Source organism: Paenibacillus sp. FSL R5-0914 (assembly GCF_038004525.1).
In the GTDB taxonomy this organism is placed as follows: Bacteria; Bacillota; Bacilli; order Paenibacillales; family Paenibacillaceae; genus Paenibacillus_AQ.
The window spans coordinates 1-115,343 of the sequence record NZ_JBBORH010000001.1; the positions used below are offsets into that span (position 1 = coordinate 1).

A 115,343-nucleotide genomic window follows, 5' to 3' on the forward strand; every position below is an offset into this window, starting at 1 on the left:
GTTCAGCCGTTCAATGTCAAGCTCTTTTTTCAACTTCTTTTTCGAGCTCGGCATGTGTGTTTCTCGGCCAGAAATAGAATATATCATGTATAGAGATTCATTGCAAGCATTATTTCAAAAAAACATATTATTTCATATTCCGTTACTTCTCCATCATAATAATCCGCTAACTTTGCTAGCTTCTTGGTCAGTGTAAGGTTTCATATAAAAATCTTATTAAACACAAAGGGGGTCTCAGCCGATTAGCTGAGACCCCCTTTGTTCGATACAAACTAAGCTTGAGTTCATTTCACGCAGATAATAGTTTACTTCTGCCCTTTTTCTAATAATGCAAGGATTACGGTAACCGCCTCTGCTCTTGTTGCCTTCTGGTTAGGTGCAAATTTATTCTGCCCTACACCATTCACAAGGCCTGATTTCGCTGCCGCTGCAATATACGGCACTGCCCATGCTGGTACATCCTTAGCATCATTGAAGGTTAATGTCGCTTTAGGATCTACCGTAATACCAAGAGCGCGTACAACCATAACTGCTAATTCTGTACGTGTTAGCTCCTGTGTAGGACGGAATGTTCCATCATCATAGCCACTGATAATTTGCAGAGATACAGCCTGTGCCACAAAAGACTTAGCCCATGCTGGAATCTTCGCAGAATCCTTAAAGCTTGAAGTGTCACCATTCTCCGGCAATTGCAATGCACGTGCCAGCATTGTGATAAATTCAACCCGATTTACTTTCTGATTCGGACGGAAAGTATCATCCGGATAACCACTAACGAAGCCAGCTGCTACTGCTTTCTGGATAACAGCAGCCGCCCAGTGATTGCTAGTATCCGTTAAAGATGGCTTACTTACTGGCGTCGCAGTTGGTGAAGGCGCCGTTGTCGGTGCTGGTGTAGCTGTTGGCGCTACTGTTGGTGTTGGTGTTGCTGTCGGTTTTATTGTTGGTGCTGTTGTTGGTGCTGTTGTTGGTGCTTTTGTCGGCTCTGTTGTTGGTGTTGGTGTTGGCGTTGGTGTTGGCGTTGGTGTAACTCCACCATTCTCATCGCCCTTAACAATACCGAACTCTTCAAGAACATATGGTTTAGCCTCATTAACATTCTGATCAATCTCATAAGATACAGCTGTCAGCTTCCCTGCATCTACAGTGATACCAACAAAGGTCTGAACTTGACCGCGTTTTGGACGCGTAGCATCACTTGGGTCCGCTCCGTATTTAGCTGCTGTATTCTCATTGGCCACTTCAAAGAGATTATAGTAAGCATCTCCCAATTCTTTCTTCATGTTCTTATAGTAAACCTTCGCTCCTGCCGTAGCTGGAATCAGATAGATTGTTCCATCTGGGTTTACTGTGTACTCTACCGTTTGACCATTGAAGCTCTCCTTGATTTTCACTGTGTCTGCTGCAGTTCCGTCAGCCTTGATTGGCTTGGTTCGTGCATAGATATGATCGTGACCTTGAAGCACCAGGTCAATACCCAGTTCAGCCATCATTGGAGCGACTTTCGCTCTTTCTCCATTAGCGCCCATAATATCTTTGTCAGTAGCGTGGTTAGAGGTTGTGTATGGTCCTTTATGCATAGCGACGATAATCCACTTCGCTCCAGCAGCCTTCGCTGCTTTTACATCGGCCTTCATCCAATCCAACTGTGCTTTGCTGAAGTTAGCATATTCATCCGAATTCTCATTCGTGTTCAAGACTACAAAGTGCGCATTGCTGTAATCATAGGAATAGTATGCTCCTGTTTCTGTTGGTGAGCCTGCGGCTTCCTTAATATTGTAGTGCTCATAGAAGGCATTCGCTTTATCCTCATGGTTCCCCGCAACTGGAACAATAGTGGTATTGAGCAAGGTTTCCTGCGAATGGCCAAGCAACCAATTCCATTGTGATTCATTGGTTCCAGTATCTACGATATCTCCGTTAATCGCCACAAACTCAGCATTCGGGAATGTCGTAAGTGCTTTTGCCATCGTTTCTCCAGAAAGAATAGCCTCATCTTCGGTCTTAGCTTGTGTGTCCGCCAGATCGATGAAAGTAAATGCACCTGTCTTAGCAGCTGTTTCGAAAGTTCCCACTGCACTCCACAATCCCAGTGCTTTATCACCTACACGGAAGTAGTATTTCGTATCAGCCTTAAGGCCATAAGCTTCAGCTTTATGAACTAATTCATCCTTTGAATTTCTGGAAACAGCTGAACGTCCTGTAAACTCAGCAGCTTTTGTAAAGTCTGGAGTAACGCCCGTGTTCTCTACAACCTGCAGGTCGCTTCCTGCAGATTTCAACGCTGTGTACCAAGTGAATCCTTTTGCACTCACTGGGTCGCCGTTAAAGGTAACTGTAACTTTTTTGATAGAATCGGTAGAAGCAATTTTAGCTTCTGAATTGGTTCTGTCACTTACCGCTTTGATAACAAATTGATAGGTTTGGTTCGGATTAGTATTTTCTACAGTGTAACTATAAGAAGTTTGACCTTCCGTATTAGGAACACTGACCGTCCAGTTTGCAGATACCAGATCATTTTGCTCATAAATGCGATATCCTGATACCGGTGCACCGGATGCAGGCGCATCCCAAGTTAACGTGATTTTACCACCATCTGCTACAGTAGCTTTTGCATTTTGCACAGGTTTAACAGCTACGTCAGACTTATGAATGCTGTATTTATCATACAAGTCAGTAGATCCACCAGTTGTCGTGGTGTAGGCTTCGTATGAAAATTCATTATTCGTTACAGTCATCCCTGTGAACATTTCCTTACCAGGCTGCTCGTATTTAGCTGCAAAAGGAAACGGACCTGCGCCAACATTATATTTTTTATTACCCGCTGCATTTGTAATCAGGTATAACGTACCCTTAGGATCAGTTACCACTCCGTTTTTGTCCGGCTTAATATCCGTCAACGGCTGATTGTTGTACATTTGATAGCTTCTAGTATAGGTGTGGTCATGTCCTCCGATAACCATGTCAATACCAAGCTCATCAAATACCTTTGTCAAATTAGCTCTGTAATAGAGTACATCTGTATCATTTGTGTGACTGGCAACTGAATAAGGTGATTTATGCAAAAGCACAACCTTCCACTTCTGATCGCTTTTCGCGGCTTCACTGCGCAGCCACTCTACTTGTTTTTTGTAAATTTCGTTATTCTCAAGACTCGAGCTAGCACCATAATATTCTGTATTAATAACCATAAAGTGTGCTGATCCGTAGTCAAAAGAATATACAGAGCCATCTGGTTTTGCGCCCGTATTCGAGACATTAGGTAAATTAAAATGAGTTGTGTAATTGCTATAACTCTTACTTTCATGATTACCTACCAGTGGAACCAATGGGATATTTGCTAGAATATCCTTTGGTTTATTGAAGAACCATCCCCATTGCTCCTCAATATCACCGTTGTCTACCAAATCACCGGAATTCAGAATGAATTCACTTGTCGGGAATTTAGCCAATCCCTCTTGAAGGGTATGATTCCAAATATCAAAATCACCTTCAGTTGTTCCTTGAGAGTCCGTTGTATATAAGAACTTAAATGCCTGATTACTGGAGCTTTCTGTTGTAAACGTTCCGATGTCACTCCAATTGTCAGCTTGTCCATCCCCAGCACGGTAAGCATACTCCGTTCCCGGCTGCAGATGATCAGCAATGACCTTATGGCTAGTCAGTACAACTGGTTTTTTAGCTGACTTATCCGCTTTGGTCATATACACGCTTGTTGTAACCGATGTTCCTTCGTAAGTTTGAGCACCTACCGGGAACTGACCGTCCACTAATTTAGAAGCTTCTACTACTTCAAGCTTGGTACCCGTCACACTCTCAGGTGCATACCAGTTGAATCCCATACTAGTCTGAGGGTTTCCGTTAAAAGTCAGTGCGATGGACTCAGGCTTACCAACTCCAGGTTCTACAGGCTCTACTACCGGATAAGCAATCAGGTTCATATCCCAATAGAGGTCAGAGCTACCATCACTTGACTGATGCACCTCAGCTGAAAGCTCATTACTTCCGTCCTTCAAGTTAGCCTTTACTACTTCGGTAAGGTCTACCTTGGTATATTCGTTTGGATCACTTAAGTTAGTTGAACTTTTTGTTTGAAAATTAATTTCGCCCGCTGGCATAGCCTCACGGTAAATTTCTTTACCGTTCAAATATAGTACAGCTCCGTCATCAAATGCGAAGTTACCCAAGATTTTATCGGATTTCGCAATCTCTTCCTTATTCACCGTTACGTTTGTACGGAAGTAAGAAGTACGATATTTCATACTCTTATTAGAACCGTAGCTTATATTTGTGTTCAGAGCACCAAATTGCTTACTGCTGACTCCGGATCCACTATCTTTATAACCAAGCGGTGCTTGGCCAGACGCCCATGTTGAATCATCGTACACGGACCGCCATACCGTCCCTTGATCTGTTCCGTGATCTAGATACTTCCACGTAGAATTCCCTGCCAATAATGTAACAGGCTCTAACGATTGTAATTGCAGTAGTCCAGCATCCCCATTGCTGTCTTCAGCATAAGCTGGTATTCCTGTGAATGTAATTCCCAGTACCATAACGAAAGCTAAGGTCATGGATACAGCTTGTTTAAATAACCTGTTCATAATCAGTCTCCCTTACTGTTCTATGAAATGCTTGCATCCATTTATAGTAACTATTAAATATTTTCGCAATGTCTTTATAAACATAGAAGTTTGTAAAGTACATCGTGTATGTATTCTTACAAAAGTGGTTACAGTAACGGCAAGGTTGCCAATCAAGGAGGATAAACATGGACGATACTCATGCTTTTGTAGAAAAAGTACACGATACCCAAAAGAAAGCTGAAAAGAATAAAGAAAATCACGGTAAAAGTACACCAAGTCAAAAGCTGCCAAATAAACAGCACAGTAAGTAAAAGCGTTTAAATCATTGGCTTCCAAACACGACAAAGAAGCAGCAAGCCTCTCCAACTATGGGAGACTTGCTGCTTTACTTTTTAAGGCACAAAGATAAGTGCTAATGAGGGCTTATTTCGTCCATTTCACTACATTCACTGCTACTTTCTCTAATTGCGTCTTACTCAGTGTTTTATTCGGGGAACTAATAGTAACAAAACGATCATCCAGTTTATAGGTCAAGAACAACGAATCGGTGGATGGACTATACCATTTAGCTTCGGTTCCGTTAGAGAGCTTTACGGTTTCACCTTTATATTCGTAAGCGTAATCACGAGGAGAAATATTCACCTTCATCTGCTTAAACAGAAAGTTCACACCATCATCTGAACCCACTACTTTTTGAAATGCGTCTCCACTCACCATTTGAGTAGGTGCATAGGCTGTTTCAAAACCTTGGAAATTAGCGAAGGCTTTAACAATCTCTTCTTTCTGAGTGTTGCTGTATTGTACTGGAGTCAGAGAAATAGTGTCAGTCACCGAGCCTCCTGTGCCAAGAATAACCTGATTGTTCACCGCATCAAAGGTCACAGGCACCTTCATTACATCAGCAATCGCACGTACAGGAAGATAGGTTGTATTGTTATACGTAATTGGTGCCAGTGCATTTCCTTTATTATCAACTGGCGTATAAGCCGTGCCATTCACCTTAAATCCTATGCTGTGATTGAGATATGCCGTGATTTTCTGAAGTTTAGTTCCTGCGTACACACCGGCTGATCCTGTGACTACCATCCCAAACACCATTGTTGCTATAATTATTTTTTTGTTTTTCATAAGTAAGCCCTCCTCGAAAGTTCCATCTTTGTTCTTACTTTAGCTCAAACAAAATAAGATTATGTCTCTAAGTTGTTTCTTACTTGTACCCATTTTGTAATTAAAAAAATCAAAATATCATTAATTCAAAAAAAATAAAAACAGCAACCCGCTTGTCCTAAAAAGGATCGTACGGATTGCTGTTAGATTAACTTTGATACGGCGTTGTAACCTTATACACTTCTGTATATAAAATTTCTCTATAAAGATTGAATTCTTCTACATCGACAGGGTTAGGGTAAGTCATAATTTGAAGCGGTAAATCCGCATTTCCCTCACGCAGAGGGGGCTGCACATAAGCATAAGGATTCAAATGGAAGCCCAGTCGCTCATAAAAGCCAATTCTCCGTTGTTCCATTTCACCCAGTGGCGGCTCTACTTCAAGAAGCACAGGCTTGCCCGACTGACGGATATATTCTTCCATCAGCTTTTTACCAATGCCCCCACCTCTTATACTTGGGTCCACGGCAATATGTTCTACAAATCGAAATCCTGGAAACTCCCAGCAAGCTATAAAAGCAATGATTTTCCCCTCAGCATTCACTTCGGTAATCAATCGGTAATGTGAAACATCCAATAACTCCTGTTGTCCCTCATAGGTTCTGATCTCGGAGGTAGGAAAAGAGGCTTCCATAATGGCGAATATTTCATCAAAAGTTGTGTGATTCATAACATAGTTCTCACTTTCTGGATTTATATTTACACAAGTTATCTTAACCTTCTGAACCCTATGATATCAAATTTAGGCATCAAGGTACTAGTACCTGGTACTAGGATAACGTGCTATACTAAGCATAACAGTTATACACATCTTGTTTTATATAGGAGAGGTTCATATTGAATAATCAGCAGTGGATCGCACCTGAGTACTACAATCTCACTTCGGAAATGGAACGTCATGCTCCGGAAAAGATTGCACTTAAGTGGTTGAATGAACAAGGAGACTACGAGGAGATCACTTACGGAGATCTTCGCAAGCAAGCTAACCGACTTGCTGGAGGGCTCGCAGCAGTTGGCCTCCAGCAAGGGGATCGTGTTCTTGTAATGGTTCCACGCCGAATCATCGCTTATGTCATCTATTTAGCATGTCTGAAGCTAGGACTTGCCATTATCCCTTCATCAGAAATGCTTCGCGCTAAGGATTTATCCTATCGTCTGCGGCATTCCGAAGCCAGAGCCGTTATTGCCTGGTCCGAGATCACTGATGAAGTTAATAAAATCTCGGACGATCTGCCTGCTCTGGATTACCGTCTTTCCGTATCCGGCGCCCCTGACGAGCTCGGTCATGGATGGCTAGATCTGGAAAGTCTAATGATTAATCAGCCAGATATGTTCACAGCAGTCGAAAGCCACCGGGACGATATGGCAATCTTGGCATATACCTCTGGAACAACCGGCAACCCCAAAGCAGTCGTTCATAGTCATGGCTGGGGTTATGCTCACTTGCGGATCACATCGCCTCAATGGCTCGATATTAAAGAAACAGACACCGTCTGGGCAACAGCGGCACCGGGCTGGCAAAAATGGATCTGGAGCCCCTTCTTATCCGTCCTTGGCAACGGGGCGACTGGGTTTGTATATAGTGGATCTTTTCATCCCAAAAAATATTTGCAGCTGCTGCAGGATCACAACATCGAGGTATTATGCTGTACGCCAACTGAATATCGTTTGATGGCCAAGTTAGAAGATCTCAGTCATTATGACTTGTCCCACCTTCGCTGCGCAGTTTCCGCTGGAGAGCCTTTGAATCAAGAGGTCATCAACACCTTCCAACGTGAATTCAATATCACGATTCGTGATGGTTATGGTCAAACAGAAAGTACGCTTATCATCGGAACACTCAAAGATACTCCTATTCGGATAGGTTCTATGGGTAAGTCTATTGCTCCGGGGCTAGTTGAAGTAGTAGACGAAGACGGCATTCCGGTACCTGCTGGAGTCGTTGGAGATATCGCAGTACACTTAAGTATGCCAGCGTTATTTCATACCTATTACAAAGATCCTGGTAGAAAAGAAAGCAGTACTCACGGTGAGTTCTTCATAACTGGAGACCGGGCACGGAAAGATGAAGAAGGTTATTTCTGGTTCGAGGGCCGTGGAGATGACATTATCATTAGCTCAGGTTACACCATTGGTCCTTTCGAAGTAGAAGAAGCCCTTATGAAGCATGCTTCGGTTAAGGAATGCGCGGTCGTTGCTAGTCCGGATGAAATCCGCGGACATATCGTTAAAGCTTTTATTGTACTAAAAGATGAGACCGCCGCTTCTCCTGAGCTTGTGAAGGAGCTGCAATCCCATGTTAAAGAGTGGACCGCTCCTTATAAATATCCACGCAAAATCGAGTTCATTCAAGATCTTCCAAAGACGACCTCCGGAAAAATACGGAGAGTAGAGCTTCGTGAGCAGGAGAAACGCGCTGCGCACGAGTAACATAACAGTAGATTTTAAAACAAAGAGCAGCTAGTCCGTAATCGGACTGCTGCTCTTCTTTATAGGGTATTAGCTCGTTACTCGGACCAATATTTCGCATCTGGGTTCAGAGCCGCGCCTACTTCGCCCTCTTTTACTAAATCGCAATCGAGGTATCCCTCTTCATCCAGGAAATAAACTTCCTGCTTGTAGAACTCACATAAAGTCTCCAGGAACTTTTCTGGTGATTCATACATCACAATCAGATCCCCAAAATCATGCAGCAGGTCACATACACGTTCCACACCATCTGTAGATTTGTAGTAACAAATGAAGTCGCTACCGTAGTTCGTTAAGATCGGCAAGATAACGCCATCCACTTGATGGCCTTTTTCCTCCAATATTCCAGTTAAAATCTTCATCTCTGCTTCATATTCATTAATATGAATTAGACGATACCCTGGAATAAATTCGATTAGACTTGGTTCTTCTTCCTCACTGCTTGTACCTGAAACTATGCTATAAATAACTTTCAGTAGTTCAGGGGCTTCTGGAACAATCACCGTCATCTTCTCTTCATTATCACCCTTGCCTAAGCTGGCAATATAGTCAGGACGTAAGTCAGCAGAAAGCTTAAGATATTCTTGAAATTGTTCTGTTAATTTGTTGGTTTGCATGTTGTCATCCTTTACTTGTTCGCGGAAGTCCACATCTTCATCAGCCACGCGTCGAAGTCATCGCCCTTTTCGCCTTCATAAGTGTCGTAAACGTCGATTCTCATCTTCTTCAGCTTCTCTTTGAAATCTTCGTACGAATGATCTCTTGGCAGGCTCTTCTTGATTCTCAGGAGTATTTTGGATACGCCTTTTACTAGCTCCGGTTTATTCTTGGAAGGTGCTTTAACATCTTCGCCGAATGCCTTCAGTTTAAGGTAAGCAGCTTCTTGAACTGTATATACAGGATCGCTCTCCATTAAACGCGTCAGGATATCGATAATTTGTTTGTGGTTCGTCTGACCCAGTTCTTCAACTGCTTCTAGACGTGCTCTCCAATCCGCAGAGCGGTTGGCAGCTTTCTTTAATTCCTCGTAATTCTCCGGTAGTCCATTATTGTTCAGTTCTTCGATCATTCCGTTCAATCCCCTTCTATTCAAAACTATCTATCTAACATTAACAGTATAACCAACCATTGCGCAAGCTAAGAGAGGAAGATCTTTGCATGACCTTTTCCTTCAAACATATTTCCACAAAATTGGGGTAAAGTATTCGAAAGAAAGTGTCCCGCAACATTCTATAGACTCTTTACGTTAGTTAACTAGAGAAACGTAGATCAAACACACCAAGGAGAGTGACCTAATTGAAAAAACATACCTTCATTCTAGCGTTAACTATTGTATTAAGTGTAATGCTTAGCGCCTGTTCCAGTAGTAACAATGAAGCAGTTGTCGAAACCAATCTGACGCCGAAAGAAATGATCGACGAGATGCTCGCAAAAGTGGAACAGCCTTCATTAATGGAAGTTGAAGAAGATATGGTGGCTCAGCTGTACCATCTAGCTCCATCATTACTTGAAGATTATAGCATTAGAATGCCAATGATGAATGTGAAAAGTAACGAAATTGCCATTTTAAAAGTTAAAGATGCAAAAGATATCTCTACTGTCGAAACCGCCGTCAAAGAGCGTGCGACTGATATTCAAAAGCAATTCGAACAATACCTTCCGGATCAGTATGTGAACGCCCAAAATTATAAGCTGGTCACAAAAGGCAATTACATCTTATTCGTGATTTCGGAGAGTGCTGATCAGCTGGTGACTGAATTTGATACCTTGTTTACTAAAAAATAATTAGCGATGGTATTCAGCAGCCTACTGTTCCTATTCCTGTTCCTGCCGGCTGTCCTTGCACTCTACTATGTTTCGCCTTGGCGAATCAAAAACCTCATATTGTTCTTAAGCAGTCTGGTGTTTTATGCTTGGGGCGAACCCGTCTACATTGTAATTATGTTGCTGTCCACCATTACGGATTACGGCTTTGGTCTACTTCTTAGTAGACCGAAGCTAACTAAGGTACAGCGCAAGTGGATTGTGGTAAGCTCTATGGTTATTAACCTGGGCTTATTGTCGTATTTCAAATATGCAGATTTTCTCATCCAAAATGTAAACGAACTCCTCGGTACTCATATCCCATTAACTGATTTACCACTACCTATTGGGATTTCGTTCTATACCTTCCAATCCATGTCGTACATCATTGACGTATACAGAGGAACTGCTAAAGCACAGCAAAATTGGATTGATTTCGGTACGTTTGTAGCCTTGTTCCCACAATTAGTAGCCGGTCCTATCGTTCAATACAACACCATTGCAGAGCAATTACGAGCGCGTTCGGTGGATATCCCCATGTTCGCAGAGGGTGTACGAAGATTCATTATCGGACTAGCCAAAAAAGTGCTGCTTGCCAATAACATCGGTTTGCTCTGGCACACCATCTCCAGCTCCAATCTAGATTCCATGCCTGCTTTAACCGCTTGGATTGGCATTATTGCATTTGCTTTTCAGATCTATTTTGATTTCAGTGGATATTCGGATATGGCGATTGGCCTCGGACTTATGTTCGGCTTCCGCTTTAACGAGAACTTCAACAAACCTTATATTTCACAGAGCATTACCGACTTCTGGCGGAGATGGCATATTTCCCTTAGCAGTTGGTTTCGTGACTACGTATATATCCCGCTTGGAGGCAACCGCCGGGGTTTAGGCATTCAAGTGCGCAATATCCTCATCGTCTGGCTGTTGACGGGAATCTGGCACGGAGCAAGCTGGAGTTTTCTACTCTGGGGATTATACTTTGGGGTTATTCTTATCTTTGAAAAATGGTGGGGATTAAAGCTACTGAGCCGCCTACCGCGCTGGGTTAGGCATCTATATGCCATTGTACTTATTCTCGTCGGATGGGTCTTGTTCGCCTTTGAAGAACTTCCATTGGTGCTTAGTTATTTGCAAGCGATGCTCGGCTTTAACGGTCAGCCATTGTGGGATACCACTACTTTATACTTCACTTACACAAATGCGATTCTACTTGTGGTACTAACTTTAGCATCCGTGCCTTTGAAACTCTTCAAGCGTATGGATGATAGAACGATCCCTTCTCTGATTTGGTATGGTGTGCTGTTCTTCCTATCTGTCGCTTACTTAGTGGATGCTACCTTTAACCCATTCTTATATTTCCGATTCTAGGGGGTGATTGTTTATGAAGCAGAGAACGGATCGAATACTAGTGGTAGGATTTGTCGCGACGCTGTTTCTGGTGGGTATAACCTTTTTCTTATTGCCAGTTCAACGTTTCTCTGAGCTAGAAAACCGATATTTGCAAAGCGCTCCCCAACTGACATGGGACAATTTATTATCCCACACCTACGCGGAAGAGGCAGAAAACTTCGTAACCGATCACTTCCCTTTTCGCGCCAAATGGGTATGGGTGAAATCGGCGGTGGAGCAAATGAGGTTGCAGCAAGAGAATAACGGAATTTATAAGGGGAAAGACGGCTACTTATTCGAAAAATTCGAGGCACCTGATCACAATAAGGTTCAGCAATATACAGCGGCTGTGAAGCGTTTTGCCGATAAAAATGCTGAAGCCAAAACGACCTTTCTGCTTGCGCCGACATCGGTAGGCTTGTACAACGAGCGTCTTCCCTGGTTAGCACCCGTATATTCGCAAGCCGAGGTGAATCAAACGATTGCTGAGGATGTAGGGGATAGCCTTACTTTTATAAATGGATTTAATGTTCTTGCTCCTCATGCCGCAGAGGACATTTATTATCGGACCGATCATCACTGGACAACCTACGGCGCTTATTTGGCTTACGTAGCTTATGCTAAAAGTATGGGATGGCAACCTCTGTCCCAGAGCGAATTCGAGATTGAGACGGTAAGCGATTCGTTCCTTGGAAGCTACCATACGCGGAGTCAATTCATTGGGGTGGCACCAGATTCCATTCAAGTGTATAAGCCTGTTCATGATGTATCCACCAAGATGCATATTGTAGATACAGGTGAGACTTTAACAAGTATGTATGATTCAAGCTATTTGGAGAAAAAAGATAAGTACTCTTATTTTCTAGGGGGCGTTCATGCCCTCATGAAAATCACAAGCCAGCTTGATCCTAAAGTGATCAAACAGGAGAAGCTACTCGTCATCAAGGACTCCTATGCACATAGTGTAATTCCTTTTCTGACTCAGCATGTACCGGAAATCCACGTGATCGACATTCGTTATTATAACGGGAGTATCAGTGAGTACATGGCTCAGAATGATATCAAGGATGTATTGATGCTGTTTAATACAGCTACCTTTGTTGATAATGCTTCGATCTTGAAGCTGAATTGATGGTAGGGCGATGAATATGGTGATGGCTGGTGAAGAATAATGGTGATTGTGTGATGAATATGGTGACGGGGCGATGAATATGGTGATTGTGTGATGAATATGGTGACGGGGCGTAACTGCGGGAATGTTTGGACTTACGGTCGCTGTTGTCTCCAGATGTTTTTGATTTTACCGCTATCAGCGGATAACATCCGGAGACAAAGGCGAACGCTCCGCTCCTACAGTTCCAAAATTCCCTCCGTTACTTTTCACCATATTTATGGGTTAAATCTAAAAACCATTCACGATTATGTGTAGAATCGTGTCTCTGCTGATAGCTTTAAAGCGAATGAATCCTCCTTGAAGGAGTGCTTCATTTATTATGAGCTGCAATTCAATTCCACTAGCATTGCATTAAGCTTCACATCACACCACTTTGCGGATTAGGGAAATCCTCCCTAAAATTAGTCAATTATCGGCTCAATTTGTGACTTTTAAGGAAATCCTCCCTAATAAATACGAGAATACCCTCTTTATGAATGAAACAACCTGATAATTGGGGAGATTTTCCCTAATTATCGCTTGGAGCACGATTAATCTCACATAATTAGGGAGGCTTTCCCTAATCTAAACATTTAATCATTGATAGTGCCTGATACATATTCATTATGAGGTTGATTAAGAGTGAAAGAGTTGCAACAGTAACTGAAGATTTCTTAAGGGACATTTTCCTCCCACTAGCAATTATTTTCTGTAACCTCAACATCAAACCAAACACTAAAACTAATATACGAGTCCTCTAATGTGGCTTCATATTTTAGATCATTCTTAGCTAGAATCTCCGCGACGATAGACAGGCCAAGTCCAGTTCCTGAGATTTCTTTATTCCGAGACTCCTCAATGACATAGAACGGGTCCCAAATATACGCTAAATGCTCCTCTTTCAGGCGCGTGGTTTTATTAGTAATGGTGAATTTCAGTGCATCGTGTATGTCACTCGCTAATGAGATGCTAAAGACATTCTCTTCCCCATATTTAATGGCATTACTAATTAAGTTGTTGAATACAATTTCTATCTGGCTGCTATCCTCCTCAACGATGGATCGTTCAACCGAATGGAAGTCGGTCTGTAAGATCAGGTTTTTATTTTTAAGCGTAATGTTATATTGTGAGATCACTTTGAGCAGAAGCTCTTTAAGATCGAATTTTTCTTTATACACTTCGGTCTTTTGAATCTTGGACAGTTTAATTAAGTAATCCACCATATCAGACGTATACTTCACCTGTTCCAAAATGATATCCGTATACGTACCATCATCCAAATCGTCTTGAATGCCAATGGTATACGCCTGGATTAAGGATAACGGTGTTTTTACCTCGTGTGAAATGCTTGAGATCAGTGTGTTTAAGCTTTGATTTTTCTTCTCCAGCTCTGCATGGGCACTTTTCAGGCGCTGACTCATCTGGTTAATGCTCTTTGATAATTCTTCGATTTCATCCCCCGACTTAATCGTCACTTGTTTAAAATCAAGATTGGAGATATCCTTCGCTACATCCTGCAATTGCTCTAACGGAGTAATGATTTTCCTCGAAAAATAAGCCACTAACAGCAAACTGATAATAATCCCCAAAAGAATGGAATAGAAGCTGAATTGGTTTACGATGTTTAAAGCATCTGTATTGTGCACAACCACTGTGCCGATGAGGATTAAGCTACCATCCTGCTCATATATTTTCGTTAACAGGCTGGACTTCAATTTCCCCTGATTAAATAATAGATTCACCGTTTTTCCTTCATTTACCTTTTGCAAAACTTCTTCCGTAATCCAGAACTTATTAAGTGCCACTTTATCTTTGTACAACGCAAATTGAATGTTCTCGTTGATTATTGTTGCGCTTCCGTTGTTCTCAACCCTAACTATCGTTACATTGTTATTGTTCTCGATCGCTGTTTCTTTCTCCATGAGCTGATCCAGGCTGAGATCCTTTACTTCGTCATAAATGTCGTTAATTTTGGTTTTCATTTTGTAAAGGTAATAATCGGACGAGAAAAAATTGTGTAATGAATAGGACGTCCCAAACACAATCAGCAGAATAATACTTACCATAATCAATAACTTCGTGCTTATTTTATTGATTTTTATCATGGAAGCTGTACCCCATTCCCCTGTGTGTGATTACGTGGTCAGCCCCAATCTTATCGCGTAATCTTTTGATATGTGTATCCACGGTTCTCTCTTCACCAAGATAATCCATTCCCCAAACGGAAGATAACAAAGAATCTCTGGACAAAATCCGGCCTTTATTCTCATATAGGAAGGTTAGCAGTTCAAACTCTTTTTTATATAGGGACAGCTCCTCCCCATTCTTGAACACTTTTTTTCGCTCAAAATCAATTTCTAAATCCCGTATAGCAGCTACTTTTTCGGTACCCAGCATTTTTTTGATTCTCAGCATTAAGATCCGTGGATCGAATGGTTTTCTTATATATTCATCTGCACCGATATCTAATGCGCTAAATTCATCGTCATGGGAAGATCGAGCGGTCAACATGACCACCTTAACTAAACTAACCTGCTTGATTTCATTACACACCTCAATCCCGCTTCGCTTAGGCATCATCCAATCCAGTACCACAAGGTCGATCTTATTCGAAAAAAAGAGCTCCAGCGCCTCCTCCCCATCCGCTGCTACCCAAACGTTATAGCCCTCTTTTTCGAAATAAGTCTTCAATATAGTGGTCATATGTTTCTCATCATCGGCAATTAGAATGTTCAAGTAGCATCATTTACTCCTTTCCTTCAATTCCTTTCTTCAATACTTCCCATATCGGGCTATCGACTACTTTTCGAGGAGGCTGTTCGCCATTCTCTATCGCTTGCCAATATTCCCAGGTTGGGGGCTTACTTCCCAATTCATAATCCATACCGTCCCAAGTATCCTCGCGGAAAGCATAAAACGCCCAATGCCAGCCGAAATCATCAAAAATCGAAATTAAATCAGCCATGTATTGATCTGCACCTTTTACTAATCGATTCGTTCCAAACTCTTCTGCAACAATCCGATTTGCGGGGATGTTATGTTCCTTTGCCCACTGCGCAACAGGTTCCAGAAATTCCTTTAAGGCTTCCTCGTTAAAAGCTTTTTCCGTTTTATTATCCCCGACCTTTATCGTTCCAGGATACTCATAGGTAAGCCCTTTTTTCTTATTTTGACTGGTTAGCTCGTAAGGCTCGTACATATGAAAAGCATACAACACATTCTCATCATCGATCGGTTTTAAATATTTAAAAGCCCAAGGTGTAGCATACAGCCCAGAATTTACGATAATTGGTGTCTTCGTATCTACGGTACGAATAGCGGTCACTATCGTCTCATATAAAAGATTCAAATCCGCAGGGGTATTCTCTACTGAGCTATACCATTCGCTGTAGTCCTGTGTCCAGAAGTCATTAAATCCCGTGGCGGTCTCTGGATGTGGCTCATTTATCAGGTTATAACCGATTACCGCAGGATGATCTTTCAACCGGCTTGCTAGATCTCTCCAAAACACTGCCGCTTGTTCATGATAACTGAAATCTTTCCATATCCGGTCATCATTTTTGTAATTATTGAACTGCCTCCAGCGATCTCCGGGGAGACTGAGGACGGTCAGCACCACTTTGGAGCCCCGAGCCTCGGCTGCATCTAAGTCCGCTTTTAACTCGGCAAAATCCTCCTCAACAATCCCTTCATACTTATCTGCATTCCCTATTAGAAAATCTTTATCCGGGTTCGCATCCGGTTTGTCATTAAATAAATAGTCACTGTCTTTTGCCCATTTATCTGGTGCCAAACGAATGAATTCAATATTTTGCTCTTTGGCAGCATCATAGTTTTCCGGTAAAGATTTTGAATTCATGAAATTGGTTCCTTTTCTCTGGCCCTCCCAGAAGGCTAACTTCTCATTCCTTTCTGTCTTCTCTTCCTTCTTCAGTTCTGGATTGGCTTGTGATGGTACCGAACTGCATCCGACAACCAACAATAAGATCAACACGATAAAAGCTTTAGATTTCTTCATTTTCTCACCTCGTAGCATATCGTAGCGAATCTCTGTTACAAGAGTGTCACAAGGGGTCGGAATCAAGCTCTACAAGTAGGTAGCTGATGAATTTCATACGAATCCAAGAATCGAACCTTACTCTTTCATATTCTATTTCTAGGAGGTGAGTATAATATGACCATTCAGTTTGTAGATTTAAGACTTTCCAACCAAGCTGCTTCGGATGCTACACCAGCAGTTATTCCACTAGCAGCGACTCCCCTTGTTTTTGGGGATATTGGTATTCAGACCGCAGGCGTATCGGCAGATAATCAAGGCAATGTCCGCATACTTTTGACTGGATTTCTAAAAGTAGAAAACAATCCTCTTTTCAACACTAATACCGTTAATGTTCGCAGAAACGGAACCATCATTTTCACCACAACATTTGGTGTTGCGATCAGCAGAGAAAACGAGGCTTTCGGCTTTACAGCAGTAGATGTTCCACCGCCAGCAGCGGTCGCAGCAGGTCAAATTCAGTACACGGCGGAGATCTTCACTAATGCTGCTGCAACAGATCCCTTTAATAATGTCCAAGCCAGAAACTTTAGCGGCGTTGCAGCAGCAGGTAACTTCTAGGATTAATATGCAGCGGGTGGATGAGCGAATTGTGTCGTTTAATAACAGAAGCTCAACCAAAAGTACTGGTTGAGCTTCTGTTCATTCTCCAAACAACAGATCCAAAATCCGTTCATCCGCTTGGCGGTTCTTGCCTTTAAAAGGATAACAGTGGATATGAATCGCTGGATTAAAATTGATCTCAATAATGCTGTAATTGGTATCGCTAGCCTCTTCCCTAATATCATCAATCATCATGTCTACTCCACAAATAGTGGCCCCTGCAGCTTTAGCTGATTGAATGGCTAGATCTTTATAGCTGTCCGGAATCTCATCAGTAAAGTCTAAGCTATCTCCACCGGTACTAATATTCGAATTCTCCCGCAGGTAGATGATCTCATTCAATGGAGGGATATCGCTCCAAGTCATAGTGTGATTCTTCAACAACATCTCTTCTGCTTCGCCAATCCGAATCTTCTCAAGCGGAGTTTTGTAGCCACGACCTCTTAGCGGATCCTTATTCTTTTCGTGAACCAGCTCTTCTATTGTATGTACACCATCACCGACCACATTCGCCGGAACCCGGTGCAATACTCCGACTACTTCATCGCCCATGACTAGAAAACGATATTCTTTCCCCGTCATAAATTCCTCAAGCAGCACTGTTCGATCATGCTCGAAGGCAATTGCGAAGGCTTTTTGATAATCTTCTTTGGAGAAATCATCTGTAAAAATAGTAATGCCGAGTCCAAAGTTGGTTGATTTGGGTTTGATCACTATTCGCTTATTACGATAAGTGCCATATGCATTCATTGCCGCTTCCAGATCTCCAAATGCCTCACCTGAGGGAACACGAATGCCTTGTTGTTTGAGAACTTCCTTCGTAACAATTTTATTCTCCATAATTAGTATCGTGCTGTAAGAATCCAGGGATGTCTTCGTAGCCTGCTTAACGTATTCTTTATGATCGCCTTTCGTAAGTACAACGAAGTTCTCTTCCCGATCGAGCAATTGGAACTTAATCCCACGTTTAACCGCTGCCTTCAGCAGAAGCTGTGTAGATAGCTCCAAATCCTCATATCCTACAAATCGGTATCCATTCGCAAGACTTTCCTTAGCATATTGTTTGGCTTTATTCAGATGATATTTAATAAAAGAGGATTGTTGAACTTCCGACTTCACAATCCCCGCAAAGCTCTGATCTGGATTTAGAATCTTATCCTTAGCTCCGTTCAGAACGTTCGAGAGCTGTTTATCCTCTGGGTTCAATAGCTGAATCATATCCTGCATTTCTTGCATACAAATTAAAGCCTTCTGTTCCATTGTCCCGCAAGAATCTCCGTAATCATGCAAACAGCCTTTGATCCCCTCCATGATCAATTGATCATGATTAAGATTCGCCATCTTCTGATCCTCTACTCCGAACGGTTCATCCTCTTTCAATAGCATATACAGGATAAACAGATGAATGAAAGTCATTGATTCTTTGCTAATTCCTATTTTATAGAGTGGATTGAGATCAATAAAACGAAGCTCCAAATAGGCAATCCCATCCTGCAGCAGCTCCTCTAACGGATGTTTACCTCTTGCCGTCTTCACTCTAACCGGGCTATAGAACTCTTTTACACTTAATAATTCTTCCGATTCAATCAACGCTTGTAAATCATGTACATATTCCGTAAGCGAGTCAAAAGACACATAGAGAGGCTTTTCATTCCGATACCCGCATTCGCTATTTCGCAGTGAATTCATATTCAGATAATAGAAGCTTTTTTCATCATCTGATTCACCACGTGCCACACATTGCTCCATATAAGTCTTATCAAAAACAGGACTAGCACCTGTTAAAAAGATTAGAAGCCAGCGGTATCGCAATAGGTTGCGGGCTATTTTTAAATAGGTAGCATCTTTGAAATCTTTAAAGCTCTTTTGTGGATCTGTGATATCATGAAGCTTTTTTAGAAATTGTTCATCAAAAGAGAAATTATAATGGATCCCACTCAGCAATTGTCTTTTACGACCATACTTTTCGGCTAACTGATGTCTATACTCGTCCTCTACCGGATTACCCATTTTGGCAATGGGAATGTCCTTATCATTCGGCAGCATGGGAGGATTACTACTCGGCCACAGATATTCTTCATTAAGCTCTAGCGACACAATATCCTGCAGCGCCTCCAGAAAGTTATAAGTCTCTTCAATAGAATCAAAAGAGGGTGTCACCATTTCAACCTGACTCTCTGAGAAATCCGTTTGAATATAGGGGTTCTCCAGCTTGTTTCCAAAGGCTTTTGGATGTGGTGTCAGCGCAAGTCTTCCCTCTGGATCCACTCTGACATTTTCTTTTTCCAGTCCAAATTCTCCGTGAAAAATCTCCTTATTCAAATGGTTATCCTTTAAAAGCTGTATGAGTTTACGATTTAATAAAGCCATTCCTACGCTCATCCTTTGCTTAGTAGTTTGCCTGCTGTTTATTCATTCTGAACAAAGATCTTCTAAACCAGAACACAAGAATAACACCCTTGAACACACTGCTTAGCGCAATCGACATCCACACCCCATTCAAGCCAAAAGGTTCGGATAAGAGTAGGGCTAGTGGAATTCGGAGTGCAGTAAATGAAATACTAAAGATCGGTGGGATGTGGGTTTGACCCATGCCGTTAAAAGCACCTACTGTCATCAATTCCATACACATGAATAATTGTGAGTAACCGATGATCCGCATATAATCTGCGCCCAATTCCAAACTTGTCTGGTCTGATAAAAACAATGAAAATAGCTGCTGCGGGAACGCAATAAATATAAGCGACACGATCACGCCAAAAATGGAGGTTAAAATTAAGGCCTGACGATACCCCTGCCCAATACGATCGAAGCGACGTGCTCCATAATTTTGACCAAAAAAGGCAGCAATAGCTCCCTGTAGTCCGCCAATGGTCATATAGGAAATGGATTCAATTTGGATTCCTATTTTTTGAACCGCAATAGCATCCGCTCCAAATCGTACAATGATCTTGGCAATGATGATTGATATGATCGTAAAGGTGACCCGTTGGATCGTTATTGGTAGCCCCATGCGGATGACTTCTTTCATTTGACGACTGTCCCACGCGGATGTGTTTGAAATGAGTTCTGACTTTCTTGTCTTCAGGATAAAAAGAGCCGTAACCAAAATGTTCGCCGTTAATGTTGCAATAGCTGCCCCCGCTACTCCCCATCCTTCAAAACTGCCCCAGCCAAAAATCAAAAATGGATCAAGGACAATATTAACCATAAGACCAATGGAGAAGATCTGAAACGGTTGTTTACTATTTCCCATAGCGTTTAAGAGCGTTGCGAATAACGTATTCACGATGGAAAATACCGATCCAAATATCGAAATCACTAGAAATTGTCTAGCCATCCGCTCTACTTCATCACTTCCAAGATCAAAAAAACCAATCAACTGATTCTTAGTTAATAGCACTAAACTCATATAGAGAAGTCCTAATAAAATAGACATCATAAATCCGTTCTTTATATAAGATTTAGCCTTCTCTAACTGACCAGATCCCATACAATGCGCCACCTTAATCCCTGTGCCGATCGTAACCATAGTCGATAAAGCAATCGCTAGATTAATGAAAAAACTCGCTGTACCAATCGCGGCAACCGGACCACTTCCTAATCTTCCAACCCAAATCATATCGACTAGACCATAAGTAGTAGAGATGAAATTCGTCGCAATAATCGGAAGCGTTAATTTCATTAAGGTAGGCATTATAGGACCCTGAGTCAAATCGTTTGTGTCCTTCAAGTCCTTCAAGTCTAATTACACCTTCTTCATCTAATTTCAAATCCATTATATAACCGCACACTTATATAATCAATTGATTATATTTGAATAATATTTTGAGTTCGGATTTTTCGGTGAAATGGCTATTGAAAACAACGAGTAGTTCGTTTACAATAAAACCATTAATAAGTTCTATATTTATAGAACTAATAACAAGTTCAGTATTTCACTGAAAGAATGGAGCAGCTCTTGGATTATAAAGTAGAGGTCGATTTTGCACCCATGTATGAATGTGTTAGTAGTATGACTGCTTTTCTAAGTAAGCAGAACCATACTGCCATGGATTCCGGTAAGCTCTGGGTACGCGATGTTCAAGCCAGATTCGCGCCAATGCTGCTACGTAAAATGCAGGAAGTCGTTAAGAAACTTGATGATTTCAGTTTGGCTCCCTATATTTGGTGCTGTCCGGGAGAGCGTTCGGTAGAGGGGTTTTTGGAGTGGTTCGATGGTTTATCTTCGGGCGAACTGTATGAAATCTCCGGACGTTTCGGCCAATCGGTCCCTTCCAATCTTGCGGAGCTTAGGGACACTGCCGCTGACATCCTCCGCGAATGGAACTCAGGTTACTTCAGTGGAATCGATCCTAATATCATCAAAGGGCTTGAGCAAGAAGCCGAATCAAGACGCGCGATGCTAAGCGGGAACAATGATATGGAAGTCTTTGAAGCAGCTACTGCTGGAATGCGCCTTTATCCAACCGAACATCTGAAGCAGGTCATTATCATTCCGCAATATCATGCTCGTCCACTGGTTACGACCGCTATGTATGATGAATTCGTATTCACCAGCTACTCTTGTGATGCTCTCCCTCCGGAAGCTGGACGGCCTGCTCCAGCATTACTCCGCCTTACCCGAGCGCTGTCAGATGAGACGCGGCTGTTTATCCTTCGTTTGCTCACAGGCAAACAGCTCAATTTCACAGAAATCGTACGTGAGGTCGGACTTTCCAAAAGTACAATCCACTACCATCTTATTGCACTGCGCGCAGCTGGCCTGGTCATTGTCCATAGCAATGTTAAGAGCACTTCGTACAGCCTACGTTTAGAAGCCTTAAACGGACTGCCTCAGCAGATTGAGGCGTATTTGGAGAGTTAAGAAAGGAGCTACCAAGCAATGATAAAACGCAGCTATTATGGTCTACTCTCCACCATCACTTTAAGCGCTTTTGGAGATGCTTTTGGCTTACTGGCTATGGAATGGCTCGTCTATGAGCTAACCGGTTCTAAGCTAGCGATGGGAGCACTCGCGCTCAGCTCCGGCATACCTGAGCTGCTGTTGCGCTTGCTCGGTTCACCGTTGTCCGATCGGCTGCACCGGGTCCGTTTTATGGCCTTCTTGGCAGCCATTCGCTTGCTGGCTATAGCACTGCCACTCGGCATGGGCCTGGCTGGCCAATTGCAGCTGTGGCATCTGTTTGTCGCCGCGGGTCTCAGCGGATCTTGCGCCGCATTGTTCATGCCAACAGCGATGGCTGTTATTCCTGGCGTTGCCGACAGCCGGAAGCTGGTGCGAGCTTTTGCTATCATTGATGGCAGCAAAAGCGCAGCAGTCCTGCTGGGGCCTGCCTTAGCAGGTGCGTTGACCGCTACTAGTGGAGCGCTGCCCGCCCTTGGCATCAACATGATATGTTACGCAGCCGCCATCACTACCTTGCTGTGCTTACAAAAACTACCGAAACCTTCTCCAGCCCCAGGTAGTTTCTCCATCACCGTTTACGTTCGCGAGATAGCCGAGGGCTTTACCTTCTATAAACAATTTCCTGCAATGCTTACGATTATGATCATGGCCTCCATCAGTAATTTAAGCTCAATTGCCGTCTGGACGATGATGGTCCCTTTTGTACGCGAAGTGCTCCACCGCGATGCGGCCACGATGGGCACGCTAAGTACAGTTTTCGCACTGGGAACCTTAGTCGGGCTAAGTGTGATTTCCATGATAGGGGAAATTAAAAAAAGACGGCTTGTCATGCTTAGCAGTCTGGGGACCATAGGTTTAGTGACTACCTTATGGGGGTTATTCCCTAGTTTTTCTTTTGCTCTCGCCGCTGTATTTGCTACTGGGACGTTAGGTCCCTTCTTCGGTTCCTTAAGCTCTTCACTCCATGGACGTCTAGTTCCGAGCCATCTGCAAGGAAGAGTCAATTCTATTCGCTTTCTGATCGGTGGCGGCTTGCAGCCTTTTGGTGCTTTTGCCGGTGGCGCGATTGCCCAGCATTACGGGGTGCCCGCACTTTTTATAATCGCCGGACTGCTTCCAATGCTCTGTGCTAGCGCAGCCTTGCTTCTCCCCGGACTCAAAGCGCTGGATGGTGACCTTTCCATCCTTGAGGCCACCCATAGGCGCCCCGTTGTGGAAGTTCCGTCACAAGGTGTTGTAGCTGAACGATAAGTGGGGATATGTAGAAGAGTTCACTGATTCTAATAGAAACAGCGATAACCTAGGACAAGGAAATCACGTCCTAAACTACCGCTGTTTATTTTAATTTATCAGGCAACAAAAAAGGAACCTGGAATTTCAATTTTTTCACAATAGACTACCCTCTGTCGTTGAAGGCGGTGGATGGCAGTCTGTTTTTTTATAGTCTTGTTAACGTTCCATTCACACTACTCTGATAATGTCTATAAGCGTTAGGTGGATGATCATCCAATCCCAATAAATGATGATGCGGAGGATAATAATGTTAACTTCTATAAAAAAAAGACTGATCGCTGGTCTAACCCTATTGGCTGTGATTAGTGCCGGATTAGGCGCAAGCCTGGTGTTGCCCGGGAAACAGGCATCGGCCGAGACTAAGACGGATCAAACCGCGCTAACTTTAACTCAGACTGAAGCCCCTGCCAATCTCGATGATACCGAGAGTCTGACCACCTTCGTTGATGGCATCATGGAAAAAGATATGAATCGGCTACAAATTCCGGGAGCCGTAATCTCCATCGTAAAAGATGACAAGATTATTTTGGCTAAAGGTTATGGTAGTTCCAATCTAGAGGCAGCAGCCCCCGTTGACCCGACAACCAGCATGTTTCGAATCGCTTCAACGACAAAGCTGTTCACCTGGACAGCGGTGATGCAACTGGTCGAGCAAGGCAAAATTGATCTAGACACGGATATTAACACCTACCTGAAATCAGTGAAGATCCCTGCTACTTATCCTGAACCTATCACTATGCGCCATTTGATGACACATACAGCAGGGTTCGAAGAAGGTGGAGTTGGTTATCAAATCACTACAGACCCTGCCAAATTGCCGGGGTCAATCTCTGAAACACTCAATAAGCATATGTTGGCACGGGTAAGACCACCCGGACAGATAAGTTCTTATTCGAACTACGGTGCTACACTCGCAGGTCTAATTGTAGAGGAAGTTAGCGGTGTTCCTTACAATGATTATATAAAGAAATATATTTTCGATCCGCTCGACATGAAATATTCGACCGTAGTAGAACCTTTGCCGGAGTCATTCATGCCCAACAAAGTTGTGGGGTACAACAGCGAGAACGGTAGTTTTATTCCAGGAACACCTACCTTCGAGGGCGGCTTTCGTCCTGCCGGCTCGGGTACAGTATCAGCAGTAGATATGGCGCATTTCATGATCGCCCATCTGCAGAACGGGAAATATGGTGATCAGCAGATTCTGAGACCCGAGACGGCAGAACTAATGCATTCAACGGCGTTTCAATTTGATAAACGTCTGCCGGGAGTGGATCTTGGGTTCGCAGAGAATCAAATCAATGGGCTCACGCTGATCACTCATGGTGGTTCTGACCCCATGTTTAATACGGGATTGTATCTTGTGCCTGCCAAGCATGTAGGCATCTTTGTATCCTACAACGGCGGTGAGGGCGGTGATTCCGCAGCAGACCTCATCCAAGCCTTTTTCAACCGCTACTACCCTGCTCCTGATGCGAGTCAGGCTGAATTCATCGCTTCTGATGAATCTATTCAGAAATTTGCAGGAGCCTATCAATTTACCCGCAGAAACATCAGTGATATTGATAAGTTTTTCAACTTTTTCGCTCAGCTGAATGTCTCGGTTGAGGATAATAAGCTATCCTTGGGAAGTGGTAGTGAACAACAATTGTATAATGAAGTCAGTCCGAATATGTTCCAACTCGAGGGAGGTACCGAACAAATTGCCTTCCGCACGAATGAGTCCGGTAAGGTTACACATATGATCTTAGGGATGGCACCGGATATGCCGCTGGAGCGTACGCCTCTCTTGGATCAGAATAAATTTTGGTTTATCGTACTAGGGTTCTCGGGGTTGATTTTCATCACTGCATTGCTCGGACTAATCTTCTCCAAACGCAAGATTAAGGCGATGACGCCACCTGAAAAGTGGGCCATCCGCCTATCTGCGGGAACTGCTGGTTGGGCACTGCTATCTTTCGTCACGATATTTATGGTGGTTATGTCCATGGACATGATGCAGAAGTTCAGCGGGATCAGTCTTTCGCTTTATCTCAGTTTAGTTATGCCAATCATTTTGGTTGGTCTGACTTTAGCTTTACTAATCTCGGCTATACTGGTTTGGAAGAATAAATACTGGACAGCTTTAAAGCGTGTGCATTATACGTTAGTGACGCTTTCGGCTGTGGCAATGACTCTGTTCTTCTACTATTGGAACCTGTTGGGTTGGCAGTTCGGATAACACCATTACTTGCCAAGTACAAATCAGATATAATGAAAGCTTAATAGAGGAGGAAAATCGTGGCTACTATACTTATCGCTGATGATGATGATAACATCCGAAAGCTAATGTCTTTATTTTTGCGAAAAGAAGGTTTTGACCTCAAAGAAGCCAGGGATGGTACCAAAGCTCTGTCCATTATACAGAACTCGCGTGTCGATCTCGTCATTCTAGATATTATGATGCCAGGATTGGATGGTTGGGATCTATGCAGAGAAATCAGGCGCTGGGATGCCAACATCCCCCTCCTCATGGTGACAGCTAAAGCAGAATCTGCACACAAAGTGAAAGGCTTTCAACTTGGTACGGATGACTATCTAACGAAACCATTTGATCCGCTTGAATTGGTAATGCGAGTAAAAGCTTTGCTTAAACGCTCGCTGGTCGTTTCTTCCCAGTCCGTGCAGTTGGGTAATGTGGCGCTCAACCGGCGCACTTTTCAGGTCACGCGTGGTGAAGAACCGGTCACAATTCCTTTGAAGGAATTTGAGCTGCTGTTTCTACTGGCCAGCCATCCTGGGCAAATCTTCACAAGAGAACAGTTGATCCTTCAAATCTGGGGATTGAATTATGAAGGAGACGGCCGGACTGTAGATGTGCATATAAGTCGGTTGAGGGAGAAATTCAGCGGCAAGGGCGAGCAATTTCAAATCGAAACGGCCCGCGGACTGGGATATCGGCTGATCCCTACGCCATGATCAAGACATTGTATGTACGCGTCATTCTCACGTTTCTGGGCATCATTATCTTTAGTCTAATCTGTTCCTTTTTCATTGGCTTGTATGTCTTTCAGAAACAAATAAGTTACGAGGGACAGAATGAAATGATCGTAGTGGGAAAAGAGATCATTCACCGCTATGATGACGCCAAACCTAAAGATACGGACGAGTTCCTGAATAGTATGGTTAAGGTATCTGCACACCCTATCCACCTGTACAATCATGCTGGAGAACATACCTTTTATGGGCTCAAGGGTAGTCCGGCTGTCACTGTCCCCCCCGAAGCTGTCAAACAAGTACTACAAGGAAAGCTCTACCGTTCCTCCGCGGAAGATAAGGATATTTTTATCGGGATGCCCTTTATGTTGGACGGGGAGTGGCGTGCGATGTTCTTGCAGTATTCTGCTGAGAACGAAAATATCGTCAATCGGATGGTGCTCTTTGTGCTTTTACTCGTGCTTTTGCTGGGTAGTGTATGCATTCTTATTGCCGCCAGATATTTGGTGGAGCCGATCAAAGCGCTGACGAATGCGACAAAAAGACTGGCCAAGGGTGATTTCGAGGTGGAGCTTAAAGTGAACCGAATAGATGAAATCGGGGAATTGACACAAAGCTATGTGGAGATGGCAGGGGAGCTGAAGCAGTTGGAACAAATGAGGCAGGATTTCGTATCCAACGTTTCTCATGAAATCCAGACACCGCTTACGTCGATTTCCGGCTTTGCCAAGGCGTTGCAGAACCATGATTTAATCGTGGAAGAGGAACGCAGCGAATATCTTGATATCATCATTGAGGAGAGTGAACGTCTGTCGAGGCTAAGTGATAATTTACTGAAGCTCGCTTCCCTGGATTCTGAACATCATCCCTTCAACGCAAGTCCCTTCAATCTTGACGAGCAGATTAGAACCATCGTTGTGACTTGTGAGCCCCAATGGTCAGCCAAAGGCATTGTTATCGATCTTGAATTGCCGGAAGCGGTCAAAATTAAGGGTGATGAAGATCAGCTGAAGCAAGTATGGATGAATTTGCTCAGCAACAGCATCAAATTCACACCGGAAGGCGGGAATATTCGCATCAGTATAGTTAGTAGTGTAGCAGAAGTATCCGTCACCATCATCGATAATGGAATCGGGATGTCCCCGGAAGAGTTCAATGCCGTATTCCAAAGATTTTATAAAATAGACAAGTCGCGGAACGGAAACAACAATGGCAACGGTCTCGGACTTGCGATCGTTAAAAAAATTGTCTCTCTGCATCAGGGAAGGATAGAGGTAGACAGCGCTATCGGAGAGGGAACGACGATTATCGTTAGGTTGCCCGTCTCCCCGTCTGCTCCCAGCCGAAAGAGCCTTAAGTCCTTTGAAGATACCTCAGTACCTATAGATATCGTAAGGGAATAATCGAAAAACAGGCGATACCGGTAGACCGGAGCATCGCCTGTTTTTTAAGGTTAGATCTAGAAGCATCGCTACTAGAATTCCATACCGATTGTAATATCTTATAGTGGCCAAACCTCCAGCCACTAGGTACTACCGCCCCCCTTCGGCTAAAAACCGAAGGGGGGTTCTTTGAGCCTTTCGTCGATGTGGGTTTGGGTTTCGCGCTGATAGCAGCGGAGAGAACGGACTGATTGTGGAAAAGCGGAGCGTTCGCCTTTGTGTCCGGATTTTACCCTAGGGGAAAAATTCAAAAAAATCTGGACACAACAGCGATTGTAACAACAGTCCGTTCTCGGAGCATCCGCCAGCGCAAAGCGCACAACACCCCGCACAAACACCCTAAGGCTCAATCAACCCATACTTCGTTTTTATCCGATCCAACTTTTCAATCATAGGGTTAGCAATGAAAAAGAGGAACACCACCGTCGAGACCGCATGCACCATATCAAACCAAAAGGCGGAAATATAAGTCGTCATCAAAGCCGACCATGAGAACTCTGAAGTGAACATCATCAGCGATCCTATATTGATAATGCCTCCATATACCAAGAACGTTGCTAGCCCTCCAAATATACAGAGAGACAGCTTAGTCTTTTTAAGCAGACCTTTCTTGAAGAAAATGCCCGCCAGGAAGCCAATGATGCCAAAACAAAACATTTGCCAAGGCGTCCAAGGTCCCTGCCCAAAGAAGAAATTGGAGACGAAGCCCGCAACAGCACCGACCAGAAATCCTGCCTCAGCTCCCAAACTCACCCCTGCGATGATGACAATGGCAACAACCGGCTTAAACTGCGGCAACATGAAAAAGGCTGCGCGTCCAGCAACGGCAATAGCTGCTAGCACCGCTATGACGATGAGTTCCCTCGCCTGCGGCTTCCGATTCTCGAACACCATCGCAAACGGAATCATCGTATAGAGGACGATCAATAGGCTGATAAAGTAATATTTTCGATCGTCTAGGACAAAGATACCTAGCAAAATTGTAGCTGGAATAACTATAAAGATTAGTAGTGCTGCTAATAAAGTTCGACGACTCAAACGACGACCCGTTACCTGCTTCGTTGACATAAATCAATCACACCCTCTATCGTTACTCCCTCGCTCCATACATGACGCGCCATTCGGTTGGCGGCAGTCGTATAGAAGCTGTTTCCAGCAAAAAACTTCTGGGCTTCATTCGTAGTGATGATACTTCCATCAAAGAACATGGCGCAGACCTCAGCATATTTGGCACAGAATTCAACATCATGCGAAACCATTACGATGGTAACACCTTCAGCATTAAGCTTCTGTAAGAATAAAGCTAATTTCTCTTTAAAAGGTCCATCCAGTCCCTTCGTCGGTTCATCCAGCAGCAGAATCTTTGGTTCTAACAAAAGCACTTTGGCCAGCGCCGCACGCTGCTGTTCTCCCCCGCTAAGATCATACGGATGCATCGAGAGAAGATGTTCCAGTTCTGCGAACTTAACCACGGCCTCAACTTTAGCCGTCTTTTCTTCCTTCGTTAAAGAGAGCTGGGATAACATTTCGTATAAATCTAACTCGACTGTTTTCTTCACAAATAAGGTTTGTGGATTTTGCGGAAGGATGCCCAGATTGTTAGTAAACAGTTCTTTGGCATTCATCTTCGCTGGATTCTTTCCACTGATTAGAACCTTCCCTCGATAGGGCTGAAGAATACCGCTCATTAGCGACAGCGTCGATGTCTTGCCCGTTCCGTTTCCACCAACAATGCAATAGAACTGTCCCTGCTTCACTTCAAAGGACAAATCCTTAATAATATCCGATCCGTGTTTATCATATTTAAACCATACATCCTTGAATTTTATGACTACTGGGCCGTCCTCTTTCGTGCTTGGCTGAGATTCCGCGATCGTTGCAGGTGTCTTATCCTCTAGAAAAGCATCCAACCATTGGCGTCCTTCCTTCACTGTAACAGGCCATGCTAAGTCATTCTCTACGCCTGCGTAAATTTGCATCGGTGAGGGCATGGACAGAAACATCGGATGGTTCAGCTTGCTTAGAGCTTCTCCAACCCTTGGCGGGGTATCATCAGCAATCACGACGCCCTCATTCAGCACAATCAGCCGATCTGTAAGCGGAAGAACATCCTCTAGACGATGCTCGGTCATGATAACGGTTGTTCCAAGCTCGCGATTAATCTTTTTGACCGTCTCCAAAAAATCGGAAGCCGCGATAGGATCTAACTGAGAGGTAGGCTCATCAAGGATTAGAACCGAGGGATGCATAGCCATAATCGCCGCTAAATTGAGTAGCTGCTTCTGGCCACCCGATAGCTCAGTCACACTTTTATGGAACCAGGTCTGAATTCCGAAAAAGCTCGCCATCTCAGCCACGCGCAAACGAATCGTAGAATTGTCATAACCTAAGCTTTCAAGGCCAAAGGCCAGCTCATGCCACACCTTGTCTGTCACAATTTGATTGTCCGGACTTTGGAGTACATAACCGATTTCCGCTGCTTGTGTCCGTTGATCGATCTCTTCTACAGGTTGACCCTTATAATAAATCGCCCCTTGGCGTTTGCCATGTGGGGTTAGGATTGTTTTCAGTTGTCTTAGTAAGGTACTTTTGCCGCAGCCTGACTTTCCACAAACAGTAATAAAGTCTCCGCTTGCAATCGTAAGATTAATATTCGAAAGAGCCATCTGCTCTTGTTCAGGAAAAGCAAAGCTTAGTTCTTCGATTCGATAGATTTCCATTTCATTGCCTCCACCATATTGATGAGCACAGGGATCATACATAGCGCAAAATAAGCGATATATACAAGGATACTAAAAGGTGTAATTGCGCTCGCTTTAATCGACGGATAATATCTCATCGTGTTCTCACCCATTGCTGCGCCGATGACTACCATCGCAATTAAGCCTGTCATGATCAAGAGGGCTACTTTGTCCCGGGCATCTAGACGGAAGATCGAAAAGCTTGTACGTCCAGGCAATCCATATCCTCTTGACTTCATGGAATCTGCCGTTTCAATCGCATTTTCCAGAGCCCAGGTAGTCATTATCGATAGGATCGTTATCCCATTTCGCGCTCGCGCGAGGAGATTTCCCTGCGTGACATCCCGGCCTATACATTTTTGAGCATTCGAAATCACCTTGATTTGCGCTAAATATCTTGGAACAAAACGAAGCACCATCGAAAAAATCAACGACAGTGCCGGCAGTATTTTTCCGAATATATAAATAAACTTATCCGAGGTCATCACGACGTTATAACAGGAGAACCATATGATTACCGTCACAAACATGCACGCCGCTGCTACACCATAAAGAATGGATTCCTTCGTGATGGGATTTCCATTGTTCAAATAGAACAAGATCGTTACCCCTTGATGATTAAAAACAGGGTTCATAATCGCCATAAATAGTAGAAAAGGAACCATGTACAGCAGATTAAATCGAACGGCTTTCTTTCCTTTTAACATAAAGGAGTAGACCACTGCACTGATAAGGGCAATCACCTGAAATATGGGATGCATGAACACCATGCTAAACAGCAATACAACGACAAAATATAGAAAATTCACAAACGGATGAAAGGTAGAAAAGCTATCCTTCATTATTTCTGAGCTCCTCCTGTGGCTACATAACCACCTACATCTCGACCTAAATCACAAGTGTATACCCATTCAACGACATCGCCATCCTTGAGAACATAACGACTACTGCCGTAGTTAGGGAACCAGCCATTTACTTTGTACATCCATCCACTGAGCTCTCCAGCATCAAATTCATACAGATTATTTATGCCTTCAATATAATTACTGTTATAGATCGGAGTCATACTGAATTCCATATGGATTTTATTCTTCTTCATCTCTCTTAGCAAAACATCAAACACAGACTCACCTGCATAAAAGGTTACCTTCTGCGCTTTATAAATGATACCATCTGCCGGCAATACTTCAACCTTATCCTTATTGAAAATATCCATATTATCTAAAATCGTTGCTGCCGACACGGACAAAGTAGCCGTTAATTGCTTCTCCTTATCTACCGTTGCATCTTGCCATTCCACGGGCTTAGGTTTCCCGCTCGGCACTGGATCGGTAAGGAATTTATCCTTTTTCGGTTCCTGCTTTGTTTCTGTTGTCGCTACTTTTGAATCCGGTTTGGTTACTGGTTTTGCCGTCGCTTTCGTTTCCGGCACGGACGTTTTAGCCACTTTCGGTGTTGCGGTCGGTTGTGCCTTTGTATCCGATTTAGGTGTTGCAGTCGGCTTTTCAACCTCTGTTACCGCAGTTTCGGTTGGCGTTACCTCTTCAGTTGGTTTTAACGTTTCAACGGGCTTAGGCTTAGCTGTTTCACCAGGTGTAGCTGTAGGAGCTATCTCCGTTGTCTCGGCATCACTTGAGGTTGTAGGCTCTACATCAACATTCTGATTGGAGGCCGTATTGGCTGATTCTACAACTTGAGACTCAACACTGTTACTCGCAACCTTGTTCGGGCTCTTCTGATAATTCCCGCCCCAAAAGAAGGCAATCGCCAACACACCAATAATTAGTATCGCTGTTAGCCATTTTTTCTTATTCATTTCTTAAGTTCCCCACCTTAAATAATAAGCAAGGGTATACATGCTACCCTTGCTTATCTCTTTAAATAAAGTTCTATTTAACGTCTTTCATGTCATAAAGACTCGTCTGACCCTTAACCAACCGATCATAAGCAACCAGTGCATACATCGCTTGATCCGTAGCCATAAGATCTACTTCTCCGGGTTTCGCGCCTCCGTTGCCTACTCCACCCTGCTTCACGTGATAAAAACCACCTTCAGGTGCAGCAAAGCCAAGCAACGCATCAACTGCGGAACGACCATTTTTAATGAATCTGGAATCCTTATGTGGATCTATACCAAGTCCAGCTAAAGCTACGATCACCTGAGCAATGCTCTCGGAGTTCGTAGACTCCCAGCTTGCATAACCTCCGTCTGCTGTTTGCGTTTTGGATAACCAAGCAATTCCACGATCCACAGCAGCCGTTACTTTGGCATTCGTTTTGTAATAAGGGGTCAAGCCTTGTATAACCATTCCCGTAATATCCGGATCGGCCGCAGTAGCATTACTGCCTAGTGCCCAACCCCCGCCGTTGATCTCTCTACCTAAAATGTAATCAATGAGCATCTCTCTAGTTGTCTGCGTCTTTACATCCTTAACCACTGGAATGTCGTAATGATTACTATCCAGAGCGATCAGGGCAAACACAGGTCCATTAATGCCTTGCTTGATTACAGTATCAAAATCCGCGAGTGGTTCCAGTAGGTTATAACCCGCCACTTTATCAATATTTTTGCCGATTGAAGTTAATGCCAAAATAACTCTATCATATTCGGTATATTTTACGCTATGCAGCTTCCCAGCTTTTTCTTTAAGGGTGGCTTCTACATTCGCATAGTACTTAGCGTAATAACTATCTGGAACCTTCACACCAGAACGTGCCAGCCCGAACACTGTCCAATCCCCGCCAACCGAGGATATGACCGGGTTTGTTACTGTTTTTTGCAAAAAGGCTGCTGTGTTCTGAATGTATGGACTAACTGCTTTATCGCCACTCTTATAATCATGGGTTCTAGTAGCTACAACAGCTGCCATTTCTCTAGTTACAAGCTCTTTAGGCTTAAACTGATTATTGTCACCTAACATAAGTCCGGTGGCAACAATGGTTTCCACATCTGCTTTTGCCCACGCAGACACAGTATTGATATCTTTAATAGCTGTACCTGGCTTCGTAGCCGGGATTGATAATGCTCTGACAATAATGGCTGCCATTTGTTCGCGAGTAATCTTGTCATTTGGCTTAAATTCATTATTAAAGCCTGTAATTAGACCTGCTTTATGAGCAGCGTTCACATATGGATAGAACCAATCACCCAAAGCGACATCCTTGTAGGTAATTCCTTTGTCACTCTTGGTATCCAGTTCCAATGCTGATACTAGGATCTTTGTAAATTCTGCTCTTGTAATATCAGACTTCGGATTGAAATTACCATTGTTACCTTGAATAAATCCTTTTGCTGTGCCCGTCTCAACCGCCGAGTACGCCCATGATGAGATCTTATCGGCGTCTGTATATAGTTTTTTGATATCATTGGTATTCGAGTCATTATCTTTCGAAGTATCCTTAGGAACCTCTGTTGGAGATGTTTTCCCGTCAGTATTACTATTGGTCCCCGGTGTAGATCCACCACCCGGAGCTGAAGTAGGCGTTGGTTTAAATCCTGATCCCAAGTCCTCACCTAGATCCGTAGTATAACGCCACTGAAGACTATCTCCAGCATTCAGGGTATATAGAGATGCCCCATACCCAGGATACTTTCCATTCACATTATACATCCATCCACTACCGCTGCCATGATCAAATTCCCCATCACCAGCAATAGATTCGACATATACACTATTGTATATTTCTGTCCACTTAAACTTATATACGATACCGCGGCTATCCAGAACTCTTTTTAGTACAGTCCAAGCTGTGTCACCAGGTTGTAGCTCTACCTGTGCAGATGGAACAACATACCCTTTATTAATATTAAGCTTATCCACAGACAAAGTTACAGTTGATTTAGGTGGAGTGACTTCGCCGCCACTACCATTACCGTCGCCACCAGGTGTTTGCACTGCACTGGAGGTATACGCAATGTAATCCGTGAAGTGTTTGGTTTTTACGATTAAATCATTACCGTCGTCATAGGCGTACTCAGCCTTGCCGCTTGCTAAGCCTAAGTCGTCACTTGTAAATTTTTGAATCGCATGAGGTGTGCCTTCTTGAATATAGGCTGCATCTTTTCCCTTAAGGTCCTTAAAGGTTAACGTAATAAATTGACTGAATACTACTCTTGCGCTGCCACCCATGGAAAACGCTTGAACGATGTTATCAAGCTTCTTGTCCCCGGGAATAATCTGATTCAAACTATCTTTTAGCGCAGATTCTGTACCCGTTGTAGGTGAAATCAATTCAACCTTAGAAGAATCTCCATCTGTAACTTGTGTGCCCTTAGGGATGACTACAGATACGTCACCTTTGGTAACCTCTAATTTGGGCAGATTACTATTACTAGGTAAATCAACACTTACTGTGGATTGCTTATACTCTGGGATTTCCACTGTGATTTCTTTGTTGCTATCTTCGGGGCGTATCGGAATGATGTAATCATAATTATCGCCCTCTGGAATTTTAATTTCTGGTTTATCTCCTGATGGGATCTGTACTTCTATCTCTTCTGGATCTTCTGGTTGTTCAGGTCCCGGCTTTTCATCATTCATATCATACAGACGGTTCTTATGATTAATCAGACGATCATAAGCAACAAGTGCATACGTACCTTGATCCGTTGCCATTCCATCTACTTTTCCGGTGAGAGTATGCTTAAATCCACCATCCGGTCCAGCAAAGGTAAGTAGCGCGTCTATAAGCGAATTTCCTTCTTTTACAAATTTAATGTCACTGTGCGGATCTACGCCTACGCCAGTTAAAGCCACAATAACCTGTGCGATGCTCTCACTGCTTGTGCTTCCCCAGCTTGTATATCCACCTTGAGCATTTTGCGTACTCGATAACCATGCAATTGCCCGATCCACGGCAGCTTTTACATTTGGATTAGTTGCATAATAAGGCGCAAGAGCTTGCATAGCCATCGCAGTAATATCGGTATCAGCTTTTGCTGGGCCTAATGCCCAACCTCCGGCGTCCGCTGTACCTTTTTTGATTTCTTTATCTAAAATATACTTAATCAAATTCTCTCTTGTAGTCTGATATATTACCCCATCTTTATCAGGCTCAGGGAATAGAACGGGGATCTCGTACGTACGACTATCTAAGGCAATCAGTGCAAATATGGGACCATTAATCCCTTGCTTCTGAACATATTGATAATCAGCGAGTGCATTGATTAGATTATTACCCGCAACATTCGTGATATCCTTCCCGATCGAGGTAAGTCCTAGAATCGCTCTGGAATGCTCTGTGCTTTTAATAGCATCGAGTTTTCCATCCTTCATTAATTCTGTTACTTTCTTAGCTACGTTGTTGTAATAGAGATCATAATAACCACTTGGTACTTCGTAGTTGGCACGTGCTAAAGATAAGATCGACCATTCCCCACTGCCAGTACCAAATGACGGATTCTTTACCGTTTTTAAAATATAGGCCAAGCTTTTATCTAACTGTTCCTTTGCGCCAGTGGTAGCATTCAGCTTGTAGGTAATTTGATATGTTTTCTCTACTCTATTTTCTGCTCCGTCTACTGCCGTTACAGTGATTACATTACTACCTGGGCTTAGAGATGCTTTGTACTCACCATTAGTAGCAGATAGAACGACTCCATTAAGTTTTACTGCTGGCATGATATCTTTAAATATATTGTCTGTGACAGCTACTCTGAAACTTAATTCTTTATCGGATACTTCCTGTTTATCCTGAATACCACTTACAGTAATAACAGGTGGCTCTATATCCAAAGAATTGGTAAGCCCGACAAGCGCATGATCTACACTTACTTGAGAGCTTTCCATATTTTCGAGCACGGAATAGGCTTGGTAAACTGCCTTTTGTACTACTGCTCTGTCCAAAATACTTTCTTTATTCGGGTCACTGTTAATTTCTGCGATTTCCGCAGTTAAAGCATCCTTATTGGCAAATGGAAATGGAGGTTCTCCCCAACCACCAAGATCAGAACTATAGCCATAAGTGGTGAACTGTGTTCGGATGATGTCACCGTCTTGAGGGTGATAATCAGACATCCCGAACGGAGGAAACTCATTATTTACGGCATACATCCAACCCGACATGTGAGTGTAGTCAAACTGACTTAGCCACTCTTGGTCTGCTTTATTTCCGACTGTATTCCCATCGGCTGAAATCATATCTAAAATATATTGCGGTATATTGACTTCACTTCTGCCACTATCTTTAACTTCAGATAAATAAAAACTACTAGCTATACTTCCAAAGTTTCTATAATTACCTTCTCCTAGCGCACGTGTTATTAGTGATGCGCCATTGTCCCCTTCGTAGAATGGAACTTTAATAGGTTCCTTAATATACCCTTGACCCAATGTGAACTTCTCTACGGATACAGTTACATACCCTTTAAGTGTAGAGCTTGCTTCATTCGCATGAGCCGGGATTACACTTGTAGAGAACGTCGTGATAAATACTGCTACAATAAGTAACCAAGCTAAAAACTTATTTTTCTTCATGTTTCCATAACCCTTCCCTTCTCTTCCTATGTTAAAAAACAGAATAAACTTTCATAGCACTACAAAAAAACCACTCAACATAACGTCAAGAGGTTTAAGATAGTGAACCGCAACAATAGCAGGCATATACTATATCAAACACCTCTCTATCGCTCGTAGAGTTTAACGGTGTATCAGAAATAGGCAGATATTCTGGCTCAAGTATCATCACCCTTGCTACCTTCCCAGTTTCCCAGTGGTACCTTGCAAGGACTCCTCTTTCACAGCGGCGGGACCGCGCGGGATTCACACCCGCTTTCCATTTAACCAATCTATGATTGTATTTCCGAAACATTCATAATTGGCACCTATTGCTAATATTAATTTTTCCATGCTTCATCATATCTAATATAGTTGCTTTTGTCATGCAATATTTGATTTTTGTATAACGAGTAGTTAGCGATAATCCTATTGAATATCAAATCATTTTAACCACAATATACTCTTTTTCTCTCAACTCAAAACCATCCTCCAGTGACAAAGAGGCCAAATCAAAGATTCGATCATACTTTTTATTACGTGGGAGCCCTTCTTCCTCAGCCCAGCATGTATAAAGCTCAAACTCGGCACCAGATACCCCATAATCTGTCATAAGCCTAAATAACTCCCGACAACACTTGAGTGAGGCGTTATACGATCCCGGTAAAGTATCTTTTAGCTTAGGGGATACAGAGAAGCCGCCCCAATTCGGTGAAATCCGGTACACATACGGACTCCGAAAATGCTTGCGAATCTCATCGTTCCAATACCCAAGTTCCTCTATAAAAATACCCGCTGCATCTTCTTCCGAGTCGTATACAAGACAGTCCTCATCTCTTAAATGAGATAGATCTGCGATGTCATCCAAAGGAATTATACCTTGCAGGCGCAGAGCCTCTCTTTGTTTCTTATACTCCGGGGAATTTTTCACTTCATTATATGTCTTTGCTGACGGTAAACTGCCTCTTTCTCCTAACGGAAGCTCTGTAGCCGAGCCTATGTAATGAAATCTGCTCACTGGATTGCCCTCCATAACTTTGGAATCACTGCAAATCACTAATTCATATATGAATTTACCACAAATTAGTAAGGTACTCGTTGAAATTATTCTATGTTAGGGTATTTGGTAAGCGTTTACAACGAATTCATGGAGGTGTACGTGTTCATCTAAGCACCAAAGTACCAAGGAAGGTCAGGTTTAAGCATCCTCAAAAATGATCTTACAAAGGAGAATTCAATGACTACTCGAATCCAGAAATCATTCTTATCATTGACCCTTGTCACCGCTCTTCTGCTCTCTTTGTTCTCATCCATTGCCGCCGCTGCCACTAAGGACGAGCAACAAGCTAAGGCAGCACCAAAGAGTAAGGTCCAATCCTATGTAGACGATATGCAGCCCGGATGGAACCTTGGCAATACTCTAGATGCTACAGGTGAGGATGAAACCTCCTGGGGCAATCCGCGTGTGACCCAAGAACTGATTAAGAAAATCGCCGCACAAGGCTACAAAAGTATCCGTATTCCTATCACTTGGGATTCACACATAGGTGAAGCACCGAACTACACCATTGATCAAGCTTACCTCGACCGTGTCGAAGAAGTTGTAGGCTGGGCGCTAGACGCCAAGTTATATGTAATGATCAATGTCCATCACGACTCCTGGTTATGGGTAAGTCATATGGAAGAGAAGCATGATGAGACGCTGGTGCGTTATAATGCAGCATGGACTCAAATTGCGGACCGCTTCAAGGATAAATCCGATAAGCTGATGTTCGAAAGCATTAATGAACCTCGTTTCACAGATGGCGGAAGTACGGATGAAGCGAAGATGGAACAGATGCTTGCAGAGCTCAACAATTCCTTCCATCAGATCGTTCGAAACTCAGGTGGAAAAAATGATGTCCGTCCGCTAGTGCTACCTTCATTAGAGACTTCTCCTACCCAACCTAGAATGGATCAGCTCTACAAGACGATTACAGCTCTTAACGATCCGAACATAATTGCGACCGTTCACTACTATGGCTTCTGGCCGTTCAGTGTGAATATCGCTGGTTACACCACGTTTGAAAAAGATACAAAAAACGATATCATCCAAACTTTTGATAACGTTTACAACACATTCGTAGCCAAAGGAATCCCTGTTATCGTTGGTGAGTTTGGACTGCTAGGATTCGATAAAGATACAGGTGTGATTGAACAAGGCGAGAAGCTGAAATTCTTCGAGTACCTTACCTATTATTTAAAAGAAAAGAAAATGACCTCCATGTTCTGGGATAATGGGCAGCATTTCAACCGCAAAACGTATAAGTGGTCCGATTATGAGCTGCAGGGTGTATTAATGTCTGGTCTGAAGGAACGTTCCTCCAGCACTGAAAGCGATCTGGTCTATCTAAAAAAAGGTGCAGCGATCAAAGACACCAAGGTGAAGCTGAACCTAAACGGCAATAAGCTAACCACGATTAGTGCAAATGGGAAGTATCTAACAAAGGGAAAAGATTACACCTTGAATGGCGAGGAGCTCACACTCAAAGCCAGCCAACTCAAAAAACTCACAGCTTCCCAAAAATACGGTGAAAATGCTGTGTTAACGTTGAAATTCAACAAAGGTGTTGCGTGGAGACTAAAGATCATCGTGAACGACACTGCCAAATTAAGTGATGCCAAAGGTACGACTGAATCGTTTGCGATTCCAACTACCTTTAATGGTAACCAGCTTGCCACGATGGAGGCTGTCTATACCGCTGGTGGCAATGCAGGCCCGCAAGACTGGACACCATTCAAGGAGTTCGGCAATACGTTCTCACCCTCTTATAACACGAAAGAAATCAAGCTGCTTCCAGCCTTCTTTAAAGATGTTAAAGATGGAGAGGTCATCTTGAAATTCCACTTCTGGAATGGTGATATCCTTACGTACAAGATCACGAAGAGTGGAACAAACGTTGTAGGAAAGTCTTCTTAGCTTTCGCTGTATAATATAAAAAGGAGTGTCCCTTCACGGGGACACTCCTTTTTTAACTACATCATACATATACTTCTTCATACGTCATCAACATCAAGCGATAGACCAGATATACTCCAAGATATGCTCCCGTTAAAAGGAACATTGGATTCAAAAAAATCGCATGGATCGAGGTCATAAATACCGTGTTATCTCTTAATATTTCATATATAGCTAGGGCAGAAATATTACCTAAAATAAGCGTAGACAACACAGAAGTTACATTAAAAACAATACGCCACTTTATCCATTTCCGTTGTATCATTAGCATGGCGACGGGAACCACTATACTGCCAAATACGATTAGAAATTTCATTTAGCCAGCCACCTCTGTATCTCTTTAATCCTCCAGTTCAACACTTTCGATTTGCCCCTCGGCATTCACTGTCCACTCGATATCAACACCTGGCATCAGTCCAAGCTTGTCCTCATCTTCGATCACTACATGATCGGGGATGGTTAGGGTCTGCTCTCCCCCACCTTCGACTTTAACGGTAACCTGTTTACCATTAGACGTAGTAATCTTCCCATCATATTCAATCTGCTGCAAAACAATCTTTTGGCTCGGATCCGTAATGGTAACCCGCTTGCCGCCGTCTGTCAGCAGCTCAATCTTTTTATGATAGCCGTCCTTTAAAGTGACTTCCTTAATGACTCTCTGAACGCTAACATCCGCCGCAAGTCCCTCTGTATTTGTACCGGATGATGCATTGGGTTGTTCTGTTGCATTGTTCGTAGCCGCAGGTGCAGTGGCTTCTGTTATAGGCGTTGGAGTTACTTGTGTGGTTTCATTGGCAGCTTTAGAGCAGCCACTTAATAGGACGGTGCAGGCACAGATCAAACAAAGAATTGAAGTTCGAATCTGGCGTTGTGAATTTCCTTTATTCTGTATCATCATTTACCTCCGCATTTAAATTTCTTCCAGTTCTATTTTGTGAACATAGTTTTACCTCTTCCCTTCCTTTTATTCACCAGAAAATGGACCATCTGAATTACTCTCTGATTATCACAGCGTCATAGCACGCCCATATCTAGCTAAATACTCCTCCTTCTCCTTATAATCCGGCATGAGGCTTCCAACCTTTCGCCAAAAAGAGCGGTCATGATTCATATGAAGTAAATGACACAGTTCATGGATGATTACATAATCGATAACTTCCACTGGAGCCATCGCTAGGCGATAGTTAAAGGTTAGCTTTTTATCCGAGCTACAGCTTCCCCACTTGGTTCTAGACTCAACAATGTCAATCGTCTTAGGCTTTACTCTAAGCTGTGTCTGATATTTATTGATCCGTTCACCTACAACCTTCTTACAGCTAGCGAAATAGAATTTCTTCAGCTTAAGTTTAAGCTCTTCCTCATTTAAATCCCCTGTCTCTATTAGCTCTTGCAGCGAATAATATTTGCCTAGATACAGGAACTTACCCTCGTCTTCATACTCTTTGAGCTTTGGTGTTTCTCGGTTCGCTTCAATACTTTGCAGCTTCTCCACTATTAATTTCCCATTACGCTCAACCACGCTTTTAATCGTCTCTTCACTTGTTTTCTTGGGAGCTTTGAGCGTTATACGCCCTGAAGAATCTATGTGAATGGAGATTTTCTTGCCGTTTCCATATTGAACATTAAACTCGATCACCTGATTGTCGTACTCAATCTTCATACCCACCATCGTTTCTATAAGGTTATTCGCAAAAAAAAGGAGAACGCGTTTAAGCGTCCCCCCCTATTTTAACATGATTCCTCAATACACTGGATATCCTGCCACAAACATCGCTAAATACAAAAGACTCCCCGCAACAGAAACTACAGTAAGGATAGCATCCTTTGATTTCTCTTCAGTGAGCGCGACAGCAGCAAAAGCTAGTGGAAATGCAACAAGCAAGTACCGCGGGGCTGACAGCAGCCAGGTAGCTCCGACTACGAACGCAAAATACACGATGAAATAGGCGGTGTATGAAGGTCGTATCTTTTTTGCACCCATGAACATGATAATTAGTGCTGAGAATATAGCGATTAAATTAGGCAGCCATAAGCCGAGAAAAGAACGACTATCTCCACTCTTAAAGGTGCCCACAGCGTATTCCATCTGATATCTTACCGTATCAAAAAAGAGATAAAACCGCTGAGACCAATGCTCTCTCTGGTAAATACTGAACTGAAACGCATTTCCCGTCACGTGATAATTAATAAACAGATAGGCCAGCAAGCCCGTTGATATGATAGCGAGAAAACATACAGCGCTGATGATTCTATGTATAAAGACTTTTTTACTTAATAGCTTATAGTTGCCTATCAGATCCCGTCCAAATTCAATCGCAACCGGTACAATCAGAAGCACTCCGGGAGAACGTGTATAAGCTGCAAGTGCACCGCATAAGCATCCGATCAGCCATTCCTTTTTTCTCACAAAATATAAACACATCAAAGATAATGCCAGAAATAGAGCCTCGGTCATCGGAATGAAGAAAAAGAACGCGGCAGGGAATATGAAAATGTATTTCACGACCCGCATGGCATTCTTTCGATGCATGTCTAATGCCGCCAGTTCATAAGCAACCAATGCAGCGACAATCGATGAGATATTGGAAACGATGAATCCAGCGACAAGATAATTGCCTACGAATACTTGAACTACTTTAATTAGATTTGGGAAAAAGGGAAAAAATACAATATGGAACTTTGGATCTCCCTCCGTTACGTACCAGTTCTCGGCAATCCCCAGATAACTAGAAGCATCGATTCCAGAGATATGCCAAGTCTCTGCCATTTTGCTAAGCAGACCACCTGAATAGCCATTCTGTATGATCAAAAATGAATACCCGATGAGCATAAGCAGGATACGACTCGCCAATATCCATCCAATAATATAAAGCCAAGCCTGTCTTCTATCCTGCTCCTTACTCTTCCAAGTCACTTCAGGTGCTGGATTCGTCAAAACAAAATCCGTCAATACAGGTATAGTGCGGAGCCCCAATAGCACAAAAAGCCCGAAACAGACCACAGAAGCGAGGGTGCCCAGCATGGTCCAGCTCTGAGTCGAAATGGCCCAGTAAATAGCCGTCACCATCATAACAAGTATGAAGATGAAGGAAATGATTTTGTCGTGCTTTTTCATTTGATCCTCCAGTTATTTAGTCCGAACAATTGTTTAGGAAAAAAAGGATATAATTACCTATAGAAATATAATAGTCTTTGTGTATTTTTTTGTAAATCACATCTTATTTCTTCGTCCTTACTCCCCCTCATAGCTGAAATAAAAGTTCAAAGGCAATTCATCATCACTTTGAAAACTGTTCGACATTCTGTAGATTATATACAATTTATCCTCGTCCTTGCCGTATGACCATGATTCTTCGATAGAGCCTGTTAATGGCTTTAGCGGAAGAGCCATCCTGTCAATCGTTTGGATGGATTTTTCGACTTTGTCAGCCGCCTCCTCATCCGCAGGTTTGTATTGGTTCATAAAAGCACGTACCAGTTCTCTCGCATCTTGATAACCGCTTTCCGATCTGGGAAAGGTTGTATCGTATTCACCCACTGTATCCGCAATTTGCAAAGCAGCAAGCCCTTCTTCACGCGGCTGCATGAACACAGCCCGATGCTCTTCCACATGTGTGAAAAGCTCAGCATACTGGGGTCTTTCCTTACTGCATGCAGTGAATACCAGCAAAAGAATGACTATTCCACAAATGAGATTAAAATATGATTTTTTCAAACGAATACACCTCCTGGCCTGACGAAACCGGTTTGGTTGATCAACCCCCTAAACCTTACCATATATTTAAAAAAAGACACAGATATTCATGCCTTATATTAGAAAAATGAAGCATGCCCACGGCAGTGGGCCCCAAAGAAAAAGCCCGAGCGTTTATGCTCGGACTTAATATCATTCAAATGGATAGATCCAGAAATGCTCTGTTCCAAAACGATCTTGGATTTCTTTATCCTCTAGCGTTTTGCTGCCTAACAGTTCAGCGGCTTGGAATTGGGATTTATGCGCCTGAATGGATGCCATCTTTTGCTTCAGGAAATCTTTCACTTCAATGATTACCTGAGGCTTTCCAATCTCTTCAATATTATTGGCGAAAGCTATACAGTGAACAGGAGGTCTCTCTGCCTTAGGCATTCTTCCAACCGTTCCAACCACTGCAGCTCCGGTAGCATCATGATCGGGATGAACGCTGTACCCCGGATAGAATGTAATGACCAGTGAGGGGTTAAGCTCCTTCAGAAGCGCATCAATATGGCCCTCGAGCAGAGCTTGATCTTCAAATTCAATCGTTTTATCGTGGAAACCAAGCATTCTCAAATCCTGTATTCCAATCGCTCGGCAGGATTCTTCCAGCTCCTTTTTACGGATCTCTGGGAGGGTTACCCGATTCGCAAATGGCGGCACGCCCATATTCCGGCCCATCTCTCCAAGTGTCAGACAAGCGTAGGTGACTTGGGTGCCGTTTTGCACATGCTTGGCAAGCGTTCCGGATATACCGAAGGCCTCGTCATCCGGATGCGGTAATATAACTAGAATATGTCTTTCCACTGAACTCCTCATCTCCTCTACCATTAGAACGGCTCCCGGCTTAATTGCAAGGATACGACCAGTTTGCCTTGGCTGTCATGACCGGCCAGAATTAATCTTTCGGTCTCACTCTCTTCATAGTGAGTTAGTCCTTCCGAGTACACCCAGCCTTGTGACATTTTTAGGCCTACGCGATAAGGTCCATGACCGGAAATCGAACCATGAGAATATCGGATCACAGCATTAGTAATGAAAGTAGCCGCTGGGTGCTTAGAACTATCGAAATGGGCAGCGTATGCTCCCGTCGTCATCTCAAGATGGATATATAGATCCTGATCTTTAAGCAGGTCGATCCTCTCTTGTATTTCGGATTGATTAATTAGCTGCAAGGTTACGCCTCCATATCTGAATGAAATTATACCTACGAAAAATAAGATCCCTACCCTATTAAGGACGGATCTGTTAAAGGATAAGCGGGTCCGTATTTCTCATCAAAGTATAACTTCCAAAGGTTTGTAATTCAATGGTCACTCCTGAGAAGAGGCCTTACACATAAAAAAAGAGCATTAGCCCGCGTAGCTTGATCAAGCACTGAGATCACAATATATGGTAAAATCATTGTGGAGCCTTTGAATTAGGAGAAAGGATGGAGTGACTTGGGATTTCATGAAACGTCTCTTTCAATCAAATATCCAAACGTAATGAAAACACTAATTGCAATGTGTTTTTTAGAAGTTTCCTTAATAATTACTATGTATAATAGTACTAATCGCATACCTGACTTCCTGTTCTTCTTTCCAAGAATATGGTTCATCTTTATATTCATTATTATCATATTTTCACTCTATCGATTGCTCAGTTCCAAGAGTATTACACTTGGCGACAATTATATTATTTCTTTAAATAAGAAAAGATACGATGCGGATGAAATAAGTTCAGTGTTTATCGATGGTAAACGAATTGGAATTAAGACTGTTGACAAAAAGTTGGTTCCACTACATCTGTACTTTACTTTTAAAAAGGAGAATACGGCTAATGGCATAGAGGAAATTAGGGAGTGGGCAAAAAGAAACAACAAACCCATAAGATATAAGTTCTTCTTTGGATGGATTTAAGCAAAGGGGCGTCTTATATCCATTTTACATGGATTTTTGGACAGCCCCTTATATATTTATTCACACTGCTGTCCAGATTGAATTACTTATGAAAATTGTATTCAGCCATTCATTCTTTCAGCCTTTTATCAAGAATTGGGCGGATGAACCAGATATAATAAACCAGACAGAGAAGCAATACTACAGATGTCAGAAAAAAGGGGATTTCATAATCCTGTCCAATCAAAATCCATCCCGTAAGCAGAGCGGCGCCAGATGATCCGAGGCTCCGAAATACGGATCTCATCCCTGCGTAGAGATTCCTCTCCCGCTCCTTAAAGGCAGACATCAACTGACTATCCAGCAGATTAGACAGCATCGTAAGCCCTCCCCCGCGAACCAGAAACACGATTGTGAACATCCAGACCGGCATAGCCCAGGATAATAAGGCGAACACGAGTATGTTAACCAAAAAGACAGATACGATCGCCACATTGTGGCCGAAACGCTCTAATACATAAGGCGTCATTAAAGAAGCTGCAAACAAAACAACTCCGCTTACCGCCAGCAGAATGGATACTTTATCATCCATCCAGTTCAGTCTATACTTCACAATTACATTAAGAAATGACCCAGTGATGGCTATCGCTCCTCCGAGCAGGGCCATGAATACCGAGAACAGCCAGAGTGTGCCGGAAGGCAGCTTTTTCCTCAAGCTAGAGACTTCACGGTTCACTTCCAGAACTTCAGAGGTTCTAACCGTTTCGCTTTCCTTCCCCTCAGAGGGAAGCCAGAGTCCTCTAATCATACTGTGAACAACGAAAACCAGTGCAGCAAGCAGCAGCGTTAGCCCATACCCATCCCCGCTATCAGCCGAATTCGGCAAGTATCCGGCAGCCAGGGTTCCTGCCCCTGTAAATGCCGTAAACACGGCAAACATCAGGGAGAAGGCACTTGCTTCTTCCTTGCGCGAGGCACAATAGTGAAATAGCAACTGCACCTCAGTCGTCTCCACAAAAGTAAGGCCAATCGAGACCAAAGTTTGAGCCAAATAGAATATGCCGGAATGATTGCCAATCGCATAAAGTGCACTTCCTGCCGCTATAAACATGATGCCGGATACTAGCAGCTTTTTACGACCTATACGGTTTGCCGATATGGATACAGGAATAGCCAATGCACCCATGATCAGTATACCTATGGACATGAGCAGCCCGATTTCATCCTCCTTCATTCCTTTGGACAGCAAATGCAAATTAAGAACTAGCGAATACATACCGATGCCGATGCCATACATGGCTTCGGTCATAAGAAACCGGCGGACGCCGACAGACAGGCGCAGCAAGTTCCTCATATACCCAGACATACCCATAACCCCTTTCTTTGGTGATACAGTCAAATAGGAAGGGCTCCAAACGGAGCCCCTCTACTTTCAAATGTATATTTTAATTGTAGGGACCAAGCCCTATTCCGGCTGTGTCTTCTTTAGATAAGCCCGCCACGTAATACACCACTTTGCAGGATCATCAAGAGAAGATTCCACATTCCGGTGAACGGTACTGTTGTGCGGAGCTAGTTTGACGATATGCGGCTGCGTGTAAGCTTCATTCGAAATATGGGTCAGCGCCTCGATATATTCATCAAGATCTTCCTTCGAATAAGATTCAGTCGGCTCCAGGGTGAACGGCTGCGGAACGATGTACGGATGATGGGATGTCCAATAATGCAGGCCGAAATCACACATCCGGCGGGTGATGTCTTCTGTCGTTACGCCAGTCTCATCCGTAAGCTGCTTCCAGCTGTACCTTACCTGTTCAAGACGTCGACCTTTGATGTAAGGAGCGCTGGCTCCGCGGATTTGCAGAATTTTGTGATACAGGTAGTTATTATTCAGTACAGCGATTTGGGCCACATTCTTAAGACCGTCTGGCCCCAGGCTCATAATCCAAGCGTAGGAACGAAGTACAGTCTGGGCCACGCCGTGGAAGCTGCGGACTTTGCCGATGCTATCACCGCTTTGCTCTACAAGGACATAACGACTACCGTCCCAGTCAACAAGCGGACCGGGCAGGAAACGCTTAAGGGAATCGGTTACCCCAAGAGCGCCTGTAGCCGGCCCTCCGCACATGTGAGGTGCGGCAAAGGTCTTATGCAGGTTGAAGAAACACATGTCAAACCCGGCTTCCTTGGCCCGGGTGATACCCAGCAGCCCATTCGCGTTCGCCTGATCGTAGAAGCAGATTCCTCCTGCTTCATGAACCACGTCCGTGAACTCGCGGATGCGATGATTGTATATACCTGTGTCTTCCGGATTGGCCACGACGAAACCCGCCGTGCGTTCAGAAATGGCATTCTTCAGCTTCTCCAGATCCGGGAATCCGTCTTCATCAGGATGCAGTGTAATGATCTTATACCCCTTGACAGCTGCGGTCGCCGCTTGGGACGGATGTGAAAAGATCGTCGTAATGATCTCATCCCGCTGGTCTCCCTCGCCACGTGAATCATGATATGCGCGTACAATGGAAGCCATGGCCAGCAAGGCCTGGGTGCCACTGCTTGGCTGGAACGAGAAAGCATTCATCCCTGATATTTCACGCATCGCCTGGTCCAGCCTATAGTAGATTTCCAGAATTCCTTGAACGGATCCAGCATCCTGCAGAGGATGCAGTTCCATCAGATTTGGGGTACGTATAAGCATTTCATTGATACGGGGAATATATTTCATAGTACATGTCCCCTGTCCGATCTCTACATTAAGGTCGGAACCCAAAGTCTCTTGAGAGAGTCTTAAATAATGCCTAAGAACTTTGGCCTGACCGATCTCGGGCAGCGCCGGTGCTTCTTTTCGCCGCATCGCTGATGGAATTCGGGCGGAGCCTTGACCGACAACCTCGGCAATCCCAGCCTCGGTGCCCGGCGGGATCACTCCGCGCTCACCCGATCGGTGAAGCTCGAAGATCACCGGTTCATCCCATTTGGCCTGGTGAAAGCGGCGTACCTTATGATCTCTACGAATCCGTTTCATGGCTTTCCTCCTACTCTTCTGTACTATTAATTCTTGCAGACAATGTTCTCGATAGCTGAGGCAAGCCGGTCCAGATCTGCCTGCATATGAATTTCAGTTACGCAGTACAGAGCACATTCTCCCCACTGGGGATATGCGGAGGATATATCTTTTCCTCCGAAAATCCCTACTTCCAAAAGACGCTTGTTAATCTCAGCAACAGATATTCCAGTCTCGTTGAAATCTAAGACAAATTCTTTGAAAAAGGCTGTATCTTTAAAGCGCAAAGAGACCCCGGGAATGGCACACAGCTTATTCGCCGCATATTGAGATTTCTGTATAATGGTCTCCCCTACTTCCTGCATCCCCACTGGTCCAAGCAGGGATAGATAAACTCCGGCGGTAATTCCCCACAGGGCTGTCTGTGTTCCCACCGACTCTTTCCCCTTCTCCCGTTGGGCAAAGGATGTACGCTCATAGGCTACATCACCGAAGCCATATTCACCTTCCACTTCAGTAGGAACAATACCGAACAGGCGGGACGGATATTCCATCACATAAGTCTCTTCATCCCGGGTAGCGATGAATCCGGCTTGACCCCCACCATAGTTCATATGCATGCCCAGCGGCTGCAAATCCCCACAGACAATATCAGCGCCATAACGGCTTGGAGGTTCCAGTACGCCAAGGGAGATCGGATCAACGCCCACAATAGAGATAGCATTTACCGCGTGCACAAGCTCAGATATTTTAGCACCCTGATCCTCAATAATTCCGAGATAACCTGGATTCTCGAAGTAGAACGCCGCCGCTCCTTCCTCAAGCTTGCCCTGCAGATCATCCAAATCTATTTTTCCTGTCACCGAATCAATCTCCACGTACCTAATCTCCATTACAGGTGTACAGTAATTGGTAATGATCTTGGCTTTATCCGGATCGACGGATCTGGAGAGCAGCGCAATCCTACGGCCTGTAATCCGACCTGCCATTCGGATGGCCGTGGAGGCTGCCTGTGCCCAGTCGAAGGTAGGGACATTAACTACGTCCATATCGACGAGTTCGGCCATCAGGCTCTGATACTCGAACAAGGACTGAAATCGGCCGTGGTCTTCGTAAGGCTCTCCTGCATAAGCCGTCACGAACTCCGAGCGCTGATTAATTTCGTCGCATACAGCCGGAACGAAATGCTGCCAGCAGCCAGCCCCGAGAAAGTTGATATAATCGGCGCCATGCTTGTTCTTCGCAAGCAGAGCCTCGATATGTCGACGAAGCTCATATTCATTCATAGCTGGAGGAAGATTCATCTCCCGCTTAAGCTTCAGACTGTCTGGAATTGCATCATGCAGCTGGTCGACGGAGCTCAGGCCGATTTCCTTCAGCATTGCCTCACGGACTTCCGGTGCTGTATTCGGGATATAGGGATGGGCATAAGTTCTGTGTTCAGACAAGGTTAACGCCTCCGTCCTTAAAAGGTTGATTTAAAGTATTTATTTCTTTAACCGTTAGGCAATGCCGCCGCCATCCACAACAAGTACGCTTCCGGTGACCCAGGAAGACAGATCGCTAGCTAGGAACAATACCGCATTTGCGATATCACGTGGTGTACCCAATCGCTCCAATGGACGCCCCCCAGCAGAAGCTACGAGGAAAGTAGCTTCGTCCTGTTGAAGCTGCTTGGCTTCATCGCGTAAAAGCGGCGTATCCGTGTCGCCTGGGGACACGCAGTTCACGCGAATGTTCGCGGGACCGTGGTCAATGGCCATGGCTCGGGTGAGATTGACCACTCCAGCCTTGGCTGCACAGTAGGAAGCGGCACGGTCCCCGCCTTTAAGGCCCCAGCCGGAGCCGGTATTAATGATACTGCCACCGCCTCCGCGCTCCATCACCGGGATTATATATTTGGAGAGTAGATAAACTCCCTTAAGTGATACATCCATTACCAGATCCCAGTCGGCTTCCTCAAGCTCGACAACGGTCTTACGGCGGATAATCCCCGCATTATTGAACAGAATATCGACTTTGCCGTACGCGTTCTCAATCTCTGAGGCAGCACGCTTACAGTCCTCCGAAGAGGAGACATCGCAGCGGTGGAAGCTTGCTTTCCTTCCCCGCTCTTTCATCTCATGAACAGCCTGCTCCCCTTGCCTTACATTGATGTCCAGCACAACCACATGTGCTCCGAAATCCGCAAGCAGTCCGGCCGTAGCAAGGCCAATACCTGAAGCACCTCCGGTAACAACAGCTATCTTTCCGCTTAAATTGAGTACATCCTGTGTGTGGAGCATGCTGTCCCCTCCTCTCATTGATGCGATTGTGGTAACCCGTACAGCATTTGTCTACCAAGCCACTCTGGCGTGGTATCTTCTGATAAAAACGGAGTGAGCAGAATACGGAATGTAAAAGCTTCCGATGTTACCTTATGATCCGGCATCTGGGCAGGTCCACAACTGTTGCTGCCCAGCCCATTCTGCCGGTAATCCAGATTCAGCGTGACGAAGTCACGCGGAACAAGCTCGCTTGCATGTTGTGCCTCTTCAAGATCCTTGTCCGTATAACGGCGCGCGCTGAATTCAAGCGTCGGACTACCTGTAGCAAGTAGACCAAGTCCGGATGCGTCTGTGACGGATAACCATCTGACATCCATCCGGTTCCCATTCTCCTGCGGATATATATATGGAGTGAATAGTCCATCAATTGAAGCTGTGTACACTCCAACACGGCATGCCTCTTTGCTGTCCGAATAATTCTCACCAGGTCCCCGGCCATACCATTTCACTCGATCCATGTCGCCTGGAATCTCCATCTGAAGTCCAATCTTAGGCAGCATTTCTGGCGGCTTGCCCTCCGGTGTGCCCTGCACATCCATAGTGATTTGCCCTATACTGTTTACGGTATAGGTGTTTACACACCGGAAACCCCAATCAAAAACTGGCGGAGCAATCCTTGAACTCACAGTGATGCGGATGTTCCCTTCATCAAGCCAGGCCCAGCTAACCTCATCAACACGTTCTGTTAGCCGGTCCAGGTGTGCTTTGCGCCAGTCCGGTAGCACATACATGTCATTGTCGATCGGTGCACGCCAGAAATTCAGCCGCGGTCCGGCTTTCATTAGTTCCTTGCCATTCAGACGAAGCGAATCGATTCGCCCGCTCCGCGTGTCAAAGATCATCCGGAAGTCCTCATTTGCGAGAATGATCTGTCCAGCAGCTTCTGTGCAGTGAAGATTCCGCCTGATCTGCTGACTTCTCATCCCAATAGCAGCATTGGAATGGTCATCTGAATGCCCTGTATGATTTTCGCCAACACGATTTCCCAACTCATCCTGCATTAGAAACTGAGCCCAAGCCACTTCATGCCCCTGCTCCGCCCAAAGACAGTCAGCGGCGATCGAGAAGCTGATGTTCAGCCACTGTTCCGCATCCTCACTGCGAAGGAGAGCATCAAGACTGTGGTCATAAGGAATCTCCACTTCTGCCTGTCCGCCCGCTTCAATCTCTGGCAGTGCAAGAACCCCGCTTTGAACGGTACGTCCATCCATGGTAATGCTCCAATCAGCATATAGGTGATCCAGTGTCAGGAAATCATAGCGGTTAATCACATTAACCTTGTTCCTGCTTATATACTCGACGCGAACCGGCTCGATAATTTTCTTATATTCAAGCAGGCCCGGTGATGGCGTTCGGTCCGGCCGGACTAGACCATCTATGACGAAGTTGCTGTTATTGGGCACATCCCCGAAGTCCCCGCCATAAGCATAATCAGCCTTCCCATCCGCCGTCTTCCAGCTCAGCCCGTGGTCAATCCATTCCCACACAAAGCCGCCCTGCAGTCTATCGTACTTGTCAAAAGTATCAAAATAAGGTCTTAATCCACCGGGGCCGTTGCCCATGGCATGCGCGAATTCACACAGAATATGCGGCTTCGGATGATCAGTCAACTGACCGAAGCCTTCCATCTTCTCAACGGAGGAGTACATCGTGCTTACCACATCACAGACCTCAGCTTCGCGATCTTCTTCGTAATGAATAAGCCGTGTTGGGTCAGCTTCTCTGCACCACTGCGCCATCGCCCGGAAATTGCAGCCGAAGCCGGACTCATTCCCAAGCGACCAGAAGATCACGGAAGGATGATTCTTGTCGCGCTCAACCATTCGCTGAACGCGCTCCACGTAGGCTTCCTGCCAGGCAGGATCATCGCTGAGTCTGGAAATGTTGCCTAGCAGTTCGAATCCGTGTGTCTCCAGATCGGTCTCTTCCATAACATATAAGCCGTACTCATCACACAGATCATAGAACCGGGGATCATTCGGGTAGTGCGCGGTTCTTACAGCGTTAATATTGTGCTGCTTCATCATCTTGATGTCCTGTAGCATGGTGGAGACGGTGACTGTGCGACCTGTATCCGGGTGATGATCGTGACGGTTGACTCCTTTGAGTTGAATCGCCTTTCCATTCACCAGGAATTGTCCGCCGCGCACCTCAACTGTGCGGAATCCAACCCGCTGAGCCGTCATCTCTACCGTATCTCCACTTTCATCCAACAAAGTGATCTTCAGATGGTACAAATTGGGGGATTCCGCACTCCACAGTTCCGGCTGTCCTACCGGCATTATAAGCTGCACATTCTTTCCTGCAGTAACCCGATCCTCAGCCCATGCAACAGATTCACCACTTCGTTTAAGCAGTTCAAGCCGCAGACTGCCCTGTTCAGCAGCTTCCCCTTGTATGTTCACATGAACAGACAAGATCCCATCACGGCTTGATTCATCCAGTTCCGTTATAATCCGATAATCGGCAATGCGGAGCGAAGACGGCTCGGAGAGCAGATACACATCTCTAAAAATTCCGCTCATCCACCACATATCCTGATCTTCCAGATAACTGCCGTCCGACCATTGGTACACTCTAACGGCTAAAGTATTGTGGCCCGGTTTCACATAAGGAGTGAGATCGAATTCTGAGGTTAGGCGGCTGCCCTGACTGTATCCGACCGGTTTGCCGTTTACCCAGATATGAAACGCACTATCCACCCCGTCGAACTTAATGGCGACATTCCGTCCGTTCCAGGATTCAGGCAGCATGAACTCTCTAACATAACTGCCTGTCGGATTCTCGTCAGGCACATGCGGGGGGTCTGCCGGAAACGGATAATATAGGTCCGTATAATGTGGAGTTCCGTATCCCTGTAGCTGCCAGTGCCCCGGAACCTGAATCTCATCCCAGCCGGAAGTATCATACGCCTCCTCGTAGAAATAATCCGGAGCCCACTTCGGCCCTTTTGCATAATTGAACTTCCATATGCCATTCAAGGATTTGAACCAGGGGGAGCTTCCCCTATTGTAAGTTAGTGCCCCTGACCAGTCAGAATAGGGGATGAAGTAGGCCCGGCTTTTGGCCCGCCCTCGCTGAAGGATGCCAAGATCATCCCAATCCCTCCTGATAGTTTGCTGTGACATGGTTCATTTCTCCTCTCTTTTCTCTACTCTACTCTGCGCTGTGTGCTGTTATTAGATTTCCGAACCCGCTGCGGCGAATCAACCTTTGATGCCCGTAGTCGCAATGCCGCCAACGATGTAGCGTTGAGCGAAAAAGAAGATTGCCAGCGGCGGAATCGAGATCAGAACTGTAATCGCCATAATGGACTGCATATCCACACCGTACATCCCTTTGAACTGTGAGAGCCCTAGGGTCAATGTGTATTTCGTCTGGTCGTTAAGGAAAATGAGCGGACCCAGATAATCATTCCAACATCCCATAACCTGGAACACAGCGACCAGGATCAGCGAAGGCCCCATCAGCGGGACAATAATCCGTGTTAATACGGTCAGCTTATTGGCTCCGTCGATTGTAGCTGCTTCGTCTAGCTCCCGCGGGATGGTGAGAATGAACTGCCGCAGCAGGAAAATGAAATAGGCGGACCCGAAGAAAGACGGTACAATAAGAGCTTTGAGCGTATTAATCCATCCCAGAACGTTGAACAGCATATACTGCGGGATCATAGTGACTTCCCAGGGAATCATCATTGTTGCCAACACAACCAGGAACAGAAAATCCCTGCCCTTGAACTGAAATCTGGCGAATCCATAGGCTACGAGCGTGCATGAAATCAGTTGACCAAACGTCGACAGGATGGTAATAATCAGTGTATTTTTCAGAAACATATTGAAGGGCTGAATGTTCCACGCCTCTGCAAAATTGCTGAACTTCCATACAGAAGGAATCCATTTAGGTGGAAAAAGATACAGCTCGGACTGTGACTTGAGCGCAGTCGTAACCGCCCAGAACAGCGGAGCTATGAACAACAGTGAAAAAAAGAGCAGCAGAACGTATACGAGTATTTTCTTCACAAAGAACGTCTCCTTCCTTGAGCCTTCAGCTTCTCCTGAGGATTCTTCTTCATTTCACCTTCGTAGAACACCCAGGCTTCCGAGGATTTGAACACAAGAAAGGTCAAGCCGAGCACGATCAGGAACATGAACCAGGCGTTAGCTGCCGAATATCCCATTTTGAAATACTTAAACGCATTCTCATACATGTACATGGCATAAAAATAGGTTGCTTTCATTGGACCGCCTCCGGTCAGCAATAAAGCCAGGGTCAGCTGCTGGAAGGCTGCAATGATGGATGTAATTAAGTTAAATAAAATCGTCGGAGTGATCATCGGAATCGTCACACTGAAGAATTGTCTGAGCTTACCTGCCCCATCAATGGAAGCGGATTCATAAAGATCTCTCGGAATCCCTTTGAGGCCAGCCAGAAAGATCAGCATCATCGAGCCTTGTCCCCAGAGACTTGCGACCACCATCGCTACTAATGACCATTGCTTATCGTTGAGCCAATCAGGGCCCTGAATTCCGATCAGGGACAGGAAGTAATTCAGAATCCCGTAATCACCGCTGTACACCCAAGACCAGATCATAGCCAGAGCGACACCGGATATAACGGAGGGAATATAAAAGGCGGTTCGGAATATAGCACTGCCCCGTGTCTTCTGATTCAAGAGAATCGCAAGCCCAAGCGCCACAATGATGTTCAATGGAACGAACAGAGCTGCAAATTTGAGGGTGACCCCGAGTGAGGTCCAGAATAACGGGTCATCCGTAAACATTTCCGCATAATTGCCAAACCCGATAAAGTGTACTTCGCCGACAATCGGCCAATCAAAAAAAGAGATGATAAGGGAAAATAACAATGGCCCCAAGGTGAACACGAGGAATCCGAAGATCCAAGGAAAAATGAAGAGGTAGGGAACAGCCCTACCCCAACTACGTTTTCGTGTAGGCTTGAGCTGGGCCATAGGCTCCCCTGCTTGATGCAGAAAGGTCTGAGCCATCTCTTAACCTTCTTTCTGTAAATGTGTTATTTCAAATAACGTTGACTATCTTTAACAGCCTGATTCAGCACTTCCTGGGCATTGCTGCCGTGCATAACCGCTTCCACCGCAGCAGAGAGCTGGCGGTTCACTTCATTCCATTTCGGATTGAGCAGGAACGCAGGTGTATTGCTGGAACGCTCCAGCATCGTGTAGTACGGTTTATAAAGCGGGTCCTGATCTTTCTTCAGCTCATTTACGACACTGACCCTTACAGGCAGATCCGCCACACGCATCTTGATCGAATCATTAGACACATAGAATTTCACGAATTCCCAGGCCAGATCTTTCTGCTTCGAATCCTTGGCGATGGACAAAGCGGACTCCGCAAGCACCCCTTTGACCGGTTTGCCTGGGAACGCCGGGATTTCGACCGTACCTACATTTATACCAGCCGTCTTGAACGATTCCAGCGGCCAGATACCGCTCTCCCACATAGCGATTTTACCTGCTTTAAAAATGTCATCTCCGCTCTGCTGGCCTTTGCCTCCGGTCAGCACAGCCGAGCCGTTCTTGACCATGTCGCCGAGCATCTGGATAGACTCAGCTGTCTCTTTGCTGTTCATAAATCCTTCAATCGTTTTCCCGTCATCAGAGATGAACGAGCTTCCGTTGCTCCATACGAAGCTCTGAAGGTCATACGTATCGTTCTCTGCCCGAACCCCGAACCCGTACTGCTTCTTCGACTTATCGCTGAGCTTGGCCGCGATGTCCTGGAACTCCGTCCATGTCCATCCATCCTTCGGATAAGGGATCTTGGCATCATCGAACAACTTCTTGTTGTAATAGACCACACGTGTGGTGAACCCTGCCGGAATGCCATATAGCTTGCCGTCAATTTTGCCATAGTTGAACAATCCCGGATAGAAATCTTCGATGTTCAATTCTTTATCTTTGCTCGAATAGCTGTCCAGTGGTTCCAGGGATTGATGATAGGTCGGGAAATCCCACATATACATCACATCTGGCGGATTGGTTGCCCCGAATCCGGCGGCAAGCTTCTGGTCAAAACCGTCTGCATAAGCCTCTACCTGAACCTTCGTGCCCGGATGGGCTGCTTCGAATTTCTTGGCGATGTCTTGCTCAATCTTGAGCGCGTCTCCGGTATCCCACGTCGCAAAACGAAGCGTCTTCGTCTCCCCTGAGCCTGCAGCACCTGTAGATGATGAAGGCTCACTGTTCCCCCCGCAAGCTGTGACCATAGTTGCCATTAACGTAGTGGCAAGTACAATAAGAGAAATTTTCTTTTTCACTGTGGCAGCCTCCCCTTTGAATGAGGTAATAATAATTGAACCGCTTTCATCTTAACTTTTATGAAAGCGGTTCAAAACCGATATCTATTCGAATGTTTGCGTACTTTTGTTCGATTTACAGATCGGGGTGTCCATCTGTTCGAATCACGGCGTCTTTTTGTTGTATGCGGTAATAACTAGGCGTCTGACCCGTGCAGCGCTTGAACCATTTGCTGAAATATTTACTGTCGCCCAGCCCTGTCCGCTCCGCAATATCCTGCATCGTCAACTGCGTATCCCGCAGCAATGCCTTGGCAAGCTTAAGCTTCCTTTTATATTGAAAAGCCACAAAGCTGTCGCCAACCGTCTTCTTAAATAGGATCGAGAAATGGCTTCGGCTAAGTCCCACCTGGCTCGCCAAATCGCTAACCGACCAATCCGCTCCAGGGTTCTCATGCAGAAGCTTCACGGCATTCCAGATCGGCTCAGGCCAGTCCTGAGACGAAATACCATGCAGCTTCTCCACTTCCGCTTCCTTGTGAAGCGCCATGAAGGCCTTGCTTAAATCTTCAGCGTTGCCCAGCGGTCCTCTCTTAGCCCATTTCAGCTTCTCGATTTGGCTTTTCATCTGAACGAGCAGACTGTCCGCAATTTCCTGCTCGTCACCAGGTACAATCCAGTAGCAAAGGTCCTCACCGTAAGGGATGATAACAGGTGCACTGTGGGGCATCCGGCTATTCTCATCCTCATTAAGCTTGACGAGATCCAGGTAAGTACAATCGCATCCACAGGTCTTGATCAGATAAATGTACAAGGGTTCCCTATTCAGCGGCAGCTTCTCCCTAATGAGCTTATCTATTTCGTCAACAAATTTGCTGCTGTGTCCACTCTGCCAGGCAAACAAGAGAGAGCCCAGACGTTCTCCATAGATTTCGCTTGTTTCAGCATCCGCTACGGGAGCAGACGATGTCAGCTCCCTCTGGAAATTCTCCAGCATTCCTTCCAGCTCTTCATCTTCAAAGGCCGTCTTAAGCAGATATCCTGAAGCCCCAAGCTTAATTCCCTGCTGAGCAAACTCGAAGTCACGGTGACAGCTCAGCAGAATAATCCGGGTGTCCTTATCGACCTCTTTAACTTTGCGTAACAGTTCAATTCCATTCATCTCCGGCATGACGATATCGGTAATCACTATTTGAGGCAGGTGAATCTGATAGGCCTCCCAGGCTTTAAGGCCGTTCGGCGCATCCGCCACCACTTCCATCCCATACTTATGCCAAGGAATTGTAGAGCGAAGTCCTTTGCGCACGATACTCTCATCATCTGCAATTAACACTTTAATGGTCTTGGTTGTCTCCATGCGGACTCTCCTCCTTCTTGGGCCACCGAATTACGATAGTAGTGCCTTCACCTTTCGTAGAATGCACCGTCAAGCCATACTGCTGTCCGAAATGAAGCTTGAACTTCTGATTCGCGTTCTGAACACCGAGTCCTCCGCGTCCCTGCGGTTTGCTTTCCGGCTTTGCACGCATAAGCGCCTTCAGCTTCTCTTCAGTGATCCCTGCACCGTCATCAGACAATGTTAACAACAGATGCTCGCCTTCCTCCCGTACACTTAACGAAATGTTTCCCTTCCCATCTTCAAATCCATGAAAAAAGATGTTCTCGAAGAGCGGCTGAAGGGTCATACGGGGAATCAGATACGGCTTAAGCTCTTCGTCACAGGTCTGTTCATAACTGAATGCCGACCCGTAACGGATCTCTTGTATTTTCAGAAAATGCTCAATCATGCGGAGTTCACGTCCTAGCGTGATCAACTCCTGAGAGATATCCAGATTACCTTCGAGCACCATCGTCAGATGATAGAGCATCTGGCGGATATCCTCTGCCCCTTGGAGTCTTGCCTTCCACTGGATAGAATTCAGCGTATTGAAGAGCAAGTGTGGATTAATTTGGTAGTGGAATGCCTTAAGCTCGGCCTCTTTCTTCAGCCGCTCACTCTGCTCCACTTCCTGCACAAGGGATTGAATCCCCCCCACCATACGGTTGAAGCTGGTGTCCAGGCTACCGAGTTCATCCTTGCCTTCCACCAGGGTCCTCGTGTGTAGCTTGCCAAAGCTGACCTTCTGCATCGAGTCTTTCAGCCTGCGAATTCGAGCTGTGAATTTCGATGAGAATATATAAGCTAGCCCAAAGGCAAGCAGACAAGAAACTATGGCTACAAGTACTGTGTTGGAGCGGATCAGGCTCGAGGAAAAATAAAATGCTTTGGCCGGCAGCCTTGCTTCAATCTTCCATCCGTTGGCTGCCAGTGTCCTATTCCACACCACGTCACTATCGTCTGGAGTGAATGGAGAATCTGACTGGTAAATGGGTTGCCCTTCAGAACCAGTTATCGTCAAATGCGCTTTGGTATCTTCCTCAAACATATGGAACATATCAAGAAGAACCTGCGCATTCTCTTCTATTAAGATTGTGCTTCCATGCTGGGTTCCAGCCGGATTATTAATCCGTACAGCGAGCCCCAGTATAGGTTCTCCGGTATCCGAAGCTTCCATGCCATGATTCATAGGATAGAAGCCCAGCCAATAGGGCCCTTTGGATGAATAAGTAAGGGCCCGCCAGGCGGGGATATCATTAAGCTTACTGACATTCAGATTATTCTCTCCATAGTAATAACCAGAGCGGGTAATCAGATAAATACCTCTTGTCAGATCCGTCTTAAGTGATTTAAGCAGCGCCTCGAAGTCATCTTTATCCATAATCTCCTGATACGTAGTTGGAACGTGATCACCTAGTCCCACCCGTGCAGGATCAAGGAGATACGAATAAATTGTTCCTGTCGTCTGATTCATCCGGTTCAAAGCGGAGCTGATCTGCTGATCAAGTTGTGCCACGGTGTTCTCCCCGTATTTCCCGAATTGAGAGTTGATGACTATAGCGGATTGATAATAGTTCAAGGCTCCCAGTGACAGTAGCGGAATAATCGCGACTATAAGAAAGCAAAAGAGCAGCTTAGTCCGGATGCTGAAATAAGAGCGAATAGAGAAGCGATGATATAACTTCTTAAAGAAAAGACTCCACATGACTTCTCATCCCCGCCTTATATATTTCATTTTTATAGTTGAAGTGTAGCACGGACTGGCACACTCGGGAATATCTCGGAAAATGGGAAAGCACTTCCCCTCACGCCGGTCTTGACCAAGAGGAAGTGCCCGTATATTTTTAAGTTGTATACTCGTGCCCTAGGATTAAGAAGACACTTGAGGTCCAAGTAAACGCCCTGTCGCGAAGCCCTTGACCCGTCAGGGCATCGAAGTTCTCGGCCATGCCACTCTTGTTCAGCATATTGCAGAATCGGCGGGCTACCTCGCTTGCCAGTTCAACATCCCCCGCCGCGGCCACACCTTCCACGAGCAACATGGTTGATGGCGCCCAAATCGGGCCCCGCCAATAGCCATCCGGCATGTAGTAAGGGCTCTTCACACTCTCTGTAGCCCAGCCGTTCGGCGTCAAGAAGCGGCTCTCATCCCGCAGGCCATCCAGCAGTGCGCGCAGGATTGGCTCCGGCAGCCGCTTGCCAAGCAGAATGGGCACGAAGAGCAGCAGGCTGTCGCCGTCGGATGCTTCGTGAGTTCCAGAACGGCAAGCGGTGAACCTTCCATCCTTCCAGAAATGACGCAGCATTTTCTCCAGGGTCTCCTCGCCTAATCGTCTCCATGCGGTGCTTTCGTCGGTAAGCCCCAGAAGCCCGGCAATTTCGGCAAGCAGTTCAATCTGCAAGATTAAAAATGCTGCCAGATCCGGACTCTCCACCGGAATCCCGTTATTAAAGGCAGTACTGTTGTCCCAACCCGAATCGTTTCCATGATTGTACTGTGGTATACCGTCCTTGTCGTTATCCCGGTAATGGAACCACCAGTTCGTCCACTTGCTCAAGGGCCCATATACTTCACGAAGATGGGATTCCTTAATATAATCCGTCCGCTGCATCATCCAGGCCAGCGTCCAGCCATGAATAGGGGGTTTGTTGCAGTTCCAAAGCTCGTACTTGTCGTTGATAAAGTCCGGAATCAGGCCACTCTCATCCTGGCGGTCGAAGAAAATCATAAACTGGTCCCAGGCCAGCTCCGGGTGATGTCTGACCAGAGCCATCGCATTGAAGCAGTGATCCCAGCTCCAAATATTCGTCATCCAGTTCTTCGACATATACATTGCTGGCCGGGTCAAACATCCTTCCGCGGGAACCAGACAGGACCAGGTAATATAAGCCGCCAGTTCACGGCCGTCTTGCCAGCGTTCGGGAACGGTCAAGCTGGCACCCAGCCACTGGTCATATTCCTGTTGCACCGCTAGTACCGCTTCCTCCCATGGTGTCCAGGCATCACGCCGTTCCCATACCGTGCGGAATTCTTCCACCGCGAACTCGGCAATTTCCGTACCCGCTTCAGGGATGAACTCCGCCACAATGCGGGAACTCTTGATTTTGTCCCAAGGTACCTCCATCCGGAGAGCCCCGGTTAACCGGGTGAGCATGAACCGGCATTCATGGGTGAAGCTGTTTACTTCCCAACTGCCTGCGCTATGTTCATAAGCATAATCGTAGGCTGAGGTACGGAAGGTTAGGCGGATGCCACATCCTCTGCTCTTGAAACGGACCGTACGGGCATCTGTGATACAGATCTCCGCATAGATATTGTCGGTATCCGTATTCAATCGAAGCAGTGCAGGCTCTGCCTTAGCCTCGTACGGAATATACTGATTACTCTCATCCAGCAGTTCAATTTGAAAAGCTTCACCAAATTTATCATCCCCACCACGCACGGTCCGTAAATAAAGTCCCTCCGCCCTGACATCCGATTCAGGTAGTTCAGAAATAGCCAGAAAGGTGCCTCTTCGGCTGAAGGGTACCGTGTTAAGATTAAAGTTCATATCGTTGGACTCCTTTCAAAAGAAGTATGCGCTTTCAGTTTATCCAAGGCGTCAGAATTACGAAACAGACAGGTGTTAGCGATGGGGAGTCATATTGTTGGAGTGAGAAGTCTGAGGCGTACACGGGTGTCTTTTTGTTAGATGATCAGGGGTACAAATGTTAGCACGTCTTTGTAAACGAGCATATCGATAGGGAAACGGCATATGAGTTTGGTAGAAAAAAAGGTTATCCGTAATACCTCATGTAGGCATTAACGGGATAACCTTTTGCTGGTAATTTAATTTAATGGGATCGAATAAAACAGTCGGGATCCTTTGTTGTTGGTATACCATACAATTTTGTCGCCGCTAACAATAGGGCTGCTTTCTGATAGTACAAAGTTCTTAATCGTTTGGATACCGCCAGTGGTTGCACCCTCTCCATTTATAAGAACATATTTCAGGTCACCCGGATGATTCTCTTTATCAAACTCCTGCCACAGCACCATCATTTTGTCGTCTGTGATTTTTACTAGTTTAGGAATGGAAGCGATCTGGTTCGTACCAACATATTTAGCCAAGGTGATGTGGTTCACTGCTGTGCTAGACAGGTTGGCTTTTGGTAGAACACTAAGAACGATATCTCTCTGATCCTTCTCCAGTCCCACCATCTCATAAGACGTATATTCTTTGACAAGCGAATGGTCAATCGTATTCATAGCGACAATATAGTTCGCCGAAGACATCTCAAATCCGCCTATAGAAACGCCTGTGGTGTTCGCTCCGATTTTGCCGGGAATATTAAACAGGTCTACCTCGTTATAGCTGGTTCCATTTCCTTTATTCAGCACAATCGAACGAGGATAGGCATCACCATGATCCACTAGAACATGCGTAACACCATCAAACAATACATATTGATCAAAAGAGTGGCTGACATGATTCTTCTGGAATCTTCCCAGATCATTCGTCACGGTCATTGTTTGGGTATTCACGATAATGGTCAGCTGGGATTGATGATTTAGTTTATCTTCTGTCGTGTATCTTGTACGTGAAGTGTGGAATACAAGCGTATCACCAGCCTCGGCCATACTACCAGAGCCAGAATCAAAAGGGCTAACCGTATAACTCTCGCCACCCTTAATGGAGACACTATCTACTCTATTAAAGCTTTTATCATAACGGACAATACGAATCACTTCTTTGCTATCATTCTCTTCGCGATTCTCTTGTCCAAAAGCAATATAGTTATACTTCTCCCCACTATAGAAACCACCAAATATCGGAAGCTCAAAAGGGATACTCTTATTTCCAGTTAGTTCAAACTTCTCATTATATGATTCAATCGTAACTTCCTTATTCGCCTCAAGGACACTTACAGTCCCGTCATTATTATTCACGAGATAGGAAGTGGCCGTACTTTTCCATCTGGGAAAATAAGAAGATACAGCGTTACTTTCGGTTTTCACCGCCGTCTTTACCCGGTAAGCATGATCTGGAACTTTTGAGAACAAGGATATTCGATCAGACTGAACGTCATATTCGATATCGAATGGAATTTTCCCCGCCAAATCTCGCAACTGAACATAGTTATTCTCGTCAATATTGTACGCCGTAATCGACTGTAGCTGTCCGTTCACTAGCACTTTAGAGGTCGACAGCGTAGCTGAATAATTTCTATTGCGACTATAATAGTTGCTGCTAGCTTTCTTTTCGGGAGTATAGGCTTGCCCGGTTATGATCTCTATCGCATTGTTTGCTTTATTCCAAGTGATATCAAATTGACTGGCTGTTCCCGAGAAATACTCCGCTACATCGCGCAGCCGGAAATAATTGTTGTTCGAGATATTGAATCCGTTCAGATCCCTTTGTTCTCCGTCAAAATATGTACTGCTCTCGGTTACCTTAGCCTTCACCGTACTGCTCGCAAAGGTTGTAGTGCCGAGCGCTGGTATAACCAGTAATACAATTAGCAAAACACTAAAAATCCTCTTCATCCAACTTTTCCCCCATTTATATATAAATAAAAACACTATAATTTTTATCGGTATTTTATTCCTATTCCTCCACCACATAACTTACAAACGCCAAGCGCTTACTATCCGGAGACCACGAATTCACGTTAATCGTACCTTGTCCTCCAAACAATTGTACTAGTGTGCGATAATCTCCTCCCGTGCTTGCCATCAATCGAATCTCAACATCCTTATTCGCAGGGTGATCGCCAGGATCTACATCTCCTTTGCGGTAACTCAGGTAGGTAATCGTCTGACCATCTGGCGATACATGCGGGAACCAGTTATTACTCTCATCAAAAGTCATCTGTGTTTGCTCAGTGCCATCGGCATTCATTCGCCATATCTGCATCAGCCCTGTACGCACCGAATTGAACCATATATGTCCCCCATCTGGTGAATATTCAGGCCCATCATCCAGCCCAGGCGAATCCGTCAGTTGTACCTCTACTCCCCCGTCTACTGGAATGGTATAAATATCATACTGACCATTGCGCTCTGCACAGTAAGCTAACTCAGCACCGTTTGGAGACCAACCATGTAAATAACTTGGAGCATTCGGTGTAACTAGAACCGGTTCGCCACCCTCCATGGGAAGAATATATATACGAGATTTACCATCTTCTTTCGTATGGTGACTAATTGCGATCTTAGTGTTGTCAAAAGACAGAACATGATCGTTATTACATTCCGCAGCAAACCCCGAGTCAATTTGAACAAGCTCACAGGTTGCGATGTCGAACGAATAGAGACAACCTCGACTATTATAAATAAGACGCTTACCATCGCTAGTCCAATTGGGTGCCTCGATTAAATAATCAAATGAGCGGAGCGCAGTACGTTCCCCAGTCTGTACATCTACGATTTCTAATGTGCTAATCACTTTCATTGTCCTCTCTCCCATCGTTAAAATATGTACATAACCCACTTCGACAGCTATTCTTAATCCCCTTTCTTTCTTGGTAATGCAATTATAAAGACAAAAAGATCTGCCTCGAAGAGAGTTCACTCCTCAAGGCAGATCCATAATCATCTTATAAACGTCCAGCCGCTTTTACTTTTACCAGCAAGGCATTGCCCGGCAAGTATGCAATCGGAATATCCTCAGACAATACGATCTGAACGGTATCGCGATCTGCACCGGCTAGAACAGCTTGCTCTATTGCATGGCTGCGGGCATCTTCCTTAGCTTCATCATAAGACATTTCGTCCAGGGAATAAATCCGCTCTGTCTCCCCGCTCACCTCACCTAACGCAGCGCCAATTGCATTCGCAGCATCATAGTGATCCGGTCTTACAATCCGTGATACACCTTCAAGCTTGTCTGCCACAAGAATACTTCCGCCACCGACCAAAATGACGTCAACAGGCTCTGAGCTTGTCTTCATCCGATCAATCGCTTCCTCGATATCCCGCGTAATGATCTCATCTGCTCTCTTGCAGATCGATTCATCAAGTGCCTCTGTCTGCGCATCTTTCCACTCGTATCGATTAAGCTTCACCGCCACATCGGTTGCTGTGAGCGTATCACCACCAAAGATGAGGCCGCGCTTCAATAGCTCGTACCCCACGCTATCCGGACCCACTGTTACCTGATCCTGCGTTTCATCCAAGCGAACGATTGTACCGCCGCCGATCCCGATCGATAAGATATCCGGCATGCGGAAGTTCGTGCGAATCCCGCCAATCTCAACCGCAGCGGAGGATTGACGCGGGAAGCCTTGCATCAGGACGCCGATATCTGTCGTGGTGCCACCGATATCAACAACAAGTGCATCATTCAGACCTGACAAGTGTGCCGCGCCCCGAATGGAATTCGTCGGACCGCAAGCAATCGTCAGAATCGGGTAACGAAGCGCATATTCACTGTACATCAGTGTTCCATCGTTCTGACAGATGTATAGGCTCGCGTCAATTCCATAAGTGTGAAGCGCCTCTTCAAAGCCCTTTACGACTCCAGCAATGACGTTAAGTAATGCGCCGTTCAGCAACGACGCGTTCTCACGCTCGAGCAATCCAATACTTCCAATCTCATGAGACAACGTCACAGGCATATCTGCGCCAAGTACTTGCTTCGCTAGTTCTTCGACACGTTTCTCCTGCGAGGTATTCACTGGAGAGAACACACCACAGATCGCAACCGCTTCGACTTCATCCTTCATTTTCAAAAAGCAGTCTAGAATCTCTTCTTCATCCATTTCAACAATCGTGCGCCCATCATATTCATATCCACCATGAACAACATAAGCATGTGGGCAAACCGTTGCCTTAAGTGTATCGTCCCAATCCGCAAGTGGAGGAACCGCAGTTGTTGCCGGTGCCCCGATTCGAATCAAGCCGACTTTCCCCAAGTGCTTGCGCTCTACAATAGCATTCGTACAGTGCGTAGTTCCGAGCATTGCATAACGAATCTGCGCCGGATTCACACTACTCTCTGCTAACAAACGACGGATGGATTCAGTAATGCCTTCATTTACATCACGTGTGGTATGCACTTTTATCGTATGAATGGTGTTTAACTTGGAGTCGAGCAAGGCTGCATCTGTATTTGTCCCGCCGACATCAATCCCAATGCGGTATATTTCTTCCATGTTGTCTACATTCGTATGAGACATTACTCTGCTCCCCCTTTCTCTGCTGCCAATTGTTCAATTGGAACATAAGGTGCATCATAGCCAAAATATTGTGGACCTACCGTCTCGAGGCCCTTTGGTGAACGCCATTTCGGATCACAAGGGAAACCAACCACACTCACCCGGGCACCGTATTTCAAATTCTCAGTCGTGATTGGCATACCGGTGTCCTGGTCAAGCACAGAGATCAGGTCAGGAGTAATAGCAATTGAATGTCCATCTTCTGTGGCAAGAAGGACCTCATTCTGGAAGAACAAAGTCATCGTACGTCCCTTTTTAGCATCTGTACCTTCGAAGATCGCTTCACCGCGTGTAAATCCGCCTTCTGTACGACGGCGAATGTCTACTGCCTTCCCCTGGAACAATGCATATCCATTCAGCTGCTTCAGGAGCATTTCAATTGGATTCTGCTTCAATTCCTTGGACTCGAACAATGTTTTTCCGATCTCATACGCAAGCGTCAAGGTATGTGGGATTGCACTTTGCTTTACCTGCGCTCCAGTTACCGGATAATCACAAATCGAAGCTGATCCGCCCATTTGAATCGTAACCGCACGCGCCATCCGCTCTTCCCAAACACCGTCGATCGCATGCATAAGCACACCGTTGCCGCGTTCATCTGCCATCGTAATCGGACTGCAGTCAATACCGTCCAAGTAGAACGTCACCATTTGCGATTCTGGAAAAGCCCGTCCCATGGCATCCGCATCTACGATAGGAATATTGCGTTCCGCAGCCGTAATTACGGGAACCAGAGAGTTACCGCCACCTACCTCAATCGGCATAATGGCGCTCACCTTGCGTCCAAGCTCTTTCTCAATCATATCCAAAGGCTTGATCATTTGCTGAATCGAAGGAATCTTCTCATTCATAACCGTAGGTGCGCCAATCATGGATATAGGAACAACCAATGCATCGTCCTCCAGATCCTCAGGACTTAATAAATGAACAGGACCATATTTGCGAATGGCTTCCATCGCCATCAATTTACCAATATGCGGGTCACCGCCCCCGCCTGTTCCAAGAACGGCTGCACCAACAGCAATGTATTGCACCGCTTGTTCATTTAATTCTGTTAGTTTGTGATTTCTCATGTTGTTATCCCTTCTTTGTCATGATTTTGCCGACAATCCACTGCACGATAAAGGCGAACATAAACGCATCTAATGCCGGTACGCTCGTGATTTGGAACCATCCAAATCCATCTGGCGCTGCGGTTGTCATAAAAGCGAACAACGTAGCTGCAACCCACACCGCTAAGGAGCGAATCACCCAGTTCTTATTGCGATCCAGACCTTCAAAAGTGAATTTCTTTCGATCTACAAGCAAAAATTCGGACGTGTAGATCCCCCCGATTGGAGAGACAAACACCGTAATAATATTTAGGAAAGATAAAAACTTATCATAGATGCCAAGTACGGCAAGCAACGTAGCAAAGATACCTGCCACAATAGTAATTAGCTTTTTCGGAACCTTTTGGAACACGACAGAGAACCCTAGCGAAGCAGAATATAAATTGTTCGTGTTTGTCGTCCATTGGGCAAGGGTTAAGACGATAATGGCTGGAAGCCCAAGTCCTAGCGCAATGAAAATATTCGTCAGATCATCTGTGTCCATAATTCGAGATAGGAAAATAGCTACAATCGTCATGAAGCTGTTACCCACAAAGAAGCCGATAAAGGCCGCGGTTATAGCATGCTTAGGTGTGCGCGCCCAACGAGCGATATCCGGTGAAAGCACCGTGCCGACAATAAAGATACCAATAACAAGCGAGATCGCTGTCCCCATCGGGATCGCTGCTCCGCTAATCGGTTCCCACACGGCTGAAGCTCCTTTGGTATGGAACGCGGAATAAATAGCCACTCCGATAAACAAGATAAGCAATGGTACGGACCAGGTGCTTAGTCGTTCAATAGATTGATATCCCCAAATAGCTGTAGACATCATCAAAAGCCCACCTATGAATGAAAGCACCCCTAAGGACAGATGAATATCCCATAATTGACTAAAAGCAGTCTGCATATTCGAAGCGAAGAACCCGACCTGCACCCCAAACCAACCGAGTGAGAAAATACCGAGGATAACTGCTACGACACGTGCACCCATATTTCCGAATAGAAACCGAGAGATCATCGATGTCGATAACCCTGTTTTCGCTCCTACATACGCACATAACGCTCCGATCACCCCTAGGATTAACGAACCGATTATTGTTGCTGTGAGTGAATCCGTCAGATTCATTCCATTGCCAAGCTGAGCACCCAAGAACATCGCTGATAGGTCAATCCCGATGGCGATCCAGACGAGCGACATAGATAGCCATTTTTTACGCAAATGCGCTGGAACCGGCTCTCTCTCAAAATCCCCCGAGCTAAGCTCGTTCCCCTTTACTTCACTTACTTCTGCCATTCTCCCCATCCCCTTGTTGTTATCTTCTTCTGTAGCGCTATGAGGACGCACCCTTCCAATACATTTCAAACGCATGGTTCAGCTTACGCTCATAAATTCCCTTAGAAGTGTAATAGAAATACTGCATGCTTAATCCATCCATCAAGTTGAGAAAAGCATCTGCGAGAAGCTGAACGGATTGATCGCGAATTACGCCCTCTTCCATCCCTTTTGAGATGAATTGTTCAATGATCTTCGTCAGCATCGCGTCGGACTCTAGAAATGCTTCCTCAATCGTTTCCTTTAAGAATGCCGGTGGGAAGACCACATACCTCAGTACAATTTTGCTTGCTTCAGGACTCTTCTGATAGAACTCATACTGTCTAGACAATATGCCTCGTAGACTTTCCTGGGCACTCAGTACTTTCTGTTCTTCCGACAGCTCTTGAATATAAGTGTTATAGGACTGCATAGCCTCACGAAAGACCGTCATAAACAAATCCTCTTTATTCTCAAAAAAGGCATAGATCGCCGGAGTCTTCACGCCAACTTCCTTCGTAATTTCAGAGAGAGCCGTACCCTCGTAACCCTTCTCTCCGAATAGTCGCATCGCTACTTCTTTCAACTTGTTTTTGGTCAAGACATTCCACATCCCTTACTTACTTAATTAACGTTAATTAAAAAACACTATACATCTCTATGCATAATAATTCAATAGTTTTCATAAAAAATAAACCTCAATACATGCAAAAAAGCCGACCAACGTCAGGATAATCCCTGAATTATGATCAGCTGAGCGGTGAAATGGGTTTACTTTAAATGCATAAACGTGCTTGGGTTAATGTAATCTTTCATCAAACATGAGTTGAATTTGAATACCAAAGGGATCTTCAATGATACCATAGGCTTTACTAAACACATTACTAGATAAAGGAGCAATAATTTTTACGCGCTCATCCGTGATTAAGCTTTTATAGAAACCTTCAATTTCCTCTAAGTTAGCACTTTGAATACATAATGAAGTGTTATTACCCACTGTATATTTCTCATTCGTATTCATTGTATCTTCTGCTATCATTATTTTTGTTTTTCCGATTAACAGGACAGAGTGAGTAATATAATTCTTATTTTCATCCGTAAGCTGTATGGAGCTGTCACGTTCTGCTAGTTGTTGATAGGTAACACGTAACAATTCCTCTGCATCAAAATGCTTTTTGTAAAATTCTATAGCTTCCTTGGCTCTTCCCTTCATCGATAAGAAAATAGCTACTTCTAATGTTGTACTCATAGTGTAAATCTCCTTCGTATATTTGATATGTGATCTTAAACTTATTATCATATATAAAGGTATCAAAACATGACACCTTAATAAGGAGTTTTTTATATGAAGAAATCAGAACGATTAAATGACATGATGAGATACTTAAACGGGCGAGAGTTTTTCAATCTAAGTGACCTTATGGAGAAATACAATATTTCAAAAAGCACAGCGCTACGTGATGTTACTTCATTAGAACAATTGGGTATGCCTATTTTCGCGGAACATGGAAGACACGGACGTTATGGTATTTTGAAAAATAGATTGTTATCCCCTATTATTTTCACGATAGATGAAGTCTATGCACTGTACTTTGCTATGCTGACGCTAGAATCTTATCAATCTACACCTTTTCATTTAAGTGTTAATAAGCTAAACGAAAAGTTCGAGCACTGTCTATCGAGTACACAAATCAACCAGATTCATAAAATGAAAAAAGTTCTACAATTCGAAATGTATCAGCATAAGCATGTCAGTCGTTTTTTAGATAAAATCCTGGCAAGTATTCTAAATGAATGTGCCTGTAACATTGAATACACAAAAAATAACCAGACTAAAAGCTACCCTGTACAATTCTTCAGAATTTCCGCGAAGTTTGGTCAATGGTATGCTACTGGAATAGAGTTAAATACGAATACATATAGAGTGTTTAGATGCGATCGAATAACCTTCATTGAAGAAGAGGAGAGCAAAGCTCGTTATTCTATAGAAGAACTTCTTAGTCGTTCCTTAGAATTTTATCAATCCGAGAACAGTATTCACTTTGAAGTTGAGATTGCAGAGCAAGCCAAAGATATTTTTTATAAAGAGCATTATCCCTCTATGGAAATAGAAGCTGGACCGATAACCGTCATTAAGGGATTCTATAATCCAGGCGAAGAAGAATTTCTAGCTAATTATTTCATGCGTTATGGTCAGTATGTTAGAGCGGTGAAGCCTGATGCCTTGAAACAAATGATTCAGAATAAAGTTGACAATCTCTTAAATCATTATCAAAAATTATAAATTGGAAAAAGAAAAGAGGGGCCTACGCCCCTCTTTTTTGTATGAATTATGATTTTATTTTTCCAATGGATAGACTCACTCGATAATTGCCATGCTTCAAAAGTTGTGCCAGAAATGCCTCAAGCTCCTCATTCGTAGCAAAATGTCCAGTTAACACATAACATCCTTCTCCGCTAATTCGATGCACTTCGGAAATAGCTTCCTCCTCCATCACGAACTTCTGGAATAAAGGATGATTGGTTGATTCCACAAAAAATGTAATAAAGGCCGTGATAGAAAGACCTAGCTTTGCTTTATTAGTAACGATCGTATATTGTTCGATAACCCCTAAATCTTCTAAACGCCTAATGCGATTTCCGACCGCTTGGCCGGTCATATGTATCTTTTGGCCGATGTCCTTCCACTGAATTCTGGAGTTTTCTTTTAGTAATGCTAGTATCGCAAAATCGATATGATCAAAAATAAAAATCAATCCTTTCGTCATGAAAGCAAATGGATATATAGCGTTTCGCCAACTTATTCAGCATTTAAGCATGAATATCTATACTTAGTTATATCCTGATTCACTAGTTAGTAGCCATTGAAACAGTGATAACTAAAACACTTCAAAGGAGGCCCAAGAATGCTATTACAAGAAATTTTGGAGTATAACGATCAGTTCGTAGAAGACAAGGAGTATCTACCTTATGAGGGAACGAAATTCCCTAAAAAACGCATGATTGTCGTAACGTGTATGGATGCGCGACTGATTGAGCTGCTGCCTAAAGCCCTAAATATACACAATGGGGATGCCAAAGTCATCAAAACAGCAGGTGGAACGATTACCCATGCATTTGGAAGCATCATGCGCAGCATCGTAACGGCTGTCTACGAACTGAATGCGGAAGAAATTTATATCATCGGTCACCACAATTGTGGCATGAGTCAAAGTAACCCTGAAGGAACACTTCAAAAAATAATGGATCGCGGAGTCGCGACACCAGAAATTCTTTCTTCACTTGAATATGCAGGTATCGATCTTCATAAATGGTTGTTCGGCTTTACGAATGTCGTAGATTCGATTAAAGGAAACATAGATCTGGTGCGAAATCATCCGCTCATTCCGAAAGAGGTAGCTGTTCATGGTCTGGTGATAGCACCAGACACTGGTAAACTCGATCTGATTGTAAATGGATATGAACAATTAACAGGCCACGACAAGCACTAAGCGATACTCATTATACTAAACTAAAGGGAGCAATGAAAATGAATAGAAAAGAAGCGACACAACAGATATTGGACGCTAAATTTGCAAAAGGATTAACTTGGGGCGAAATCGCAAAGGAAAGCGAGCATTCAGAAAGCTGGGTTGTAACTGCACTGTTGGGCCAAGCGACAATGACGCGTAATGAAGCAGATAAAATGGGGAAATTGCTTGAACTCGACGAACAAGTTGTTCAAGCACTCACACAAATCCCACACCGTGGCGATGTCATCGATATGCCGCCTACAGATCCAGGACTGTATCGCCTATACGAAATGCTGCTTGTATACGGTCCAACGATTAGAGAACTTGTTTTGGAGAAGCTTGGCGAAGGTATCATGAGCGCGATCGATTTCCAATTCGACGTACAAAAGCAAGAAGATCCAAACGGTGACCGCATCATTCTGACGATGAACGGAAAGTTTTTGCCATATCGCAAATGGTAATAGATTAAGAAGCGAGCCAGCCACCTTTTAACGATTTCACATCGAAAGGTGGCTTTCATTTTCCTTATAGATTGTATAGTTAACAATAGTAAAGGTGAGTTGATATGGAGAACAAACGTGTTACCGATAGTCTCAGCACTGTACAATGGTTCATTTTTTTGCTAGCCAATGCAGTCGCTCTGCCCATTGTCATTGGAGGTATTTTTCAATTGTCGTTTGAACAAATTTCAACCTTAATGCAGCGGACATTTTTCGTTGTAGGAATCAGTTCATTTATTCAGGGATGGTTAGGACATAAATACCCTATTGCAGATGGTCCTGCGGGATCATGGGTAAGTATCTTTGTCATATTAGGCAACTTAGCCTTAATTCAAGGGCAAGATCAAATGTATGCATTACAAATTCTAGAAGGAGGATTAATCGTAGCCGGGCTTGTTCTCTTCGTATTAGGAACTACAGGGCTAGTTTATAGGCTTCAATTTTTATTTACACCCTTAGTTTCGGGTTCATTTTTATTCATTCTCGCCTTGCAATTAAGCGGTGTATTAGTCAAGGGCATGCTTGGGTTACAGGGAACAAGCGCCGAACCAGATGTTATGGCAGCACTCATATCCTTTTTTATTTTTGGACTTGTTATTTTTCTCTCTATTAAAGGAAGAGGATGGATTAGTAGTTACGCCGTACTGATTGGAATCGGCTTAGGTTCGGCATTATTTGCAGCATTCGGGAAAGTGGAGCCAACATTTACAGATTCAACTCCCGTCTTGAAGTTCCCTCATATTTTTGCTTGGGGAGTACCTCAATTCGATCTAGGGATCGTGATTACCTCACTGTTGTTTACGTTTTTGTTAGTATCCAATACAATTTCGTCTATTTCCGCTGTAAAACAAGTAGTTCCGGTTTTACCGAAAGATGAAAAAACAGCATTAAGTCGAGGGATTTGGACGGGAGGGATCTCTCATATACTAGCCGCCCTATTCTCAACGATAGGAGTTGTTCCATTGCCAGCCTCGGCGGGCTTTATGAAATTAACAGGGCAAAAGCGAATTGGGCCATTTCTTATGGCCTGTATGTTACTAACCGTTATCGCCCTTATGCCATCCGTTGTCAATGTGCTAGCGTTACTTCCAGCTCCTGTAGCCAGTGCAGCACTTCTAGCTACTTTTGTACAAATCGTAGGGATTGCATTCCAATCCTTGCTACAGGAACAGCTTGATCATCGCCGATTAACGATACTAGGAATAACGTTGTTGGTAAGCATTGGACTTATGTTTTTGCCTCCAGCGGTATTTCAGAGTCTTCCTTCCACACTTCGATATATTTGCAGTAATGGTCTGCTTGTCGGCACTATACTGGCCATGCTTTTAGAGCAAATTTGGAAAGCTGAAAAGAAAATAAGCCACTATCAGAAATTATAAAGCTACTCAAAAGTGGTAAAAAACACATCTTGAAGAATGGCCTTAGCTTTCTTAAGATTGCGTGTATCAAGTTGGTTAAGCATGTCTACGATTTGACTCATTTCATCGGTTTCCATTGCCTCATGAGATTCTCCAGCATTTAATCGTTCTTCTTCAGCAACCGATTCCGGATGAACCCATGATGCTTCTAAAGTATCCTCGAACGCTTGGATCAGAAATAACAATTCATCTGTGTTATATCTCTGTAGAAACCGATTTATCCCTTTATTCATCTCTTTATGTAGTGCTTGATGCAAATCGAATATTTCTTTTCCAAGAGGTGTTGTAAGAAACAGCACTTCTTTTTTATTATCGGGGAGAAACTCCGTGCGAATAATTTGCTGCAGAACTAATTTTCTAGTGATTTTGGACACGCTACCTTTCGGAATTCCGAAATGCTTCGAAATGGTAGTGCCATTCACCGGCTCAAGCTGTCCAATTGCATCGATTACATGCAGCATCATGACTGTGGAGTCTTGGAGGAAATCAATGATAAGGGGATTACTACAGTTCTGAATCAGCCACGCCTTCTCTTCATCATCCTCCGATTGAAATCGCTTTTGTAATTGGGGAATCATATCTATCAATTTTTTTATCATAATATCCTTATTAGGTAAGTTCTCGAAAGAATGCGTCACTGTTAAGTCTCCTCGTAAATTCATCTTATGCTCATTTTAACAAGACACAGCTCATAAATAAAGTTTCCCAGAAATAATATTGACAATAAGGAAACTTAAAACGTATTATTGTTTCCATGGTTAATATTTAATTTCTAGGAAACAATAAAACGAAGAGAAGGTATTTATATGAATGTCTTAGTTATTTTTGATCATCCCTACGGAGCATCAGCGTCCGGGAATATCCCACATCAGCGAAGCTATTCCGCAGCCTTATTAGCCTCCGTAATGCGAGGTCTTACCACCAAAGGTCATACGATTGATCTTATCGATCTGCATGCCGATGGATTTGATCCAGTCATGTCGCGCGAAGAACTTGCTGCTTGGCGACAAAAGAAAACCACCGACCCCCTAGTCGCCAATTATCAGCAACGGCTTTTGGCAGCAGATCATATCGTCTTCCTATTCCCCATTTGGTGGGAGGCCATGCCCGCTCTCACCAAAGGCTTTCTTGATAAGGTATTCGCAAAAGGTATTGTCTACGAGGAAATTAAACCTGGAAGGCCCTTCAAATGCTTGCTCACGAATCTTAAAGGAGTGTCACTGCTGACCGTAATGAACACGCCCGACTTCTTTTATCGCTGGATTTTTGGCAACCCCATCACCAAAATTCTGTTCAGAGGGACCTTCCGCAAAATGGGAATACGGAAGAACCTCCGTTGGTATAATTATGCCGGGATGTCAGATCGCAGCTTAGAAGAACGGGTGAAGCATCTTAATAAAACAGAACAACGTTTTGCACGACTAGAGTAGATTAGATTACTGAAGCTGGGACTGATTTCGAGAGCTGAACCTCGGGTTTGTTCGCCTCCCTGAGCACCAGCAATCCGATGAATAAGGACACAACACCAATAATGATCAGCAGTGCTCCCAGCTCCTGGCTGTAGGCTGTTAACGCCACATCCCGAAAAGCCATCCCGCGTATAAGGCGATTAAGCCAGTTCATCGGCAATGCCCAAGCGGAAATTTGAAAAAACTCCGGAAACGCTAATGGGCTCAATTGGATTCCAGTGGCAAGAAACGACGGATACAATACGAAATTAGTTCGTAAATTAACTTTGGATACGTCTTTGGCAGTATAACCAATCAACAGGCCCATAAGTGACAGAGCAAAGGCATACACAAACAGCGGAATAATAAAAAGATAAGGCTCTGCTTCAAAGCGCATTCCCCCTACCTGCTTTAATAAGCCATAACACAGGAGCAGCGAGATCGTTGATAAAACAGCGTAAGGTACACTACGAACCCAAATCTGCCAAGGAGACTTCCCGTTTGCAAAAAGTTTCCCCCCCTGCCGCAAGCGAGGGGCAATTGAACCTGCTGCGCTTGTTGTAATCATCAGCACCACAATATTCACAAATCCAATGACCATAAAGCTCACATAACTTGTGGTCGGATTAAACAACATCCGCTGCTGCAGGGACAACGGAGAAGCAAGTCCTTTAGAGGTTTCGGCATCCATCCCCTTTTGGAGGAGACGGGTCATAGAAAGAGTCATATTTTCCGTCTGGATGACTTCCTGAATCGCAGTTCGGATGCCGGTTAGACCTGATGGCATGGTGTTATCCATTAAGAAGCCGAGATTCGTTGATATCCCCTGCTGCTGATGCAGCCCTAACGCTTTGGGAAGGGTGATGACCGCGACAGCCTGCTCATTTGCCAATAATGTTTCTGGATCTAAGGGGCTGGCATACACATTAGTTACCTTCATATATGGAGAAGCATTTATTTTAGAGATCAGCTGTCGTGAATACGAGCTGTGATCCTCATCAATGACTACAACATGCGATTCGCTGATTTGATTCTTCGAGAACATCAAGCCAAAAAATATAGCCGCGATAAGCGGACCAATAAAAATCAGGCGTAAATACTTACTGCCCGCCACGTACTTCCACTCGTCAATCAGTGATTTCATCGAGCTTCACCTCCGCTGTCATCCCCGGAAGCAAATCAGCATTCGCATCCATAGCTATACGGACAAGAAACATGCTTAAATCGGCTTGCCCTTTTTCACGTGACATGCGTAAGCTCGTAAATTGAGGGGCGGCTGCGATGGAAGTAACCACACCCGTCACCTCGGCTTTATGGTCCAAATACGGAAAATGAACGTCGATACTTTGATTCACCTTTAACTTTTGGATTTCGCTCTCCTGTATGTAAAGGTCTGTATAAAAGTTGTTTTTTTGCAAAACCGCCATTGGCATTCCTAGCTGTATTTGATCTCCCGGCTTCACAACAATCCTGTTGACCGATCCGTCCTCCGGCGCGAGTACATCTGTTTCTCCTTCTTCAGCGGATTTAACCTTGAACAATACCTCTCCCTGTTTTATAGAATCACCTACAGCCACACTGACCTCTACAATTGACCCTGGACTGTTCTGATAAAATATAGTCTTTTGCTCTGCATCAAGAATCCCTTGTTTCCTGCTCTCAGCTTGACTGACAGCATCCTTTCCTTTTATAGCAAGTAGCGAACCTCCAACGATTAACGCAATCGCAATTCCAATATATAAACCTGCTTTTATCTTCATTTCCCACTCTCTCCCCTTACCATTTTTTTAGCCGTATTTTCGGCAGCTTCCATAATCACTTCTCCCAATGTGGGATGAGGGTGAATGGTCATCGCCAAATCCTCTACAGTTGCTCCCATCTCAATAGCAAGGGCAAGCTCCGACACTAGTGTAGATGCTTCTACTCCAACAATTTGGGCACCCATAACGATTCCCGAGGTCGGGTCCGCTACAATTTTGACGAACCCTTCCGTTTCCCTCAAGGCCAATGCTCTTCCGTTAATCCCAAAAGAAGATTTGCCAATAACCAGCGGGATGCCTTTTGCCTTTGCTTCTGTTTCACTTAAGCCAACACTGGCCAGCTCTGGATCAGAAAAAACAACAAGCGGAATGGCTCTATAATCAACCTCGGAGGAAAGACCGGCAATGGCTTCTGCCGCAATTTTAGCTTCATAGGACGCTTTGTGAGCAAGGGCTGGACCCGACGTAATATCCCCAATTGCAAAAATATTCGGGATAGCCGTTCTGCACTGTTCATCTGTCTCAATGAAACCCCTGCTCGTCACTGGCAAACCTATACGGTCCAGCCCTAAATCACCGTCTGTATTTGGTTTTCTGCCGACAGTGACTAACACATATTCCGCTGTCACATGCAGCTGCTCCTGATTTTTCAAATAATGCAGTGTAATGGCGTCTGCACTCTGCACTACGTTCACAGCTGTCGCTCCGGTAATCATCTTAATCCCATCAGCTTTCAACTGCCTTCCAACAGGGCTCACAAGCTCCGCCTCAAATCCAGGCAGCACTTGATCTCCTCCCTCCAGAATCGTTACCGTTGTTCCAAATTTGGCATACATTTGCCCCAGCTCAACGCCTATATATCCACCGCCAATAACTACTAGGCTAGTTGGAACTTCACGGAGCGACAGAGCTTCTGTCGAAGACAAAACACGTCCGCCAACTGGAAAGGCTTGCAGCTCAATCGGACGTGATCCTGTGGCTAAGATGGCATTTTTAAAAGAAATGCTTTGCTCTTGTCCGGACTGACTGATAATAGCGGTATGCTCATCGACCAATCTGGCCTCCCCTTCCAAAATGCTCACACCTGCAGTCTTTAATAAATAGCCAACTCCACCTGCCTGCTTATTCACAATTCCTTGCTTGAAATCCTGAGCATTCTTAAATGACACTGCCGCATCCGCAGAACTGAACGGTCTAAGCAACTCGTAACGATGGGATTCAGCAATTAATGCTTTGGAGGGAATACACCCAACATTAGTGCAGACCCCACCTAGCTGATTACGTTCAACAATCGCCGTTCTCATTCCAAGTTGTGAAGATCGCAGCGCCGCCACATACCCACCCGGACCTGATCCAATGACCAACGTTTCTACGAACTCAAGATTCCCCATCTCCTGATACCTCCTGTACCTGCTATTTTAAAATATGATGATCGTAATATATTATTACCATCATATTTTAAAACCGTCAACAACCGTGTTTATCCTTTCATAAGCAGACAGTGCTCAGAATCGTTAAATTGACAGGCTTTATTATGATGCATATAATATTTTAAAAGTAGAATTATGAAGCTATGGAGTGATTATGATGCCCTATCCCAAAGGCCATAAAATAAAAGTACGGAATACGATTGTTGAAAGTGCTGCCCAGGCTTTTCGCACCCATGGCATTCATGATGTAAGTGTTCCATTCATTATGAAGGGAGCCGGATTGACTCACGGCGGGTTTTATTCACATTTTGACAACAAAGAACAACTCGTCGCCGAAGCCTGCCGGTATGCCATCAGCGATACCATCGCACTTTTGCAGAAGGTCGCGGACCAGGAAGAGCAGAACCCCAAAATCAATGCGGTCATTGACTATTATTTAAGTCCGTATCACCGCGACAAAACGGAGATGGGCTGTATTATCCCTGCCCTTTCTGCCGAGATATCTCATTCTTCCGAAGAAGTTCGGCAAGTATTCACCCAGGAACTGGAGCGGATGACTGCTTTTATCTCCGATCTGGCGGGAATTGAACCCTCCAAAGGTAGCGCACTGTTCAGCACCATGGTTGGCTCTCTAGTTCTTGCAAGGACTGTAAATGACCCTGAACTGAGCGACAGCCTTCTTTCGTCAGGCAAACGGTATGCTAAAGAGCTGGTTACGATCTAAAAACAATAAACACCCCAAACAAATGAATCCAACTCAGAAAATTTTCGTAATATTATGAATTATAGATAACTGAGGGGTGTATCCAATGAATGAGCAGTATGCTGCAAGGGTTGAATTGTTCGCAGAGAACGCGCAGAGGATCAAAAAGGCTTTTCCTTGGCATAATGCAATGGTTAGCCGTTTGGCGGGGTTACTGTACACAGCAGAGAATAAAAGTGCAGATGAGGATGCGATTCGTGCGAGCCACGAGCTTATTAAAGAAAATACCGGAATGTTTTCTTCGTTTAGGGGGAATTCGGCAATCAGTATTGCTACTATGCTCTCTCTTTCTGCTGACAAGGAACAACAGCTTGCAAACACACTGACCGTGTATGACTTATTGAAGGACGTCAAATTTAGAGCCTCTGATTATCTCGTCGTTGCCGCTTATCAAATCGCCGCTAATACGACAACAGATCAGTATCAGCGTACGGTAGAACGCGCAAAGATGTTTTACGATAGTATGAAAGCGAAGCACCGTTTCCTTACCGGACATGATGATTATATCTTCTCTGCCATGCTCGGCCTTTCCGATATCGACGTGGACAGCGGCATCGACCGGATGGAGCAGCTTTACACTACACTAAAGCCTGAATTTATGTCGGGGAACAGTGTGCAAGCTCTAACACAGGTACTGGTTCTTGGAAAAGAAGCTTCAGAAGCAGCGGATCGTGTACTGGCATTACGAGATGCGTTCCGTGCACATGGCATCCGGTTAGATAAGGAATATACCCTTTCTTCGCTGGGCGTGCTAACTTTGCTCTCCTCCAACAATAAGGACATGGTTACGGAAGTCTCAGAGACCTTCGAATTACTGCGTACCAAAAAAGGCTTTGGCAGCTGGTCCATTGTAAAGCAGGAATTGCTACTGCTGTCAGCTGCGCTGGTAGCCTTCAAATATGTAGAGGATGTGCAAAGCGGCATTGTAAGCTCGATGCTTTCCACCAGCATCACTAATATTGTGATCGCACAGCAGGCTGCTCTTGCTGCGGCTGCGTCAGCTGCGGCTGCAGCTTCATCTTCTTCAAATTAAGTGGAAATGCGAGGGAAGACATGGACTCGATACAACCAATTACCGCTAGAAATGAAGAATGTTTATACCGTCTACTGAATATTTGGGAATTATCTGTGCGGCATACACATCTATTCCTGTCTGAACAGGACATTGATGCGTTGCGGCCACTGGTTATACAAGGGATGGAGCATATAAGTCATCTGCTTGCTTTTATAGATGACCATGACCAATCGCTTGGATTCATAGGGATTCAGGATAACAAGATTGAAATGCTATTCGTAGAACCTGCTGCAATGGGAAAAGGAATTGGTAAATCGCTCGTTGCTTATGCTATACAGACACTGAACGTACGCTACGTTGATGTAAATGAACAAAATCCGCAGGCCTTAGGTTTCTATGAGCATATGGGTTTTCAAGTTTATGAGCGTTCTGCACTGGATGAACAGGGCAATCCTTTTCCTATCTTGCATATGAAGTTATCGATCGACTCACGTTAAAATATTCCATCGCCTCTCAAAGCAAAAGAGACCGCTTCGAGTAGCCATAACAATGGCTGTTCGAAGCGGTCCTTTGTGTTTAAGTAGGATCAACTTTTGTTTTTGGTGTGGAAGCTCCGCTTATTCTACCGACTTCAACGCCTCAATCATATGAATCCGTTTGAGCTTAATATGCATGAAAGCCATGACTATCCCTGAGAATAGCAGTGTTAAGAGTGCGGCATACACATAGCTTGGCCACTTAATAATCGGCGCGAACATCGTCGCATCCAGCTCAGCTGTATTCAAGACGAAGCTGTGCAATATAATGCCAAGACCCGATCCGGCTACAATGCCAAGTAGGCTTAGCAGCATATTCTCGCGGTAAATATACAACGTTACTTCCTTATCATAAAATCCCAATACCTTGATGGTTGATAGTTCCCTGATCCGCTCAGAGACATTAATATTGGTCAAATTGTAGAGGACGACAAAAGCTAATGCAGCAGCCGATACAATGAGTACCAAGGTTACAACATCCATACTCTTCATGGTGTCATCAAAGGCAGTACCTACGTTGCTGGAAAAGCTGACCGCGGCCACCCCCTCATTGTCCGTTAGCTTCTCGCCGAACTTGTCCTCCCATGCTTTATCGTGCGTGGTATACTTCAGCAGCTCTGTGTTGAACACCGGTTCTTGTCCAAATACGGAAGAATAATACGCAGGTGTCATATAAACATAGTGCATTACATAGTTCTCTGTAATCCCTATGACCTTAATCTTGAATGTCTCGTTATCCTTGTCCACCACATTCAACTGGTCGCCGGGCTCAAGCCCGTATAATTTAGCCAGCTTCTCCGAGATTATAGCGCCCTCGTCCGAAAGCGTGCGTTTTTCTCCACTCACTCGATCCCGCAGCTCCACATAATCGGATATCGCATCAACAGATGCAGGGATGAACATATGCACATCCTGATCATTTACACCACTGCTGTGCGCTTTCATCGTTTCCTGTGCCACACTTAGTGATCCAGTTATAGTGGACTCGCCAGTGATCAATTGCTCGTAGGCATCCCGCGCATCAGCAGACGCATCTTCATGCAGCGCTACAAGTGCATCATATTTCATAATCGTGCCGAACTGCTGAGGGGCAATGCTGCCGATCGAGTCTTTAAGACCAAACCCGGTCAGAATCAGCGCCGTACAGCCGGCCACGCCGAACACAGTCATGAACATCCGCTGCTTGTAGCGGAATAAATTCCGTGCGGTAACTTTCTGAACAAAGCTCAGCCGTTTCCATACAAACGTAACTCTCTCCAGTAGAATCCGCTGCCCGCTCTTTGGCGCCTTCGGACGCATTAACACAGAAGCATTGCTACGCAGCTCTACACGTGCGGCAATCCAAGCCGTCAATGTAGTGCAGATAAGCGCCACTATAATGGAAATGATGGAATACGACGGATAGAAGCTTTTGATAAGCTTCGGCAGATTATAAAGCGAACTGTACGCATTATAGATAATGGTTGGAAACATGGTAAAACCGAGCGCAAGTCCCGCAACCGAAGCCGTCAAGCTGGCAAGTGTACCATAAACCAAGAATTTGGCCATAATGTCACGGTTGCCATACCCAAGCGCTTTAAGTGTCCCGATCTGCAAACGATGCTCCTCGACCATTCGAGTCATAGTCGTCAAGCTGACCAGCGCAGCAATCAGGAAAAAGAATACCGGGAAAGCACTCGCAATTGCCGATAATCGATCAGCGTTGTCTTTATATTCGGCATATCCCGGATTGGCACTGCGGTCAGTGACATAGACCTTCGGGAGCCCTAGTTCTGCAAGCTTTTGCTCCCCTGCAGCCAGTTCCGCCTTGGCAGAGACCAGCCCATCAGCAATGGCTTTCATGTTTGCAGCTTGTCCCTGCTGCACCACTTCTGGCTGGCGCTTTAAATCGGCGAGCTGCTTCTCGGCGGCGGCCACCTTGCCTCGTCCACTGGACAGCTCTTTCTCGCCTTCCACGCGCATCTCCGCAAGCCGAGCTTCCGGCACACTGGACATCGCCTGCTCTACTGACTTGGTATGCTGTTCGATCAATCCCTCATACTCTGGTGAATAAGCCTTCACTCCGGTTGTATCCTTGAAGGATAGATAGGCTTCCGTATAGACCGGGAGCTTAAAATCTGACTTTAGGATCGCTGCGAATGCATCCGCCGTCCCTTTACCAATTCCGCTGGTGCCCCGGGTACTCTTCTCTATAAATTGAGGACTTCGCACAAAGCCCACAACAGTATAATTCAATGTTTCAAAGTTGTTCGACAACTCCGCATCCGTTCCAGCTCCGCTGAACGTTATTTTGTCGCCCAGCGCATACTTTCCAGCCAGCTTGTCATCCAATACGATTTCTCCGGAATCCTCTGGAAGACGTCCTTCAATCACACTGTACTGGTTAAGAGGTTTATCTGAATTGTAAGAATGGACTTTGAGTATCAAAGCATTATCGCCGCTGAACACATCTGCGCTGTAACCCGGCTGGACTTCATCGATCCCCGGTACATCGCTCAGCAGATCTATGTTATCTTCGGTCAGACCATAGTTGGTCTGCACCTTCAGATCCATTAGTCTCGTCTCTTGATAAAAGGTTCCGGCTGTATCCAGCATATCTGGACCGGCTGACTTGATGCCAGAAAAGAAACTAACGCCCAGCATAATGATTGCAAAAATCGAAATAAATCGGGCCTTAGTGTGCCTAATTTCACGAAAAATATCTTTCCATAACGCACGCTTTTTCATAGATGCCTTCTCCTTACCATTCGATATCTTCAACGGATACTGGCGAAGGATTGGTTACCATCTTCCGTACCTTAGCATTATTAATCTCAATAACCCGGTCTGCCATTGGCGCAATCGCCAAATTATGCGTGATTACGATGACCGTAGTGCCTGTGTTACGGCAGGTATCCTGAAGCAGCTTAAGCACTTGCTTACCAGTATTGTAATCTAGCGCACCTGTTGGCTCATCGCAGAGGAGCAGCTTCGGCTGTTTAGCTAGCGCTCTGGCGATAGCGACACGTTGCTGCTCGCCACCAGACAGCTGAGCCGGAAAATTATCCAGCCGTGCACCTAATCCCACATCCTCCAGCACCTTACGCGCATCTAGTGCACGCGGGGAAATCTGAGAAGCAAGCTCAACATTCTCCAGTGTGGTAAGATTCGGCACTAAGTTATAGAACTGGAACACAAAACCCACGTCATTGCGGCGGTAGCCCGTCAACTCCTTGGCACTGAACTTGGCAATGTCCGTACCGTCCACAATGACCTGGCCTTCGTCAGCAGAATCCATCCCGCCAAGAATATTAAGCACCGTCGATTTACCCGCACCGCTGGGGCCGACAATCACTGCAAACTCACCTTTATTTATCTCAAAATCAATTCCGTCGTTGGCAACAATCACACTTTCACCCATTTTGTAACGCTTGTACTCATTTTTGACAGCAACAAAGCTCATTTTCCATCCTCCTGTCTCTATCCAAACCAAGCCTAATCACTTTACATTGTTTCAGTTTATCATAATTAGAACGCCCAAGCCCGAATGGCAAACCCTCATTACTCAAGGATAAATTCACATCATTAATAAGTTCATTTTTTTGTAACAATAATGTAACAAGGAAATTTTACCGTAAACGATACTTAGTCAATTGATAATGTTATAATCACTTTGTTTTATTCACTCTTTTCAGGCAAGAGTGAAAGAACAAGAACAATCAGAAACAGGTGATCAGATGTTCGAACTGAAATGGCTATGGCAGAACTTAGAGGGCAACCGGACACGGTACATTCTAGCGCTCTGCCTCTCAGTAGTGGGTTCAAGTCTTACGATTGTAAACCCTTACATCAGTCAGCGCATTGTCGATACGTTTATAGCAGGTGACAATGCGCTGCAGAATCTTACACAAGAACGGCAATTATTGATTATGCTCTGTCTGGGCATGATTGGATTTTCTCTACTGCGCACAGGACTTGCTTATATTACAACCATGCAGTACGAAAGATCCTCGCAAAACATGATGTACAATATCCGTATTTTTTTGTACAACAAGATTCAAGGACAGGACAGAGAATATTACGACCGTAACCGTACCGGTGATCTCATGACCAAGATGACCGGGGATCTGGACATGGTTCGGCACTCGATGGCATGGATTTTCAAAACGATCATTGAATCGCTAACGATCTTCATTGCTGCTGTTATCTATTTTTTCACTATAGATGCTCAGCTAACGCTGTGGATGCTAATCCTGTCACCGCCCATTTTTATCGTGGCTTACATATTCGCTAAACGCGTCCGTCCTATGTATATTGACCTGCGTGAGCGGCTGTCCCAGCTTAACACGACTACTCAGGAGAATATTTCAGGCAACCGTGTGGTTAAGGCTTTTGCCCGCGAAGAGTTCGAAGTTCAAAAATTTACGGAGAAGAATGTCAATTACTCTACAGCGAACAAAAAGGCCGCCCTTGTATGGCTTGATTACTTTCCTTTTCTGGAATCGTTCGCTCAGGGCTTCAACGTCATTCTAATGCTGGCAGGTGGTTTGTTCCTGATGAACGGCCGGATCACCTTCGGTGAATTTACAGCTTTCTCTTCACTGATCTGGGCTATATCCAACCCTATGCGCAACATTGGTATTATTATCAACGACATTCAGCGCTTTTTTGCGAGCTTGTCCAAAATCATTGATATCTATTACGCAAAGCCTAATATCGTAAACGAGCATAAGTCTACTGACAAACGCCGTTACGAAGGCCGTATTGAGTTCGATCATGTTCGCTTCAAATATGACAGCGCTATCGTACTTGACGATGTTAGCTTTACCGTAGAACCTGGTGAAACCATAGCAATCATGGGCTCGACCGGATCAGGCAAAACAACAATCATCAACCTGATTCCTCGCTTCTATGACGTAGCCGAAGGACGTGTACTCGTCGACGGCGTTGATGTCCGAAAGCTGGAGCTCGATGAGCTGCGCGATAATATCGGCATGGCGACCCAAGATGTGCTCTTGTTCTCTGATACTATCGATGGAAACATCGCCTACGGTGATCCTGATCTTCCGGAAGAAGATGCGATAAGCTTTGCCGAGCTCGCAGCCGCACATGACTTCATTACCAAAATGCCTGAAGGTTATGATACAGTTGTCGGAGAACGAGGAGTCGGCTTATCTGGAGGTCAAAAACAGCGTATCGCTTTAGCACGTGCTTTGGCAGTTCGCCGTCCGATCCTCATTCTGGATGATACGACCTCTGCTGTCGATCTTGAGACGGAAGAGCATATTCAGAAAAGTCTACGCGAGCTGGATTATCCTTGCACGAAGATTATTATCGCGCAGCGTGTATCTACGACCGCGCAGGCTGACCGTATTCTCATTCTGGATAACGGGAAGCTGGTTGAGGAAGGCACCCACGCCGAACTGCTAGCGAAACGAGGCTACTACTACGATGTGTTTAAACTGCAGAACGAGGGTATTGGAAGGCAGGTGACCGCAAGTGGCAAGGAATAAATTCGACGTCGATGAGAATCTGGAATCGCCGTTTAATATAAAACACTTCCGGCGTGCGATGGTATACATCAAACGAAAGAAAACGCCAATGATTGTTGCATTTATCCTCAGTGCACTTTCAGCGGCCATTTCACTATCAGCTCCACTGATCATGCAGCATGTGATCGACGTGACCATTCCGGCAAAAGCGAAGCTTGCGCTACTGGGCTGGGCTGGACTGATGCTTCTGACCATTGTGGTCAGCGTTTATCTGGCTACTATTCGTTCACGTATCATGACGAGTGTTGGGCAGGATATTATTTTTGACATCCGTACAGATTTGTTTAAGCATCTGCAAGAGTTGCCCTTTAAGTATTATGACGACCGTCCGCAAGGCAAGATTCTCATCCGGGTCGTAAACTACGTTAACGCCGTTTCAGATGTGTTATCCAACGGTATTATCAACTTTATTCTGGAAATCGTGAATTTGCTCTTTATCGCAGCCTTCATGTTCGCTGTTGATGTGCGTCTATCATTTGTCATCCTTGCAGGGCTGCCAGTATTCTTTGTCATCATGATGCTGATCAAAACTCGGCAACGCCGGGCTTGGCAAGCAGTATCCAATAAAAGCTCCAACCTAAACGCCTATTTGCAAGAAAGTATCAGCGGTATTGGTGTGACGCAAATGTTCTCCCGGGAACAACGCAACGAAGGAATCTTCACACGTCTCGCGGGTAATTTCCGTACAGAATGGATGAAGGCTCAACGTTACAACTTACTTATTCCGTTCTCCGTAGACAACTTGTCTACGATCGTTACATCATTGATTTTCCTTGTAGGCCTACTAACACTGAGTCCACAAGATATGACCCTCGGCGTCATTCTGGCGATGAGCAGCTACGCTGCCCGCTTCTGGCAGCCGATTCTGAATCTTTCGAACCTGTACAATAACTTCATCAACGCCGTTGCCTATCTCGAGCGTATCTTCGAGACGCTGGATGAGCCCGTTACCGTCAGTGATATTCCGGATGCGAAGACACTGCGGCCTGTAGAGGGCCATGTCACTTTCGACGATGTGACCTTTGCCTATGACCCAGGACTCAATATTCTGGAGAATATCTCCTTTAAGATCAAAGCGGGAGAAAGCATCGCTCTAGTGGGACCAACAGGTGCAGGCAAAACTACGGTCGTCAATCTGATCTCGCGCTTCTATAATATTTCAAGCGGTAAGATTCTTATCGACGATCAGGATATCTCGCAGGTTACGCTGAAGTCCCTGCGCAGCCAGATGGGGATTATGCTACAGGACAGCTTCATCTTCTCCGGTACGATCTTGGACAATATTCGTTACGGTAAACTCGACGCCACCGAGGAAGAAGTGATTGCTGCGGCGAAAGCCGTGTGCGCCGACGAATTCATCCGTGAATTCGATCAAGGCTACATGACGGAGGTCAACGAGCGTGGCTCCAAGCTGTCTCAGGGACAGCGGCAGCTCATCTCGTTCGCAAGAACGCTTTTGGCTGATCCGAGAATTCTCATATTAGATGAAGCCACTTCATCGATCGATGCGAAGACTGAGCGTTTGCTGCAAAAAGGTCTGAATGAGCTCCTTAAAGGACGTACCTCGTTCATTATCGCGCACCGCCTGTCCACCGTAAAAAACTGCGACCGCATTATGTATGTGTCTAACAAAGGCATCGCAGAAAGCGGCTCACATGATGAGCTTATCGCACAAAAGGGTCTTTACCACCGCCTATATACGGCGCAGAAGATGGAAGCTTAATTGAATAAACACCAAAAAAGCTCAGGCCGAATTGTAGCTTGAGCTTTTTTGGTGTTTATATTTTATTAAAACTATGAAAACTAATCTATCACCGTCCAAATATTTAGCGCAAGTGAGCGAACCGCAATATTCGTGTGATTTCTGTACACCCTCAAACGCTCTGCAGGCTCTGGACTCCAGAGTAGAGCACTTCCGGCAACCTCAAGCAACGAAAGTCCAATATACTGAGATTCGTAACTCCCCTCAGACCCTAGCACATCTACAATTTCCAATAAGGTCTCCGGACTCCAGTAGCCTGTGCTGTCTTTTAAATTATAAGCAACCTGCTTGTAGGCGTCGCTCAACAGCTGCGGCTGATTTGAAATACAGTTAACCATCTGATTCAGATAAGCGGCGGATTCCTGCACATTATTCCAGTCTATTACTGCTATATACAGCTTCATCACAACTTGCTGTAAAGTCTCATCCGATGTTAGACACTCAATCAATCCCGTATACAAAGGTTTAAGGTGCACCCGGGTGATTGTTGGCAAAGCGTTTAGCTGGTTGATAAGTTTCAGGAGACGTTGCCGATGAGGCAAATCTCTACTGGTAGTTGCATTCCATTCATCCCTTATCGCCGCACTAGCTAATTTCTGACAAACGACGATTACAACCTCATTGATCTTACCATCGCGGCAGGTTTGTATTAGCGTGTTCATGGCAAATTCCCATCTGGTGCTGTCTTCCAAATCCATAATAGCTTGAGCGGTGGCAGCTGCAACAATGCCTTCATTTCCATTGGTCCACCACATCATAGAACTGAAAGCATACTTGCCAACAAACCCATCCGGATGATTTCCAATTTCAATGATTAATTTTAAATAGCGAAGTCTATAGTCTAGCGGAAGATCATTAGGCTGTTGGGATAACAAGCTTCTTGCGATATCACTTTCTGATGAAGCAGCCATTGCACTTAAAATCTCCCAAGCGCGCTCATCATCTAAAAGCTGTTTTGCAGCATGCCCTATGGCAATGATTACATCCTTGTGTGCATTTGGTTTCTCGAACTCGTTTATCAATAGCGGAATGCTGTCATCGCTTCTATAAGCACCCAGTAAGCGGATGGCCTCTTTTCTGACAGTGATCTTCAGCTTATCCCGATTCAGAAGCTCTTTCAGCATGGTAACCAGTAACACCGGATTCACCCTGCGGATGCATCTGGGTATCGAGTACATGGCTACACGTGCCCGGTCCCCATCCAGATTCTCCAGCAGAGTGGGAAGTGCCTTCTCCGGTTCTTCCATAAGTGAAAAGGCATGAAGTGCAGCTTCTACTACAGTTACTTCCTTATCCTGCATAAGCCCAAGTAACCTATCCGAACCGAGATCAGGCATGCTTGCCATGATCTTAATAACTCTTGCACGCTCCCAAAGATTACGTTTGGCATCGTATGCAATTTTTTCTAATAAGGCACTTAAAGCTTGTTGCTGACGTGGCAGCCATCTGTGGAATCCATCCGCGGCCGGCACAAGATAGATCGTTTTGCCTGATAGGAACTTGCCCTTAATGACAGCCCCTGAAATAAAAGGATCGAGCCATTCTTGACGTTTTAGATGGAGATGCTGGAACACTTCATGGATCGTAATATACGATTTATCCAAATCTAATAATTCCTTAACTCTGACATCACGCGTTGTATGAGGCGAGAGCCAATGTCTGACCGCTTGTATGGCTGTAGAATCTGCCTTTGCTCTCGTTGCTTCCTTTAACAGATTCTGAAGTTTTATAATGCCGTAGCCTCTTTTACCAAATGAGCTAGCCAGGCTAAGCACCAGATTGTAGTCTTCTCTTTTGTTGCCCTGTACAGCTAATGTATAGATTTCATCAAAGATGACCTCTTCTACTCCCTGTGGTAAATTCTTCTCCAACGATGGAAGTGAAAGCTGTCCGTTCTGCTGGGCCAGTTTCCGGATCGTATTTAAAGAGAACTTGAGCAACTCACTGTGAGGATTTAGTGCGTTATGCCGGAGAATAGCAAATGCCAGTTGTTGAACGGAAAACTTCGTACCATATGAAGTATCTCTGGCATCTATAACACTATCAACAAGCATAGTAAGTTCTTGTACATGGGCATCGGTGAACACAGATGCAGGACTTTCTGAAAGCTCCTTAAACACAAAACCTCGAACAGGATCTTGCTCATTTCTAATCCGGCCCAAAAATACCAAAGTCTTATGCATACCCTGTCTCGACAGAACCGTACTTCTGATCAGTTGCATAAGCGCCGTGGAACGTTCTTCTGAACTGGATACCTTTGTTGCTTGTTCAAGCCCCGCTCTTGAATGAAGAATCGAACGGCAAGCGGTGAGTCTGATTGTTCTCTCCCGGTCATCATTGATTTCACGAAGGCCAAGCATCCGGGTGGCTTCCTTGTCACGCAAGGCATGCGGTAATACATAAAGTAATCTTTCCGGAAAAACACGTTCTTGGCGTTTATCTTCTTCATACACGGCATCAAAAATTACTTGGCGGTTGGAAGGTGCAATATTATGCAGCAACTTCGCTAAATGCATCGGGTGATCTGCGAGTAATTTCGCTATCTCAATCCATTGCTCCATGGATAAATATTTTTTTCTTTTTAGTACCCCTTCAGGCACACCATAAGAAATCAGATCGCTACGCGACTCCGTTCGTGTCAGCAGCTGATACACTATATTCGGATTTTGGCGTACAAGCGTGCCAAGTTGTTCCTTTAACGCAGGATGTATGATACCCTCGGGTCCATGATTCATCGCACACGCAAGTACCAGATCTGCCTTCAGATTGCATAGAATCTCCATAGCTGATGAGAACCTCCACCAGACATATCCCTTTTCCCTGAGTGGTGTGCTTTCTAGCGTTGTTTCAAAGTATTCCGCTACTACGTCAAGATGCCTGCTGGCTAGTTTCTTCCAGTCTTTTATGGCATATCCTATATCAGCAAGCCACTTACTAACTGTTTCCGAGTAACAGGCCTGCAGTACAATCGCTGCCTCCTCCGCTCCCCACCGGTCGTACACCACAGGCAATAAACGTTCCGCCAATTCCTGACGGTTAATCTGTGAAATACTGTGCAGTAGCTTACGGCGGCAATCATATGATAAATGGGGGAGCTCACGTTCAATATCAGCATCTGAAGCCACCTTTGCCAAAAGACCCGCAGCCGTATTTCTGATACTTGCCATGGGATGCCGCAGGGCTGACAGAATAATAGGGGCATCATGTGTTGCAATGGCACCAATTAAGGCAAGACGTGCTTCATAAACGCCATCCTCCAGCAAGGAGGCTAGTAATTGGGAGTACTGGACAGATCCAAGATGATCACGGCCTAATATTGCTACTTTTTTGACTCTGTCAGAATAGCCTAGTGAATCCAATTCTTTAAGTAAGCTCTGTTTGTCCAATGGATCTCTTTTAAAAATCATAAGCCCTCCTCTTTCACCTGTTCTTATTCCATCCGAACTTTATTCTCTATACTGCAATCTATCCCCTTTAAAAAACTAGAATTTCCCATCTGGTTTCGTTGACCAAAAATAAAGGTAACCCTGAAGCTGGTTGTTCAACCACCTCCAAGATTACCCGTAGTACTACTTACTCTAGTCATTCTTTTTCTGAATAAACACATACGTACTCTCATCCGACAGCTCATCAGCAAAGCTGAAATCAAACCCGTCGAAGCCTTTGATATCCTCCACACAGGTGATTTGCCGCTCAGCCATGAAGCGTACCATTTCACCTCTGGCCATCTTGACCAGGGTCGCTCTCTCAACGATCTTACCGCCGATTTCTTGCCCGAATACACAGCTAATCATTCGAACGTTTCCGCCAACATACGGGGAGATGCACTTGCTATATTCCTTAGAGGCCAGATTCAGAATGATATCAGTCTCCGAAAATAGCTGATCTGCCAGCTTCCTGTTCCAGAACTCATAGATAGACTTGAAACTTGGTCCGCTTAGCTTAGCCTGCATCTCCAGCCTGTACGGAACAACGCCGTCAAATGGCCGGACGATTCCATAGAATCCGGACAATATCCGTAAATGCTGCTGAAGATATTCCAGCTCCTCCATTTGAAGTACCCCAGGTGCCATGTACTGGTACTGGATACCCTCATAAGAAAAGATAGCCGGTGTAAGATTCCGAGTTACATCCATATCCCGAATCCGTTCCACATTCAGCGTGGCGATGGCATCATTGCATTTCCATAGTGATTTGGCTTCTTCATAATTCAACTTTTGTAATAAGGCCAGAAGAGTCTGCGACTCGCTTATGAATTGCGGCATCTGGCGGCAATCCATAAAATCCGTATCCATCTTCATCTTCTTGGCAGGCGATATAATGATTCTCATGTTGCTCCCTTTTCTCTTTTCTTACCCCCGCGGGGAATTTAAATGTAATCTTATCCTATCACACTTAATCTTCGTAGGCTTGAGGCAAGTTCATGAAATTTGTTCACTGTCGCCCACTTTGCCCGCTAACTCCTCCATCTGTACCTTGGCTGCCGTTTCTTCTTGTCCCACCATTCATGCCGGGAGAGCTCCCTCCATCTTTACCCCGGCCACCGTTAAAGCCCTGTCCCCCGTTCGCCCTTGAACCAGAATCTGTACTTGATATCTTCTGAGCGGTGATGGCGTCACAGGAGATGAGCACCATGGAACAACTAAGCACTACTATGAGCAAAGTGAGATATCGCTTGATCCGCATCTTTGAACCCCCTCTTTCCGAGCAAACATGGTCAACGTGGAAAATATCTTTTTAACATATAATCATATACATCTTTAAAACCCATGTAGGATAACACGATCAGCAGCGGATATACCGGGTAAATATATCGAGACTTAATCTCCCATAGTAGATAAAATCCGATAAAGCCCAGCACCACAAGAATCAAAGAGGTCTCTTCAAATCTTTTGGCTCTTATTCCACCGATTAAGCGAACGAGTATAAAAACATACATCAGAAAATTCAGGACATACAGCAACCACAGTAGCCCGCTTCGGTAGCTCGAATCCCCCTTAAATAGATCCGTAGCAGCATTAGTGTAGCTATAACGGTCCATGACAAAACCCATTCTTCCACCGTTACTGGATGATCCATCATTCCCAAGTCCATATCGTTCCATCTGGTATGTTCCTTCTGTCCAGGTCCAAACGATTTTTTTATAATACATTTTCACTACGTCGCTTAGGCTCGCCTCGGAGAGTTTATGGCTGATTTCCTCTTTAAATAGCTTCGTACTTTCTGCCTTATTATAATTGGCATCCTGCTGATAGATCGTATAGCTCTGCCAGTTATCCCAGAATCCAAACGTCTCCAGATTGATCCCCATATTCAGCCACATATAGACCGGTGCGGAATTTTCATTAATCGGTTCATCTACGACATTCATCGCCTGCAGCACAGCATTTTGCGTCCAGCCTGGAACATTAAACATTAAAGCCGTAATAAACAACGCGCTCAGAGCTTTTTTTACCCCGATCGCACGCATGTTGAACAATAGACTGACTACCACGGCAATCAGAAAAATAACACCAATACTTCGGAAATAGTTGCCGACTGCCAGGAAGATGGCTGCGAAAACAATATCCTTTATGAACTTTCTTTTTATAAATTTCACAGCAAAATATAAAACACTTGTCAAAAAGGCAGTCGCGATCACATCGTTATAAATTAAATTACTCGTAAACAAAGAAGGGATATAGGTAGCGGCAAACACGAGAATGCCATAATCATGATCCTCAGACTTACCCTTGAGCTCTTTATACAGCAGGTAAATCATTAACGAGGTTAAGAGTGTGAATAGAATATTGAATATTTTGATTACCAGATAATTATCCGGAAATAACTGTAGCAACGTCTTTAAGTACACAACAATCGAGAAATTAAACGGGAACATATGCAGATAACCCGTCGTGTCAAAAGATGAATAATCATTCCTGTACATCATATCGAGTGCCAGTGAAAGCACCGTCTGCGAATCATCCGTCGGCAAGCGAGGAAATAGAAAAATGATCACGAGCTGAATGGCAAAAGAACATAGCAATGTGGCTGGAATGACGATTTTCCAACTGCACTGATTAAGCTTCAGGCATATTTTATACAAAATAACGCTTAACGCCAGCACCACCACAATCCCTAGAATAAAAAGGCTGAGCTGTTGCTTCTCCAAAACTGGCGTGTCCCCATATACGAAATAATTATATTTCGCTCGGATAAAAAAGGAGGAAGCGATAAACAGTCCTATGAAGCATGCCAGTATGAGATACAATGTTTTTTGAATTGCCCTTACCATGGAAAACCTCCTTTTCACAGTCGAAGTCTATACAAGCACATCCCCCGATTCATAAAAAGCATTATAAACACCCAAACTGAATATTGAATGAAAGCAGCGAACAAACGTAAATAGACCGCCTCCCTCGCAAAGGGTTGCGGTCTGTAATGTAATTCTTTTTAAGATGAAGTTCATTTAAACCCTTGGAAATCCAAATCTTTCAGGAAGCGATTACTGCCCAGTATGCTCTTTACCCTCTTCGATACATTAGGTCCTTTAGGTGTACTGCCTCGTCTATTCAGTAAGATCCATCTTAGACAAGCCCATGCTTCGAACACCTCAAGCTCTTCCTGCTCCATAAAATTCTCCAATAGATAAGCAGAACGGAACATATCAGCGTAATGCTCGGAGATGTGGACTTTCAGCAGAATAAGTGACCATGCAAAATCATATCTAGGGTCTCCCAACTGGCCGTTCGTCCAATCGATGACGGTAAATCGCTGTTGTTCCTCTACTATATTTCCTAAATGAAAATCTCCATGAATGATACGATCTTGTCTCATAGGCGTTTGCTCCACTAGAGAAATCACAGCTTGATTAAGGTCTGTATGCTCTCTCAACTCAGGAAAAAAGTAGTCGATGAAATCGTACTTAGGTAGTTGTATATGTTCCAGCTCAGCGATATCTATTTGATGAATTCTGGCCAAAATGCTCGCGAGCTCCTTCATTGTCTTATTATTCACTTTATGAATTGGCGTTCCGTCAAAGCTTGTTAACAACACCTTATTCCCGTCTGGATTGATTCCCCAACCCACTGGTTTAGAGACGGCTACCCCTCGTTCGGACAGGACCTCCAATAAACGGTATTGAAACTGAACATCTGGTTTGGAGCTCTTACTCCATGTTTTCAAGACATAGCTTTCCTGATCTAGATTGATCTTTAGAACCTCAGCTTCAAAGCCATCATCCATCGGATGCGTGGTTAAGCTGGCTTCATGATAGAGTAGCTCATCCATGATTTCATGGTGTTCAAGCCAGTTTACATTGGTTAGAGGGGTTCTCAAGAGCAATTCTTCCTTTCTGGTAATTGTATATATCCAATTATTCTTGTGAAATGCCAGCTACGATCTCAATGCCACCATCTCATTCTATAGCCATATTCATGACGTCCCTATAGAATGTGGTCATCTTTTCCATGTCTTTTACAATCAAAGTTACAGCACCGATTTCCATGAAATCCACCCAATCTTCTAAATTATTCCTTTTATGATCGTAGATATAGTAGCATAGGCGGTAAAATATTGAAATGAATTATAACAATAATAAAAAGCTCTGTAGAAACTCTACAGAGCACTGTCAGCTTGAATCTAACTTTTCTACCTATGTCACTGAATAAAATGCTAATCCGATACTTGAAAAGATAAGCAACAGTATGGTAATAAAAACCGCAGATCCTATATACTTATTCTTTCTAGACTTACCCGTAATTGATATTCCTCTTTTTCCAATAAGAGAATATAAAATGAATCCCAATATGGGAGTGGTCGCAATCATTAAGAATACCCAAATCCAAGGATTTATTCCTCGATACAAACAATCATTGTAGAGCCATAGACATGATAGCGTTATAGTCAATAAAGCAAATACAACCACTAATACAACTAATGGAATCATAACGTTCTCCCTCCTTTCCTATTTGATTTAGAATTCACATGTCCCAAAAAAGAAATGGATACAGTTTGCATAACGAAAGCCCGCGCAATGGCGACTCTTTGCTCCCCCCTATTTCACTTTTCTTTTGTACTTTGGAATATTCATGCCCTTGATAACCTACATTGAAATCATAAACCAATATTTTTTTGTTTTTTGATGCTCGTTGTAATCCGCACAATACTCGTTGTAATCTGCAAAATAAAAAAGCGATTTCTCATTCTTTTGAATGGAAAGTCGCCTTTTTTTTATTTTATGGAATTGGTAAGACCACGATTGAATTAAAATAGCCCTCATCGTACGAAAAGTCTGAGTATCCTTTTAACTTTTTGACTCGTTCATTGATACTGCTGATTCCAATGCCGTACCTATTTTTCCCTTTTTCAGAGATTAATCGCCCATAGGAGAAATCCACATTCACATGATTCGACGAATTTACAATGATTATGAATAATTTACCCTCACTAAACTTTATTTTGATTTCAATTTCCTTTTTTATTTCTTCTGTTAATCTAAGTACTGCTTCAACGGCATTATCTAAAAGATTCCCTAATATGGCCGCTAGGTCAATGGTATGTTCTATAAATAAGTCATGAGGAACTTGGAGGTCTAAAGTGCATTCTATATTATACTTTTTGGTTTGTTCTAGCTTACTATTAAGAATGGCATCGATGGGTATACACCCGGTTAATAATCTATATGAGAATACATTGGTTTTCAATAACTCCTGTAGCTCCTCTTTTACCTCGTCTGTTTTTTTCCTCTCCAATCCATAGGCTATATTTAATAAAATATTTTTCAGATCATGTTTTAGCTTAGACATTTCTCTTTGATTCTCTAAGCTCTCTTCGTAATATTTATTTTGTGTCTCCATTATGGAGTACTTATGTATAAGAAAATTTTTCCCTTCTAAACTATTGTAAATCAGCATAATGCACACATTCACAATTAACAAAAAAACACATGGAACGAATTGATTGATATCTTTATACTGAAAAATCCAATATATACTCATTAATGATAGACAAGGCACAATACTTAATAACAAACATTCCTTATTACTTAATCCGATCTCATTATCAGATCTAAAATAGAGTAACAGCTTTGCCGACAACATCACAATTAACAACGATAAAAAGTTTGCACTAAAATATACGACTAGCATAATGAATAACTGACCTTCAAATTTTTGATCATAATTATATGTAATAATAGACAACGCCAAGTCTGCAAGTGTAGTGATCAGCGTAAAAAAGATAATGTGGTAGATCCTTTGAGCCATTGATCCGTAGAACGAATACAGTATACAGATACTCAAAAGAACAGCAAATAAAAACAACTTAACCATAGAGTTTGTATCACTAGACAATAATTTTATTACTCCCATAGCGAGAAATGTTAAGGAATAAAATTTATACTTTGAAATTCTGAGGTTAAGAAATCCATTGAAATAAATAGAGATCGATGTTACCTGAACAAGCGTATAGAGAATAGCTAGAACTGCAATGCTAATAACCTCAATATTTCTCAATAGCCAATCCTCCTTTTTATGAAATGGTTATAGGCATCTTTGACTATTTTCCTTTGCCCTCTACTAATTGCGAAGTTTACTTTATTGGTGAGAATAATATCTGTTCCCGAAACAATATGTACATAATTTAGATTTAAAATGGTGCCTTGATTTACTTTTATAAAGGACAAGGGATCAAGCATTTCTTCAATCTCTTTTATCGTGCCATAGAATGAGAATTCGTCATCAACGGTTACAACATGTATAATCCTACCTTTCTCAGATGAAATGGATAGAATCGTCTCACTTTTGATTTGATAGTTAAGATTTTGAGTTTTGAAGAATAAATACTGGTTATTCCTTCTAACCTCATCAATTGCGTGGAGTAATACTTTACTTATTTGCTCTTCTTGTATTGGTTTTAGTATGTATCGAAAAGGAGAAACTTCAAAGCTTTCCATGGTGTAATTGTCATAGCTGGTAACGTAAATGATAATCATATTTTTATCTATTTTTCTAATTTCCCTAGCGACCTCGATTCCATTTAAAATCCCCATCTCAATATCTAAGAATAATATTTGATACTCTTCGTTTCTAGCTTTTAAAGCATTCAACAATGATTTTCCGGATTCATAAATGTCTATATCTAGCTCTATGTTTTGATACAAACCTGCACTATCCATAATAATCTTCTCTAACTTGGAACTATGTAATTGCTCGTCATCACAAATGCAGATTCTAATCATTCCTCTAAACTCCCTTTTTAAATAAACATATTATTTTGAAAATAATACCTTATTAGTAATAATTCAATAAAGAAGATCAGTAGTCCTTGTAAATAAAAAAGACGACCGAAGTCGTCTAGTAAATGCTTATTAATCGATTTCATAGCCAACGGTAAATCTTGAACCGCACAACTCATACCCGATCTGAGTGTATAGCCTAATAGCTTTCTTATTATCACCATGCGTGCCCAAAGTGGCGGTTGTTTTTCCCTGCTGTTTTAGATAGTTCAGAGCGGTGCAGATGATGTTACGAGCGACACCTTTTTTCTGCCATTCAGGAATGACGAATACATTCTCCGTTGCACTCCTCTCGTCCGTGATTCTCCAGGTTGAGGTGTTGCCGATCAATTGATCGCCATGAAACGCGCAGAAATTAACGATTTCGGGAGATCCCTGCATCCACCCCAAATGGTTCAGACTCCACGCCACACCGTCAAAGGCTGCGAGTTCAGCATGACGATATTGTTCCTGAGCTTCACTATTGTTCAGTGCAGTTGGCTTCACCAGAATCCCTTTTGGTAAAGGATACTTAGGAATCTCCCTACTCAAGTCAAATTTATACACGACAATCGTATCGCAAATCGTAAATCCACGCGCTAGACAGAAGCTCAACTCTTCGAGATCATCTGTGTCGAGATATTGAGCCATGATAATACGCTTCTCTTGATACCCAGCTTTAATTTCTCTGACCCGTCCGATTAATACTTCAATCAGTGCAGCTTTGATACCTTCATCCTCGGCGTTCTCTGCAAATATAATTTCGTAATTAAGATATCGTTTGAAGTTTGGGTCTTCATCATGTCCAACCGCATGAAAAGTATCATGCTCCATCAGATGAGCAACGGCCAGAACCTCTCCGTCGCCACTCACTGCACAGAACATATTTCGCTTATCCAGATCTCCATGATACAGATATAGCATTTTTAGAACAAAATCCATGCTTTCAATTTGCTCCGCATCTTCATCCTTCGGATTTCGGATTACAAAGTCCCTCATGAATAAACATCGTCTCCAATCTTTTATGGCGCTGCAAATCATTTCTTAGTTAAATAATGGATGAGGCAGGCCATGCTCAGCAAGGGAGAGTTTAGTTATAGTCATTGTTGCGAGGGATATTGTGAACATAAGCGTCGGCAGGATAGCCACAGCTTGAGCTTTTTATTCAATCTTACTAGTCCCCAATCGTTCTAATAATCGTGTCATACGGATCTAATTCCAAGGTTTGCTGTCCATATTCCGTATGAATCGTAGTTTTTTGAAGCTGATCGCTATTGTTAATGACCACGAGTATTTTGCTTTCTGGATAATAAGCACACTCTGTATATAAGTTGTCCGTAATGTACTTGATCTCCGTGAACTCATTACCCGCCAAACGAATCAAATTCAGCAGCAATCTTGTATTCTCAAAGCTGAATTGGAAAGATGGAAGGTAGATCCCCTTTCCTTTACCGAAAGCATGGGTGGACAGTGTTATTAGACCATCCGTTTCAGTCACAACCGCTGCTGCTCCATCAGTAAGATAAATGTTATTTTTGGGTGTTATGCTAGCCCCAATAGGTACTACACCAAGCTCATCCTTCACTTCATATGTCCATTTTCCATGCGCTACTCTGGAGCCTGTATCCTCATCTACACCGAGCACATGTGCCATTCTGAAAAAGCTGTCATACCCTTCAAGCGCCGAAGGCTGATTCACACCTATAAAAGTACCACCTTCATAGACCCACTTTGTCAGTAAGTCCACACACTTGTTGTCCCTCCAGCGTTCTCCACCACTCCATGCTGAGCCAGCAGATCCGGCATTGATCACTACATCACAATCTTTTAAAATTCCCTGACGGATATCCTCAAAATCAATGAACTGTATTTCAATCGGCAATCCGGATAAAGCCTCGTTGATATGAATCAAATCATGCATATACGTTTCATGGAAATGCCCGGACAAGGTCCACGATCTCCATTTGCCCCAAGCGTGCAGAATGGCTACCTTCGTCTTAATATGATACGGTTTGCCTTTATGATGCAGCTCTTTAATTACTCTGAACTCATCCGCAATCTTTTCGATATAATCACAAAAATCCGGATAAGGCTCTACAAGATGCAAATATCCACCCAATCCAATTCGATCTATAGGCTCTCTGAGCAGAGCACGCCGAATATTGATCCAATATTTTTTGGCATCTAGTGTAGGGTTCCCTCCCTCCATAAAGGTAGGCAGACCACCTAAACCAACCGGAAACAAGTAGGGATGCAGCCGAATCTCATGGGTATCTACTTTTACACCTGAACACATTCTTGCCTCGAACCCTGAGAACACACATTTAATCATCCCGTCAAAGCCAAACTCCTCGAAACGATCATTGTAAGGCTCCATGCCAACCCAACTGTCATCATAGAAGACATATGCCAGCTTGTCGTGCCCATGCACAATATCAATTAATTTCTTACTAAATTCGATGACAAAATCATTGATAAATGCCATCCAGTCCAGTTTGCGCTGCTGCGCCGGGATATGACTCACACGATATTTTCCACCATTCACAAAATCCTCGGCCGTGAGCGAATACCCATATTTTTGAGCAAACAGATCAAGCGCTCTTGAGCTTACCGTAAAATCATATGAACCCCAGTCTGAGAACAAATGGCGATTGCGCTCATTGCTGCCCCAGATCCAGGCGAAATTATAAAATAGGGACGTAAACCGAACCACCGTTGTTTCCTTATGCTTACGGCACCAATCTTCAATCCAATGGAGCAAATACTTTTGCGTTTCAACATAGATGGGATCAATCTGCATTAAATGTTCTTTTTCCCAGTGATTCGTGGTGTGATTGTACATGGAGATCTCTTCCCAAATCCGGTAGACCATGAAGCTGACCGTATATTTGTGCCAAGGCGCAATTCCAGTAATGACTACATTTCCTGATTCCCGTTCATAATTCCACTGTTCTTTTGGAACCTCTTCACCAGTAGTTCGGTCAAAAACCTGCCAGTACTTAAACGCCTCTTTGGAATCATTTACTCGGAATTGCTCAGCGAAAAAGTCCTCCATCAAATAGATGGATAAATAATCTTCGACCGCTACCTTCGGATTAGTAATTAAAAAGCTTTGCTGTAGCTTATCAGGGTTTTGAGATGCCCATTCGTTATGATCTCTGATGATACAGATTGTAGAATAAATGCCGTATCCTGCGTTGATAATCTCATCGGACAACTGTGTACCGTCACTGTCACGGATGACATCGGCACCCCACCGTTCAGCTAACTCTAAGGTCAGTGCCTCATAACCGGATTCGCCCGGTAGTGTAAAGGCCCCCGTTGTTTGCTTGGACAACTTGGATCCCTCCTATTTGAGCATATCGGACAGAAAAGAGAGTGCTAAGCCTTGGCCCCAGCCTTGAATCCAGTCTTTTGGAATATTGTGATAGCCTTCCCGGTCTTTCATAACCGCTGTTCCACCCGATACACCCAGTACTCGTCCATCCTCGCTGATATTGCTTAGAACACCCTTCAGGGCCTTTTGCACATACTTGGTATGCAGCGGATTGCCGTTATTGATCATTGCAGCCGCTATCCCGCAAGAGGCAGATACTTCTTCATAAGATTCTTCGTCATCAAGCACTGTCCGCCACAGGCCGTTCTCCGTTTGCAAAAGCTTGAGTGCCGCCAATTGATCGCGCAGCGAACACTCCACGTCCATACACGCCGGATACAAATACCATTCTTTCAAAAGCTTTTTGACTTGCGACATGGTATATGTGCCCCAAGCATTTGCTCTGCCCCAATATAGTCCGGACATATGATCCTGCTTCACATTATTGTAGCCATGGTACCAGAGGCCGCTGCTAGGGTCTTGCAGGTATTTGATATGCCAGTAATATTGATTCAGGGCATCCTGGATCATTTCCTGATCGTTTAATTTACTTCCAACACGGAGCAGAAAAAATGCCGCCATAAACAATGTATCTGCCCATGCCTGCTCTGGAAAATCATTAGAGACGGATACGGTATGCTGCAGCACATGATCTCCGAATCTGAGCGCATGGTTCTGCAGATAATCCACCTTGCTCATTACAATATCCCAATATTTCTGATTGCCTGTTTCTTCATATAATGTGATCAGCATATGCCCCATGGCACAGGTGTTTACCGTCCAGTCCGGCAGGCCCAGCTCAATATATTCATCTGCCCACTGGACAAGCATATCCAAATACTCTTTATTGCCTGTCGTTTTATAAGCTCTGGATACCCCATAATAAGCCACACCACAAGGCCAGTCCCATGTTAAATCCATCGTCATTGTTTTTCTAACTACTTTGTCGATAACGCTTAGAATCTCTTCTCTGTCATAAGTTAATTGAAGCATCTTGATTCTCCTCTCTTTCGCACACGCCCCCATTGGCGCTGAGAGCTGTCCGTCCTATGTAAACGCTTTACTAACTCCATTGTAAGGAGTAAAATGGTCTGATTCTAAGCATAATCATAACTAAACTGTGCAATTTCAACCATTAACTAGTGGTTCTTATATTTCGGGATTGGCCGTGACTACAGAGAATGTTTGGACTTCCGGCCGCTGTTGTCTGCAGATTTCTTGATTTTATACCGCTCTTCGCGGTGGAAATCTGCAGACAAAGGCGGACGCTAACGCTCCTACAGTTCCAAACTTCTCCTCCGCCACTTTTTTCCAAAATTGTATAATATCAAATTCTTTTTATATAGTTGAATTTGATATAACGTTAACCTATAATCTACTCAACCTACGTAATAAGAATGGGAGTATTGAGAATATGCCCAGAAAAAAGAAGCCCGTCATTGAATACCGCCACTACAGCTTGCCGATAAACTTCCCTATTTTACTGCTAAGCGGTGAACGTTGGAAGATTTCCGATATCAAAAGTGAACATCTCCATTTCCATAACCATTTAGAGATTGGCATTTGTCATTCGGATAGCGGCATCATGGAGATCAAAGGTGAATCCGTACCCTTTAAAGCCGGTGATGTGACCTTCATCCCTAGGTATCTGCCTCATACAACATATAGTTCGCCAAATGAAGCCAGTCTGTGGTCTTATATCTTTTTCTCGCCAGAGGAGCTCTTTCAACATTCATTCAAAAGCGCTTATAGTGACTTCGAGCCAAATTTGTGGGCGATCAAGGGGATGAATTGTATTTTGAATAAGGAGGAACATCCCAAGGTTTATACCCTTGCGACATCGATTGTAGAGGAATTGAAGCACAAAAATCCTTACTATCAGGAAAGTGCCTACGGCTTATTATTATCCCTTTATATAGAACTGCTTAGAATACATTCCCGGAATGAACCCTTAGTAGAGCAAGAAACAGAGCATAACCTGAAAGGCGATTTTGTCATCTCTCCAGTTCTGGAATACATCACTAAAAACTACATGATGCCGATTACCATCAATGACCTGGCTGATCTGTGCCATCTAAGCACCACTCATTTTCGCAGAAAATTCCATGAGATCATGGGGACCGCACCTCTAGATTTCCTAAACAGTACCCGCATTGAAGAGGCCTGCAAGCAGTTAAAAAGCACGGATGCTTCCATCCTCTCCATCTCTGAACAAGTCGGTTTTCAGTCCATTTCCAGCTTCAACCGATGTTTCTCCAAGCTTATGGGCGAATCTCCCAAACAATGGCGTAAAGGCGCACATTCCGAAGCCCAATCTGCAAAAGCATCTATATTGGAGTTTACGGGGTGGGTATAGGGAAAGGGAGTCCCTGTTTACTTCACTTCACAAAATCTACTTAACACATGAATGATTTGCTCCTTGCTCATAGGGGCGTCGTGCCCTGGGATATACGTAGTGAATGAAAGAGTTTTTAGAAACTCAACATATTCCTTCATTTTTATGGGATCAATTTTACCTTCTCCATGATAATAATCTCCACTATGTGCATCACCTGCAAATAAAACCTCCGCTTCTTTAACATATACAACACAAGAGTCTGCTTCATGCGGCCCTCCTACCTTGAGGATTTGGCAAGTGATGCCCCCTAAATCCAATGTTAAAGAATCCTCGAAAATAATCGATCCTGTGCTGACCGAAATCTTATCGAACGTATCATATTCTTTTTTCATACAGTTATAGGCGAATTCTATTTCTTCTTTTGTCTCTAAACGTTTTACAACGGACTCTTCATCCCATTTCCACGCTTTCAATCGTTTTAGTACCTCATTCGTCGCTGAAGATACTATGGTTTCCCCCTCAAAAGCATGCATACCAAAGGTATGATCCCAATGCCAGTGCGTAATCAAAGCATATTTGGGACGTGGTAGATTGTGATCATCCAAACCCTTTATAAAGGCATCAAAATGCGATTTTGAATTCCCACAATCAATCATAATTGAAAAGTTCTCACCTACAACATATCCCAAAACAGGTCTGTCTGTTTCCCTAACATTTTCTAAGTAATAAATAGATTCATTTATTTTTTTCAGTTCCATAAGATTGTTTTCTCTCCTTTAGAATAACGGGTCATTTTGTAATTTAATAATGGATCCGCAAGACTTATTGAGCAAGGGAGAGTTTAGTTTTAGGTGTTCTCACCAAGAGCACAAGTCAATCTTACTCAAAAAAAAGAGAGTCCCCCGGTAGCCACTTTTTATGACTATCGGGAGACTCCCTCAATGAGGTATCTGTTATAAGATTATTTAGATTTCTTTACAGTCGTCGATTTAACTTGAAATGCTCCATTTTTGTAAGCAAGAACAGCGGTTTCTTCGCCTTTAATTACGGAAGTAGCTTCACCATGAATCGTTTTTGTTGCAACAATCTCATAGACTCCGTTTTTATCTACATCAGATGCTTTCATTGTATTGTAGAGTGAACGTTTGCCATTCACTTTCACGTACTCATTAAGAAGAACTTTCACACCACTGTCTTTGAAGGATACTACGTAAGCATTGGTGCTGCCGTTGTTACCGCCTGAGTATACAGTAATCATGACATCTTTAGATTTATCTCCGTTGAAATCTCCAACGAAGTTAATTTTTGGCTGGTAACCCGTGAAGCCTTTGAGATTACTGTTAATCACTTTTTTAGTTTTTCCTTCTAGAACGACGATGTTGATATCTGTAACCAGTCCACCATTTGCGGCATCCTTGTTACCAATCAGTAAGACATTATCCGCAACACCATTACCAGTTACATCCACTTGTTGTTTCGCTAGCAAAATCGTTTTTGCTGTTGTTGTAATCCCCTTAAGCTCAAAGCGTTTGCCAACGGTGAAATCACTTGTTGTAGTTGATGGTGTAGTCGCTGGTTTGCTATCGGACTTAATGGTTTCTGTACCCACAACCTTGAAGGCACCGTCTTTGAAAGTAAATGTTGTTTTTTCCTCGCCTAGAACTATAGCTTCAGCGTCACCGCGAATTTTTCTAGTTCCCACCAGATCATATACACCATCTTTATTAAGATCTACTTGCTCTAAAGTGTTGAAAAATGCTGGTTTACCATCCACAACAGGTTTTACACTCAAAAGTGGTTGTACCTTATCACCTGTGAAAGACAATATGTAAGCATCTGTTGTACCATTGTTACCACCGGAGAATGCTGTAAACATTACATCATTTGCTTTGTCCCCGTTGAAATCACCAATCCATTGAATTTCTGGTTTAAAGCCATCGAAACCGCTGATTTTTGCATCCTTCAATGTATTTGTTTTGCCATCGACAACAACCAGGTTGATATTGCTTACATAACCAAGTTCATCTGCTTTGTCACCGATCAGATAGATTTTATCTTGGACACCGTCTTTATTAACATCGTTAACTTGTTTTCTGATAAGAACAGTCTTATCTGTTGTGTTAACACCTTGCAATGCGAAAGGTTGGCCAACAGTCAGTTCTCCAAGTGCAGGTTGTTTGAAGGGGTCTTCTTTAGTAGTTTCTGTTTTGCTAACTTGGAATTCGCCGTTTTTGTACGCAAACCATACTTTTTCATAGCCTGTTACCACTGAAGTAGCTTCACCATGGAGGATTCTGATTCCAAGCAGTTCGTTCACGCCATCATTTTCCACATCGACTGCTTCTAATGTTCTGAATAATGCCCGTTCGCCTTTCACCTTCAAATCCCCGCCCAGAATAATAGAAGGGGTATCATTCTTGAAAGTTACGATTCTAGCATTGGTAGAACCTTGGTTGCCACCGGAGTACGCAGTAATCATCACATCAAGTGCATGGTCATTATTGAAATCACTTACATAGCTGATTTTCGCGTTCAAACCACCAAAGTCTTTAATCCCTGCGTTTAACACTTTGTTTGTTTTGCCGTTTACAACGATGAGATTAATGTTGTCGAAGTCAGGAGATTCATTTTTGTCGCCGATGAGATATAAAGTGTCTTTCACGCCATCCAAATCAAGATCAACCGTTCTTGTTGCTATCAATACTGTATTAGCGTTCGTTTTAACCCCAGCCAGTGTAAATTTTTGTCCAACTTGATTAGTGGATGTTGCTACGGTTGAACTGGTTAGCGTTGTGACAGGATTGGCCATTGCTTGAGATGAGAAAGATGCGACTGCTGCTACACATAATGCAACGGATAATGTTTTCTTAATTTTCATTGTGTTTCCTCCGATGGTTTATAAAGGTTGGTGTCGAATACAATCTCATTATATTCCTAGAAACATAGGACAGAGTGACGGTAAGGTAACATTATCCTATTGAAAAAAAACAATAACTAAATAAAATATCCAAATCAGAGGAACTTCAAGCACTAAATAATGCCAATTTCTTTGGGGGATAACGGTCGAAAAATCAATAGAAACGCTTTCATTGGCTATACCATGGGATTTGAACAACCCTACTTTTTTTTAATAGTTTGATAACAATTCTGTAAAATCAGTTTGATTCAAATGACGCGCAAACCTATTCAAAGGCTACAACGCTTGGAACTCCTCCAATAAGACGACCTCTTCTCCTTGTTCTTGTCTGATTCTAATATTTTCTTTTCCCCAAGAACACATAACGTCAACGATCTTATTGGCTGTAACGCCATATTCCGTGAGGCTATATTCGACTTTTGGCGGCATCTGCTGGTATACGAATCTTTTGACAAGTCCATCTCTCTCAAGTTCACGAAGCTGCTGAATCAGAACCTTTTGTGAAATGCCCTGTATATTACGCTGTAATTCACTTGTTCTTTTGGCACCGGACATCAATAAGCAAATGATCAAAGCTTTCCACTTTCCGCCGATGATTTCTAGTGTTGCCTCTATCCCTAGATTATATTGTTTCATAGAATAACACCTCGTTCATACAGATCTAATTAAACTTACCCAAAACTTCATTTTTGCATATATTTTTTTGTGAGTCTAGTACGCACTTCGAAGTAACCATCTTACTTTATTGTTTGTATTTTCTTTTTATAAAACCTGCAGGATAATTGATGATATTCATAAAAATAAGGCACAGCATATTGAAGAAATACGCTTAATATAGGCCTGAGAATGGAGATTCATCATGAAAACACTGGTGATTTTGGCGCATCCCAACCTTGAGAATTCGAGGGTCAACCAGCGCTGGAAAGAAGCGCTACTGCAATATCCGAACGATATTACCCTTCATGAGATTTATAAAGAGTATCCTGACTGGAACATTGATATTCCTAGAGAGCAAAATCTAATGGAAGCCTATGACCATGTGATCTTTCAATTCCCTTTGTATTGGTATAGTTATCCGCCTCTACTGAAAAAATGGTTTGACGATGTGCTCGCTTACGGATGGGCTTATGGATCAAACGGTGACAAGCTTAACGGGAAAAAGTTAGGGCTTGCTATATCCATCGGCGATAAAAAAGAAAATTATCAACCTGATGGCTCTGTTTCTTTTACCGTAGACGAAGTAATTGCACCCTTTAAAGCCAGTGCCAAACATGTAGGTGCAGAAGCATTACCGTACTTTGCTGTTTTTGGAGCTTCTTTTCAAGCCAGCGATGAAGAAATTAATACTAGTGCAAAAGAATATATCCACTATATCTTTAAGTACCATATTTGATACAAAAAGGGCTATCCCAAGTCTTGATCAAAGACTTTAAGGATAGCCCGCTATTAAAAAATCTAAAGCGTTTCTGTAGTGAGTGTAAATCCTTCGATCACAGCATCTTCGTCAACCTCAATCAAAATGCAGCGTCTACCTTGATAATTCACTTGCTTCACATATTTCAAATCCTGTGGGCTGACCGAAATCGTAGCTACCTTTGTTTCGATCTTTATCGATTTTGTAGTGAATTTCGGCATCACACTACTTGCCTTCATCTCATAGTGCTTGTTGTCTACGATGGTTTCAAACGCACGTTCCACTTTTTCCATCGTCACGTCTTCAACACCGCTTACCTTCAGCACACGTTCTACATCTCTATAGTCGAGTTTAGGAGGTTCTTCTTCATCTTGGTTGGTTTCAATGACCTGGTGGATTTCCTCGTACAGCTGAGCAATGGTGGTCGCGTCAAGTTGTTCGCCCGCCACTTCCTTCACGATGTCTTCGAAAATAGCTCTCTCTTCCAGTGCCGTCACGGATCTTTCGGCGTTCAAGACTTGCTCGATGAAATGCGGATCTGGAAAATTCGATTTTCCCGTACAATACAGAATGCGGTTCACATCGGAATAATTGTCCGTCACGCTCGGGTAAAAGAAACCCTGCTCCGGCGTACTTAACTTGACGATCGGATCTACAATGACATTGTACTTAAATTCCCTTTCCACATAATCAAATAAGAGAGCTTTCCGTTGCTTCTCCGTGGAATTCACGCTGCATAGAATAAACGGATGCGCGAACATTTCGTTTTTCTCACTTTCCTCGGCTTCATCGTTTCTATCTTTGGTCGGGCGGTAATACTGTCCGCGAACAAAAGTGATCACCGTATCACGTTCATAATGAGTATCCGCCATCATTCTGTCCACCAACAGCAGCATCAGGTCCTGCCATTCATCTGGATCCCCTGTCACCAAAGCTTGGTGAAGCATCACCTGCGCTGGTTCCTCCACTTCCGCCTGAAACTTCAACTCGAACAATTTCTGATCCAGTTCGCCGGTCAAGAGCTTTTTGAAATTGCCCATATACAGCTCCTGCTTCTCTCTGTCCACCATTCCAAACGGCAGGCGCTCCCAATGATAGATCTCATTGCTTTCCTTCATAATATACACGTTGAGAATATCGTAAATACTCATTAAATCGTGATCTAGCTTAAATTGCTTGCGTATATGCGCGACTTCTTTCTTTATCATGATTCGTTAGACAACTCCTAGGAAGATAAATTGGTCTTTTCAGTATAAAGGATAAAAAAAACCTTCGCTATACTAGTTGAACTTAAGATTTTTCTATTAAGGTAAGTTCGTGACTCCGGTGAATGTTTGGACTTTCCCTCCATACGTGCTCGTTCTAATCAATTTATCGCATGCTCTAATGCATAGTCTTCAAGCGGAATATCTACCTGTTGATCCATGGCTAGCTTGGCTAGCTGTTCACCAAGAAAGGGTCCCATCGTTAATCCGGATGACCCTAGTCCATTAGCAACAATTAGTTTATTCCATCCTTGAACCCTGCCCAACACGGGAAGAAAATCTGCTGTAAATGGACGGAACCCTACTCTTATTTCATTTAGGCTGCAATCTGCAAGACCGGAAGCCGTTTGAAGACCTTTATTTAAAATTTCTTGCATTCCACCTGCGGTTACAGAGGTATCATAACCTACGACATCATTTTCGTGAGTAGCACCTACTACGATATTTTGATCCGCAAATGCAAGGATATATTGATCTGTAGGCGGCATTACGACAGGCCATTGCTCTGTACTCGCTTGTTGAGCAAGCTTCAAGTGCATAATTTGAGCCTTCTGATAACGCACCTGAAGCATGATCCCAAGCGGATGAAGCAAAGCGTTAGACCAAGCCCCTGCACACACAATCACCTCATCCGCTGTGAATGTCTGTTCTCCTACGCTAACCCCTTTAATTTCATGATCAGCATGCTCTAGAATAGCATCTCCCTCAATCATTTGCGCACCATTACGCTGTGCCGCCCTTAGCAAAGCATCACGTAATTCACGTCCATCCACTCTTGCTGCACCCGATACATGAAGCGCATGATAACCTTCCGATAATAATGGAAACTTCTCTTGTGCTTCAAGATCCGTCAGCATCGTAAGCTCACCTATTTCAGGGGCGTCCTCTCTACGAAGCTCCGCTCTTTCTTTCATCGCGAGTAACTTTTTCAAATCCTCATGAATACATATCGCTCCAACTTTTGCGTATCCAGTCTCGGTTTCTCCAGCCTCTTCCAACTCTTGAATAAGTGCCGGATAAAAGCTTGCTCCCGCCTTAGCAAGACGATACCATGCTTTGTTTCTGCGTTGAGACAACCATGGACAAATAATCCCTGCTGCTGCATCTGTTGCTTGTCCAACATCTTTACGATCTATAATGATGACTTCAGCACCTAACTTGCTTAACTGATAAGCTGCTGAAGCCCCTAATATCCCTGCACCAATTACAATAACCTTGTTCATGTCCGAAGTCCCTTCAGTTATTCACTTTTAATCAATACATTAACACATCCACTATATATCAATGTAACAACCCGAATGATGATTCATTCACTACTTATCCATTGTATCTTAAATTTGACATTTATAATGAATTATCGTACTATAAACACCACTCAGTTAAAAGTACTTTAATTAGAGTACTAAAATAAAAGTGTTATTGAGAAGAAAGAAGGTATACAGTTGAAGTTTTCACAGTTTTTGAAGTCCAAAGGGGCCATTGGTTCTATTTTTATGGGTGTGTTCTATGCCATTGCTATGCTAGGTATTTTCTTACCAGGGTATACAGCACTTCCAGGGAACATGGATGATTTAAAAATTGCTATTGTCAACGATGATGCAGGTAAATATGGGGCTCAGATTTCAAGTCAGTTCTCGGAGAGCTTACCATTCAAAACGATAAAAACCGATGTATCGAATAAAAAGGCGATGGATGAATTAGAGCATAATAAGTTAGCTCTAGTTGTCCATATTCCAGAAGAATTTTCCGCCAACGTTCAAAGCGGTAAGGTATCCGCAAGTATTGATTTCACAGTCAACGAAGCCTCTGCCACCATGGTATCTTCAGCCATGTCTTCCGTTGTAGGAGAGATTAACAAACAATTAAGCGCGAACTTCTCAGAGCAAACCGCAAAAGGTGTGTTAATGAACTTTAACGTACCAGAAGAACAAGCTACCGCAATGGCTACACAAATTGAAAATAGTTATGTCGGGAATTATGTTGTCATCAATGATGTTCCAGACGGCATGCATAACAACATGCTACCTATGTTCTTAACTATGGCTGGTTATGTTGGGGCAATGATTGCCTCCATGCAATTAGTTGCTTCTTTTAAAGCGAACCGCGGGAAAGCAAGCAAGACAAAACTGTTTATGTTCGTTCAATTAACAGCTTTATTAATCGCTATATTATCAACAGTCGTTGCTTTAGCCATTGCATTCTCTATTGCAGATGTAGACCTATCCTTACTGTTACCAGTTGCTGCTCAGCAAATTCTAATGTATATGGCTGCATTTAACGTATGTGCGATTATGGTCTTCCTAGTTGGCGAAGGCGGTATGGTCTTAAATATTCCAATCCTGCTCATGCAAACCATCGCCAATGGTGCTACCATGCCTCGTGATATGATGTATACACCATACGATTGGTTCGGCCGCATCACCCCAATGTATTATTCTGTGCAAGCTTATTTGGCACAAATGTTTGGTTCTATTAGTCCAGCCCCCTTCTTATGGGGATTAGCAGGCGTATTTGCCGGGGCTATGATGATTAACATTGTAATCGTCCGGTTTGTTCATAAACCTGTACCTGTGACTAAAGAAACTATACTGCCCGTTGAAGTTAAAAATACAGCTGAAATAACCGCCTAGGTTTGGTAAGATAGAGTTTAGCCAACAATTAGGAGTGGGTTCTGTGATGTCAATTCAAATTTATATCTTAAGTAAGTTAATGGATGAAAATAATTATCCTTATAAATTAAAAAAAGAACTATCCACCCCTATTCCTTTTGATAAATTGCTCAATCTATCTGAAAGCAAGCTATATTATCACTTTGAATCTCTTTCGAAACAGGGCTTAGTTGAACAGGTAGAGATTATCAAAGAAGAACATCGCCCAGACAAACAGGTGTTTTCCATTACTGATAAAGGGCGTAAAGAACTCCCGCTCAAAATTTATAAGGTAATAGAAAATGCAGAATCTATTTCAGAGATGATTGTCGCTCTTGTGAATCTTCGTTTTGTAGAGACTGATAAAGTGATCCCTATTATCGAGAAGAAAATTGAACAGTCACTGATAAGAAAAGATCAATTAAATCAAATTTACCATCAAATAGATGTAGTTAGCTCCACTCGTGAAGTCGTAGATTTCATGGAAAGCTACTACGTTTCTCAACTAGAGCAATCTATTCACTGGTGGAAAGATCTTTTAGAAAAACTGAAAACGAAAACGATATAAAGAAGACGCTCAGGGTAATCCCCTAGCGTCTTCTTTATGTGTATCTATGGGCATCTCTACCCTGAGTAGACCATCTTATTTTGAATCTACAACCGGAACCGAAGCTGGAGCTGCAACTACCCCTTCATTCTTCTGCAAATTCTCTTTCACTTCTTCAGTTCCTAAGGACTTTACAGGAGCACCGATGCTAAAACTGTCGATGATCTTCCCAAGTGTAGCTTGGTCAAAGTCTTCTTGGGCATACAGTTCAACGGTAAAGCCATCTTTTTCCCAAATCACAATTCCATTCGCAAAATAAACCTTAGTCCCGTTGATTACTTCTGTCTTCACTTCTTCCGTAGTGCTGATCCCGTTGTCTCCGCCCTTGGAGATTAGGAAATTAACAGCTTTATCCCCGGAGTTATACTGCACTTCAACCATGCTGGTCCCCTGAAGAACAACATTCACAAACTCATAGTCTGCCATCCAGGTTGGTGCCGGGAAGTTCATTCCAAGCTCCGCACGTGCTTCATCCAGGGTCAACTTGGCTGCAACCGGCAATTCAATGGCAACATTCTCCCCGCCTTTGGTCTCTTCAGATGGAGTCATCGACTGTGCAGCCGAAGGGATTTCCTTATCGTATTGCGTGATTTCGAGATTTCCCACTTCAAACTTTGCCATGATCGATTGGAACATATCCTGTGCATAGGAGGTTGCAGAGAATGCTCCACCTAGACAAATTACTGCACTACCAATCACTATTGCATTTCTCCAGCTACTTTTTTTCATCGTTATCCCGTCCTTTTTCTCTGATTTGAGTTCAAGAGCTCCATGGTCCAACTTGTATACTAAACGGTTATAAATTCTTTCTTTGGCGGCAGTGTTATCCTGTTCGACATTCTCAAGCAGCTCTATGGTTTTGCTGAATTTTGTGAGATCATCATTTTTCTTATTCATGGTTGAATCCTCCTGCTTTTAAGGAAATATGCAGTTTCTTCAGACTTCTATGCAATACAACACCAATATTGGACTCACTGACTCCCATGATCTGTGCGACTTCGGAATTTTTCAGCCCAGCCCCATATTTCATTGCAATGATATTACGTTCCTTCTCACGTAGCTTGGAGAGCGCCTTAAACAGTGCTTGATTATTATCCTCACGAATCGCCAGTTCCTCCGGAGACGGCTTGGGAAATATGAGCTCCAGCAAAGAATCTAGTGAGGTGTAGCTTCTTTTCTTCTGCCCCCGGAAGTAATCCGTCACAGCGTTCCTTACAATGGCAAACAGCCAAACCTCAAAATTCGATTTTTCTTCTGAAAAGCTGTAATACTTACACATCACCGTCTCAAATACCTGACTGCAAATGTCCTCTGACACGTGATGGTTATTAATACGATAACTAATATATTTGTAAACACGTTTGTAGTACGTATCGTACATCCGGGTAAATTCCTCTTTTGACATCATGGCACCACGTGATCTTTCGATATTCTTGTAACGGTCCGCAGTACCCTGGATAACTTCCATCTTCACCCTCCTTCCACCTCACCTTCATCGAAAAGCTAAACAAATTGCGCAATTTGTTGTGAAGAAACTTACATAAGTTAATACGTAGAAA

At 43.9% G+C, this 115,343-nt stretch carries 93 protein-coding genes and 1 riboswitch; of the genes, 27 read left to right on the forward strand and 66 right to left on the reverse strand.

What is annotated here, in order from left to right; translation table 11 throughout:
• Positions 1-305: 305 nt before the first annotated feature.
• Positions 306-4,604, reverse strand: a complete 4,299-nt coding sequence (locus tag MKX60_RS00005) for an S-layer homology domain-containing protein (protein ID WP_341058760.1) — start codon at positions 4,602-4,604, stop codon at positions 306-308.
• A gap of 167 nt (positions 4,605-4,771) precedes the next feature.
• Between MKX60_RS00005 and MKX60_RS00010 the strand changes: the two genes are divergently transcribed.
• Positions 4,772-4,897: a DUF4023 domain-containing protein gene (locus MKX60_RS00010; protein WP_052404154.1), complete on the forward strand. Its 126-nt coding sequence runs from the start codon at positions 4,772-4,774 to the stop codon at positions 4,895-4,897.
• 112 nt (positions 4,898-5,009) lie between these two features.
• On the opposite strand, the gene MKX60_RS00015 is transcribed toward MKX60_RS00010, so the two are convergent.
• Positions 5,010-5,714: a hypothetical protein gene (locus MKX60_RS00015; RefSeq protein ID WP_339244981.1), complete on the reverse strand. Its 705-nt coding sequence runs from the start codon at positions 5,712-5,714 to the stop codon at positions 5,010-5,012.
• Positions 5,715-5,901: 187 nt separating this feature from the next.
• Positions 5,902-6,423, reverse strand: coding sequence for a GNAT family N-acetyltransferase (locus tag MKX60_RS00020; protein WP_076287051.1), 522 nt, complete (start codon positions 6,421-6,423; stop codon positions 5,902-5,904).
• 164 nt (positions 6,424-6,587) lie between these two features.
• Between MKX60_RS00020 and mbcS the strand changes: the two genes are divergently transcribed.
• Positions 6,588-8,183 carry an acyl-CoA synthetase MbcS gene (gene mbcS / locus MKX60_RS00025; protein ID WP_341060257.1) on the forward strand — a complete coding sequence of 532 codons (1,596 nt, stop codon included), beginning with the start codon at positions 6,588-6,590 and terminating at the stop codon, positions 8,181-8,183.
• A gap of 77 nt (positions 8,184-8,260) precedes the next feature.
• Here mbcS and MKX60_RS00030 read toward each other — a convergent pair whose 3' ends face one another.
• Complete coding sequence (locus tag MKX60_RS00030; RefSeq protein ID WP_341058761.1) at positions 8,261-8,839, reverse strand: hypothetical protein; 579 nt, start codon at positions 8,837-8,839, stop codon at positions 8,261-8,263.
• Between the two features lie 11 nt (positions 8,840-8,850).
• Positions 8,851-9,291, reverse strand: a complete 441-nt coding sequence (locus MKX60_RS00035; RefSeq protein ID WP_076120081.1) for a HEAT repeat domain-containing protein — start codon at positions 9,289-9,291, stop codon at positions 8,851-8,853.
• 227 nt (positions 9,292-9,518) lie between these two features.
• Between MKX60_RS00035 and MKX60_RS00040 the strand changes: the two genes are divergently transcribed.
• The 3 genes from MKX60_RS00040 to MKX60_RS00050 are packed head-to-tail and all read left to right on the forward strand — an operon-like array spanning position 9,519 to position 12,552.
• Complete coding sequence (locus tag MKX60_RS00040) at positions 9,519-10,007, forward strand: DUF4358 domain-containing protein (RefSeq protein WP_076286174.1); 489 nt, start codon at positions 9,519-9,521, stop codon at positions 10,005-10,007.
• 6 nt (positions 10,008-10,013) lie between these two features.
• Positions 10,014-11,399: an MBOAT family O-acyltransferase gene (locus tag MKX60_RS00045; protein ID WP_341058764.1), complete on the forward strand. Its 1,386-nt coding sequence runs from the start codon at positions 10,014-10,016 to the stop codon at positions 11,397-11,399.
• 13 nt (positions 11,400-11,412) lie between these two features.
• On the forward strand, positions 11,413-12,552 hold the full coding sequence (locus MKX60_RS00050) for a DHHW family protein (RefSeq protein ID WP_341058765.1): 1,140 nt from the start codon (positions 11,413-11,415) through the stop codon (positions 12,550-12,552).
• Positions 12,553-13,268: 716 nt separating this feature from the next.
• Here MKX60_RS00050 and MKX60_RS00055 read toward each other — a convergent pair.
• The 3 genes from MKX60_RS00055 to MKX60_RS00065 are packed head-to-tail and all read right to left on the reverse strand — an operon-like array spanning position 13,269 to position 16,591.
• Positions 13,269-14,678 carry a HAMP domain-containing sensor histidine kinase gene (locus tag MKX60_RS00055; protein WP_341058766.1) on the reverse strand — a complete coding sequence of 470 codons (1,410 nt, stop codon included), beginning with the start codon at positions 14,676-14,678 and terminating at the stop codon, positions 13,269-13,271.
• Positions 14,662-15,309: a response regulator transcription factor gene (locus MKX60_RS00060; protein WP_076286170.1), complete on the reverse strand. Its 648-nt coding sequence runs from the start codon at positions 15,307-15,309 to the stop codon at positions 14,662-14,664. Before MKX60_RS00060 ends, MKX60_RS00055 begins: the two co-directional genes overlap by 17 nt.
• A gap of 10 nt (positions 15,310-15,319) precedes the next feature.
• On the reverse strand, positions 15,320-16,591 hold the full coding sequence (locus MKX60_RS00065) for a glycoside hydrolase family 5 protein (RefSeq protein WP_256721744.1): 1,272 nt from the start codon (positions 16,589-16,591) through the stop codon (positions 15,320-15,322).
• A gap of 156 nt (positions 16,592-16,747) precedes the next feature.
• Here MKX60_RS00065 and MKX60_RS00070 point away from each other — a divergent pair, with 156 nt between their 5' ends.
• Positions 16,748-17,191, forward strand: a complete 444-nt coding sequence (locus MKX60_RS00070; protein ID WP_076286168.1) for a hypothetical protein — start codon at positions 16,748-16,750, stop codon at positions 17,189-17,191.
• 81 nt (positions 17,192-17,272) lie between these two features.
• Here the strand turns inward: MKX60_RS00070 and gshAB are convergent, their stop codons facing one another.
• Together gshAB and MKX60_RS00080 are read right to left on the reverse strand one after the other, a co-directional pair.
• Entirely contained in the window at positions 17,273-19,603 is a 2,331-nt protein-coding gene (gshAB, locus tag MKX60_RS00075) for a bifunctional glutamate--cysteine ligase GshA/glutathione synthetase GshB (RefSeq protein ID WP_076286167.1), read from the reverse strand.
• 19 nt (positions 19,604-19,622) lie between these two features.
• Positions 19,623-20,975 (reverse strand): MATE family efflux transporter, encoded by a 1,353-nt coding sequence (locus tag MKX60_RS00080; RefSeq protein ID WP_341058768.1) that lies wholly within the window; start codon positions 20,973-20,975, stop codon positions 19,623-19,625.
• 219 nt (positions 20,976-21,194) lie between these two features.
• Between MKX60_RS00080 and MKX60_RS00085 the strand changes: the two genes are divergently transcribed.
• The 5 genes from MKX60_RS00085 (at position 21,195) to MKX60_RS00105 (ending at position 27,814) form a co-directional block, all read left to right on the forward strand.
• Complete coding sequence (locus tag MKX60_RS00085) at positions 21,195-22,100, forward strand: ArsR/SmtB family transcription factor (protein WP_341058769.1); 906 nt, start codon at positions 21,195-21,197, stop codon at positions 22,098-22,100.
• 18 nt (positions 22,101-22,118) lie between these two features.
• Positions 22,119-23,393, forward strand: coding sequence for an MFS transporter (locus MKX60_RS00090; protein WP_341058770.1), 1,275 nt, complete (start codon positions 22,119-22,121; stop codon positions 23,391-23,393).
• Positions 23,394-23,682: 289 nt separating this feature from the next.
• A complete protein-coding gene (locus MKX60_RS00095; protein WP_341058771.1) occupies positions 23,683-25,656 on the forward strand; it encodes a serine hydrolase domain-containing protein in 1,974 nt (657 codons plus the stop codon).
• A gap of 59 nt (positions 25,657-25,715) precedes the next feature.
• On the forward strand, positions 25,716-26,393 hold the full coding sequence (locus tag MKX60_RS00100; RefSeq protein WP_283910274.1) for a response regulator transcription factor: 678 nt from the start codon (positions 25,716-25,718) through the stop codon (positions 26,391-26,393).
• The gene (locus MKX60_RS00105; RefSeq protein ID WP_341058772.1) at positions 26,390-27,814 is read left to right on the forward strand and encodes a HAMP domain-containing sensor histidine kinase; all 1,425 of its coding nucleotides are present in this window, start codon (positions 26,390-26,392) and stop codon (positions 27,812-27,814) included. The genes MKX60_RS00100 and MKX60_RS00105 overlap by 4 nt, the downstream gene beginning before the upstream one ends.
• Positions 27,815-28,192: 378 nt before the next feature.
• Here the strand turns inward: MKX60_RS00105 and MKX60_RS00110 are convergent, their stop codons facing one another.
• The 6 genes from MKX60_RS00110 to MKX60_RS00135 all read right to left on the reverse strand — a co-directional run bounded on the left by MKX60_RS00110 (position 28,193) and on the right by MKX60_RS00135 (position 38,106).
• Positions 28,193-28,921 (reverse strand): ECF transporter S component, encoded by a 729-nt coding sequence (locus tag MKX60_RS00110; RefSeq protein WP_341058773.1) that lies wholly within the window; start codon positions 28,919-28,921, stop codon positions 28,193-28,195.
• Entirely contained in the window at positions 28,903-30,573 is a 1,671-nt protein-coding gene (locus tag MKX60_RS00115; RefSeq protein WP_341058774.1) for an ABC transporter ATP-binding protein, read from the reverse strand. The genes MKX60_RS00110 and MKX60_RS00115 overlap by 19 nt, the downstream gene beginning before the upstream one ends.
• Entirely contained in the window at positions 30,546-31,436 is an 891-nt protein-coding gene (locus MKX60_RS00120; RefSeq protein WP_339268808.1) for an energy-coupling factor transporter transmembrane component T, read from the reverse strand. Before MKX60_RS00120 ends, MKX60_RS00115 begins: the two co-directional genes overlap by 28 nt.
• A complete protein-coding gene (locus tag MKX60_RS00125; RefSeq protein ID WP_341058775.1) occupies positions 31,436-32,410 on the reverse strand; it encodes a DUF4430 domain-containing protein in 975 nt (324 codons plus the stop codon). Before MKX60_RS00125 ends, MKX60_RS00120 begins: the two co-directional genes overlap by 1 nt.
• A gap of 73 nt (positions 32,411-32,483) precedes the next feature.
• The gene (locus MKX60_RS00130) at positions 32,484-37,070 is read right to left on the reverse strand and encodes an S-layer homology domain-containing protein (protein ID WP_341058777.1); all 4,587 of its coding nucleotides are present in this window, start codon (positions 37,068-37,070) and stop codon (positions 32,484-32,486) included.
• Between the two features lie 165 nt (positions 37,071-37,235).
• Positions 37,236-37,436: riboswitch (cobalamin riboswitch) on the reverse strand.
• Positions 37,437-37,527: 91 nt separating this feature from the next.
• A complete protein-coding gene (locus tag MKX60_RS00135; RefSeq protein ID WP_341058779.1) occupies positions 37,528-38,106 on the reverse strand; it encodes a hypothetical protein in 579 nt (192 codons plus the stop codon).
• 219 nt (positions 38,107-38,325) lie between these two features.
• Here MKX60_RS00135 and MKX60_RS00140 point away from each other — a divergent pair, with 219 nt between their 5' ends.
• Positions 38,326-40,047 (forward strand): cellulase family glycosylhydrolase, encoded by a 1,722-nt coding sequence (locus tag MKX60_RS00140; RefSeq protein WP_341058780.1) that lies wholly within the window; start codon positions 38,326-38,328, stop codon positions 40,045-40,047.
• Positions 40,048-40,108: 61 nt separating this feature from the next.
• Here MKX60_RS00140 and MKX60_RS00145 read toward each other — a convergent pair whose 3' ends face one another.
• From MKX60_RS00145 to MKX60_RS00175, 7 genes are all read right to left on the reverse strand, one after another.
• Positions 40,109-40,402: a transposase gene (locus MKX60_RS00145; RefSeq protein WP_076286155.1), complete on the reverse strand. Its 294-nt coding sequence runs from the start codon at positions 40,400-40,402 to the stop codon at positions 40,109-40,111.
• 24 nt (positions 40,403-40,426) lie between these two features.
• Positions 40,427-40,984, reverse strand: coding sequence for a hypothetical protein (locus MKX60_RS00150; protein ID WP_341058781.1), 558 nt, complete (start codon positions 40,982-40,984; stop codon positions 40,427-40,429).
• 108 nt (positions 40,985-41,092) lie between these two features.
• Positions 41,093-41,746 carry a M48 family metallopeptidase gene (locus tag MKX60_RS00155; RefSeq protein WP_076286153.1) on the reverse strand — a complete coding sequence of 218 codons (654 nt, stop codon included), beginning with the start codon at positions 41,744-41,746 and terminating at the stop codon, positions 41,093-41,095.
• Positions 41,747-41,827: 81 nt separating this feature from the next.
• A complete protein-coding gene (locus tag MKX60_RS00160) occupies positions 41,828-43,201 on the reverse strand; it encodes a hypothetical protein (RefSeq protein WP_076286152.1) in 1,374 nt (457 codons plus the stop codon).
• Positions 43,202-43,318: 117 nt separating this feature from the next.
• Positions 43,319-43,801, reverse strand: coding sequence for a hypothetical protein (locus MKX60_RS00165; protein ID WP_341058782.1), 483 nt, complete (start codon positions 43,799-43,801; stop codon positions 43,319-43,321).
• 171 nt (positions 43,802-43,972) lie between these two features.
• Entirely contained in the window at positions 43,973-44,626 is a 654-nt protein-coding gene (bshB2, locus tag MKX60_RS00170) for a bacillithiol biosynthesis deacetylase BshB2 (protein ID WP_341058783.1), read from the reverse strand.
• A 23-nt stretch (positions 44,627-44,649) separates the two neighbouring features.
• Positions 44,650-44,994 carry a YojF family protein gene (locus MKX60_RS00175; RefSeq protein ID WP_042184926.1) on the reverse strand — a complete coding sequence of 115 codons (345 nt, stop codon included), beginning with the start codon at positions 44,992-44,994 and terminating at the stop codon, positions 44,650-44,652.
• 267 nt (positions 44,995-45,261) lie between these two features.
• Here MKX60_RS00175 and MKX60_RS00180 point away from each other — a divergent pair, with 267 nt between their 5' ends.
• Complete coding sequence (locus MKX60_RS00180) at positions 45,262-45,720, forward strand: hypothetical protein (protein ID WP_341058784.1); 459 nt, start codon at positions 45,262-45,264, stop codon at positions 45,718-45,720.
• Between the two features lie 109 nt (positions 45,721-45,829).
• Here MKX60_RS00180 and MKX60_RS00185 read toward each other — a convergent pair whose 3' ends face one another.
• The 18 genes from MKX60_RS00185 to MKX60_RS00270 all read right to left on the reverse strand — a co-directional run bounded on the left by MKX60_RS00185 (position 45,830) and on the right by MKX60_RS00270 (position 70,538).
• Entirely contained in the window at positions 45,830-47,065 is a 1,236-nt protein-coding gene (locus tag MKX60_RS00185) for an MFS transporter (RefSeq protein WP_341058785.1), read from the reverse strand.
• A gap of 99 nt (positions 47,066-47,164) precedes the next feature.
• The gene (gene gcvPB / locus MKX60_RS00190) at positions 47,165-48,724 is read right to left on the reverse strand and encodes an aminomethyl-transferring glycine dehydrogenase subunit GcvPB (protein WP_340974140.1); all 1,560 of its coding nucleotides are present in this window, start codon (positions 48,722-48,724) and stop codon (positions 47,165-47,167) included.
• A gap of 26 nt (positions 48,725-48,750) precedes the next feature.
• Entirely contained in the window at positions 48,751-50,151 is a 1,401-nt protein-coding gene (gene gcvPA / locus MKX60_RS00195) for an aminomethyl-transferring glycine dehydrogenase subunit GcvPA (protein WP_341058786.1), read from the reverse strand.
• Positions 50,152-50,205: 54 nt separating this feature from the next.
• A complete protein-coding gene (locus MKX60_RS00200; protein ID WP_076286146.1) occupies positions 50,206-50,988 on the reverse strand; it encodes an SDR family NAD(P)-dependent oxidoreductase in 783 nt (260 codons plus the stop codon).
• A 14-nt stretch (positions 50,989-51,002) separates the two neighbouring features.
• Positions 51,003-54,158, reverse strand: a complete 3,156-nt coding sequence (locus MKX60_RS00205) for a glycoside hydrolase family 2 TIM barrel-domain containing protein (protein WP_341058787.1) — start codon at positions 54,156-54,158, stop codon at positions 51,003-51,005.
• Between the two features lie 78 nt (positions 54,159-54,236).
• Complete coding sequence (locus MKX60_RS00210; RefSeq protein WP_076286144.1) at positions 54,237-55,049, reverse strand: carbohydrate ABC transporter permease; 813 nt, start codon at positions 55,047-55,049, stop codon at positions 54,237-54,239.
• Entirely contained in the window at positions 55,046-55,999 is a 954-nt protein-coding gene (locus MKX60_RS00215; RefSeq protein WP_076286178.1) for a carbohydrate ABC transporter permease, read from the reverse strand. Before MKX60_RS00215 ends, MKX60_RS00210 begins: the two co-directional genes overlap by 4 nt.
• A 62-nt stretch (positions 56,000-56,061) precedes the next feature.
• Positions 56,062-57,285, reverse strand: coding sequence for an ABC transporter substrate-binding protein (locus tag MKX60_RS00220; protein ID WP_179085840.1), 1,224 nt, complete (start codon positions 57,283-57,285; stop codon positions 56,062-56,064).
• A 157-nt stretch (positions 57,286-57,442) separates the two neighbouring features.
• Positions 57,443-58,663, reverse strand: coding sequence for a response regulator transcription factor (locus tag MKX60_RS00225; protein WP_341058788.1), 1,221 nt, complete (start codon positions 58,661-58,663; stop codon positions 57,443-57,445).
• The gene (locus MKX60_RS00230) at positions 58,641-60,389 is read right to left on the reverse strand and encodes a cache domain-containing sensor histidine kinase (RefSeq protein WP_341058789.1); all 1,749 of its coding nucleotides are present in this window, start codon (positions 60,387-60,389) and stop codon (positions 58,641-58,643) included. The genes MKX60_RS00225 and MKX60_RS00230 overlap by 23 nt, the downstream gene beginning before the upstream one ends.
• Before the next feature lie 139 nt (positions 60,390-60,528).
• Positions 60,529-62,235, reverse strand: coding sequence for an amylo-alpha-1,6-glucosidase (locus tag MKX60_RS00235; protein WP_076286140.1), 1,707 nt, complete (start codon positions 62,233-62,235; stop codon positions 60,529-60,531).
• 278 nt (positions 62,236-62,513) lie between these two features.
• On the reverse strand, positions 62,514-64,211 hold the full coding sequence (locus tag MKX60_RS00240) for a hypothetical protein (protein WP_341058792.1): 1,698 nt from the start codon (positions 64,209-64,211) through the stop codon (positions 62,514-62,516).
• A 61-nt stretch (positions 64,212-64,272) separates the two neighbouring features.
• The gene (locus MKX60_RS00245; protein WP_341058793.1) at positions 64,273-65,118 is read right to left on the reverse strand and encodes a TolB family protein; all 846 of its coding nucleotides are present in this window, start codon (positions 65,116-65,118) and stop codon (positions 64,273-64,275) included.
• A gap of 145 nt (positions 65,119-65,263) precedes the next feature.
• Complete coding sequence (locus tag MKX60_RS00250; protein ID WP_341058795.1) at positions 65,264-66,844, reverse strand: hydantoinase/oxoprolinase family protein; 1,581 nt, start codon at positions 66,842-66,844, stop codon at positions 65,264-65,266.
• Positions 66,844-67,956 carry a DUF917 domain-containing protein gene (locus MKX60_RS00255; RefSeq protein WP_341058796.1) on the reverse strand — a complete coding sequence of 371 codons (1,113 nt, stop codon included), beginning with the start codon at positions 67,954-67,956 and terminating at the stop codon, positions 66,844-66,846. The genes MKX60_RS00250 and MKX60_RS00255 overlap by 1 nt, the downstream gene beginning before the upstream one ends.
• A 4-nt stretch (positions 67,957-67,960) precedes the next feature.
• Complete coding sequence (locus tag MKX60_RS00260) at positions 67,961-69,271, reverse strand: cytosine permease (protein ID WP_341058798.1); 1,311 nt, start codon at positions 69,269-69,271, stop codon at positions 67,961-67,963.
• Between the two features lie 37 nt (positions 69,272-69,308).
• Positions 69,309-69,890: a TetR/AcrR family transcriptional regulator gene (locus MKX60_RS00265; RefSeq protein WP_341058799.1), complete on the reverse strand. Its 582-nt coding sequence runs from the start codon at positions 69,888-69,890 to the stop codon at positions 69,309-69,311.
• Between the two features lie 198 nt (positions 69,891-70,088).
• The gene (locus tag MKX60_RS00270; protein ID WP_341058800.1) at positions 70,089-70,538 is read right to left on the reverse strand and encodes a VOC family protein; all 450 of its coding nucleotides are present in this window, start codon (positions 70,536-70,538) and stop codon (positions 70,089-70,091) included.
• A gap of 96 nt (positions 70,539-70,634) precedes the next feature.
• Here MKX60_RS00270 and MKX60_RS00275 point away from each other — a divergent pair, with 96 nt between their 5' ends.
• Entirely contained in the window at positions 70,635-71,573 is a 939-nt protein-coding gene (locus MKX60_RS00275; RefSeq protein WP_341058801.1) for a helix-turn-helix transcriptional regulator, read from the forward strand.
• A gap of 46 nt (positions 71,574-71,619) precedes the next feature.
• On the opposite strand, the gene MKX60_RS00280 is transcribed toward MKX60_RS00275, so the two are convergent.
• Positions 71,620-72,057, reverse strand: a complete 438-nt coding sequence (locus tag MKX60_RS00280; RefSeq protein WP_076300291.1) for an Lrp/AsnC family transcriptional regulator — start codon at positions 72,055-72,057, stop codon at positions 71,620-71,622.
• 138 nt (positions 72,058-72,195) lie between these two features.
• Here MKX60_RS00280 and MKX60_RS00285 point away from each other — a divergent pair, with 138 nt between their 5' ends.
• The 3 genes from MKX60_RS00285 to MKX60_RS00295 all read left to right on the forward strand — a co-directional run bounded on the left by MKX60_RS00285 (position 72,196) and on the right by MKX60_RS00295 (position 74,680).
• A complete protein-coding gene (locus tag MKX60_RS00285; protein ID WP_076300290.1) occupies positions 72,196-72,780 on the forward strand; it encodes a beta-class carbonic anhydrase in 585 nt (194 codons plus the stop codon).
• Between the two features lie 38 nt (positions 72,781-72,818).
• Positions 72,819-73,262, forward strand: a complete 444-nt coding sequence (gene cynS / locus MKX60_RS00290; RefSeq protein WP_283910234.1) for a cyanase — start codon at positions 72,819-72,821, stop codon at positions 73,260-73,262.
• Positions 73,263-73,366: 104 nt separating this feature from the next.
• A complete protein-coding gene (locus MKX60_RS00295; protein ID WP_341058802.1) occupies positions 73,367-74,680 on the forward strand; it encodes a purine/pyrimidine permease in 1,314 nt (437 codons plus the stop codon).
• 2 nt (positions 74,681-74,682) lie between these two features.
• Here the strand turns inward: MKX60_RS00295 and MKX60_RS00300 are convergent, their stop codons facing one another.
• Entirely contained in the window at positions 74,683-75,357 is a 675-nt protein-coding gene (locus MKX60_RS00300; protein ID WP_341058804.1) for a MarR family transcriptional regulator, read from the reverse strand.
• 168 nt (positions 75,358-75,525) lie between these two features.
• Here MKX60_RS00300 and MKX60_RS00305 point away from each other — a divergent pair, with 168 nt between their 5' ends.
• Positions 75,526-76,149: an NAD(P)H-dependent oxidoreductase gene (locus MKX60_RS00305; RefSeq protein WP_341058805.1), complete on the forward strand. Its 624-nt coding sequence runs from the start codon at positions 75,526-75,528 to the stop codon at positions 76,147-76,149.
• 1 nt (position 76,150) lies between these two features.
• Here the strand turns inward: MKX60_RS00305 and MKX60_RS00310 are convergent, their stop codons facing one another.
• The 3 genes from MKX60_RS00310 to lpdA are packed head-to-tail and all read right to left on the reverse strand — an operon-like array spanning position 76,151 to position 79,318.
• A complete protein-coding gene (locus MKX60_RS00310; RefSeq protein ID WP_341058806.1) occupies positions 76,151-77,311 on the reverse strand; it encodes an ABC transporter permease in 1,161 nt (386 codons plus the stop codon).
• The gene (locus MKX60_RS00315; protein ID WP_341058808.1) at positions 77,295-77,927 is read right to left on the reverse strand and encodes an HlyD family efflux transporter periplasmic adaptor subunit; all 633 of its coding nucleotides are present in this window, start codon (positions 77,925-77,927) and stop codon (positions 77,295-77,297) included. Before MKX60_RS00315 ends, MKX60_RS00310 begins: the two co-directional genes overlap by 17 nt.
• Positions 77,924-79,318 (reverse strand): dihydrolipoyl dehydrogenase, encoded by a 1,395-nt coding sequence (gene lpdA, locus MKX60_RS00320; RefSeq protein ID WP_341058809.1) that lies wholly within the window; start codon positions 79,316-79,318, stop codon positions 77,924-77,926. Before lpdA ends, MKX60_RS00315 begins: the two co-directional genes overlap by 4 nt.
• 196 nt (positions 79,319-79,514) lie before the next feature.
• Here lpdA and MKX60_RS00325 point away from each other — a divergent pair, with 196 nt between their 5' ends.
• The 3 genes from MKX60_RS00325 (at position 79,515) to MKX60_RS00335 (ending at position 81,632) form a co-directional block, all read left to right on the forward strand.
• The gene (locus MKX60_RS00325) at positions 79,515-80,081 is read left to right on the forward strand and encodes a TetR/AcrR family transcriptional regulator (protein WP_076286126.1); all 567 of its coding nucleotides are present in this window, start codon (positions 79,515-79,517) and stop codon (positions 80,079-80,081) included.
• Between the two features lie 85 nt (positions 80,082-80,166).
• A complete protein-coding gene (locus MKX60_RS00330) occupies positions 80,167-81,153 on the forward strand; it encodes a DUF4003 family protein (RefSeq protein ID WP_341058811.1) in 987 nt (328 codons plus the stop codon).
• A gap of 20 nt (positions 81,154-81,173) precedes the next feature.
• The gene (locus tag MKX60_RS00335) at positions 81,174-81,632 is read left to right on the forward strand and encodes a GNAT family N-acetyltransferase (RefSeq protein ID WP_076286124.1); all 459 of its coding nucleotides are present in this window, start codon (positions 81,174-81,176) and stop codon (positions 81,630-81,632) included.
• 120 nt (positions 81,633-81,752) lie between these two features.
• Here the strand turns inward: MKX60_RS00335 and MKX60_RS00340 are convergent, their stop codons facing one another.
• Positions 81,753-84,398: an FtsX-like permease family protein gene (locus MKX60_RS00340; RefSeq protein WP_341058812.1), complete on the reverse strand. Its 2,646-nt coding sequence runs from the start codon at positions 84,396-84,398 to the stop codon at positions 81,753-81,755.
• A 13-nt stretch (positions 84,399-84,411) separates the two neighbouring features.
• A complete protein-coding gene (locus MKX60_RS00345; RefSeq protein WP_042184895.1) occupies positions 84,412-85,113 on the reverse strand; it encodes an ABC transporter ATP-binding protein in 702 nt (233 codons plus the stop codon).
• A gap of 274 nt (positions 85,114-85,387) precedes the next feature.
• On the opposite strand from MKX60_RS00345, the gene MKX60_RS00350 reads away from it, so the two are divergent.
• On the forward strand, positions 85,388-87,163 hold the full coding sequence (locus tag MKX60_RS00350; RefSeq protein ID WP_339268748.1) for an ABC transporter ATP-binding protein: 1,776 nt from the start codon (positions 85,388-85,390) through the stop codon (positions 87,161-87,163).
• The gene (locus tag MKX60_RS00355; RefSeq protein ID WP_042184891.1) at positions 87,150-88,925 is read left to right on the forward strand and encodes an ABC transporter ATP-binding protein; all 1,776 of its coding nucleotides are present in this window, start codon (positions 87,150-87,152) and stop codon (positions 88,923-88,925) included. Before MKX60_RS00350 ends, MKX60_RS00355 begins: the two co-directional genes overlap by 14 nt.
• A gap of 80 nt (positions 88,926-89,005) precedes the next feature.
• Here MKX60_RS00355 and MKX60_RS00360 read toward each other — a convergent pair whose 3' ends face one another.
• From MKX60_RS00360 to MKX60_RS00405, 11 genes are all read right to left on the reverse strand, one after another.
• Positions 89,006-92,371, reverse strand: a complete 3,366-nt coding sequence (locus MKX60_RS00360) for a HEAT repeat domain-containing protein (protein WP_341058813.1) — start codon at positions 92,369-92,371, stop codon at positions 89,006-89,008.
• 171 nt (positions 92,372-92,542) lie between these two features.
• Positions 92,543-93,295, reverse strand: a complete 753-nt coding sequence (yaaA, locus tag MKX60_RS00365) for a peroxide stress protein YaaA (protein ID WP_341058815.1) — start codon at positions 93,293-93,295, stop codon at positions 92,543-92,545.
• 103 nt (positions 93,296-93,398) lie between these two features.
• On the reverse strand, positions 93,399-93,650 hold the full coding sequence (locus tag MKX60_RS00370) for a hypothetical protein (RefSeq protein ID WP_076286118.1): 252 nt from the start codon (positions 93,648-93,650) through the stop codon (positions 93,399-93,401).
• A 31-nt stretch (positions 93,651-93,681) separates the two neighbouring features.
• Positions 93,682-95,238: a glycosyltransferase family 39 protein gene (locus MKX60_RS00375; protein ID WP_341058818.1), complete on the reverse strand. Its 1,557-nt coding sequence runs from the start codon at positions 95,236-95,238 to the stop codon at positions 93,682-93,684.
• Between the two features lie 170 nt (positions 95,239-95,408).
• Positions 95,409-96,281 carry an aminoglycoside phosphotransferase family protein gene (locus MKX60_RS00380; RefSeq protein WP_341058819.1) on the reverse strand — a complete coding sequence of 291 codons (873 nt, stop codon included), beginning with the start codon at positions 96,279-96,281 and terminating at the stop codon, positions 95,409-95,411.
• Between the two features lie 79 nt (positions 96,282-96,360).
• On the reverse strand, positions 96,361-96,450 hold the full coding sequence (locus MKX60_RS31615) for a VOC family protein (protein ID WP_445670734.1): 90 nt from the start codon (positions 96,448-96,450) through the stop codon (positions 96,361-96,363).
• 730 nt (positions 96,451-97,180) lie between these two features.
• Positions 97,181-98,458: a GHKL domain-containing protein gene (locus tag MKX60_RS00385; protein ID WP_341058820.1), complete on the reverse strand. Its 1,278-nt coding sequence runs from the start codon at positions 98,456-98,458 to the stop codon at positions 97,181-97,183.
• Positions 98,455-99,183, reverse strand: a complete 729-nt coding sequence (locus MKX60_RS00390) for a LytR/AlgR family response regulator transcription factor (protein ID WP_341058821.1) — start codon at positions 99,181-99,183, stop codon at positions 98,455-98,457. Before MKX60_RS00390 ends, MKX60_RS00385 begins: the two co-directional genes overlap by 4 nt.
• Before the next feature lie 129 nt (positions 99,184-99,312).
• Entirely contained in the window at positions 99,313-100,218 is a 906-nt protein-coding gene (locus MKX60_RS00395; RefSeq protein ID WP_341058822.1) for a GNAT family N-acetyltransferase, read from the reverse strand.
• Positions 100,219-100,393: 175 nt separating this feature from the next.
• Positions 100,394-102,556: a 1,3-beta-galactosyl-N-acetylhexosamine phosphorylase gene (gnpA, locus tag MKX60_RS00400; protein ID WP_341058823.1), complete on the reverse strand. Its 2,163-nt coding sequence runs from the start codon at positions 102,554-102,556 to the stop codon at positions 100,394-100,396.
• Between the two features lie 12 nt (positions 102,557-102,568).
• On the reverse strand, positions 102,569-103,588 hold the full coding sequence (locus MKX60_RS00405) for a glycoside hydrolase family 88/105 protein (RefSeq protein ID WP_341058824.1): 1,020 nt from the start codon (positions 103,586-103,588) through the stop codon (positions 102,569-102,571).
• Between the two features lie 421 nt (positions 103,589-104,009).
• On the opposite strand from MKX60_RS00405, the gene MKX60_RS00410 reads away from it, so the two are divergent.
• On the forward strand, positions 104,010-104,951 hold the full coding sequence (locus MKX60_RS00410; protein WP_341058825.1) for an AraC family transcriptional regulator: 942 nt from the start codon (positions 104,010-104,012) through the stop codon (positions 104,949-104,951).
• A gap of 17 nt (positions 104,952-104,968) precedes the next feature.
• On the opposite strand, the gene MKX60_RS00415 is transcribed toward MKX60_RS00410, so the two are convergent.
• The 3 genes from MKX60_RS00415 to MKX60_RS00425 all read right to left on the reverse strand — a co-directional run bounded on the left by MKX60_RS00415 (position 104,969) and on the right by MKX60_RS00425 (position 108,486).
• Entirely contained in the window at positions 104,969-105,691 is a 723-nt protein-coding gene (locus MKX60_RS00415) for an MBL fold metallo-hydrolase (RefSeq protein WP_341058826.1), read from the reverse strand.
• A 203-nt stretch (positions 105,692-105,894) separates the two neighbouring features.
• On the reverse strand, positions 105,895-107,811 hold the full coding sequence (locus MKX60_RS00420; RefSeq protein ID WP_341058827.1) for a hypothetical protein: 1,917 nt from the start codon (positions 107,809-107,811) through the stop codon (positions 105,895-105,897).
• A 315-nt stretch (positions 107,812-108,126) separates the two neighbouring features.
• Positions 108,127-108,486 (reverse strand): winged helix-turn-helix transcriptional regulator, encoded by a 360-nt coding sequence (locus MKX60_RS00425; RefSeq protein WP_042184858.1) that lies wholly within the window; start codon positions 108,484-108,486, stop codon positions 108,127-108,129.
• A 223-nt stretch (positions 108,487-108,709) separates the two neighbouring features.
• On the opposite strand from MKX60_RS00425, the gene MKX60_RS00430 reads away from it, so the two are divergent.
• The gene (locus MKX60_RS00430) at positions 108,710-109,243 is read left to right on the forward strand and encodes an NAD(P)H-dependent oxidoreductase (protein ID WP_076286105.1); all 534 of its coding nucleotides are present in this window, start codon (positions 108,710-108,712) and stop codon (positions 109,241-109,243) included.
• Positions 109,244-109,305: 62 nt separating this feature from the next.
• On the opposite strand, the gene MKX60_RS00435 is transcribed toward MKX60_RS00430, so the two are convergent.
• Together MKX60_RS00435 and MKX60_RS00440 are read right to left on the reverse strand one after the other, a co-directional pair.
• Positions 109,306-110,472: a DUF4317 domain-containing protein gene (locus MKX60_RS00435; protein WP_341058829.1), complete on the reverse strand. Its 1,167-nt coding sequence runs from the start codon at positions 110,470-110,472 to the stop codon at positions 109,306-109,308.
• Between the two features lie 158 nt (positions 110,473-110,630).
• Positions 110,631-111,752, reverse strand: a complete 1,122-nt coding sequence (locus tag MKX60_RS00440; protein WP_076286103.1) for an NAD(P)/FAD-dependent oxidoreductase — start codon at positions 111,750-111,752, stop codon at positions 110,631-110,633.
• 219 nt (positions 111,753-111,971) lie between these two features.
• Here MKX60_RS00440 and MKX60_RS00445 point away from each other — a divergent pair, with 219 nt between their 5' ends.
• Together MKX60_RS00445 and MKX60_RS00450 are read left to right on the forward strand one after the other, a co-directional pair.
• Positions 111,972-113,159 carry a YhgE/Pip domain-containing protein gene (locus MKX60_RS00445; RefSeq protein ID WP_076286102.1) on the forward strand — a complete coding sequence of 396 codons (1,188 nt, stop codon included), beginning with the start codon at positions 111,972-111,974 and terminating at the stop codon, positions 113,157-113,159.
• Between the two features lie 46 nt (positions 113,160-113,205).
• Positions 113,206-113,745, forward strand: coding sequence for a PadR family transcriptional regulator (locus MKX60_RS00450; RefSeq protein ID WP_283910204.1), 540 nt, complete (start codon positions 113,206-113,208; stop codon positions 113,743-113,745).
• Positions 113,746-113,820: 75 nt separating this feature from the next.
• Here the strand turns inward: MKX60_RS00450 and MKX60_RS00455 are convergent, their stop codons facing one another.
• Together MKX60_RS00455 and MKX60_RS00460 are read right to left on the reverse strand one after the other, a co-directional pair.
• Complete coding sequence (locus tag MKX60_RS00455; RefSeq protein WP_341058831.1) at positions 113,821-114,681, reverse strand: hypothetical protein; 861 nt, start codon at positions 114,679-114,681, stop codon at positions 113,821-113,823.
• Positions 114,674-115,252, reverse strand: coding sequence for a sigma-70 family RNA polymerase sigma factor (locus MKX60_RS00460; RefSeq protein WP_052404147.1), 579 nt, complete (start codon positions 115,250-115,252; stop codon positions 114,674-114,676). Before MKX60_RS00460 ends, MKX60_RS00455 begins: the two co-directional genes overlap by 8 nt.
• Positions 115,253-115,343: the final 91 nt, after the last annotated feature.

What these genes read in the sequence shown, in the direction of transcription:
- MKX60_RS00330 (WP_341058811.1), top strand. Translation starts at nt 80,167, where the DNA reads ATGAATGAGCAGTATGCTGCAAGGGTTGAATTGTTCGCAGAGAACGCG.
- MKX60_RS00250 (WP_341058795.1), bottom strand. Translation starts at nt 66,844, where the DNA reads ATGTCTCATACGAATGTAGACAACATGGAAGAAATATACCGCATTGGG.
- MKX60_RS00125 (WP_341058775.1), bottom strand. Translation starts at nt 32,410, where the DNA reads ATGAATAAGAAAAAATGGCTAACAGCGATACTAATTATTGGTGTGTTG.
- MKX60_RS00335 (WP_076286124.1), top strand. Translation starts at nt 81,174, where the DNA reads ATGGACTCGATACAACCAATTACCGCTAGAAATGAAGAATGTTTATAC.
- MKX60_RS00235 (WP_076286140.1), bottom strand. Translation starts at nt 62,235, where the DNA reads ATGAACTTTAATCTTAACACGGTACCCTTCAGCCGAAGAGGCACCTTT.
- MKX60_RS00110 (WP_341058773.1), bottom strand. Translation starts at nt 28,921, where the DNA reads ATGTCAACGAAGCAGGTAACGGGTCGTCGTTTGAGTCGTCGAACTTTA.
- MKX60_RS00285 (WP_076300290.1), top strand. Translation starts at nt 72,196, where the DNA reads ATGCTATTACAAGAAATTTTGGAGTATAACGATCAGTTCGTAGAAGAC.
- MKX60_RS00005 (WP_341058760.1), bottom strand. Translation starts at nt 4,604, where the DNA reads ATGAACAGGTTATTTAAACAAGCTGTATCCATGACCTTAGCTTTCGTT.
- MKX60_RS00270 (WP_341058800.1), bottom strand. Translation starts at nt 70,538, where the DNA reads ATGAGTACAACATTAGAAGTAGCTATTTTCTTATCGATGAAGGGAAGA.
- MKX60_RS00310 (WP_341058806.1), bottom strand. Translation starts at nt 77,311, where the DNA reads ATGAAATCACTGATTGACGAGTGGAAGTACGTGGCGGGCAGTAAGTAT.
- MKX60_RS00205 (WP_341058787.1), bottom strand. Translation starts at nt 54,158, where the DNA reads ATGTCACAGCAAACTATCAGGAGGGATTGGGATGATCTTGGCATCCTT.
- MKX60_RS00090 (WP_341058770.1), top strand. Translation starts at nt 22,119, where the DNA reads ATGATAAAACGCAGCTATTATGGTCTACTCTCCACCATCACTTTAAGC.
- MKX60_RS00020 (WP_076287051.1), bottom strand. Translation starts at nt 6,423, where the DNA reads ATGAATCACACAACTTTTGATGAAATATTCGCCATTATGGAAGCCTCT.
- MKX60_RS00145 (WP_076286155.1), bottom strand. Translation starts at nt 40,402, where the DNA reads ATGAAATTTCTAATCGTATTTGGCAGTATAGTGGTTCCCGTCGCCATG.
- MKX60_RS00015 (WP_339244981.1), bottom strand. Translation starts at nt 5,714, where the DNA reads ATGAAAAACAAAAAAATAATTATAGCAACAATGGTGTTTGGGATGGTA.
- MKX60_RS00415 (WP_341058826.1), bottom strand. Translation starts at nt 105,691, where the DNA reads ATGGAACTGAAAAAAATAAATGAATCTATTTATTACTTAGAAAATGTT.
- MKX60_RS00410 (WP_341058825.1), top strand. Translation starts at nt 104,010, where the DNA reads ATGCCCAGAAAAAAGAAGCCCGTCATTGAATACCGCCACTACAGCTTG.
- MKX60_RS00370 (WP_076286118.1), bottom strand. Translation starts at nt 93,650, where the DNA reads ATGCGGATCAAGCGATATCTCACTTTGCTCATAGTAGTGCTTAGTTGT.
- MKX60_RS00260 (WP_341058798.1), bottom strand. Translation starts at nt 69,271, where the DNA reads ATGGCAGAAGTAAGTGAAGTAAAGGGGAACGAGCTTAGCTCGGGGGAT.
- MKX60_RS00045 (WP_341058764.1), top strand. Translation starts at nt 10,014, where the DNA reads ATGGTATTCAGCAGCCTACTGTTCCTATTCCTGTTCCTGCCGGCTGTC.
- MKX60_RS00225 (WP_341058788.1), bottom strand. Translation starts at nt 58,663, where the DNA reads ATGGAGACAACCAAGACCATTAAAGTGTTAATTGCAGATGATGAGAGT.
- gcvPB (WP_340974140.1), bottom strand. Translation starts at nt 48,724, where the DNA reads ATGAAACGGATTCGTAGAGATCATAAGGTACGCCGCTTTCACCAGGCC.
- MKX60_RS00215 (WP_076286178.1), bottom strand. Translation starts at nt 55,999, where the DNA reads ATGGCCCAGCTCAAGCCTACACGAAAACGTAGTTGGGGTAGGGCTGTT.
- MKX60_RS00030 (WP_341058761.1), bottom strand. Translation starts at nt 8,839, where the DNA reads ATGCAAACCAACAAATTAACAGAACAATTTCAAGAATATCTTAAGCTT.
- MKX60_RS00315 (WP_341058808.1), bottom strand. Translation starts at nt 77,927, where the DNA reads ATGAAGATAAAAGCAGGTTTATATATTGGAATTGCGATTGCGTTAATC.
- MKX60_RS00200 (WP_076286146.1), bottom strand. Translation starts at nt 50,988, where the DNA reads ATGCTCCACACACAGGATGTACTCAATTTAAGCGGAAAGATAGCTGTT.
- MKX60_RS00095 (WP_341058771.1), top strand. Translation starts at nt 23,683, where the DNA reads ATGTTAACTTCTATAAAAAAAAGACTGATCGCTGGTCTAACCCTATTG.
- MKX60_RS00065 (WP_256721744.1), bottom strand. Translation starts at nt 16,591, where the DNA reads ATGAAGAAATCTAAAGCTTTTATCGTGTTGATCTTATTGTTGGTTGTC.
- MKX60_RS00395 (WP_341058822.1), bottom strand. Translation starts at nt 100,218, where the DNA reads ATGAGGGACTTTGTAATCCGAAATCCGAAGGATGAAGATGCGGAGCAA.
- MKX60_RS00150 (WP_341058781.1), bottom strand. Translation starts at nt 40,984, where the DNA reads ATGATGATACAGAATAAAGGAAATTCACAACGCCAGATTCGAACTTCA.
- MKX60_RS00305 (WP_341058805.1), top strand. Translation starts at nt 75,526, where the DNA reads ATGAATGTCTTAGTTATTTTTGATCATCCCTACGGAGCATCAGCGTCC.
- MKX60_RS00280 (WP_076300291.1), bottom strand. Translation starts at nt 72,057, where the DNA reads ATGACGAAAGGATTGATTTTTATTTTTGATCATATCGATTTTGCGATA.
- MKX60_RS00295 (WP_341058802.1), top strand. Translation starts at nt 73,367, where the DNA reads ATGGAGAACAAACGTGTTACCGATAGTCTCAGCACTGTACAATGGTTC.
- MKX60_RS00255 (WP_341058796.1), bottom strand. Translation starts at nt 67,956, where the DNA reads ATGAGAAATCACAAACTAACAGAATTAAATGAACAAGCGGTGCAATAC.
- MKX60_RS00430 (WP_076286105.1), top strand. Translation starts at nt 108,710, where the DNA reads ATGAAAACACTGGTGATTTTGGCGCATCCCAACCTTGAGAATTCGAGG.
- MKX60_RS00425 (WP_042184858.1), bottom strand. Translation starts at nt 108,486, where the DNA reads ATGAAACAATATAATCTAGGGATAGAGGCAACACTAGAAATCATCGGC.
- MKX60_RS31615 (WP_445670734.1), bottom strand. Translation starts at nt 96,450, where the DNA reads ATGGAAATCGGTGCTGTAACTTTGATTGTAAAAGACATGGAAAAGATG.
- MKX60_RS00360 (WP_341058813.1), bottom strand. Translation starts at nt 92,371, where the DNA reads ATGATTTTTAAAAGAGATCCATTGGACAAACAGAGCTTACTTAAAGAA.
- MKX60_RS00440 (WP_076286103.1), bottom strand. Translation starts at nt 111,752, where the DNA reads ATGAACAAGGTTATTGTAATTGGTGCAGGGATATTAGGGGCTTCAGCA.
- MKX60_RS00340 (WP_341058812.1), bottom strand. Translation starts at nt 84,398, where the DNA reads ATGAAAAAGCGTGCGTTATGGAAAGATATTTTTCGTGAAATTAGGCAC.
- MKX60_RS00240 (WP_341058792.1), bottom strand. Translation starts at nt 64,211, where the DNA reads ATGAAGAGGATTTTTAGTGTTTTGCTAATTGTATTACTGGTTATACCA.
- MKX60_RS00245 (WP_341058793.1), bottom strand. Translation starts at nt 65,118, where the DNA reads ATGAAAGTGATTAGCACATTAGAAATCGTAGATGTACAGACTGGGGAA.
- gshAB (WP_076286167.1), bottom strand. Translation starts at nt 19,603, where the DNA reads ATGGCTTTATTAAATCGTAAACTCATACAGCTTTTAAAGGATAACCAT.
- lpdA (WP_341058809.1), bottom strand. Translation starts at nt 79,318, where the DNA reads ATGGGGAATCTTGAGTTCGTAGAAACGTTGGTCATTGGATCAGGTCCG.
- MKX60_RS00275 (WP_341058801.1), top strand. Translation starts at nt 70,635, where the DNA reads ATGAAGAAATCAGAACGATTAAATGACATGATGAGATACTTAAACGGG.
- MKX60_RS00230 (WP_341058789.1), bottom strand. Translation starts at nt 60,389, where the DNA reads ATGTGGAGTCTTTTCTTTAAGAAGTTATATCATCGCTTCTCTATTCGC.
- MKX60_RS00405 (WP_341058824.1), bottom strand. Translation starts at nt 103,588, where the DNA reads ATGCTTCAATTAACTTATGACAGAGAAGAGATTCTAAGCGTTATCGAC.
- MKX60_RS00390 (WP_341058821.1), bottom strand. Translation starts at nt 99,183, where the DNA reads ATGATTAGAATCTGCATTTGTGATGACGAGCAATTACATAGTTCCAAG.
- MKX60_RS00220 (WP_179085840.1), bottom strand. Translation starts at nt 57,285, where the DNA reads ATGGCAACTATGGTCACAGCTTGCGGGGGGAACAGTGAGCCTTCATCA.
- MKX60_RS00375 (WP_341058818.1), bottom strand. Translation starts at nt 95,238, where the DNA reads ATGGTAAGGGCAATTCAAAAAACATTGTATCTCATACTGGCATGCTTC.
- MKX60_RS00120 (WP_339268808.1), bottom strand. Translation starts at nt 31,436, where the DNA reads ATGAAGGATAGCTTTTCTACCTTTCATCCGTTTGTGAATTTTCTATAT.
- MKX60_RS00105 (WP_341058772.1), top strand. Translation starts at nt 26,390, where the DNA reads ATGATCAAGACATTGTATGTACGCGTCATTCTCACGTTTCTGGGCATC.
- cynS (WP_283910234.1), top strand. Translation starts at nt 72,819, where the DNA reads ATGAATAGAAAAGAAGCGACACAACAGATATTGGACGCTAAATTTGCA.
- MKX60_RS00460 (WP_052404147.1), bottom strand. Translation starts at nt 115,252, where the DNA reads ATGGAAGTTATCCAGGGTACTGCGGACCGTTACAAGAATATCGAAAGA.
- MKX60_RS00350 (WP_339268748.1), top strand. Translation starts at nt 85,388, where the DNA reads ATGTTCGAACTGAAATGGCTATGGCAGAACTTAGAGGGCAACCGGACA.
- MKX60_RS00010 (WP_052404154.1), top strand. Translation starts at nt 4,772, where the DNA reads ATGGACGATACTCATGCTTTTGTAGAAAAAGTACACGATACCCAAAAG.
- MKX60_RS00345 (WP_042184895.1), bottom strand. Translation starts at nt 85,113, where the DNA reads ATGAGCTTTGTTGCTGTCAAAAATGAGTACAAGCGTTACAAAATGGGT.
- MKX60_RS00155 (WP_076286153.1), bottom strand. Translation starts at nt 41,746, where the DNA reads ATGAAGATTGAGTACGACAATCAGGTGATCGAGTTTAATGTTCAATAT.
- MKX60_RS00035 (WP_076120081.1), bottom strand. Translation starts at nt 9,291, where the DNA reads ATGATCGAAGAACTGAACAATAATGGACTACCGGAGAATTACGAGGAA.
- MKX60_RS00435 (WP_341058829.1), bottom strand. Translation starts at nt 110,472, where the DNA reads ATGATAAAGAAAGAAGTCGCGCATATACGCAAGCAATTTAAGCTAGAT.
- MKX60_RS00455 (WP_341058831.1), bottom strand. Translation starts at nt 114,681, where the DNA reads ATGAATAAGAAAAATGATGATCTCACAAAATTCAGCAAAACCATAGAG.
- MKX60_RS00185 (WP_341058785.1), bottom strand. Translation starts at nt 47,065, where the DNA reads ATGTCTGGGTATATGAGGAACTTGCTGCGCCTGTCTGTCGGCGTCCGC.
- MKX60_RS00160 (WP_076286152.1), bottom strand. Translation starts at nt 43,201, where the DNA reads ATGAAAAAGCACGACAAAATCATTTCCTTCATCTTCATACTTGTTATG.
- MKX60_RS00420 (WP_341058827.1), bottom strand. Translation starts at nt 107,811, where the DNA reads ATGAAAATTAAGAAAACATTATCCGTTGCATTATGTGTAGCAGCAGTC.
- MKX60_RS00050 (WP_341058765.1), top strand. Translation starts at nt 11,413, where the DNA reads ATGAAGCAGAGAACGGATCGAATACTAGTGGTAGGATTTGTCGCGACG.
- MKX60_RS00055 (WP_341058766.1), bottom strand. Translation starts at nt 14,678, where the DNA reads ATGATAAAAATCAATAAAATAAGCACGAAGTTATTGATTATGGTAAGT.
- MKX60_RS00130 (WP_341058777.1), bottom strand. Translation starts at nt 37,070, where the DNA reads ATGAAGAAAAATAAGTTTTTAGCTTGGTTACTTATTGTAGCAGTATTT.
- MKX60_RS00070 (WP_076286168.1), top strand. Translation starts at nt 16,748, where the DNA reads ATGACCATTCAGTTTGTAGATTTAAGACTTTCCAACCAAGCTGCTTCG.
- MKX60_RS00450 (WP_283910204.1), top strand. Translation starts at nt 113,206, where the DNA reads ATGTCAATTCAAATTTATATCTTAAGTAAGTTAATGGATGAAAATAAT.
- MKX60_RS00140 (WP_341058780.1), top strand. Translation starts at nt 38,326, where the DNA reads ATGACTACTCGAATCCAGAAATCATTCTTATCATTGACCCTTGTCACC.
- MKX60_RS00115 (WP_341058774.1), bottom strand. Translation starts at nt 30,573, where the DNA reads ATGGAAATCTATCGAATCGAAGAACTAAGCTTTGCTTTTCCTGAACAA.
- yaaA (WP_341058815.1), bottom strand. Translation starts at nt 93,295, where the DNA reads ATGAGAATCATTATATCGCCTGCCAAGAAGATGAAGATGGATACGGAT.
- MKX60_RS00325 (WP_076286126.1), top strand. Translation starts at nt 79,515, where the DNA reads ATGCCCTATCCCAAAGGCCATAAAATAAAAGTACGGAATACGATTGTT.